This window comes from Streptomyces sp. WAC03905 (genome assembly GCF_057371075.1).
The window spans coordinates 7,393,946-7,505,874 of the sequence record NZ_JBXYDZ010000003.1 but is presented as its reverse complement, the minus strand read 5'-3'; the positions used below and the strand labels follow the sequence as shown (position 1 = coordinate 7,505,874).

General features: G+C 73.5%; 99 protein-coding genes and 5 pseudogenes (2 of these 104 running past the window's edge). 48 read left to right on the top strand and 56 right to left on the bottom strand.

The genetic code is table 11. The annotated features are described in order from the left end of the window. Together AC2RP6_RS36480 and AC2RP6_RS36475 are read left to right on the top strand one after the other, a co-directional pair. Positions 1–747, top strand: the 3' portion of a protein-coding gene (locus AC2RP6_RS36480) for a phytoene/squalene synthase family protein (protein WP_486450100.1). 288 nt of this gene lie to the left of the window's left edge; only the last 747 of its 1,035 coding nucleotides appear in the window; its start codon lies beyond the left edge, outside the window; its stop codon occupies positions 745–747. Beyond that, positions 744–1,757 (top strand): Rieske (2Fe-2S) protein, encoded by a 1,014-nt coding sequence (locus AC2RP6_RS36475; RefSeq protein WP_486450099.1) that lies wholly within the window; start codon positions 744–746, stop codon positions 1,755–1,757. The genes AC2RP6_RS36480 and AC2RP6_RS36475 overlap by 4 nt, the downstream gene beginning before the upstream one ends. Positions 1,758–2,002: 245 nt before the next feature. On the opposite strand, the gene AC2RP6_RS36470 is transcribed toward AC2RP6_RS36475, so the two are convergent. Then, positions 2,003–2,725: an SDR family NAD(P)-dependent oxidoreductase gene (locus AC2RP6_RS36470; RefSeq protein WP_486450098.1), complete on the bottom strand. Its 723-nt coding sequence runs from the start codon at positions 2,723–2,725 to the stop codon at positions 2,003–2,005. Between the two features lie 163 nt (positions 2,726–2,888). On the opposite strand from AC2RP6_RS36470, the gene AC2RP6_RS36465 reads away from it, so the two are divergent. Both AC2RP6_RS36465 and AC2RP6_RS36460 read left to right on the top strand, forming a co-directional pair. Further along, entirely contained in the window at positions 2,889–3,902 is a 1,014-nt protein-coding gene (locus AC2RP6_RS36465; RefSeq protein WP_486450097.1) for an SPFH domain-containing protein, read from the top strand. Continuing rightward, positions 3,899–4,798 (top strand): NAD(+)/NADH kinase, encoded by a 900-nt coding sequence (locus AC2RP6_RS36460; RefSeq protein ID WP_486450096.1) that lies wholly within the window; start codon positions 3,899–3,901, stop codon positions 4,796–4,798. Before AC2RP6_RS36465 ends, AC2RP6_RS36460 begins: the two co-directional genes overlap by 4 nt. Before the next feature lie 88 nt (positions 4,799–4,886). On the opposite strand, the gene AC2RP6_RS36455 is transcribed toward AC2RP6_RS36460, so the two are convergent. From AC2RP6_RS36455 to AC2RP6_RS36400, 12 genes are all read right to left on the bottom strand, one after another. Next, positions 4,887–6,455, bottom strand: coding sequence for a serine/threonine-protein kinase (locus AC2RP6_RS36455; protein WP_486450095.1), 1,569 nt, complete (start codon positions 6,453–6,455; stop codon positions 4,887–4,889). A gap of 112 nt (positions 6,456–6,567) precedes the next feature. Further along, the gene (locus AC2RP6_RS36450) at positions 6,568–7,353 is read right to left on the bottom strand and encodes a DUF4328 domain-containing protein (protein ID WP_486450094.1); all 786 of its coding nucleotides are present in this window, start codon (positions 7,351–7,353) and stop codon (positions 6,568–6,570) included. Between the two features lie 177 nt (positions 7,354–7,530). Next, the gene (locus AC2RP6_RS36445) at positions 7,531–7,764 is read right to left on the bottom strand and encodes a hypothetical protein (RefSeq protein ID WP_486450093.1); all 234 of its coding nucleotides are present in this window, start codon (positions 7,762–7,764) and stop codon (positions 7,531–7,533) included. Positions 7,765–8,096: 332 nt separating this feature from the next. Beyond that, on the bottom strand, positions 8,097–8,756 hold the full coding sequence (locus tag AC2RP6_RS36440) for a maleylpyruvate isomerase N-terminal domain-containing protein (RefSeq protein ID WP_486450092.1): 660 nt from the start codon (positions 8,754–8,756) through the stop codon (positions 8,097–8,099). A gap of 25 nt (positions 8,757–8,781) precedes the next feature. After that, positions 8,782–9,108 (bottom strand): hypothetical protein, encoded by a 327-nt coding sequence (locus AC2RP6_RS36435; protein WP_486450091.1) that lies wholly within the window; start codon positions 9,106–9,108, stop codon positions 8,782–8,784. A 98-nt stretch (positions 9,109–9,206) separates the two neighbouring features. Continuing rightward, complete coding sequence (rph, locus tag AC2RP6_RS36430; protein ID WP_486450090.1) at positions 9,207–11,828, bottom strand: rifamycin-inactivating phosphotransferase; 2,622 nt, start codon at positions 11,826–11,828, stop codon at positions 9,207–9,209. A 167-nt stretch (positions 11,829–11,995) separates the two neighbouring features. After that, the gene (locus tag AC2RP6_RS36425; RefSeq protein ID WP_486450089.1) at positions 11,996–13,645 is read right to left on the bottom strand and encodes a vWA domain-containing protein; all 1,650 of its coding nucleotides are present in this window, start codon (positions 13,643–13,645) and stop codon (positions 11,996–11,998) included. A 524-nt stretch (positions 13,646–14,169) separates the two neighbouring features. Further along, positions 14,170–16,293, bottom strand: a complete 2,124-nt coding sequence (locus tag AC2RP6_RS36420; RefSeq protein ID WP_486450088.1) for a xanthine dehydrogenase family protein molybdopterin-binding subunit — start codon at positions 16,291–16,293, stop codon at positions 14,170–14,172. 38 nt (positions 16,294–16,331) lie between these two features. Beyond that, the gene (locus tag AC2RP6_RS36415; RefSeq protein WP_486450087.1) at positions 16,332–17,363 is read right to left on the bottom strand and encodes an FAD binding domain-containing protein; all 1,032 of its coding nucleotides are present in this window, start codon (positions 17,361–17,363) and stop codon (positions 16,332–16,334) included. Further along, positions 17,360–18,037: a 2Fe-2S iron-sulfur cluster-binding protein gene (locus AC2RP6_RS36410; RefSeq protein WP_486450573.1), complete on the bottom strand. Its 678-nt coding sequence runs from the start codon at positions 18,035–18,037 to the stop codon at positions 17,360–17,362. Before AC2RP6_RS36410 ends, AC2RP6_RS36415 begins: the two co-directional genes overlap by 4 nt. A gap of 187 nt (positions 18,038–18,224) precedes the next feature. Next, the gene (locus AC2RP6_RS36405; protein WP_486450086.1) at positions 18,225–18,821 is read right to left on the bottom strand and encodes an NADPH-dependent F420 reductase; all 597 of its coding nucleotides are present in this window, start codon (positions 18,819–18,821) and stop codon (positions 18,225–18,227) included. Between the two features lie 85 nt (positions 18,822–18,906). Further along, a complete protein-coding gene (locus tag AC2RP6_RS36400) occupies positions 18,907–19,755 on the bottom strand; it encodes an inositol monophosphatase family protein (protein ID WP_486450085.1) in 849 nt (282 codons plus the stop codon). 130 nt (positions 19,756–19,885) lie between these two features. Here AC2RP6_RS36400 and AC2RP6_RS36395 point away from each other — a divergent pair, with 130 nt between their 5' ends. Then, positions 19,886–20,815 (top strand): LysR family transcriptional regulator, encoded by a 930-nt coding sequence (locus AC2RP6_RS36395; protein ID WP_486450084.1) that lies wholly within the window; start codon positions 19,886–19,888, stop codon positions 20,813–20,815. Here the strand turns inward: AC2RP6_RS36395 and AC2RP6_RS36390 are convergent. Further along, on the bottom strand, positions 20,789–21,826 hold the full coding sequence (locus AC2RP6_RS36390) for a helix-turn-helix domain-containing protein (RefSeq protein ID WP_486450083.1): 1,038 nt from the start codon (positions 21,824–21,826) through the stop codon (positions 20,789–20,791). The two genes, AC2RP6_RS36395 and AC2RP6_RS36390, sit on opposite strands and share 27 nt — an antisense overlap. Positions 21,827–21,958: 132 nt before the next feature. Here AC2RP6_RS36390 and AC2RP6_RS36385 point away from each other — a divergent pair. Further along, positions 21,959–23,125 (top strand): annotated as a pseudogene (locus AC2RP6_RS36385) (M4 family metallopeptidase); the annotation flags it as partial. 82 nt (positions 23,126–23,207) lie between these two features. Further along, on the top strand, positions 23,208–24,833 hold the full coding sequence (locus tag AC2RP6_RS36380; RefSeq protein WP_486450082.1) for a M4 family metallopeptidase: 1,626 nt from the start codon (positions 23,208–23,210) through the stop codon (positions 24,831–24,833). Positions 24,834–24,965: 132 nt separating this feature from the next. Here AC2RP6_RS36380 and AC2RP6_RS36375 read toward each other — a convergent pair whose 3' ends face one another. The 7 genes from AC2RP6_RS36375 to AC2RP6_RS36345 all read right to left on the bottom strand — a co-directional run bounded on the left by AC2RP6_RS36375 (position 24,966) and on the right by AC2RP6_RS36345 (position 39,562). Continuing rightward, entirely contained in the window at positions 24,966–27,962 is a 2,997-nt protein-coding gene (locus AC2RP6_RS36375) for a condensation domain-containing protein (RefSeq protein ID WP_486450081.1), read from the bottom strand. Further along, positions 27,952–29,814, bottom strand: a complete 1,863-nt coding sequence (locus AC2RP6_RS36370) for an amino acid adenylation domain-containing protein (protein WP_486450080.1) — start codon at positions 29,812–29,814, stop codon at positions 27,952–27,954. Before AC2RP6_RS36370 ends, AC2RP6_RS36375 begins: the two co-directional genes overlap by 11 nt. A 1-nt stretch (position 29,815) precedes the next feature. Further along, positions 29,816–31,717, bottom strand: coding sequence for a non-ribosomal peptide synthetase (locus tag AC2RP6_RS36365; RefSeq protein WP_486450079.1), 1,902 nt, complete (start codon positions 31,715–31,717; stop codon positions 29,816–29,818). Next, complete coding sequence (locus AC2RP6_RS36360) at positions 31,717–34,902, bottom strand: non-ribosomal peptide synthetase (protein WP_486450078.1); 3,186 nt, start codon at positions 34,900–34,902, stop codon at positions 31,717–31,719. The genes AC2RP6_RS36365 and AC2RP6_RS36360 overlap by 1 nt, the downstream gene beginning before the upstream one ends. Positions 34,903–35,274: 372 nt before the next feature. Further along, the gene (locus AC2RP6_RS36355; protein ID WP_486450077.1) at positions 35,275–36,579 is read right to left on the bottom strand and encodes a condensation domain-containing protein; all 1,305 of its coding nucleotides are present in this window, start codon (positions 36,577–36,579) and stop codon (positions 35,275–35,277) included. Between the two features lie 106 nt (positions 36,580–36,685). Continuing rightward, positions 36,686–38,035: an MFS transporter gene (locus tag AC2RP6_RS36350; RefSeq protein WP_486450076.1), complete on the bottom strand. Its 1,350-nt coding sequence runs from the start codon at positions 38,033–38,035 to the stop codon at positions 36,686–36,688. A gap of 495 nt (positions 38,036–38,530) precedes the next feature. Beyond that, positions 38,531–39,562, bottom strand: a complete 1,032-nt coding sequence (locus AC2RP6_RS36345; protein WP_486450075.1) for an alpha/beta hydrolase family protein — start codon at positions 39,560–39,562, stop codon at positions 38,531–38,533. 200 nt (positions 39,563–39,762) lie between these two features. Here AC2RP6_RS36345 and AC2RP6_RS36340 point away from each other — a divergent pair, with 200 nt between their 5' ends. The 3 genes from AC2RP6_RS36340 to AC2RP6_RS36330 all read left to right on the top strand — a co-directional run bounded on the left by AC2RP6_RS36340 (position 39,763) and on the right by AC2RP6_RS36330 (position 42,097). Next, positions 39,763–40,359, top strand: coding sequence for a TetR/AcrR family transcriptional regulator (locus tag AC2RP6_RS36340; RefSeq protein WP_486450074.1), 597 nt, complete (start codon positions 39,763–39,765; stop codon positions 40,357–40,359). 164 nt (positions 40,360–40,523) lie between these two features. Continuing rightward, positions 40,524–40,931: a YciI family protein gene (locus tag AC2RP6_RS36335; RefSeq protein ID WP_486450073.1), complete on the top strand. Its 408-nt coding sequence runs from the start codon at positions 40,524–40,526 to the stop codon at positions 40,929–40,931. A gap of 8 nt (positions 40,932–40,939) precedes the next feature. Next, positions 40,940–42,097 (top strand): RNA polymerase sigma factor, encoded by a 1,158-nt coding sequence (locus AC2RP6_RS36330; RefSeq protein ID WP_486450072.1) that lies wholly within the window; start codon positions 40,940–40,942, stop codon positions 42,095–42,097. Between the two features lie 28 nt (positions 42,098–42,125). On the opposite strand, the gene AC2RP6_RS36325 is transcribed toward AC2RP6_RS36330, so the two are convergent. The 3 genes from AC2RP6_RS36325 to AC2RP6_RS36315 form a co-directional block, all read right to left on the bottom strand. Further along, complete coding sequence (locus AC2RP6_RS36325; protein ID WP_486450071.1) at positions 42,126–42,683, bottom strand: pyridoxamine 5'-phosphate oxidase family protein; 558 nt, start codon at positions 42,681–42,683, stop codon at positions 42,126–42,128. Between the two features lie 121 nt (positions 42,684–42,804). Then, positions 42,805–43,083 (bottom strand): hypothetical protein, encoded by a 279-nt coding sequence (locus AC2RP6_RS36320; RefSeq protein WP_486450070.1) that lies wholly within the window; start codon positions 43,081–43,083, stop codon positions 42,805–42,807. A 128-nt stretch (positions 43,084–43,211) separates the two neighbouring features. Next, complete coding sequence (locus AC2RP6_RS36315; RefSeq protein ID WP_486450069.1) at positions 43,212–43,772, bottom strand: TetR/AcrR family transcriptional regulator; 561 nt, start codon at positions 43,770–43,772, stop codon at positions 43,212–43,214. A gap of 112 nt (positions 43,773–43,884) precedes the next feature. Between AC2RP6_RS36315 and AC2RP6_RS36310 the strand changes: the two genes are divergently transcribed. The 3 genes from AC2RP6_RS36310 to AC2RP6_RS36300 all read left to right on the top strand — a co-directional run bounded on the left by AC2RP6_RS36310 (position 43,885) and on the right by AC2RP6_RS36300 (position 45,858). Then, positions 43,885–44,538, top strand: a complete 654-nt coding sequence (locus AC2RP6_RS36310) for an FMN-dependent NADH-azoreductase (protein WP_486450068.1) — start codon at positions 43,885–43,887, stop codon at positions 44,536–44,538. Next, positions 44,535–44,858: a DMT family transporter gene (locus AC2RP6_RS36305; protein ID WP_486450067.1), complete on the top strand. Its 324-nt coding sequence runs from the start codon at positions 44,535–44,537 to the stop codon at positions 44,856–44,858. Before AC2RP6_RS36310 ends, AC2RP6_RS36305 begins: the two co-directional genes overlap by 4 nt. Positions 44,859–45,159: 301 nt before the next feature. Beyond that, positions 45,160–45,858, top strand: a complete 699-nt coding sequence (locus AC2RP6_RS36300; protein ID WP_486450066.1) for an N-acetylmuramoyl-L-alanine amidase — start codon at positions 45,160–45,162, stop codon at positions 45,856–45,858. A gap of 16 nt (positions 45,859–45,874) precedes the next feature. On the opposite strand, the gene AC2RP6_RS36295 is transcribed toward AC2RP6_RS36300, so the two are convergent. Then, entirely contained in the window at positions 45,875–47,347 is a 1,473-nt protein-coding gene (locus AC2RP6_RS36295; RefSeq protein ID WP_486450065.1) for a M1 family metallopeptidase, read from the bottom strand. 363 nt (positions 47,348–47,710) lie between these two features. Between AC2RP6_RS36295 and AC2RP6_RS36290 the strand changes: the two genes are divergently transcribed. From AC2RP6_RS36290 to AC2RP6_RS36280, 3 genes are all read left to right on the top strand, one after another. After that, positions 47,711–48,592: a SigB/SigF/SigG family RNA polymerase sigma factor gene (locus tag AC2RP6_RS36290; RefSeq protein WP_486450064.1), complete on the top strand. Its 882-nt coding sequence runs from the start codon at positions 47,711–47,713 to the stop codon at positions 48,590–48,592. A 184-nt stretch (positions 48,593–48,776) separates the two neighbouring features. Then, complete coding sequence (locus AC2RP6_RS36285; protein ID WP_486450063.1) at positions 48,777–49,118, top strand: STAS domain-containing protein; 342 nt, start codon at positions 48,777–48,779, stop codon at positions 49,116–49,118. Between the two features lie 291 nt (positions 49,119–49,409). Further along, complete coding sequence (locus tag AC2RP6_RS36280) at positions 49,410–51,314, top strand: protein kinase domain-containing protein (protein WP_486450062.1); 1,905 nt, start codon at positions 49,410–49,412, stop codon at positions 51,312–51,314. A gap of 40 nt (positions 51,315–51,354) precedes the next feature. Here the strand turns inward: AC2RP6_RS36280 and AC2RP6_RS36275 are convergent, their stop codons facing one another. Together AC2RP6_RS36275 and AC2RP6_RS36270 are read right to left on the bottom strand one after the other, a co-directional pair. Then, positions 51,355–51,897 (bottom strand): 2'-5' RNA ligase family protein, encoded by a 543-nt coding sequence (locus AC2RP6_RS36275; protein ID WP_486450061.1) that lies wholly within the window; start codon positions 51,895–51,897, stop codon positions 51,355–51,357. A gap of 579 nt (positions 51,898–52,476) precedes the next feature. Beyond that, positions 52,477–53,833: pseudogene (locus AC2RP6_RS36270) on the bottom strand (acyl-CoA synthetase). Positions 53,834–54,008: 175 nt separating this feature from the next. On the opposite strand from AC2RP6_RS36270, the gene AC2RP6_RS36265 reads away from it, so the two are divergent. After that, the gene (locus AC2RP6_RS36265) at positions 54,009–54,482 is read left to right on the top strand and encodes an anthrone oxygenase family protein (RefSeq protein ID WP_486450060.1); all 474 of its coding nucleotides are present in this window, start codon (positions 54,009–54,011) and stop codon (positions 54,480–54,482) included. Positions 54,483–54,726: 244 nt separating this feature from the next. Then, positions 54,727–56,157 carry an MFS transporter gene (locus AC2RP6_RS36260; RefSeq protein WP_486450059.1) on the top strand — a complete coding sequence of 477 codons (1,431 nt, stop codon included), beginning with the start codon at positions 54,727–54,729 and terminating at the stop codon, positions 56,155–56,157. Here AC2RP6_RS36260 and AC2RP6_RS36255 read toward each other — a convergent pair. Next, entirely contained in the window at positions 56,084–57,334 is a 1,251-nt protein-coding gene (locus AC2RP6_RS36255) for a sensor histidine kinase (RefSeq protein WP_486450058.1), read from the bottom strand. The two genes, AC2RP6_RS36260 and AC2RP6_RS36255, sit on opposite strands and share 74 nt — an antisense overlap. Positions 57,335–57,517: 183 nt before the next feature. Here AC2RP6_RS36255 and AC2RP6_RS36250 point away from each other — a divergent pair, with 183 nt between their 5' ends. Next, a complete protein-coding gene (locus AC2RP6_RS36250) occupies positions 57,518–57,658 on the top strand; it encodes a hypothetical protein (RefSeq protein WP_486450057.1) in 141 nt (46 codons plus the stop codon). Between the two features lie 99 nt (positions 57,659–57,757). Here the strand turns inward: AC2RP6_RS36250 and AC2RP6_RS36245 are convergent, their stop codons facing one another. Beyond that, positions 57,758–57,913, bottom strand: a complete 156-nt coding sequence (locus AC2RP6_RS36245; protein ID WP_486450056.1) for a DUF6131 family protein — start codon at positions 57,911–57,913, stop codon at positions 57,758–57,760. 236 nt (positions 57,914–58,149) lie between these two features. On the opposite strand from AC2RP6_RS36245, the gene AC2RP6_RS36240 reads away from it, so the two are divergent. Together AC2RP6_RS36240 and AC2RP6_RS36235 are read left to right on the top strand one after the other, a co-directional pair. Next, entirely contained in the window at positions 58,150–58,329 is a 180-nt protein-coding gene (locus tag AC2RP6_RS36240; RefSeq protein WP_486450055.1) for a CsbD family protein, read from the top strand. 314 nt (positions 58,330–58,643) lie between these two features. Then, positions 58,644–60,077, top strand: a complete 1,434-nt coding sequence (locus tag AC2RP6_RS36235) for an amidohydrolase family protein (RefSeq protein WP_486450054.1) — start codon at positions 58,644–58,646, stop codon at positions 60,075–60,077. 72 nt (positions 60,078–60,149) lie between these two features. Here the strand turns inward: AC2RP6_RS36235 and AC2RP6_RS36230 are convergent, their stop codons facing one another. Next, positions 60,150–60,446, bottom strand: coding sequence for a hypothetical protein (locus tag AC2RP6_RS36230; RefSeq protein WP_486450053.1), 297 nt, complete (start codon positions 60,444–60,446; stop codon positions 60,150–60,152). 111 nt (positions 60,447–60,557) lie between these two features. Between AC2RP6_RS36230 and AC2RP6_RS36225 the strand changes: the two genes are divergently transcribed. The 8 genes from AC2RP6_RS36225 to AC2RP6_RS36190 all read left to right on the top strand — a co-directional run bounded on the left by AC2RP6_RS36225 (position 60,558) and on the right by AC2RP6_RS36190 (position 67,190). Then, positions 60,558–60,899: an avidin-fold protein gene (locus tag AC2RP6_RS36225; RefSeq protein WP_486450052.1), complete on the top strand. Its 342-nt coding sequence runs from the start codon at positions 60,558–60,560 to the stop codon at positions 60,897–60,899. 142 nt (positions 60,900–61,041) lie between these two features. Then, positions 61,042–62,241: an acyl-CoA dehydrogenase family protein gene (locus AC2RP6_RS36220; protein WP_486450572.1), complete on the top strand. Its 1,200-nt coding sequence runs from the start codon at positions 61,042–61,044 to the stop codon at positions 62,239–62,241. Between the two features lie 60 nt (positions 62,242–62,301). After that, complete coding sequence (locus AC2RP6_RS36215; protein WP_486450051.1) at positions 62,302–62,760, top strand: RrF2 family transcriptional regulator; 459 nt, start codon at positions 62,302–62,304, stop codon at positions 62,758–62,760. Between the two features lie 138 nt (positions 62,761–62,898). Beyond that, positions 62,899–63,000 (top strand): putative leader peptide, encoded by a 102-nt coding sequence (locus tag AC2RP6_RS36210; protein WP_324610408.1) that lies wholly within the window; start codon positions 62,899–62,901, stop codon positions 62,998–63,000. 313 nt (positions 63,001–63,313) lie between these two features. Further along, on the top strand, positions 63,314–64,423 hold the full coding sequence (locus AC2RP6_RS36205; RefSeq protein ID WP_486450050.1) for an aliphatic sulfonate ABC transporter substrate-binding protein: 1,110 nt from the start codon (positions 63,314–63,316) through the stop codon (positions 64,421–64,423). Positions 64,424–64,459: 36 nt separating this feature from the next. Beyond that, positions 64,460–65,254: an ABC transporter ATP-binding protein gene (locus AC2RP6_RS36200; RefSeq protein WP_486450049.1), complete on the top strand. Its 795-nt coding sequence runs from the start codon at positions 64,460–64,462 to the stop codon at positions 65,252–65,254. Continuing rightward, a complete protein-coding gene (locus AC2RP6_RS36195; RefSeq protein WP_486450048.1) occupies positions 65,241–66,125 on the top strand; it encodes an ABC transporter permease in 885 nt (294 codons plus the stop codon). The genes AC2RP6_RS36200 and AC2RP6_RS36195 overlap by 14 nt, the downstream gene beginning before the upstream one ends. A gap of 201 nt (positions 66,126–66,326) precedes the next feature. Then, entirely contained in the window at positions 66,327–67,190 is an 864-nt protein-coding gene (locus AC2RP6_RS36190) for a glutathione S-transferase C-terminal domain-containing protein (protein ID WP_486450047.1), read from the top strand. A gap of 30 nt (positions 67,191–67,220) precedes the next feature. On the opposite strand, the gene AC2RP6_RS36185 is transcribed toward AC2RP6_RS36190, so the two are convergent. The 4 genes from AC2RP6_RS36185 to AC2RP6_RS36170 form a co-directional block, all read right to left on the bottom strand. Further along, positions 67,221–68,360, bottom strand: coding sequence for an aryl-sulfate sulfotransferase (locus AC2RP6_RS36185; protein WP_486450046.1), 1,140 nt, complete (start codon positions 68,358–68,360; stop codon positions 67,221–67,223). A 35-nt stretch (positions 68,361–68,395) separates the two neighbouring features. After that, positions 68,396–69,418 (bottom strand): ABC transporter substrate-binding protein, encoded by a 1,023-nt coding sequence (locus AC2RP6_RS36180; protein WP_486450045.1) that lies wholly within the window; start codon positions 69,416–69,418, stop codon positions 68,396–68,398. Positions 69,419–69,578: 160 nt separating this feature from the next. Next, the gene (locus tag AC2RP6_RS36175) at positions 69,579–70,295 is read right to left on the bottom strand and encodes an ABC transporter ATP-binding protein (protein ID WP_486450044.1); all 717 of its coding nucleotides are present in this window, start codon (positions 70,293–70,295) and stop codon (positions 69,579–69,581) included. Next, positions 70,292–71,092, bottom strand: coding sequence for an ABC transporter permease (locus tag AC2RP6_RS36170; protein WP_486450043.1), 801 nt, complete (start codon positions 71,090–71,092; stop codon positions 70,292–70,294). The genes AC2RP6_RS36175 and AC2RP6_RS36170 overlap by 4 nt, the downstream gene beginning before the upstream one ends. A 128-nt stretch (positions 71,093–71,220) precedes the next feature. Here AC2RP6_RS36170 and AC2RP6_RS36165 point away from each other — a divergent pair, with 128 nt between their 5' ends. Next, positions 71,221–71,790: a helix-turn-helix domain-containing protein gene (locus AC2RP6_RS36165; protein WP_486450042.1), complete on the top strand. Its 570-nt coding sequence runs from the start codon at positions 71,221–71,223 to the stop codon at positions 71,788–71,790. 19 nt (positions 71,791–71,809) lie between these two features. Here AC2RP6_RS36165 and AC2RP6_RS36160 read toward each other — a convergent pair whose 3' ends face one another. Then, positions 71,810–72,244 (bottom strand): VOC family protein, encoded by a 435-nt coding sequence (locus AC2RP6_RS36160; protein ID WP_486450041.1) that lies wholly within the window; start codon positions 72,242–72,244, stop codon positions 71,810–71,812. A 269-nt stretch (positions 72,245–72,513) separates the two neighbouring features. On the opposite strand from AC2RP6_RS36160, the gene AC2RP6_RS36155 reads away from it, so the two are divergent. The 3 genes and pseudogenes from AC2RP6_RS36155 to AC2RP6_RS36145 all read left to right on the top strand — a co-directional run. Beyond that, on the top strand, positions 72,514–73,326 hold the full coding sequence (locus AC2RP6_RS36155) for a polysaccharide deacetylase family protein (protein WP_486450040.1): 813 nt from the start codon (positions 72,514–72,516) through the stop codon (positions 73,324–73,326). Positions 73,327–73,366: 40 nt separating this feature from the next. Beyond that, positions 73,367–73,645: pseudogene (locus tag AC2RP6_RS36150) on the top strand (ABC transporter transmembrane domain-containing protein); the annotation flags it as partial. A 55-nt stretch (positions 73,646–73,700) separates the two neighbouring features. Next, a pseudogene (locus AC2RP6_RS36145) lies at positions 73,701–73,979 on the top strand (ABC transporter ATP-binding protein); the annotation flags it as partial. A gap of 2 nt (positions 73,980–73,981) precedes the next feature. Here the strand turns inward: AC2RP6_RS36145 and AC2RP6_RS36140 are convergent. The 4 genes from AC2RP6_RS36140 to AC2RP6_RS36125 form a co-directional block, all read right to left on the bottom strand. Then, positions 73,982–75,493 (bottom strand): PP2C family protein-serine/threonine phosphatase, encoded by a 1,512-nt coding sequence (locus tag AC2RP6_RS36140; protein ID WP_486450039.1) that lies wholly within the window; start codon positions 75,491–75,493, stop codon positions 73,982–73,984. Between the two features lie 988 nt (positions 75,494–76,481). Beyond that, the gene (locus AC2RP6_RS36135; protein ID WP_486450038.1) at positions 76,482–77,687 is read right to left on the bottom strand and encodes an FAD-dependent oxidoreductase; all 1,206 of its coding nucleotides are present in this window, start codon (positions 77,685–77,687) and stop codon (positions 76,482–76,484) included. An 86-nt stretch (positions 77,688–77,773) separates the two neighbouring features. Continuing rightward, entirely contained in the window at positions 77,774–80,818 is a 3,045-nt protein-coding gene (locus AC2RP6_RS36130) for a DUF4132 domain-containing protein (protein WP_486450037.1), read from the bottom strand. 244 nt (positions 80,819–81,062) lie between these two features. Then, entirely contained in the window at positions 81,063–81,965 is a 903-nt protein-coding gene (locus AC2RP6_RS36125) for a LysR family transcriptional regulator (RefSeq protein ID WP_486450036.1), read from the bottom strand. 79 nt (positions 81,966–82,044) lie between these two features. Here AC2RP6_RS36125 and AC2RP6_RS36120 point away from each other — a divergent pair, with 79 nt between their 5' ends. Further along, the gene (locus tag AC2RP6_RS36120) at positions 82,045–82,836 is read left to right on the top strand and encodes an SCO6745 family protein (protein ID WP_486450035.1); all 792 of its coding nucleotides are present in this window, start codon (positions 82,045–82,047) and stop codon (positions 82,834–82,836) included. A gap of 294 nt (positions 82,837–83,130) precedes the next feature. Further along, on the top strand, positions 83,131–83,676 hold the full coding sequence (locus AC2RP6_RS36115; protein ID WP_486450034.1) for a GNAT family N-acetyltransferase: 546 nt from the start codon (positions 83,131–83,133) through the stop codon (positions 83,674–83,676). Positions 83,677–83,754: 78 nt separating this feature from the next. On the opposite strand, the gene AC2RP6_RS36110 is transcribed toward AC2RP6_RS36115, so the two are convergent. Beyond that, a complete protein-coding gene (locus tag AC2RP6_RS36110) occupies positions 83,755–84,291 on the bottom strand; it encodes a hypothetical protein (protein WP_486450033.1) in 537 nt (178 codons plus the stop codon). 304 nt (positions 84,292–84,595) lie between these two features. Between AC2RP6_RS36110 and AC2RP6_RS36105 the strand changes: the two genes are divergently transcribed. Further along, complete coding sequence (locus AC2RP6_RS36105) at positions 84,596–86,668, top strand: SpoIIE family protein phosphatase (protein WP_486450032.1); 2,073 nt, start codon at positions 84,596–84,598, stop codon at positions 86,666–86,668. A 174-nt stretch (positions 86,669–86,842) separates the two neighbouring features. Here AC2RP6_RS36105 and AC2RP6_RS36100 read toward each other — a convergent pair whose 3' ends face one another. The 4 genes from AC2RP6_RS36100 to AC2RP6_RS36085 all read right to left on the bottom strand — a co-directional run bounded on the left by AC2RP6_RS36100 (position 86,843) and on the right by AC2RP6_RS36085 (position 92,174). After that, a complete protein-coding gene (locus tag AC2RP6_RS36100; RefSeq protein WP_486450031.1) occupies positions 86,843–87,541 on the bottom strand; it encodes a sortase domain-containing protein in 699 nt (232 codons plus the stop codon). Between the two features lie 142 nt (positions 87,542–87,683). Next, a complete protein-coding gene (abc-f, locus tag AC2RP6_RS36095; protein ID WP_486450030.1) occupies positions 87,684–89,330 on the bottom strand; it encodes a ribosomal protection-like ABC-F family protein in 1,647 nt (548 codons plus the stop codon). Positions 89,331–89,675: 345 nt separating this feature from the next. Then, entirely contained in the window at positions 89,676–91,193 is a 1,518-nt protein-coding gene (gene glpK, locus AC2RP6_RS36090) for a glycerol kinase GlpK (protein WP_486450029.1), read from the bottom strand. Positions 91,194–91,325: 132 nt separating this feature from the next. Next, complete coding sequence (locus AC2RP6_RS36085; protein ID WP_486450028.1) at positions 91,326–92,174, bottom strand: MIP/aquaporin family protein; 849 nt, start codon at positions 92,172–92,174, stop codon at positions 91,326–91,328. A 412-nt stretch (positions 92,175–92,586) separates the two neighbouring features. Between AC2RP6_RS36085 and AC2RP6_RS36080 the strand changes: the two genes are divergently transcribed. Further along, entirely contained in the window at positions 92,587–93,009 is a 423-nt protein-coding gene (locus AC2RP6_RS36080; protein WP_486450027.1) for a hypothetical protein, read from the top strand. A 45-nt stretch (positions 93,010–93,054) separates the two neighbouring features. Here AC2RP6_RS36080 and AC2RP6_RS36075 read toward each other — a convergent pair whose 3' ends face one another. The 5 genes from AC2RP6_RS36075 to AC2RP6_RS36055 all read right to left on the bottom strand — a co-directional run bounded on the left by AC2RP6_RS36075 (position 93,055) and on the right by AC2RP6_RS36055 (position 96,436). Continuing rightward, positions 93,055–93,288 (bottom strand): DUF6479 family protein, encoded by a 234-nt coding sequence (locus AC2RP6_RS36075; protein ID WP_486450026.1) that lies wholly within the window; start codon positions 93,286–93,288, stop codon positions 93,055–93,057. A 62-nt stretch (positions 93,289–93,350) separates the two neighbouring features. Continuing rightward, positions 93,351–93,737: a DUF3618 domain-containing protein gene (locus AC2RP6_RS36070; protein WP_486450025.1), complete on the bottom strand. Its 387-nt coding sequence runs from the start codon at positions 93,735–93,737 to the stop codon at positions 93,351–93,353. Then, complete coding sequence (locus tag AC2RP6_RS36065; RefSeq protein WP_486450024.1) at positions 93,734–94,156, bottom strand: phage holin family protein; 423 nt, start codon at positions 94,154–94,156, stop codon at positions 93,734–93,736. The genes AC2RP6_RS36070 and AC2RP6_RS36065 overlap by 4 nt, the downstream gene beginning before the upstream one ends. Before the next feature lie 86 nt (positions 94,157–94,242). Then, complete coding sequence (locus AC2RP6_RS36060; protein WP_486450023.1) at positions 94,243–95,355, bottom strand: YihY/virulence factor BrkB family protein; 1,113 nt, start codon at positions 95,353–95,355, stop codon at positions 94,243–94,245. Positions 95,356–95,437: 82 nt separating this feature from the next. Next, positions 95,438–96,436: a magnesium and cobalt transport protein CorA gene (locus AC2RP6_RS36055; protein WP_486450022.1), complete on the bottom strand. Its 999-nt coding sequence runs from the start codon at positions 96,434–96,436 to the stop codon at positions 95,438–95,440. A gap of 120 nt (positions 96,437–96,556) precedes the next feature. Between AC2RP6_RS36055 and AC2RP6_RS36050 the strand changes: the two genes are divergently transcribed. From AC2RP6_RS36050 to AC2RP6_RS36040, 3 genes and pseudogenes are all read left to right on the top strand, one after another. Then, positions 96,557–97,180, top strand: a complete 624-nt coding sequence (locus tag AC2RP6_RS36050; RefSeq protein ID WP_486450021.1) for a flavodoxin family protein — start codon at positions 96,557–96,559, stop codon at positions 97,178–97,180. Positions 97,181–97,233: 53 nt separating this feature from the next. After that, positions 97,234–99,457, top strand: a pseudogene (locus AC2RP6_RS36045) (catalase). 395 nt (positions 99,458–99,852) lie between these two features. Beyond that, positions 99,853–100,227: a PRC-barrel domain containing protein gene (locus tag AC2RP6_RS36040; protein ID WP_486450020.1), complete on the top strand. Its 375-nt coding sequence runs from the start codon at positions 99,853–99,855 to the stop codon at positions 100,225–100,227. Positions 100,228–100,245: 18 nt separating this feature from the next. Here the strand turns inward: AC2RP6_RS36040 and AC2RP6_RS36035 are convergent, their stop codons facing one another. Continuing rightward, positions 100,246–100,680 carry a CBS domain-containing protein gene (locus AC2RP6_RS36035; protein WP_486450019.1) on the bottom strand — a complete coding sequence of 145 codons (435 nt, stop codon included), beginning with the start codon at positions 100,678–100,680 and terminating at the stop codon, positions 100,246–100,248. A 173-nt stretch (positions 100,681–100,853) separates the two neighbouring features. On the opposite strand from AC2RP6_RS36035, the gene AC2RP6_RS36030 reads away from it, so the two are divergent. Together AC2RP6_RS36030 and AC2RP6_RS36025 are read left to right on the top strand one after the other, a co-directional pair. Continuing rightward, the gene (locus AC2RP6_RS36030) at positions 100,854–102,104 is read left to right on the top strand and encodes a cytochrome P450 (RefSeq protein ID WP_486450018.1); all 1,251 of its coding nucleotides are present in this window, start codon (positions 100,854–100,856) and stop codon (positions 102,102–102,104) included. Between the two features lie 255 nt (positions 102,105–102,359). Further along, entirely contained in the window at positions 102,360–102,776 is a 417-nt protein-coding gene (locus AC2RP6_RS36025) for a VOC family protein (protein ID WP_486450017.1), read from the top strand. Between the two features lie 27 nt (positions 102,777–102,803). Here the strand turns inward: AC2RP6_RS36025 and AC2RP6_RS36020 are convergent, their stop codons facing one another. Continuing rightward, positions 102,804–102,989 (bottom strand): DUF6381 family protein, encoded by a 186-nt coding sequence (locus AC2RP6_RS36020; protein ID WP_486450016.1) that lies wholly within the window; start codon positions 102,987–102,989, stop codon positions 102,804–102,806. A 131-nt stretch (positions 102,990–103,120) separates the two neighbouring features. Between AC2RP6_RS36020 and ppk2 the strand changes: the two genes are divergently transcribed. The 5 genes from ppk2 (at position 103,121) to AC2RP6_RS35995 (ending at position 108,060) form a co-directional block, all read left to right on the top strand. Beyond that, the gene (gene ppk2, locus AC2RP6_RS36015; RefSeq protein WP_486450015.1) at positions 103,121–104,089 is read left to right on the top strand and encodes a polyphosphate kinase 2; all 969 of its coding nucleotides are present in this window, start codon (positions 103,121–103,123) and stop codon (positions 104,087–104,089) included. A gap of 634 nt (positions 104,090–104,723) precedes the next feature. After that, on the top strand, positions 104,724–105,287 hold the full coding sequence (locus tag AC2RP6_RS36010) for a ribosome-inactivating family protein (RefSeq protein ID WP_486450014.1): 564 nt from the start codon (positions 104,724–104,726) through the stop codon (positions 105,285–105,287). Positions 105,288–105,567: 280 nt separating this feature from the next. Further along, complete coding sequence (locus AC2RP6_RS36005; protein ID WP_486450013.1) at positions 105,568–106,782, top strand: alpha/beta hydrolase family protein; 1,215 nt, start codon at positions 105,568–105,570, stop codon at positions 106,780–106,782. A gap of 49 nt (positions 106,783–106,831) precedes the next feature. After that, positions 106,832–107,023: a hypothetical protein gene (locus AC2RP6_RS36000; protein ID WP_486450012.1), complete on the top strand. Its 192-nt coding sequence runs from the start codon at positions 106,832–106,834 to the stop codon at positions 107,021–107,023. Next, on the top strand, positions 107,020–108,060 hold the full coding sequence (locus AC2RP6_RS35995) for a DNA topoisomerase IB (RefSeq protein WP_486450011.1): 1,041 nt from the start codon (positions 107,020–107,022) through the stop codon (positions 108,058–108,060). The genes AC2RP6_RS36000 and AC2RP6_RS35995 overlap by 4 nt, the downstream gene beginning before the upstream one ends. 59 nt (positions 108,061–108,119) lie before the next feature. On the opposite strand, the gene AC2RP6_RS35990 is transcribed toward AC2RP6_RS35995, so the two are convergent. The 5 genes from AC2RP6_RS35990 to AC2RP6_RS35970 all read right to left on the bottom strand — a co-directional run bounded on the left by AC2RP6_RS35990 (position 108,120) and on the right by AC2RP6_RS35970 (position 111,256). Next, entirely contained in the window at positions 108,120–108,344 is a 225-nt protein-coding gene (locus AC2RP6_RS35990; protein WP_486450010.1) for a DUF6480 family protein, read from the bottom strand. A 151-nt stretch (positions 108,345–108,495) separates the two neighbouring features. Continuing rightward, entirely contained in the window at positions 108,496–108,726 is a 231-nt protein-coding gene (locus AC2RP6_RS35985) for a DUF5133 domain-containing protein (protein ID WP_486450009.1), read from the bottom strand. A 96-nt stretch (positions 108,727–108,822) separates the two neighbouring features. After that, a complete protein-coding gene (locus AC2RP6_RS35980; protein WP_486450008.1) occupies positions 108,823–109,164 on the bottom strand; it encodes an STAS domain-containing protein in 342 nt (113 codons plus the stop codon). Further along, positions 109,161–110,453 carry a PP2C family protein-serine/threonine phosphatase gene (locus AC2RP6_RS35975; protein WP_486450007.1) on the bottom strand — a complete coding sequence of 431 codons (1,293 nt, stop codon included), beginning with the start codon at positions 110,451–110,453 and terminating at the stop codon, positions 109,161–109,163. The genes AC2RP6_RS35980 and AC2RP6_RS35975 overlap by 4 nt, the downstream gene beginning before the upstream one ends. Continuing rightward, positions 110,453–111,256 carry an alpha/beta fold hydrolase gene (locus AC2RP6_RS35970; protein WP_486450006.1) on the bottom strand — a complete coding sequence of 268 codons (804 nt, stop codon included), beginning with the start codon at positions 111,254–111,256 and terminating at the stop codon, positions 110,453–110,455. The genes AC2RP6_RS35975 and AC2RP6_RS35970 overlap by 1 nt, the downstream gene beginning before the upstream one ends. Before the next feature lie 241 nt (positions 111,257–111,497). On the opposite strand from AC2RP6_RS35970, the gene AC2RP6_RS35965 reads away from it, so the two are divergent. After that, a protein-coding gene (locus AC2RP6_RS35965) for an amidohydrolase (protein WP_486450571.1) crosses the window boundary here: on the top strand, positions 111,498–111,929 show its start. The gene runs 702 nt beyond the window's last position; 432 of the gene's 1,134 nt are visible here — the first part of the coding sequence; it begins with the start codon at positions 111,498–111,500; the stop codon falls past the right edge of the window.

Below are 111,929 nucleotides of genomic sequence, written 5' to 3'. Positions count from 1 at the left end.
GAACCGGTGGTACTGGCCCTCGCCGACACCGCCCGTCGCTACGCCATCGACCACCGCCACTTCCACGACTTCATGACGGCGATGCGCGCCGACCTGACCGTGACGGACTACCCCACCTACGCCGACCTGCGCGCCTACATGCACGGCTCGGCCGCGGTGATCGGCCTGCAGATGCTGCCGGTGCTGGGCACGGTGGTGCCGCCCGAGGAGGCCGAGCCGCACGCCGCGGCGCTCGGGGTGGCCTTCCAGCTCACCAACTTCCTCCGCGACGTCGGCGAGGACCTCGACCGCGGTCGCGTCTACCTGCCGGCCGACCTGCTCACCGCGCACGGGGCCGACCGGGCGCTGCTGCGCCACTGCAGGGACACGGGTCGTCAGGACGGCCGGGTGCTGGGGGCGTTGAGGGAGTTCGAGGCCCTGACCCGCCGCGTCTACGAGGAGGCCCGACCCGGGCTCGCCATGCTCTCCCCCGTCTCCCGGCCCTGCATCCGCACCGCGTACATCCTGTACGGGGGCATTCTCGACGCCGTCGCCGGGGACGGCTACGCCGTACTCCACCGCCGCTCCGTCGTCCCGCGCCGCAAGCGTGCCGCGGTCGCGACGGAGGGACTGGTGCGGCTGGCGGCTGCCCGGCTGCGCCACCGCCGGGGGGCCGCCGGAGCGCGCAGGCCCTCGGTCTCCGGTCCACCCGCTCCCCCGGCTCCCCCGGCAGACCCGACCCGACCGGTCCCGAAGGAGGTCGCGTGAAGCGACAGCCGTCCGCCCGCAGGCCCCGGCTCCCCCTCTCGCTGCGCCGCGAACCCGTTCCGTGGGACCGGCAGCGCCCGACCTGGCGCGACGCGAAGCCGGGCCTGATCGCCGGGGCGCTGAAGCGGGCCCAGGCCCGGCCGTCGGGTAACTGGTACGTGGTGGGGGCGACGGACGGCCTCGGCCGGGACCGGCCCCTGGCCCGCACGGTGGCCGACCGCGAGGTGGTCCTCTGGCGCGGCGCCGACGGGCGGGTCCACGCGGGACCGGGTATCTGCCCGCACCTCGGGGCGCCCCTCGCGGACAGCCCCGTACGGTGCGGGACTCTGGTGTGCCACTGGCACGGGCTCGCCCTCGACGGGTCCGCGTTCGCGGGCTGGGAGCCACTGCCCGCGTTCGACGACGGCGTCCTGCTGTGGGTTCGCCTCGACGACATCGGTGGGGAGGAACCGCTGGACGCCCCCGTCGTGCCGGGCCGCCCGGCACCTGCCGACGGGCTGACGGCCGTGTACGAGGGCACCGGCGTCTGCGAGCCCGAAGACGTCGTCGCCAACCGCCTGGACCCCTGGCACGGCGCCTGGCTGCACCCTTACTCCTTCGTGGACCTGACGGTGGTCGGCTCGCCCGAGCCGGAGGCGGGTGGCCCGGACCGGCTCGAAGTCGAGGTCTCCTTCAAGGTGTCCGGCCGGCTCGTGGTGCCGGTGCGGGCGACGTTCGACGCGCCCGGGCCCCGTACCGTCGTCATGCGGATCACCGAGGGAGAGGGCGCGGGTTCGACGGTGGAGACCCATGCCACCCCGCTCGGACCGGACGAGCGGGGCCGGCCGCGCACCGCGGTGATCGAAGCCGTCGTGGCGGCCTCGGACCGGCCGGGCTTCGCTTTCGTACGGCGGGCCGCGCCGCTGCTGCGCCCGGTGATGCGTGCGGCGGCGGCCCGGCTGTGGCGGGACGACCTGGCCTATGCCGAACGCCGCTGGCAGCTGCGCTCGACGGCACGGTTCCCGGGCTGACCGGCCAGGGCCCGTCATCCCGCGAGGTGTTCACAGGTGTACGCGGAGCGCCTCAAGCCCGCGCATCAGCCGGGCGGGTGGCGGACGGGCTCGCGCGACGGCGCGGCCCCGCCTCACCACCCGCCGCGGGTCGGTCGGGCACGACAGGCCAGGGTCGGCCGGACCGGGCGCGGGTGGGTGACCAGCGCAGGCACGCCCATCGCCTCGCCGCGGGGTGCGCACACCGGGCGGTTCGGGGCGCGCTGTCAGTCCGTCACGAGGCCGCCGCTGAGGTTGAGTTCGGTGGCGGTCATGGTGCGGGCCCAGTCGGAGGCGGCGAAGACGGCGGCGTTCGCCACGTCGTCGTAGCGGGGGCGTTCGGGCAGCAGGGCCCCTTCGTCGGCCCGGTCGGCGTCGCCGGGTGCGGGCGAGCCGGGCGAGAGCAACCATGCGACGCGGACGCCCTGCGGGCCGAGTTCCGCGGCGAGTTGGCGGCAGACCCCGGCGAGGGCGGACCAGGCGATGTGCGAGCCGCCCAGGTCGGGAATGGTCTCGCGACCGCCGGCCATGACGAGGATGACGCCGCTCCCCCGCGGGACCATGTGCCGCGCCGCCGCGGTGGCGGTGGTGAGGGTCGTCGTCACCGCCTTGACGACCGGGCGGGTCACGTCGGCGACGGCCATCTCCAGGAGCGGGGTCCCCTGCAGGTCGTCGTTGGACGTGGCGTTGAAGCAGATGTCGATGCCGTCGCCGACGGCGGCCACCGCGTCGGCGTGGCGGTGGACGGCGTCGCGGTCCGTCGCGTCGAGCGCCGCGACGTGCGCGATCCCGCCCTCGCCCTCGATGCGCCGGGCGACGTCCTGGAGGTTCGCCAGGGTACGTCCGGTGAGGTGGACCGCGGCGCCTTCGCGCGCGAAGGCGCGGGCGACGGCGGCCCCCACCGCTCCGGAGCCGCCATGAACGATCGCTGTCTTGCCGGTCAGCAGCACGGTTCCTCCTCGGTACGCCCCCTGAGCACTCCGCGATCCAACGTATCGTCCGGGATCCCGCCCGCCCGGGAGCCTGCGCACCATGGGATCCACCTGTTGTCGTCTCCTTGACGATATGAACCCCTCCGATTATCGTCGCACTGACGAAATGAGGGGGTCCTCCATGGCCGACATCACCCGCCGCTTCGGCTGGCGGCACCTGCGCTCCGCGCCCACCGCCCACATCCGCCACCACAGGCGCGGCCGGCTCGTGCACGACGGCCGGGGGCTCAGTTTCTGGTACCGGTCACTGTCGGCGGCGCTGTCCGAAGTCCCGGTCGACGACCGGGAACTGGCCATGGCCTTCCACGCCCGGACGGCGGACTTCCAGGACGTCACCGTGCAGGCCACGGTCACGTACCGGGTCAGCGATCCGGCCCAGGCCGCCGAGCGCCTCGACTTCTCCGTCGACCCCGACACCGGGAGCTGGCGCGGTTCGCCCCTGGAGCAGATCGCCACCCTCCTGACCGAGACCGCGCAGCAGCACACGCTCGACGTACTGGCTCGCATCCCCCTGGCCGACGCACTGGTGGACGGCGTCGCCTCCGTACGGCAGCGGGTCGCCGACGGTCTCGCCGCCGAGCCCAGGCTCCCGGCCACCGGCATCGACGTGGTGGCCGTACGGGTCGTCGCGATCCGCCCCGAGGCCGAGGTGGAGCGCGCCCTGCGCACCCCGGCCCGCGAGCAGATCCAGCAGGAGGCGGACCGGGCCACGTACGAACGCCGGGCCGTCGCCGTGGAGCGCGAGCGCGCCATCGCCGAGAACGAGCTGGCCAGCCAGATCGAACTGGCCCGACGCGAGGAGCAGTTGGTCGATCAGCGCGGCATCAACACCCGCCGTGAGGCCGAGGAGCAGGCGGCGGCCGACCGGGTACGGACCGAGGCCGAGGCAGCCCGCACGGTGCGCCTGGCCCGCGCGGAGGCCGAGGCGGCCCGTGAGGTCGGCGCGGCGCGCGCCGAGGCCCAGGCCGCCTGGCTGCGGGTGCACGGCGAGACCGACCCGGGCACGCTGCACGCCCTGGCCGCGACCCGGATGGCGGAGAACCTGCCGCGGATCGAAAGCATCACGCTCTCCCCCGACGTCCTGACCGGGCTCCTCACCCGGCTCGGACGCCCGGAAGGCGGGGCGGGCGCGTGAGCCTGGCACCCCGGGCCGTACTCGTGCACCGCAGGACCGAGTACGAGGAGCTGCTCGCCCGGCACGGAACGCACGGGCAGGCGGCGTTCTTCCTCTCCAGCCGGGGCCGCTCGATCGACGAGGTGGTCGTCCGCCACGACCGTACCGGCCGGGCGCTGCGGGAGGTGACGGCGGCGGTGCCGCTGACCTGGCGCAGCTCCCGGGTGGAACGGGCCGACCTGGACCGCTTCCTGTTCGCCCCGGAGGACGTGGTGGTCGTGGTCGGCCAGGACGGTCTGGTCGCCAACACGGCGAAGTACCTCGCCGGGCAGCCGGTGGTGGGCATCGACACCGATCCGGGGCGGAACCCCGGGGTCCTGGTCCGTCACCGCCCGGCCGACACGGGCTCGTTGCTGCGTGCCGCCACCGCAGGTGGGGGCCGGACGGACGAGCTGACGATGGTCGAGGCCGTCGCCGACGACGCCCAGCGCCTTCTCGCGCTGAACGAGATCTACCTGGGGCCGCCCGGCCACCAGACCGCCCGCTACCGTCTGGGCCCCGACGGCGAGGAGGGCCCGGGCGAGGCACAGGCCTCCTCCGGGGTGCTGGTCGGCACCGGCACGGGCGCCACCGGGTGGCTGCGCTCCCTGTGGAGGGAGCGCGGCAGTACGGTGGGGCTGCCCGCACCCTGCGAGGAGCGGCTGCTGTGGTTCGTGCGCGAGGCCTGGCCCTCGCCCGCGACCGGGACGTCGAGGGTCACGGGTGAGCTCGGGCGGGGCCAGGGGCTGCGGCTGACCGTGGAGTCGGACCGGATCGTGGTCTTCGGCGACGGGATGGAGTCCGACGCCCTGGAGCTGACCTGGGGTCAGAGCGTGCGGCTGGGCATCGCGGAGACGTCACTGCGCCTGGTGGCGTGAGCGGCGCGGGCGCCCTGCCCGGGGCACCCCGGGGCGCGCGCGGGCCCCCTGCCCGGGACGCCCCGGGACGAACCCGGACGACCCGGGGTCACTCCTCGTTGAGCCAGCCGCAGACGTAGTACTGCTGGTCGGCGTCCCGCTCGATGATCCACTGGTTGAGGACCTCGCCCGCCGGCTGCCCGGTCTCCGGGTCGCGCCGGGTGATCTTCGCTTCGACGCTGAGTTCGTTCCGGTTCGACGGGATCTCGTAGGGCTGGAGTTCCCAGCGGTCCACGAAGTAGCCGTTGAGGGCGAATCCGAGCAGACCCGCGCGCAGCCGGGGGCAGGTGCCGCGGCGCAGCGAGGTCATGTCGTGGTCGGCCAGGCCGTTCATGTAGAGGGCGAAGACGCGCTCGACTGCCTCGCGGTCGAGCGGGGGGCGCGTGGGACGGGCGGTGGGGGCGGGCGGCGGCGCCGGGGTGGGCGAGGCGGAGGAAGCGGACGGGGACGCGGGCGGGGAGGCCGATGGCGTGGGCGATGTGGACGGGGACCGGAGGCCGGGCGCCGTGGAGTCGGTGGCCCGGATGCCCCCGCCGCGGTCGTCGGGGGACTCGGAACCGGGCCACCACCACGGCATCGCGACCAGGGCGGCCCCGACGACCGCGGCCAGGCCGCCCAGCCAGTACCGCCGCCGGGCACGGTGGGCGGCCTCCGCCGCCGGTGACACCAGGCCTCCCGCACCGGCGTCGGGCGACGCTGCGAGCCGCAGCGTGGCGGCTGCGGTCGAGGTGGGGGCCGGCCGGGCGGCCTCCGCGTGGCCTGCGTCGCCTGCGTGGTCTGCGTCGCCTGCGTCGCCTGCGTCGCCCGTCGCTGCGACGAGCAGGTCGTGCGCCTCCGCGGCGGTGAGGCGCTGTGCCGGGTCCTTGCGGAGCAGACCCGTCAGCACGGGGGCGAGATCCCCGGCCCGGACGGCGGGGGCGGGTTCTTCGGTGGCGACGGCGACGAAGACGCCCCAGGAGCCGGAGCCGCCGAACGGCGGGTGTCCCTCCACGGCGGTGAACAGCGTCGCGCCCAGGGACCACAGGTCGGACTCGGCGGTCGCGGACCGCCCCCGCACCTGCTCGGGTGACATGTAGACAGGGGTCCCCATGACGGCCCCCGACCGGGTCAGACCGGGGTCGCCGTCCACCGCGGCGATCCCGAAGTCGGTCAGGACCACCCGGTCGCCCTCGAGGAGCACGTTGGCGGGCTTGATGTCCCGGTGGGTGACGCCCGTGGCGTGCACCGCCCGTAACGCGTCCAGGACCTGCAGGCCGATCCCGGCCACCCGGGCCGGGGCGAGCGGTCCGTCCGCTGCGATCATCTCCTCCAGGGACCGGCCGCGGACGAGTTCCATCACGATCCACGGTCGGCCGTCGTCGCCGGTTATCCGGTCGTGCACGGTGATGACACCCGGGTGCTTCAGCCGGGCGGCCGCGCGTGCCTCACGGTCCAGCCGGCCGATCCAGGCCCGGCGGCCGGACGCGTCGAGGTCGTCCGGGAGTCGCAGTTCCTTGAGGGCCACCTCTCGGTCGAGTTGCTCGTCATGGGCCCGCCAGACGGTCCCCATGCCGCCCTGTCCGAGCAGTTCGGCCAGCCGGTACCGGCCGGCCAGCAGTCGTCCGCGATCGAGGGTCACGCCCGGAACCTAACCCACCCCGCAGGAGCGCCAAAACGGCACCCCGGCGCGGAGGTTCTCCCGATGGCCCCGCGCCGGCGGCTGGCGGAGCCGGATCGGTGCGGTCGGCCCGTCAGACGCTCGCGTAGGGGCCTTCGGCGGCCATCGTGTTCTGCATCGACGTCAGCCGCCGGACGAAGAGGACGGCGAGCACGCCGGCGCTCATGGTGGCGAGGTCCGCGACGATGCCGAGCTTGCCCACCGCGAGCAGCTCGTCCACGGTCTCGGCGTCCATGTAGAGCCGGCTGAAGACGCGGCCCACGATCGCCGCGAGGACCCAGACCACCCACCAGGACGTCAGCAGCGTGGCGGGCGCCGGGCGGTCGGAGCCGTCGGGGCCGCGCTGGGTGCTGGCCCGCCAGGTCTGCAGGGCGATCCGGTAGGGCAGGAACAGGTGTGCCACGGGGACGAACCAGGCGCCGATCGCCCAGCCGCGGCCCAGGGTGAAGGCATCGGGGCGGAAGATGCCGCCGTTGCCGCGCACCCGATGGAACCAGATGATGAAGACGACGATCGTGGGCAGCAGCGTGAGCATCTGGAGCAGTCCGGCGACGATGGTGAGCGCGGGCGACAGGCCGAGTTCGAGGTCGTCGAAGTGGGTGTCCCCCGCGAACCCCTTCATCCACGACTGCTCGTACGCGCCTGCTCCGGCGGAGAAGAGGTGCACCGCGCCGGCGGCGCCGAGCAGCCAGGTCAGGGCCGTCGCCAGGCCGTTCGGGGAGCGCAACTCGCCCTGCGGCGCGGGCGGCACCGCGTGGACGGGGCCGCCGGGGTACGGATGACCGGGGTACGGGTGACCGGGCGGGACCGGGCCGGGCTGCGGGTACGGCGGCGGCGAACCGGGCGCGCTGAAGGACATGACGGTGGACCCCCCACGGGTGCGGACGACAAGCGGACGGCCCCGGCCGGTCGGGCCGGGACCCCCGAGAAGATATGCCGGTCCCGCACCGAAGTCCACACGGTTTCTGCTGGTCAGCCGCCCAGGGAGAGCAGCAGGCTTCGTACCGCCGCCGCTCCGCGGCCGGGGCGCGCCGCTTCAGATGATGTGGATGCGTTCGAGGGCGCCGGCGGTGTCGCGGATCATCAGGTCGTTGCCCTTGGCCCGCTCGCTCTCGATGAAGCCGAGCAGGAGCACCGCCCGGTTGATCACGTCGGACTTGCTGACGCCGCTCGCGGCGGTCAGCTCCGACACGATGGTGACCGCCGGCGGGCACAGGGTCACGGAGTACCGCTCGCTGTCGGGATGCGGGGGAAGCTGCTGCTCGTCCATGGTGCTGTCCTTCCTGGGGAACCTCGGGAACCGAGGTGCACCATGGTTGCACCAAAACCGCACAGTCGTACACCAATTTTACGCACCGGAGGCCGGGGGGGGTGCTGTGGGTGGCGCCGACTGCCACCCACAGCGGACCCGGGCGGCCCGTCGCGCGGGCGCGCTCGACGCGCGCCCGCCGCGGTGGGCCTGCGGGTCACCGGTCCGGTGCCGCCCCGTCGTCGCGGCGTGGGACCGGGGTCCTCGGGGGTCCTTCCGGCTCCCCTCACACCCGGCCTTCGCCGCGGTCCGCGCGCGGGATGGGCCGTCGACCGCGGCTTCCCCCGAACGGGCTAACCCAGGATGAGCGGGAACGTCACCGCCGCGGCCCGCAGTTCGGCGCGCTGCGTGTCGGTGGGCGTGCTGCGGCCGGTGCCGATCAGCAGGGCCGTGCGGTCGCTGAACGAGGTGGGGAACGCCGCCCCGGCGATCCGTTCCAGCATGGCTCGGGAGCGGGCCAGGCACTCCGCGGGCGGCCGGGTCGGCGCGTCGGGGAGGTGCGCGATCAGGTCGAGGTGGTGCAGCGTCCACTCCAGGACGTACGCGCCGAGGTAGTCGGCCACCGTGAGGACCTCGTCGCGGGTACCCACCAGGGCCTTCGGATCGGCGAGTTCCGCGGCGCGGCCGGCGGCGGAGCCGACGTCGTCGAGGTGGAAGCGGAGCAGGCGCGGGTCCCCGTACGCGGCGGCCAGCCGTACGGTCAGCGCGTCGAGCGGGTCGTCGCCGGTCGGCGGCCGGTCCTCGACGTGCCAGTAGGTCACCGCGTCGACGGTCGGCGCCGTCGCGGCCGGCGTGGCCAGGGTGATCAGGACGTCCTGGGCATCGATGACCAAGTGGCACACGAGGTCCCGTACGAGCCAGCCGGCGCAGCCCGACGGCCGGGCGAAGTCCGGGTCCGGGATCTCGGCGACCGCCGTGCGCAACGCCGTCCAGGAACGGGTGAAGAGGTCCACACCGGCACCGTAGTGGACGCCGGCGCTACTCGGTGAGTTCGCGACGGGCCGGGCCGGCCGCGCCGGGCCGGGCACGCTCGGGGAGCCGGGGGCCGTGCCCCTGGCGGTGGGAGATGGTCAGTACGGCACCCACCCAGACGACGACGCCGGTCCAGACCACGGCCTCGGAGCCGGAGAAGCTTCCCACCACGAGCAGGGAGACCGCCCCCAGCAGGAGCGCGACCGTGCCGAGCCGGCGGCGGGCGGCCGCTCGCCCCCCGCGCCGGCCGGCGCGGGCCCGAGTGCCGCTGAGTTCTGCGAGCAACTGGTCCCAGGCCGCCGTCTCCTGCGGTGTGAGTCCGTTCCCGGCCATCTGCGCCTCCTCTGCTGCCGGCCCCCGGGGACGCGGTTGCCCGCCTGGGGCCCGAGCATGTACGCGACGGGCCGGGCGGGCGGCGGCGCCGTCGCCCGTCAGGGCAGGATCTCGACGTACCCGTCGGCCCCGTGCACCCGGATGCGCTGGCCGTCCCGGATCCGCCGGGTGGCTCCCTCGACGCCGACGACGGCCGGCAGGCCGTACTCGCGGGCGATCACCGCGCCGTGGGTCATCAGACCCCCCACCTCGGTCACCAGTCCGGCGATCCCGACGAACAGCGGCGACCAACTCGGGTCGGTGAAGGCCGTGACCAGGATGTCGCCCGCCTCCAGATCGGCCCGCGCCATGTCGAGGACGACCCGCGCCCGGCCCTCGACCGTCCCGACCGAGACCGGTACGCCCACCAGCGCGCCGGCGGGGGCGTCGTCCCGGCGGTAGGCCCCGGTGAGGGCCTCGCCGTCGGAGGTGAGCACCCGGGGCGGGGTCAGCGCGTGGTACGCCCGGAACGCCTCCTCTCGCCGGCGGACGAGCTGCGGGTCGACCGGCCGGCCCGAGCGCACGACCTCGTGGAACTCCTGGAAGGTGAGGTGGAAGACGTCGTCCCGTTCGGCGAGCAGGCCCGCCTGCACGAGCCGCTCCGCTTCTTGCGTCAGTGCCTGCTTGTAGACGAAGTAGCGGCTGATGATGTTGTACTTCGGGTACTCCCGGTACCCGATGAAGGTACGGACCCGTTCGATCATCCGCCGGGTCTCCTCGGCCTTCGCGTCCCCGCCGGGCAGGGCGCGCAGGCGCGACAGCACGTCCTGTTCCTTGCGCTGCGCCTTCTGCCGCCCCAGCTCGAAGCGACGCGCGGCCGCGCCCGGCTCGAAGTTGCGGACGTGGTCGAGGATCACGGGCACCAGCGCGCCGGGGTGTTCGCGCCAGCGCGGCCTGGTGATGTCGATCTCGCCGACGCAGCGCATGCCGTACCGGTCGAGGTAGGCCTCGATGGCGTCCCGCGCCCGCGGTCCGCCCTCGACCTTCGCCAGCCCGTCCAGGTAGCCGTCGTCCTGGACGCCCCGCAGGAACTCCACCACCTCCGGCAGCGGACGGATGACGTCCGCGACGTCGAGCAGGGCGAGCCCCATCTCCGACGTGATGTTGCCGGGGGCGGACAGCGTCAGCGTGTCGGCGGCGTTCTTCTCCCCCAGCCACTGCTCCAGCTTGTCGTTGAGCCACCATGTGGCCTCCATGCCCGCCATGATCGCCTGGATGCTGAGCGGGTCGCTGAGGACGCGCTTGTGCTCCTCGAAAGCCTCCAGCAGGAAGTCGAACAGCGCCGGTCCGCTCTTGCTCCGGATGCCGCGTTCCAAAGCGGCGAGGGACACCCGGCTGCGCTCGATCAGTTCGGCGACGACGGCCGGATCGGTCTCGATCGGGTCGGGCGCGCCCGCGGGCGACGGCCCGCCGGGGCCCGGGTCGGGGCGCGGGGCGACGAAGTCCCCTCGGTCGAGGACCGTCTCCAGTGCGTCCCGAACCAGCGGGTCGCCCTTGCCGAGGGCGTCCAGGAGGGCGGCGCGTGCCGTGGGCGTGGCCAGGCGCGGGGTGACGTCCACGAACAGCCGCCCGCCGGCCTCGTGCATCGCCACCATGGCCGTCAGCTGCCACATGGAGTACCCCAGCGCCTTCATGGGGTCGGTCATCATCTGCGCGTGGCCGACGGACACGTAGACGCGGTTGTCCCCGTCCCCGTCCCCGTCCCCGTCGGCGTGGACGGGGACGGGAAAAAGGGTGGTGATCGGACGGCTCTGCACGATCTGGAAGTCGTCGTCCACCAGGCACCATTCGATGTCCTGGGGGCTGCCGAAGTGCGCTTCGATCCGCCGTCCGAGCCCGGCCAGCCGTACGGCCTGCGCATCCGTCAACGCCGGCTGCTCCTGTCGCGCCGCGTCGACGGCGACCTCCTGCGTACCGCCCGCCGGCAAGGCGGTCAGGGCGCGCTGCTTGACGTTGATCGTCCGGGCGAGGACCGCGCCGTCGCGCACCGTGAAGACGTCGGGGTTGACCAGGCCGGAGACCAGTGCCTCGCCGAGTCCGAATCCGGCGTCCACGGTGGCGACCTGGCGGTTTCCGGTGACCGGGTCGGCCGTGAACAGGACGCCGGACGCCTGGGGGAAGGCCATCCGCTGCACGACCACGGCCATGTGGACCGTGCGGTGGTCGATGCCGTTGCGGTGGCGGTACGTCACGGCGCGCTCGGTGAACAGCGACGCCCAGCAGCGGCGGATGTGGTGGAGGACCGCCGTCGTCCCCACGACGTTGAGGTAGGTGTCCTGCTGGCCGGCGAAGGAGGCCGTCGGGAGGTCCTCGGCCGTCGCGCTGGACCGTACGGCGTAGGCGGCCTCCCGGTCGCCGGACCGTGCCAGGGCGCGGGTGACCGCCTCCGCGAGGTCGTCCGGGACGGCGGTCCCCTCGACGGTCCGGCGGATCCGCGCGCTCAGCGTGCGGATCGCCTCCCGGTCGTCGGGGTCCACGCGCGCCAGGCGGTCGAGGAGATCGTGCACCGCGGGGGCCTGTTCGATGATCCGCCGGAAGGCCCCGGTCGTCACGCAGAAGCCGCCCGGCACGCGGATCCCTTCGATGCGCGACAGCGCACCCAGGTGGGCGCCCTTGCCGCCGACGGTCGCGACCTGGGTCTCGTCCACCTGGTGAAGGTCCCACACGTACTGCTCGTTCACTGCGTTGCCTCCGGGGTGTTCACGGGTCGGGCGTTGATTCTGCGCCCTGTCCGGGCCCTTGCGGCAAGCCCCCCGTCACGCTATAAGTTGAGAGTGGCAAGGAGAGTGCTCTCCTTGCCCTTCTCGTTTCCGGGCCCGCTTCGGGGGTTTGGCGTCCCGCGGGGGCGTCAGCCCAGCAGTCGGCGGGCCTGGCTCACCGCCTCGGAAAGCTGCCGGACCTCCGGGTCCTCGGTGCGCTCGGCAAGGCGGGCGGTGATCTCCGAGAGCCTGCCCGGACCGACCGCGCCCGGAACCTCCTCCCAGCCGCCTCCCCGCTCGCGCAGCGACGAAGCGAGGTACGCCGCCGCGGCCGTGACCTGGAAGCGGGGCGGCGCCTGGTCCCAGCCGCCGCCGGTCAGTGCGGAGGCCTCCACCCGGGCGGACTCCTCGTGCGGGGCCCGGCCGTCGGGGTCGAGCCAGCGCACGGTGGCGGTGGCCACGTGTCCGGACGCGCCCGGCCGCAGCCGCACCGCGTACAGGGCGGTCACCGTGTGGCCGGGGCCGACTTCGCCGCCGTCCACGGAGTCGTCGCGGAAGGCGTCGTCCGCCACGCGCCGGTTGTCGTATCCGATCAGCCGGAACCGTTCCACGTTGCGCGGGTCGAAGGAGACCTGGGCCTTGGCGTCGCGGGCGCGCAGCTCGACCTGCGCGGGCAGCTCGTCGCAGAAGACCCGTCGGGCCTCCTCCTCGTCGGAGACGTAGACGGTGTGCCCGTCGCCCTTGTCGACCAGCCGTTCCATGAACGCGTCGTTGTAGTCGCTGCCCACGCCGACCCCGAAGAGGGTGATCCCGTGGTCGCGGCGGGCGCCGTCGATCCGCGCCAGCAGGGCGTCGGCGGAGGTGGTGCCCGTGTTGGCGAGTGCGTCGGACAGCAGGACGACGCGGTTCATGGCGCCGGCCCGGCGGCCCTCGACGGCGATGTCGTAGCCGCGGGTGACACCGGCCTCCACGTTGGTGGAGTCGGTGGGACGGAGCCGGTCGACGACCTGGTGCACGCGGCGGCGGTTTCCGTCCAGGCGGGTCATCGGGAGCCGGGTCTCGGCCTCGCCGCTGAAGGCCACGACGGCGACCGAGTCGTCGCCGCGCAGCCGGTCGGTCATCAGGTCCAAGGACCTCCGTACCAGGTCGAGACGGCCGGGCTCGGCCATCGAACCGGAGATGTCGACGACGAAGGTCAGGGCGGCGGGCGGCCGCCGGTCCTGGCCCGGGCCGGCCCGGGTGGCGAGCCCGACGCGCATCAGCGACCAGTCCGCGGCGTCGGTGCGGGCGCCGTCGACGGTCACGGAGAAGCCGTTGCCGTCCGGCTGCCGGTAGTCCTGGCGGAAGCTGTTGACGAACTCCTCGGGGCGCACGGTCGCGGGGTCGGGGAGCTTGCCGTCGGCGAGGGTCCGGCGGGCGTAGCCCCAGCTCGCGGTGTCCACGTCGAGCGCGAAGGTGGAGAGGTGGTCGACGGGCGGTGCCCCGGTGCGGAGACCGTCGTCCTCGCCCTCCTCCGCTCCGGCGGCTCCGTCCGCCCTGCCGCCGGCCCCGGGCCCGCTCCGGCCGGGGGCCGGAGCGGGCTTGCCGCCGCCGGTCCGCGGGCCCGCCCCCTGGGAGGTGCCGCTGCTGCGGCCGTGGTCGTTGCTCTGCGAGGCGCTGCACCCGGAGATCAGCACCGCGGCGGCGGTGAGTGCGGCGAGCAGGGCCGGCCCTGCCGGCCGGCTGGTGCGGTTGCGGTTGCGGTTGCGGTTGCGGGTACGGCCCCTGCCGGGGTCGCGGCTCGGCGTGCGCAACGTCATGGTGGCCCCCTTCGGACGGTGGGTGTCTGCGAATGTGACGTGCGCGAAGGGGAGTTGGAGCCGTCGGGGGTGTTGCGAACGCGTCTCGGAACGACAACGGCAGGCGGAACGTCAAGCTCTGGCGGAGATGGGGACACGATCACGTCGCGGAAGGCAACCCCGGGCGGGGCGCCGAACGGCACGGGAAACGCGGCGCGCGCTGCGCTCCTGGGATCGAGGCGTGGGGTATGCTGGATCTTGTACTCGCGGCCGGGACATCCGGTCGGCGGGGCTCGCGTTGGTGGTCCAAGGAAAGACACCCCACTTCCCGTGGGGGGATGCAGGTGCAAGGCCTGCCCAGCGCTCGATCAAGGCCCCGGCCTCCACTCGGAGACCGGGGCCTTCGCCGTACCCGGGGCCGGTGGCCGCTGTTGCGGTGTCGGGCTGAGGGGGCGACTCCGACCCCTGCGACGTGAACCAGCGGCACGCCTGCTCGCCGCCCTCGGCCACACCGGCGATGCCGGGGTGGCCGGAGAGCCGTCAGGTCACCGCGGGCGGTCGGCGTCGCGGGCCAGTGCGGTCAGCACACGGTCCGGCGTCAGGGGCAGTTCGCGCACGCGGCGGCCCGTGGCGCGGCAGAACGCGTTGCCGATCGCGGCCGCCGTCCCGACGATGCCGATCTCGCCGATGCCCTTGCTGCCCATGGGATTGAGGTGCTTGTCGTGTTCGTCGATCCAGTGCGCCTCGATGACGGGCACGTCCGCGTGCGCCGGGACGTGGTAGGCGGCGAGGTCGCTCTCGGTGAAGTCGCCGAACTCCGCGTCCATCGTGCTGTGTTCGGTCAGTGCCATGCCGAGTCCCATGACCATGCCGCCCTTGAACTGCGACCGTGCGGTGAGCGGGTTGAGGATCCGGCCGGCGGCGAAGACGCCCAGCAGGCGCCGTACGCGGACCTCCCCGCTGACGGTGTCGACCCGCACCTCGGCGAAGTGCGCGCCGAAGGCGTGCCGGGAGTACGGGGACTTCTGCTTGGCGGACTGGGTCGTGTCGGCGGACGCCGACAGCCCCTCGGCCGGCAGCGGCCCGGGATGGCGCTCCAGACGCGCGGTGAGCGCCGTACAGGCGTCGTGGACGGCCCATCCCCAGGAGCCGGTGCCCGAGGAGCCGCCCGCGAGCGAGGCCGCGGGCAGGCCGGTGTGCCCGACGGCCACGGACACGGAGTCGAGCGGAACCCGCAGGGCGTCCGCCGCCACCTGCTTCAGGACGGTACGGGCGCCCGTGCCGATGTCGGTGGCGTTGATCTCGACGAGGTAGCGGCCGTCGGGGCGTACGTGCGCCCGGGCGGTGGACGGCGCGATGAGGACGGGGTAGGTGGCGGCGGCCACTCCGCTGCCGACCAGGTACGGGCCCTGCCGACGGGGCTCGCGGCCGTCGGCCCAGCCGAACCGCTCGGCGCCCTCGCGCAGGCACTCCACGAGGTGCCGGCTGCTGAAGGGGTGGCCGCTGTCGGGTTCGGTGCGGGGCTCGTTGCGCACGCGCAGTTCGATCGGGTCGAGGCCGAGGGTGTCGGCGAGTTCGTCCATGGCCGATTCCAGGGCGTACATGCCCGGGGCCTCGCCGGGGGCGCGCATCCAGGACGGCGTGGGCACGTCGAGGGCCACCACCCGGTGGGTGGTGCGGACATCGGGCACGGCGTACATGACGCGCGCCGGTACGGCCGCCTGTTCGACGAACTCCCGTACCCGGGAGGTGTGGGTGGTGACCTCATGGGTGAGGGCGGTCAGCGTGCCGTCGCTCCGGGCGCCGAGCCGGACGCGGTGCAGGGTGGGGGCGCGGTGGCCGACGGTCGCGGGCAGGTGGGCGCGCGGGAGGGCGAGTTTGACGGGCCGGCCGTAGTGGCGCGATGCCATCGCCGCCAGGACCACGTGCGGCCGCGGGGTGCCCTTGGAGCCGAAGCCGCCCCCGACGTGCTCGGAGACGACGGTGACCTCGTCCTCCGTCAGCTTGAGGAGTGCGGCCAGCGCTGCGCGGACGGGGCCGGCGCCCTGGCTGGAGTCGTACACGGTGAGGTGGTGGCGTTCCGCGTCCCAGTCGGCGGTGGCGGAGTGCGGCTCCATGGGGTGGTTGTGCAGGGGCGGCACCGCGTACGCGCAGTCGACGCTTACGGGGGCGGCGGCGAGCGCGGCGTCCGGGTCGCCCTGCTCGCGGTGTGCCGGATGGCCTCCGTTGGCCACTTCCGGGGTGTAGGCGCGCGGGTGGTCCACGGTGAGGGTGACGTCGTGGGGGTCGGCCTCGTAGGTGACGCGGACCGCTGCGGCGGCGGCGCGGGCGCCCTCCAGGGTGTCGGCGACGGCCAGGGCCACGTACCAGCCGCGGTGGGGCACGTGCGGGTCCTGGAGGAGCTGCAGGGTGGGGTCGTCGGCCGTGCCGAGGCGGGGTGCGTCGTACGGGGTCAGTACGCCGATCACCCCCGGCACGGCGGTGGCGGACGCGGTGTCGACGGCGGTGACGCGGCCGCGGGCGATCGTGGCGGGCACGGGCCAGGCGTGGGCGCAGTCGGGCGGTGTGCGCTCGGCGGCGTAACGGGCGGCTCCGGTGACCTTCTCGCGTCCCTCGCTGCGCCGGGCCGGGCTGCCGAGGGCGGACGGGCGGTCGGGCAGGGTCGGCATCGCGGATCCCCAATCCTTTCGGGGGCTGGTCGGGGCGGTCATGGCTGGTGGTGGGCGGGTGCGGCGCCGGAGGGCGGGGCGGACGCGGCGCGCAGCAGGGTGGTGAGGGCGTCGCGGGCGAGATTGCGGGCGAGACCGACCTTGAAGGCGTTGCCGGGCAGGGGCCGGGCCGCGGCCAGCTCCGCGTCGACCGCGTCCCGTACGGCCTCCTCGGTGGGCACGGCGACGGTGAGCCGCCCCTCGGCGGTGGTGGCGCGCCAGGGCCGGTGGGCGAGGCCGCCGAAGGCGAGGGAGACGTGGCGCACCCGGCCGTCGGCCAGTTCGAGCACGGCGGCGACCGAGGCGAGGGCGAAGGCGTACGAGGCCCGGTCGCGCGCCTTGCGGTACAGGGAGACCGAGTCCGGCGCGGGCGGGGGCAGGAGCACGGCGGTGACGATCTCGCCCGGGCGGATGACGGTGTCCCGTTCGGGGTGGTCGCCGGGGAGCCGGTGGAAGTCGGCCGCGGCCAACCGGCGGGTGCCGTGCTCGCCGCCGTAGAGCTCGATCTCGGCGTCCAGGGCGGCGAGGGCCACCGCCATGTCCGAGGGGTGGGTGGCGATGCAGTGCGCGGAGTGGCCGAGGACGGCGTGGTCGCGGTGCACTCCGTCGCGGGCCGCGCAGCCGGTACCGGGCTCCCGCTTGTTGCAGGGCTTGGAGATGTCCTGGAAGTACGGGCAGCGGGTGCGCTGGAGGAGGTTCCCGCCGGTGGTGGCGACGTTGCGGAGCTGGCCGGACGCGCCGGCGAGGAGGGCCTGGGACAGGGCGGGGTAGCGGGTCCGGACCAGGGGGTGCACGGCCAGGTCGGTGTTGGAGACACCGGCCTCGACCCTGAGTGCTCCTGCGGGCAGCTCCTCGATGTCGTGGAGGGGCAGGCGGGTGAGGTCGATGAGGGTGTCGGGGGTCTCCACGCCGTGCTTCATGAGGTCGACCAGGTTGGTGCCGCCGCCGAGGTAGCGGGAGCCGGGGTGGTCGGCGTAGGCGGCTGCCGCCTCCTGGAGGGTGGTGGCGCGTACGTAGGCGAAGGGCTTCACGCGATCACGTCCGGGGTCGGGGCCGCGCGTGGCGGGGGCGGGGGGTCGTCCTGGCCGACGGGCTCTGACCGGTCGGCGGCCTCGGGCCGGCCGACGGACCCGGCCGCCCCGGCGGCGGCGCAGGCGGCGACGGCGTCGGAGATCCCGTTGTACGCGCCGCAGCGGCAGAGGTTCCCGCTGAGCCGCTCCCCGATCTCCTCGGGGCTCAGCACGACCGGGCGGGCGGTGTCGGCCGCGGCGGCCGGGTCGGTGACGTGCGAGGGGTGTCCGGCTGCGGCTTCCCTCAGCACTCCGACGGCGGAGCAGAGCTGCCCGGGGGTGCAGTAGCCGCACTGGAAGGCATCGTGCTCGAGGAAGGCCTGCTGGAGCGGGGACAGGCCGCCGTCGGGGGCGGTGAGCCCCTCGACGGTGGTGATCTCGGCTTCCTCCAGGGCCACGGCCAGCAGCAGGCAGCTGTTGGCGCGGCGGCCGTCGACGAGCACGGTGCAGGCCCCGCACTGGCCGTGGTCGCAGCCCTTCTTGGAACCGGTCAGGTCGAGCAGCTCGCGCAGGGCGTCGAGGAGGGTGACGCGGTGGTCCAGGTCGAGGAGGTGCGGCCGGCCGTTGACGTGCAGTACGACGCGGGACCGGTGGGGGCCGGCGGCGGTGGGTGGGGCGGCCTGCTGCGGGTGCAGGGGATTGCGTACATGTGCAGCCACGACTGCCCTCCGTGTCCGGTTGCGTCAGGTGTGCCCTGGCGCCTTCCCCGACCATGCCGTGCCATACCTGCCCGGTGCCGTCGACTCTCCGAGCGGACCTGCGATGCGGACGGCCCTGCGGCACGTACGGCCCTGCGACGCGCACGGCCCTGCGACGCGTGGTTCAGCGGGCGAGGGAGAGCGCGAAGGGGGCGAACCCGTCGGCGCGGATCACGTGCGGTACGAACAGGACCGCGGCCTCGGTGGCGCGGGCGGTCCGGACACCGCCGAGGTCGGTGATCCAGTCCTGCTGCCAGCCGAGGTCGGTGAGCAGGGCACGGACGGCCGCCTTGGCCTCCGGGTCGTCGCCCGAGAGGAACGCGGTCGGAGGCTGCGCCAGCATCGCCGGAGCGGTCATCACCGGGAAGAGCATGGTGTTGAGCGTCTTGACGACGCTGGTTCCGGGGAGTGCCTCCTGGAGCTGTTCGGCGAGGCTGGAGCCCGGGTGGAGCAGGTCGGCGGGCAGTCCGTCCGGGCCGTCGGCGGTGGCGTTGGAGACGTCGACGAGGATCTTGCCCCGCAATTCCTCGCGCAGGGCGGTGAGACGTTCCAGTGATCCGGCGCCCGGTGTGGCGTTGATGACGATCCGGGCCGTGCGGGCGGCGTGCGCGGCCGCGCCGGGGGTGCGGTCGGCCACGGTGACCCGGTGTCCGGCGCCGGTCAGGGCGGCGGCCAGGTTGCCGCCCACGCGGCCGTTGCCCAGTACTGCGATCTCGGTCATGTCGTTCCGTTCCTCTGGGATTGTGCGGGGTGTCCGCGGGTCCGTGCGGGTGTCCGCGGGTCCGTGCGGGTGTCGGCAGGTCTCGTCAGGACCGGCGGGACAACGTGGCGACGGCGCCGGTGTGGACGCCCGGTGCGGCGGCCAGGAAACTGCTGCTCTGCGGGGTCCAGGGGCGGCCCTCCGCGTCGGAGATCCGTCCGCCGGCCTCCTGGACGAGGAGCGCGCCGGGCAGGAGGTCCGCCCGGGCCCCGGCGAACTGCCAGAAGGCGTCCGTCCTGCCGGCGGCCACATGGACCAGGTGCAGGGTCGCGGGCACGGAGGTGCGTACGACCAGGGCGTCGAAGAGCATCGCGGTGATCGAACGGCCGACGCTCCGCACGACCTCCGCGTCCTCGTCCGGCCGGGCCTGGCTGGTGGCGACGATGCCCAGGCCCAGGTCCGCGGTCCGGGAGACGCGCAGGGGCCGGCCGTCCAGGTGGGCGCCCGCACCGGCGAGCGCGGTGTAGGTCTCTCCGCTCAACGGCAGGTGGACGACGGTGAGTACCGGCAGGTTGTCGCGTACGAGGGTGGCGGTGACCGCCCATTCCGGCAGGGCGTGCAGGTGGTTGACGTTGCCTTCGGCCGGATCCACGACCCACCACTCGCCGGCGGGCAGCGCTCCGCCGTCGAGCTCGTCCTCCACCCACCCGGCATCCGGCCGGAGTTGCGTGAGACGGGGACGCAGGATGGCGAGCGCCGTGTCGTCGTTGGCCGCGAGCGCGTCCATCAGCTCTTCGCGGGTGCCGTGGGGCACCACGTCACCGAAGCGCTCGCGCAGCGCCGCACCGGCCGTACGCACCGCCAGGACGGTGTCGGCGAGCAGGTCGGTGTCGGAGGAGATGAGCGGGGTGGTGACGGGGGTGGTCCCGGGCCGGGTCTGCAGCGTTCCGGACATGGTGGTGCTCCTGTCTGAGAAAGGGGGGTGGGGGATGGGCCGCGCGTTCCGTCGTGCGCCGACACCTCAAACGGTAAGGAGCCGCACCGTTAACTTCAAATGCATGTGAAGAACGCCTAGGATTACTCAGATGCAATTGGATCTGAATCTGCTCACCGCGCTCGACGCGCTGCTGGAGGAGGGGAGCGTGGCCGGGGCGGCCGCGCGCCTCCACGTCACCGCCCCTGCGATGAGCAGGAGTCTGGGCCGCATCCGGCGCACGACCGGGGACCAGATCCTGGTGCGCACCGGACGCACGATGACTCCGACGCCGTACGCGATCGCCGTCCGGGCGCAGGTGCACGAACTGCTGCACCAGGTCCAGGGGGTGCTGGCACCGAGCCGTGAACTCGACCTGGCGACGTTGGAGCGCACCTTCACGCTGCGCTGGCACGATTCCCTGGTGGCCCTGAGCGGGCCCGCGCTGCTCGCGTCCGTACGCGGTCGGGCGCCGGGCGTACGGCTGCGTTTCGTCGCGGAATCGAGCCTCGACACACCGGAGTTGCGGCGCGGCGAGGTCGACCTGGAGGCGAACGCGAACCGGCCGGGCGCTCCGGACGTCCGCGTCGAGAGCGTGGGCGAGACCCGTCTCGTCGTGGTCGTGAGACGGGGGCACCCCTTCACCCGCGACGGGCAGCTCACCGCACAGCGGTACGCCGCGGCGGAGCACGTCACCGTCTCGCGGCGGGGAAACCTCGGCAACGCCGTCGACGACACCCTCGCGCGGCTCGGCCTCGGCCGCCGGGTGGTGGCGACGGCGCCGACGGAGGCGGCCGCGTTCGCCTTCGCACGCGAGGGCGATCCGGTCGTCACCGTCCCCGAGGCCACCACGCGCGCCACGGTCGCCGCCGGTCCCGACCTGGTCGTGCTCCCCCTGCCGCTCGAACTTCCCCCGGCTCCCGTGTTCCTGTCGTGGCACCAGCGCTACGACACCGACACCGCCCACGCCTGGCTGCGCGGGCTGGCGCGCGACGCGCTGGTCGCGGCTCTCGGCTCACCCCCGGCGGCCGCCGCCGAGTAGCCCCGCGTCAGCGGGTTCGGTGGGGTGGGGTTGCAGCCAGCCGCGGATGGCGGCCTGGACCCCGGCCTGGAAGCGGGTGTCGGCGTCGAGTTCCTCCAGCATGCGGGTGATCCGGCGGCGGGCTGTGTGGACGTGGACGCCGAGCCGGCGGGCGATGGTCTCGTCCTTGAGGCCGGAGGCGAGCAGTCCGAGGAGTTCCCGCTGGTCCGCCGCGAGGGGACTGCCGGGGCTGCCGACGGGCGTGGCACGGGCCCACAGGGATTCGAACAGCGGTAGAGCGGCGCGGTGCAGCAGGGAGTCGCCGAAGACCAGGGCCGCCCCGTCGGCTCTTTCGCCGTCGGAGGGCGCCGGTGGCAGCAAACAGGTGCGCCGGTCGACCAGGACCAGTCCGGTGGGCAGGCGCTGCCCGATCCGGGCCTGGAGGCCGAGCCGGGTGAGGGCGATCAGTTCCCGGGCCCGTTCGGGGAAATCGGTGCCACGGCGGTCGGTGACGGTCCGTACGGTGATGCCGCGGGCCAGCAGGCGGCGCATCCGCTCGGCGCCCGCTCCGGCCGCCGCCTCCGCCTCCGCGGCGTCCCGGGGCTCCCCCGTTCCCGTGGACCGGGACGTCGAGAGCGCGCCGCGGTCGAGGACGAGCACTTCCGTCTCGGCGGAGTCGAGCATGTCGTCGAGGCGGGTCGTGACGGCATCGGTGCCGGTGAGGATCTCCAGGTCGGCCGGGGGTCCGGAAGGTGACGCGGACGGTGGCGGCAGCTCGTGGGCCAGCCGGTCGGCGTAGGTGCGCAGAGACCTCAACTCCGCGGACTCGCGCTGCAGGAGGGCCTGTCGGCGCTGGATGAGTACGCGCAGTGCGGCAGCCGGGTCGACGGCCGGATCGGCGGGGTCGACGGCCGGATCGACCGCTGGGCCGTCGAACGGAGCGGTGGCCGCGGCGGCGCCCGTGCGGCGCATCGCCCTGCGGTCGTCCTGGATGCGGGCCGGGGTCCGGTCGTGCGGGTCGGTTTCGATCATGCCGGGGATTTTGACCGCCTTCACAGGGCCCCCACAACTGTGCATGGCCACTTCTGAGGGGGTCCGGGACCTGTTCGCGGGCCGCCCGCGGCGCTTGCATGGCGGCGACTCACAGCAACGCATCAGGCACTCATGGTTGAGGAGACCCCTTGCCCAAGTTCAGCGCAGGTTCGTCGGCTCCGACCCCGACCGCACGACGGATATGGCGGAAAGAGCTCCCGATCCGCCGGAGGACTCGCGGTTCTGCTGGCCGTCGCAATGACCTTGCAGGCGTCCCCGGCGTGGGCCGCGGACCCCGGCCCCTCGAACGTCCTGCCCGGCCAGGACACCGCTACCCCGGTACTCGTCGAGGGACTGCGGGAGTCCGTGGACGCCAAGGCCGCCCCGGCCGACGCGGCCCGCAAGCACCTCGCGGCGAACAAGAGCCGCTACAAGATCCCGCGGGCGGTCAGCGACCTCGCCACCCTGTCGGCGACGGCCACCGGTTCCAAGGACGAGACGGTCCGGCTGCAGCAGAAGCACCGCGGAGTCGACGTCCTGGGCGGCCAGTACGTCGTGCGCATGCAGAAGCAGGACGGCAAGCGCGTGGTCACCGGCACCTCGGGGCACTACTTCACGGCCCTGAACACCGACGTCACGCCCCAGGTCGCCGAGGACGTCGCGGTCCGCCGCGCGGTCGCCGCCACGGCCCGCCGGCTGGGAGCCACCCTCGACAAGAGCCAGGGGCCGCGGTCGGAGGCGGGGGACCCGGCGGCCACCGGCATGACCGGTGAGGCCAAGGGGCTCGTCGTGCTGCCCAAGGGCGGCGGCGTCCTCGCCTACCGCGTCACCGTGCGCGGCACCGCGCCCGGCACCGGCGCGCCGGTCGTCGACGAGGTGTACGTCGACGCCCGCTCGGGCTACCCGGCGCTGCAGTACAGCGCGCTGAAGACGCTGACGGCACCGAAAGCCGCCGCGGGGGGCGCCGCGCAGACCGCCGAGGGTGCGACGGCGGACGGCCCGCCCGCCGCTCCCCCGAACCTGGTCCCGGAGACCGGGACCGGTGCCCGGCTCGGCGGCTCCTCGGCGTCACTGGACATCGCCTACGACCCGGCGGCGGGGAACTACCTCCTCGCGGACGCCGGCCGGATGCGCGCCACGTCCAAGAGCCTGCTGTCCACGTGGGACGCGCGGGGCAAGTCGGTGTCGGAGACGTCGGGCAAGTGGCCCTCCGGCATCACGATGTTCTCCTCCCCGAACACCACCTTCGGCGCGGCGGCGACGGACTCGGGAGCCGTGGACGCCCACTGGAACGCGGGTCAGGTCTACGACTTCTACAAGAAGAACTTCGGGCGCGACAGCCTGGACGGGGCCGGCGGGGCCCGTCAACTCCCTGGTCGGGGTGACCTATTACGGCCTTCCCTACGCCAACGCGTTCTGGGACGGCACGAAGATGGTGTACGGCAACGGCGACGACGAGTTCAAGCCGATGTCCGCCGACACCGACGTCGTCGGCCACGAGATGACCCACGGGGTCATCGAGCACACGGCGAACCTGGTCTACGCGGGCCAGTCGGGCGCCCTGAACGAGGCCCTGGCCGACTACTTCGGCAACGCGATCGACGTCACCGCGAGCGGCACGCCCATGGGCGATCCGGCCGCCGGCCTCATCGGCGAGGACCTGTGCCGCACGAAGGCCGCCGCCGACTGCGCGCTGCGCGACCTCAACGACGGGGCCACCACGTCGAAGAGCTTCCTGGGCGTGTCGTTCGCCACCGACAACGGGGGCGTGCACCTGAACTCCACGATCTTCTCCGGCGCGCTGTGGGACATGCGCGAGGACCTGGGCGGCGAGCTCGCCGACAAGATCGTGTACAAGGCCGTGACCGAGTACATGACGCCGATCGACGGGTTCACCGAGGCCCGGGGCGCGGTCCTCGCCGCGGCCAAGGCGCTGGGCGCGACCGGCGCCCAGCAGAACACCGTCAAGCGGTCCTTCAACGCCCACGGCATCGTCCCGGGGTGGGAGCAGGCCCTCGGCGTCGACAGCGACAGGCTCTTCGGGGCGCTGAACACCACGGACTCGGGCGTGGGTGCGGGCGGCGGCTGGTGGACCGCCTCCAAGTCCAACGACGACGGCTCCGAGCCCTACTCGGTCTACGCCGGTCGCCTGGACGGCAAGGGCGCCCCCAAGGTGATCAGCCCCAACGACGGCCGCTACCACACCGCCCCGGCCACGGACGGCAGGACCGTGGTGTGGACGGCGTACGGCCCGACCTCGGTCGACGTGCTCTCCCGTCCCGTGGCGGGAGGCCCGGTCAAGACGCTGTACAGCTCCACGACGGGTGTCGCGGGGCTGCGGGTGGAGAAGAACACGGTCGTGTTCGAGGAGTACGACATCCTCGGCGGCCGGCACGTCGGCTACATGCGGCCCACGGACAAGGCGCCCGTCTTCACCGACGGGAAGAAGTGGAACACCCTGACCGCTCTGCCCTCCATCAGCGACAACAAGATCGCCTACGCGAAGCTGTACGCGCAGGGCGGCTCGTACCGGCTGGGTGTGGAGGTGGTCGACCTGGCCACCGGCAAGGCGGTCCTGACCGAGCAGCTGGACGAGCCGGTGAGCCTGGGCCAGACCGGCATCAACGGCAAGAACGTGTTCTGGCTGGCGGACGCCGACGAGAGCGACGGCGGTCTGATGTCGGTCGTCAGTGCCGGTCTGGACGGCCGCGGCGCGTTCCTTGTCAGCAGCGAGCAGAAGCCTGGCGCGTTCATGGCGTCCGACCTGACGGTCTCCCAGGACGCGCTGACGCTGGTGGCCCGGACGCCCGACACGCGCTACCGCAACGAGTCGCTGCCGAAGCTGTGGCAGCTGACCATCGACGGCTCCCGTCGCGAGCGGGTGTCCTGCAACCGCGGTGAGCAGAACTACCCGGCGGCCGGCGCGGGCCGTCAGGTGGCCTGGCTGGACGCGACGACCGGCTCCACCGACCTGGTGGTCCGGGAACGCCCGGCCGGCACCTGCTGATCCCCACGGGTGGGTGACGGGGCCGACGGCTGCTGCCGTCGGCCCCGTTCGCGTGTCGGGCCGCCCTCGCGGGTGGCCCCCTTCACGGGAGGCCTGCTGCGGGTCGGGCCCACTCCGGGCGCAGGCGGCGGGTCAGGCGCCGGAGGACGTCATACCCGTGATCATCTCGGTCAGGACGGTGCGGCGGTCCTCGCCCGGCCGGGGCCGAAGGGTACGGGCCAGGCGGGCGCTGTCGTAGTGCCAGCGGTGGTCGAGGTCCTGCGGGACGGCGTCGGTCTCCCGCACGTCCGCCCGGGTGCCGAGCAGGTCCGTGAGGTCGTGGGCGAGGTCCTGCCAGGAGACGTGGCCGCTGATGGCGTTGGCGACGCCGTGCACGGGCCGGTCCAGGCATTCCGCCACCGCGCGGGCCAGTGCGGCCGCGTGCACCCAGGCGGCGCCGTACCAGGCGTGTCCGCCCGTGCCGGGGCGGGGCACCTCGACGGGCCGGCCCTGCTCGGCGGCCTGGTAGAGCGTGCCGAGGGCGCCCCAGCGCAGCTGTTCGCGGAGCCGGTCGTGGGCACCCCAGACGATCGGCGACCGTACGGCGCTGGCGCCGCCGCGTCCTTCGGTCCCCGCGGCGCGCAGCAGCATGGCCTCGCAGTCGAGCTTGGCCCGTCCGTACGGGCTGACGGGATCGTGGGGTGCCGATTCCTCGGCGACCCGGGCCGTCGCGGGGTGGCCGTGGGCGTCGACGCTGCTGACGAAGACGAACGGTCCGCGCCGCCAGGCGTCGACCATCGTCTCCATCGCCGCCAGGTCCACGTCGTGCCGGGTGAAGGTGCACGCGGCGTGGACGACCGCGTCCGCCTGCGCCACGGCGTCCCGCAGGCCGGCCAGGTCGGTGAGGTCGCCCTCGATCACGTCGACGCCGTCACCGGCGATCAGATGGGCGGACTCGGGCCGCGCCAGTGCCAGCACGGGGCGTCCCTGGGCGGCGAGTTCGCGTACGACGAACGCGCCGACGCCGCCCGTCGCGCCGGTGACCAGCACCGTGCCGGGGCGGGCCTCACGGGAGCGGGGCGCCGGCCGGCTCGCGGTCCTCGCGGCGCTCTGCTGCGCCGCGCGTTCGTCGAGGAGGGCGGTCAGTGCCCGTGGCGTGCGGGCCTGGAGCACGTCGAGGCCGGTGAGCGGCAGTTCGAGGTCGGTGCGCAGCCGTTCGGCGAGCTGTACGGCCTTCAGGGAGTGGCCGCCGAGGGCGAAGAAGTCGTCGTCCGGCGACGGGTGCAGGCCGAGCACGGCGGCGAAGGCTTCCGTGACCGTCCGGGTGCGGGCACCGGACGGAGCGTCCGGCGTGGCCGGCCGTCCGGGCAGCCGGGCGTGGTCCGCCGGACCGGCGGCCGTACGCGGCAGCTCGTCGAGCAGGGTGACCGCGGCGGGCAGGGCCTCCGGGGGGAGCGTGCGGCGCAGCAGCCCGAGCAGTTCGTGGCCGGACGGGCCCGCGCTGTCCTTCAGGACGGCGTAGGCCACGGCGGGCCCCTGCTCGGACTCGACCACGGTGGCGTCGGCGACCATCGGGTGGGCGCACAGGGCCTCGGCGGCCGGGTGGCGGTCCCGGCCCGCGGGGGCCGCCACCGGTGCGCTGCCGTCGGGCAACGGCAGCGCGTCCAGGTCGAGTTCCGGGTCGGCCGCCACGGCTTCGAGGAGGGCGGCGTAGTCCCGTACGGCCGCTTCCGCCGCGGTGTCGTCCACGGCGAGGGCGTCGTACTGGACGAGGGCCCGGGGTCGGGCCGGGTCGCCCAGGTCCAGGCCGTAGGAGAGGCTGAACTTCGCGCCGTCGGAGGGGAGGTCCACGTATTCGGCCGTCGTACCCGGCAGGCGCAGGACGGTCGGTTCGCCCAGGACGTCGGAGGTGACGCGGACCAGTGCGGTGCCGTCGGCGCCGCGCGCCGCGGTGCCGAGGCGTTCGAGGACCAGGTCGAAGGGGATGTGCCGGTACTGCTGGGCTTCGAGGAGCGCGTCGCCGACGCGGCGCAGCAACCAGGTGAAGGACGTGCCGCCGGAGAGGTCCACGCGGACGGGGAGGGTGTTGACGCACAGCCCCACCAGGCCGCGCATGGCGCTTCCGCTGCGGTGCGTGCCGGCCACGCCGATGACGAGGTCGTCGTCGCCGGTGAGGCGGCGCAGGGCGGCGAAGGCCGCGGTGAGCGACACGGCGAACAGGGTGGCCTGCCGCTGGGCGCCCAGGGTCCGCAGCGCGTCGGGAACGGTGGGCGTGAGCGGCACGGTGCGTACGGCCGCCGCGCGCGCGGAGGTGTGCGGCGCGGGCGCCGCCGGCCGGGGCAGCCGCGGCGGGGCCGCGTCGGCCAGCAGCTCGCTCCAGCGCTGCGTCTCCTCCTCGGCGCCGGGCAGGGCGTCGTGCTCGCGGCGCGCGTGGTCGGCGTACCGGGGCGCGGTGGCGAGGGTGCGCCGTGGTGTTCCGCCGGTGGCCGCGGCGTAGAGCTCGGCCAGTTCTTCGGCGACGGTCTCCAAGGAGGCTCCGTCCACGGCGATGTGGTGGAACGTCAGGAGCACGGTGTGGTCGTCGGCGCCGTGGCGCAGGACGAGCGCCCGGACGGCCTCGCCGGACGCGAGGTCGAACGGCCGGGCCGTCTCGCGCCGCAGCAGGCCGGTGGCCTGCGCCCCGTCGGTGTCGACGACGTGTACGGGGACCGTCCGCGGGGTCGCGAGGACTTCCTGGCAGGGTTCGCCGTCGTGCTCGGTGTAGCGGGTGCGCAGGATGGCGTGCCGGGCCACGAGGGAGGTGAGGGCGGTGGCGAACGCGGCGACGTCGAAGGGGCCGCGCACACGGGTGGCGAACGGCACGTGGTAGGAGTCGCCCGTGCCGCCGAGCCGTTCCATCAGCCACATGCGGCGCTGGGCGCGGGAGAGGGGGGCGCACGCGCACTCCGGTGCGCCGTCGGACTCCTGTACGCCCACGGTCTGCGGCGCGCCGTCGGTCTGCGGTGTGCGGCCCTGCTGTCCGGTGCTCGTGCCCGGGGCGGTTTCGGCGGGCGTCGCGCCCCGGCCGCTGCCGGCGCGGGCGCGGCGCAGCAGTTCCCGCTGGAGTTGCTGTCGGCCGTCGCGGGTCGCGGAGTCGGCGTCAGTGGACATCGCTGTGCTCCGGGGTGTCGGGGTGGAGGTCCGCGTGAGCGGCCAGGAGGGCGCTTTCGACCAGCGCGGCCTGGGCGGCGACGGTCGGCGCGGCGAAGAACTCTGCGAGGGAGATCTCCACGCCCAGTTCCTCGCGGAGGTCCTCGGTGACGACGAGGGCGAGGAGGGAGTGTCCGCCCATGAGGAGGAACTCGGCGTCGGCCCGCGTCACTTCGGTACCGAGGGCCTGGCTCCACACCTCGGCGACGGCCTGCTCCAGGGGTGTCATCGGCGGCGGCGACCCGTCCGCCGACCCTCCTTCCGCGGGGTGGGCGTGCGCGGTGAGCGCGCGCCGGTCGACCTTCCCGGCCGGGGTGAGGGGCAGCCGGTCCAGCACGGTCACGGCGTCGGGTACGAGGTGGCCGGGCAGGACGGTGGTGAGCCGTTCGCGCAGCGTCGCTCCGGCGGGTACGGGGCCGGGTGCGGCGACCACGAAGGCGACGAGACGCGCTTCCGGGGTGCCGGCGCCGTCGACGGTGACGGCGGCGTCGTCGACGGTGACGGCGGCGTCGTCGACGTCGGGCTGCTCGCGCAGGGCGTGCTCGACCTCGGCGGGTTCGATGCGGAACCCGCGGACCTTCACCTGGTCGTCGTTGCGGCCGTGGAACTGGAGGATGCCGTCGGGGCGGAGGGAGACGATGTCGCCCGTGCGGTAGAGCCGCGCTCCGGCGGCGGGGTGTTCGACGAACCGTTCCGCGGTGAGTTCGGGCAGGCCGGTGTATCCGTGGGCGAGCCTGCTGCCGCCGACCCACAGCTCGCCCCGGTCCCCGTCGGCCACCGGGTGGCCGTCGGCGTCCAGGACGTGCGCGGTGGCGCCGCAGATGGGCCTGCCGATGGGTATCGGCCCGGCGCAGTCCTGCGCGGTGACCCGGTGGGCGGTGGCGAAGGTGGTCGTCTCGGTCGGCCCGTAGCCGTTGACGAGTTCCAGCCAGGGGAAGGCGGTGAGCACCTCACGGGCCTGCGCGGCGGCCATCGCCTCGCCGCCCACGACGACCGAGCGCAGCTGCGCGAAGACGCGGGAGCGGCGTGCGGCGAGCTGGTGGAAGAGGGCCGTGGTGAAGAACGCCACCGTCACGCCGTGCCGTTCGACGTGCCGGGCGAGGTCCTCCAGGGTGGGGCGCTGTTCGGTGCAGACGACGACCGCGGCGCCGTTGGCGAGCGCGGCCCAGATTTCGAACGTCGAGGCGTCGAAGGTCATCGGCGAGTGGAACAGGACGCGGTCGCGGCCGGTGAGGGTGACGTAGTCGGGGGCCGTGACCAGCTCGGCGACGGCCCGGTGCGGCACGAGGACGCCCTTGGGGCGGCCGGTCGAGCCGGAGGTGAACATGATGAAGGCCGGGCTGTCCGGGTCGCAGTCGTCGACCGGCGCGCCGCTCGTGAGCGGTTCCTCGGGCAGGGTGAGGACGGGGCCGGGGAGCGCGGCGGCGTCCAGCAGTTTCGCGTCGCCGACGGTGAGCGTCACCTCCGCGTCGGCGATCATCGCGGCGGTGCGCGGGCGGGGCTGGGCGGGGTCGAGCGGTACGCACACGGCTCCGGCCAGCCACAGGCCGAGCTGGGCCACGACCGTGCGGGCCGACCGTGCCGTCAGCAGCGCCACCCGGTCGCCGCGGGTCACGTCGTGCTCGCGCAGACGGGCCGCGAGGGCGTGGCCGGCCCGGAGGAGGCGGCCGTAGGTGAGGGTGGTGTCGCCGTCGACGACGGCGAGGGCGTCGGGGGTGAGAGCGGCGTGCCGCGCGACGAGTGCGGGCAGTGCCGTGCCGTCACCGGCGTCGTCGCGCTGCGGATCGAGGGCCTTCGGGAGGGTGAGGGTCATGTCAGGCTCCTGTCGGCTGCGGGGTCCGGCGCTGGTCGAGGAGGGCCGCGAAGGCGCGCAGGTCCGTGCTGCGCAGCAGCTCGGGGGCGCGCAGGCGCACTCCGGTCTCGCGTTCGACGGTGGCCAGCAGCCGTGCGGCGATGATGGAAGTGCCGCCCGCGTCGGTGAAGTTGTCGCCGAGGCCGACGCAGTGGCGGCCGAGGAGGTCGCGTACGGTCTCCAGCACGAGCCGCTCGGTGTCACTGGCGTCCGCGTCCGCGTCGGAGGGCACTTCGGCGGTGCCGCTGCCGGGCGCGGCAGCAGCCGGGACCCGGGCGGCCAGGGCGGGCCGGTCCACCTTGCCGTTGGCGTCGAGCGGGAAGCCGTCGACGATGCGTACGGTGGCGGGGACGGCCTGCTCGGGCAGCCAGGCGCGGACCGCGTCGAGCAGCTCCCCGGTGGCCGGTTCGGCGCCGTCGGCCGGCCGCAGGTGTGCGACGAGACGGCCGTGGCCGGAGCTGTCGCGCAGCACGGTGACGACGGCACTGCGGACCCGGGGGTCCTGCTCGAAAGCGGCTTCCACCTCGGCGAGTTCGATCCGCACCCCGCTGATCTTCACCTGGTCGTCCAGGCGGCCGAGGAAGTCCAGGCTGCCGTCGGCGTTCATCCGTACCCGGTCACCGGTGCGGTACAGGCGGTCGACCCGTCCCAGTTCCGGCTCCTGCGGGGGTGCCGTGAAGCGGCGTGCGGTGAGTTCGGGGTCGAGGTAGCCCAGCGCCAGGCAGTGGCCGCCGACCCGCAGTTCACCGTCGTGCCCGCGGGGCACGGGGCGGCCGTCGTCGTCGGTGACGACGAGGGTCACGCCCGGCAGTGCGGTGCCGATGGGCGGCGGGGCCTGCTCGCCGGCCTGCGGGTCGGTGCGGCGCATGGTGTGGGTGGTGGTGACGACGGTGGCTTCCGCGGGGCCGTAGGCGTTGTGGACGGTGGCGGTGACGTCGGTGCCGGGACGGCGTCGCATGCGGTCGCCGCCGACGACGAGGTGGCGCAGCTTCAGGTCCTGCGGCCAGGGCCGGTCCAGGAGCGGTTCGACGGTCGGGGTGGCCGCGACGGCGTGCGTGAGGCCGCAGTCGCGCCACCAGTCGGTGAGGACGTGCGCGTCCCAGCGGGTGTCGTCCGGGGCCGGGACGAGGGCGGCCCCCGAGGTCAGGCCGGCCCACAGTTCCAGCAGGTGCGGGTCGAAGGCGACGCCGATGAGCAGGGACTGGCGGTCGCCCGGTGCGAGGCCGGTCTCGGCCCGGTACCAGTCGAGGGCGACGGACAGGGAGGTCTCGGCGACGGCGACCGCCTTGGGGCGGCCGGTGGAACCGGAGGTGAGGACGGCGTACAGGGCGTTGCCGGGCGCGCGCCGGGTGCCGCGGGCGGCGTCGGTGAAGGCCGCCACGACGGCGGCGGGGGCGTTGACCCCGTCGGTGGGCAGCGGCAGCGGGAGGTGCTCTCCGCCGCGGTGTCCCTCGGGCAGGACACCGGGGTCGCCGATGAGGCAGACGACGTCGAGGTCCTCGGTGACGGCCTGGGTGCGGCGTTCGCCGGGGCGGGGCCCGAGCGGCAGGTAGACGGCGCCGATCCGGGCGAGCGCCACGGCGGTCACCACCAGGGCGGTGGAACGGTCGAGGCAGACGCCGACCAGGTCGCCGGGGCGTACCCGGTCGCGCAGGGCGGCGGCGGTCCGCTCGGCCGCCGCGTCGAGGTCCTGGTACGTCCAGGTGCGGCCGTCGTCGATCACGGCGGCGGCCTGCGGGGCGCGCCGGGTCCAGTCCTCGAAGTGCGCGAGCACGCCGGTCGGTTCGGCGGCGGGCCCGTGGGCGACGCTGACCGGGGCGGGGGCGTCGGGGAGGGTGGCGGGTGCGGTCAGGGGCTGGGTCATCACGACTCCGTGGAAAGGGCGGTGGCGGCGAGGGCTTCGGCCTGGTCGGCGAGGACGGGGTTGCGGAAGAGCACCCGCAGCGGCGGGCGGGTGCCCAGCCGGGGCTCCAGCCAGGCGGCCAGCTCGGCGGCCAGCAGGGAGTGGCCCCCGCTGTGGAAGAAGTGCGAGCGCGCGTCGATCCGGCTGTGGCCGAGGACCGTGCTCCAGCCCTCGGTGAGCAGCGCCGTCATCGGGTCGTCGGAGGTGGCGGCGGGCGGGGTCGCCGCGCTGTCACCGGCCTGCGCCCCGGTCCCGGCCCGGGCCGTGGTGTCGTGCGCGGGACCGTGGTCGCCGGCGTCGAGTTCCGCTGCCCGGCGGCCCAGGGCCGTACGGTCGGGCTTGCCGCCCGCGAGGGTCGGCATGGTGTCGAGCGAGGTCCATCGGGCGGGCACGAGGGGGCCGGGCAGGCGGCCGCCCAGCTCGGCATGGAGCGCCTTCTCGTCGAAGCCGGCGCCGTCGGGCCCGTCTTCGAGGAAGCCCACGAGCCGCGGGCCGCCGGGGCCCTCGCGGTCGAGGACGACGGCGCAGGACCGGCCGCCGAGCACCGCCGAGGCCGCGGCCTCGATCTCCTCCAGTTCGATGCGGTGACCGCGCAGCTTGATCTGGTTGTCGCGCCGTCCGAGGAAGTACAGCAGGCCGTCCAGGCCTCGGTAGCCGAGGTCGCCGGTGAGGTAGACGCGCTGCCCGTCGAGTGCGTCGACGGTGACGAACCGGGCGGCGGTCACTTCCTCGTTGCCCGCGTAGCCCTCGGCGAGACCGGGTCCGGCGACGGCGAGTTCGCCGACCGCGCCGTCCGGCAGCGGACGGTGGTGGGCGTCGAGCACGTGGATCCGCTCGCCGGGGAGTTCGGTGCCCAGCGGGATCTCGGCGCCGTCGACGAGCGTCTCGCGGGAGATCTCGTGGACGGTGGAGCTGATGGCCGCCTCCGTGACGCCGTAGGCGTTGAGGACGGTGGCGTCGGTGTCGGCGAGGACGCCGCGCAGTGCCTCGACGGGGAGGCGCTCGCCGCCGAGGACCAGGAGCCGGGGCGTCCAGCTGTCGTCGCGCAGGGCGGGACGCAGGTCCTCGCGGGTGGCGAGGAAGTAGCTGGTGGGCAGGTTCGCGACGGTGACCCGGGAGGCGGCCAGCAGTTCGGTGAGCTCGGCGCCCGTGGGCACCTCGTGCTCGGGAAGGACCAGGCACGCACCGGCGTACAGGGTGGGCAGCACCTCCTCCAGCGCCACGTCGAAGGACGGCTGGGCGAACATCAGCACCCGGTCGGAGGTGATGAGGCCGAACCGGTCGGCGGTCGCCGTGATGTGGTGCACCAGGGCGCCGGGACCGACGGCGACGGGCTTGGGGGTGCCGGTGGAGCCGGAGGTGTGGATGACGTACGCGGTGCCCGGCAGGACGCCGCCGTCACGGGCCGGGGGCAGCACGGCGGCGTCGACGCGGGCGGTCGGCAGTGCGTCCGGCAGGGCCGGGGTGCCGTCGCCGGTGAGGACGAGCGCGGGCGCGAGTCGCTCCAGCAGCAGGGCGAGCCGGGCCGGCGGGTCGGACGGGGACAGCGGGCAGTAGACGGCGCCGGTGCGCAGGCAGGCGAGCAGGGCGACGACGGAGTCGGTCCCGCGGGGCAGGACCACGGCCACCGGCCGGCCGGGGGTGACCCCTGCGGCCTTCAGGCGCTCGGCGAGCGAGCCGACGCGGGCGTCGAGTTCGCCGTAGGTCAGCCTGCGGGCGCCGCACAGCAGGGCCGGCAGCGACGGGTGGTGCGCGGCGACGGGGTCCAGCGGGTCGCGGTCGGCCGGGACGGGGACGGGCTCGGTGGCCGGTGCCGCGGGGGCGGGGGCGAGATCGGCGAGCGGGGTGGCGGGGCTGTCGAGGTAGGCGCGCAGCAGGTCCAGGAAGCGGCCGGAGAGCAGCCGGGCGACGTCCTCGCCGAAGAGGTCCGCGTCGTAGTCCCAGACGAGGGTCATGCCGGGGGCGCCGTGGCGGGTGGTGACGCCGCGCCGGTCGTCCGGAAGCAGGACCACGTCGAGGTCGAAGCGGGTGGTGCCGGTGTTGAAGCCCTCGAACAGGGTGATGTCGAGCCCGGGTACGTCCATCTCGGGCAGGGGCGCGTCGTGGGCGCTGAACATGACCGAGAAGAGCGGGTTGTCGGCGCCGGAGGTGTGCATGCCGAGGGCCCGGGTCAGTTCCTGGACCGGTACGTCCTGGTGCGGCAGGGCCCGGATGAGGGTGTCGGTGATCTCGTCCATGGTGTCCTGGGCGGGGACGGCGGCGTCCAGGGCGAGCGGCAGCGGGATGGTGTTGACGAACATGCCGACGGCGTCCTCGTAGCCGAGGGGCCTGTTGCCGACAGCGGTGCCGATGACCATGCGGGAGCGGCCGCTGTGCCGGCGCAGGAGCTCCGCGAACAGGCCGAGGAGCGTGGAGAAGGGGGTGAGGCCGCGGGTGCGGGCGTGGGCGCGCAGTCGTTCGGCGAGGTCGGCGCCGATGGTCTGGCGCAGCTGTCCGCCGTGGTGCCTGCGGCGGGCACCGGGGCGGGTCACGCCGGGCAGCGGCAGGTCGTACTGCAGGTCACTCAGTTCGGCGCGCCAGAAGTCGAGGGACTCCGGGGCGTAGGCGCCCTCGGCGCGTTCTTCGACGTGGTCCGCGTACGAGGAGGCGGCCGGGAGTTCGAGGGTTTCGCCGAGGACGTGGGCGCGGTACACGCGGAAGACGTCGTCGAGCAGGATCGCGAAGGAGTGGCCGTCGTGGATCAGGTGGTGCTCGACGTGGACCAGCCGGTGGTGGCGCTCGGCCAGCCGGACGAGCGTCCAGCGGATCAGCGGCGCCTCGAAGGTGTCGAGCGGTGTCTCGGCCTCGGTGCGCAGGAGGCGGGCGAACGCCGCCTCGGTGTCGTCCTGCGCGCTGAGGTCGACGGTGTGGAGCCTCGGCGCGCAGTGCTCCGCGACCCGCTGCTGCGGTACGGAACCGGTGGAGGCGACCAGTTCGAGCCGCAGACCGGCATGGCGGGCCAGGGTGGCCGCGAGTCCGTGGCGCAGGGCCTCGGCGTCGAGGGTGCCCCACAGGTCCAGCGAGGCGGTGAAGTTGTAGGCGCGGCTGCCGGGCTGCATCTGCTCGTGCAGCCAGACGATCTCCTGCGAGGAGGAGAGGGGAAGCATGGGCGATCCCTGAGGTTGTCGGGTCGGTTTCCAGTGCCGGTCACGGTCGTGTCCGGCGGTCGTACGGGCGGCGTCGCGGGTCGCGCGGCGCCGTTGCCCTTCGGGGCGTGCGGGGATGCTGTGGGGGGAGCTCGTGGGGCACGGCCCGGCGGTGTGGGCGCGTGCTGTGCTGCCGGGTCGGTCCCGGGGGCTGCGGGGGGGGGTGCGGGGGCCGCGGGGGGGGGTGCGGGCGGGCAACCGCACCGGACGGCACCGGGCGCTCGGGATGTCGCGGACGTCCCGAGGGCGGGGCGGAGGGGGAAGGCGACGCGGGGCGTCGGCGGCCGTGTCGGGCGGCGGTGCCGGGGGCGGGCACGGTCCCCCGGCACAGGATCAGGGGCGCAGCGCGTGGGTGAGCGCGGCGAAAGCGCGGTGCGCGGCCTCGTCGTCGAGCACCGCCCGGTCCCACACCATCCGCAGGTGGATCTCCGCTCCTTGGGTGACGGACACGGCGAAGGGGCCGCGGACGGGTTGGCCGTCGACGTGGACCTCTCGTCCTTCGACGCCGGCCAGGGTGAGGGGCGGGCGGCGGCTGTCGTCGTCCACGGTCAGCAGCCCGTCGAGGCCTCCGGTCCAGCGGGACCCGGTGGCCCGTACCGCGTTGACGACCGCGTCGAAGGGGACGTCGGCCCGGTCCAGGTCGTCCCACCAGGCGTCGGCGGTGGCCTCGGAGCCGGGGCCGTGGCCGGTGTCGGCCGGGTGGACGAGGGTGTTGAGGAAGCAGCCGACGACCGGTTCCGCTCCGGCTGGACGGCCGCCCCACGGGTAGCCGAGCGGGACCGTGCGGTCCGGCCCGTACAGCTCGCGGGCAGCGGCGCGGCAGGCCTCGAGGAGTCCGGGGAAGGAGACTGCGCCGTCGGGTGCGGGCAGCAGGGCCCGTGCGGCGCCGCTGGGCGGTGCGCCCCCGGCTCCGTGTGCGGGACGCAGGGCCGGGGCCGGCGCGGGGGCATGGGTGTCCAGGGTGCGCAGCCGTTCCGCCCAGTACGCCGCCGCGGCGGGCGTCTCCCCCCGTTCCTCGGCGGCGAGTTGCCGCAGCACCGCGTCCTCGTAGGCGGCGAGTTCGGCTGCCGTCTCCCCCGCCGCGGTGCCGGGGCCGGGCGCCTTCCCGGAGGCCTCTTCGGCGTAGGCGGCGCCGAGTTCGTCGACGATCCGCGCCAGCGAACGGCCGTCGCAGACGGCGTGGTCCAGGGCCACCGCGAGGACGTCCTCCGCGCACTCCTCGTCGTGCACGAGGAACAGCCGCAGGGTGGGGCCCTGCGGGTCCCAGGAGGCGAGGGCGCGGCGGAGCGCGTCGGCTGCCGACTCGCCCGGTGCGACGTCCGGCCGGGTCACGGTGACGTCCGCGTCCTCGGGAGCGGCGACGCGCAGTACGGGAGTGCCCCGGACGACGGCGGGCCGCGAACGCAGGACGGTGTGCCGGGCGGCGAGCCTGTGGGCCGCCGCCCGCAGGCGCTCGGGGTCGATGGTTCCGGACGGGAACGCGAAGAACATGGGCACCACGTCCGGGCGTCCCGTCGGGTCCAGTGAACGCACCAGCAGGAAGCGGCGCTGCGCTCCGGTGACGGGCAGCAGGGCGTCGGACCGGTCGGCGGCCAGACGCCGGTATCGGGTCAGGTACTGACTCGTGATGCTGAGCACGGGGTCCTCTTCGTCGTGGCCGGGGTCGCGGCCGCGCAGGGCGGGTCTGGGCGGGGCATGTCTGGGCGGGGCGGCGTGGTCGGGTCGGCGTGGTGAGGGGGTGTGGTCAGCCGGCGGGCGCGGGGGCGGGACGTTCGTCCCCGTCGGCGCGGGCCGCGACTCCCTCCTGCGGTGTCCCGTCGGCGCCGCCGTCCTGCGGACCGGGTAGGTCACGCATCCGGCGCAGCGGGGAGAACAGCAGCGGCAGGGGCACGGCGAGGATGCCGACGGCACACCAGACCAGGGCCGTGCGCGAACCGTAGGTCTGGGCGAGGGCTCCGCCGATGAGCGCGCCAAGGGGCAGGGTGCCCCACATGAGGAAGCGCAGGGTGGCGTTCATCCTGCCCAGCAGGCGGGGCGGGCACATCCCTTGGCGGAAGCTGACCTGGGCGACGTTGTAGACGACGGCGCCGAAGGAGACGACCGCCGATCCGGTGGCGAAGAGGACCGCCCCGGAGAGACCGTGCGCGGACAGGGGCCACAGCAGGGCGAACGGGCCGGTCACCAGGAGGGAGAGGAGGATGACCCGGGCCTGTCCCAGCCGTGCGGCGAGCCGCCCCGCGCACAGTGCGCCGAGGAGCCCGCCGACGGCCGACGCGGACAGCACCAGTCCGAGCCCGCCGGCCTGCAGTCCGACGGTCCGGACGAGGTGGACGGTCTGCGTGGCCATGAGGACGGCCGTCCAGAGGTTGGCGAGGCCGGTGGTGAGGGCGATGACGCGCAGCAGCGGGTGGCCGAAGACGAAGCGGACGCCTTCGCTGATCTCCTTGCGCAACGAGGCGCCGGGCGCGGCGGGTTCGGGTGCCCCCTCGGTCCGCTCGATCCGGTGGAGGAACAGGGCGGAGAGCAGGTAGCCGAAGGCGTCGACGACGATCGCGAACTGCGCGCCGACGAGCTGGACGAGCCCGCCACCGATGCCGGGGCCGGTGACGTGGGCGGTGGAACGGACCGTCTCCAGGGCGCCGTTGCCCGCGACGAGCCGGTCGCGGGGCAGGATCTGCGGCAGGTAGCTCTGGTGGGCGACGTCGAAGAACACGGTGGCCACGCCGGTCACGAGGGCGACGGCATAGAGCTGGGCCATGGTCAGCACGCCGGCGAGCGCGGCGGCGGGGATGCTCGCCATGGCCGCGGCGCGCACCAGGTCGGCCCGGACCATCAGGGGCCGCTTGCGCATGCGGTCGGTGAGTGCCCCGGCGGGCAGCCCGACGAGCAGGAACGCCGCCGTCTCCGCCGCGGTCAGGAGACCCACCTGGAACGCGGGGGCGTCGAGCACGAGGACGGCCACAAGGGGCAGCGCCACCAGGGTGACTTGGGCACCGAACTGTCCGGTGGCGGCTCCCGCGAGCAGCAGTCGGAAGTCACGCGAGCGCATGGGGCCACCGGTGCCAACGGGGGCGGCGCGGTTTGTGTCGGACATGTGAACGACATTCACCGATTAATCGCGCAACAGTCAAAGCAAACCTGTCAGTTTCGGACTTGTTTTGCGGCTCCGCGGACACAAGTCGGGAAATCTTTCGTGCTACCCCGGGTACCACCGCGTAAATTCCGGCGCGTTCCGCAGGCGGCGCGGGGCGGGGAGGGCAAGGGGGAACAGGGGTCCGCGAGGGCACTGAGCGGCGGATCTTACCGTGAGTAACCGATTCCATCCTGGCCGAAAAGGCTCATCCGTGATCATGCCCCTGCGGAAGCCGTCATTCCGTCCGCTATGAACGCCGCGCGTCCTGGTCCGCCGGATGCCCGGCCCCGCTCGCGGCCCGCCCCTGCACCGCCGCAGGCGCCCCGCCGGAGGCCTCCACGCGGCGCGGCGAGCCGATGGCCGGGCAGGGCCGGGACGGCGACGGGGCCGGGACGGCGAGGAGGCGGGGACGGCGAGGCGGCCGGGACGGCGAGGAGGCCGGGACGGCGAGGAGGCCTACTTGGATATGACCCGCCCCACCGCGTCGGGGCCGGTCGCCAGCGCCCGGCTCTCGACCTGCCACGCGGGGTCTGCGGGGTCGAGCCGGGTACGGAGGTAGGCCGCCGCGAGCCGCGCGAGGGCGGCGACGCGTGCCGGGTTCTCGTCGGTGGTCTCCGCGGCGTCGTACCCGGCGATCCCGCCGAGTCCGTGCTCCGCGTCGAACAGGGTGAGCAGGGCCTTGGGGCCCGGGGCGAGGACGTAGGGGTCGGCGTGCCAGTCCGGCCCCATGTCCGTGAAGTGCCGGGAGTCGTCCTTGTCACCGGCGACGACCAGGGCCGGTGCGGTCATGGTGGAGAAGTCGACGGCCCCGACGACCGGCCACTGCTCGGCCATGGGTCCGTTGAACACCGCACCGCCCCGGCCGGGCGCGGCGAGCAGCACGCCCGCCTTGATCCGCGGCTCGCCGAGGTGCACCACGGCACCCGTACCGGGGTCGGTGAGACCGGCGCCCAGCAGGAGAGCGGCGGTGAAGCCGCCGAGCGAGTGTCCGACGAGGGCCACCTTGTCGGGGTCGACCCGCCCCGCGAGCCGCGGGACCGTGCGCTCGATGACGTCGAGCCGGTCGAGGACGTGGGTCATGTCCTCGGCGCGGGAGCGCCAGAAGTCCGGCGCGCCGGGTGCGTCGGCGACCAGGTGGCTCAGCGTCCGGGAGGTGAGGTGGGTGGGCTGGACGACGACGAAGCCGCGGGCGGCCCAGAAGTCGGCGAGCGGCGCGTACCCGTGGAGCGAGGAGAGGTGGTTCGAGGGGCCGTGGCCGTGGGAGAGGAGCAGGACGGGGAGGCCGGTGCCGGCCGCGGGAGCCGAGACCCGCACCTGGAGGTGCACGGGACGGCCGGGGACGGAAAGGACCACGGGACTGTAGGAGATGACGGGCTGCGGCTCACCCAGGGCGTCGCCGGCAGCGGCAGCGGTGGCGGCGTCGGCGTCGGCGTCGGCGTCGGTGTTGGTCGAGGTGGTGGCGGTGTCTGCGGCGGTGGAGGTGCTCATGTTCCGTGTTCCCTTCAACGGGGCCCGGTGCCCGCAGGTCGCACAGGACCGGCGACGGACGGGCGACGGGCAGGGCAGGGCAGGGCAGGGCAGGGCAGGGCAGCAGGAGCGTCCCGTTTCGGTTAACCTGAAACGGAGCGTCGCTCCATTTACTATCCGGAGCGCTGCTCCGTTTTGTCAATCGCCAGGGAGGGAACGTGATGGCCGCCCAGAGTTCTGCCGAGGAGCCGTCGTCCCCGGGCAAGCGGGCCGACGCCCGGCGCAACCGGGAGGCGGTGCTCGCCGCCGCCGCCGAGGTGTTCGTCACCGACGGCGTCGACGCGCCGATCCGCCGGATTGCCGCCCGCGCGGGGGTCGGCATGGCCACGATCTACCGCCACTTCCCGACCCGGGCGGACCTCGTCACGGCCGTCTACCGACACCAGATCGAGGCCTGCGCCGAGGCCGGCCCGGCCCTGCTCGCCGGCGCGGACTCCCCCTTCGACGCGCTGGGCCGGTGGATCGACCTCTTCGTCGACTTCCTGGTCACCAAGCACGGCCTCGCCGACGCCCTGCAGTCCGACGACGACCGCTTCGCCGCCCTGCACGCCTATTTCCTCGACCGCCTGCTCCCCGTCTGCGCGCAACTGCTGGACGCCGCGGTCGACGCGGGTGAGATCAGCCCCGGTACCCAGCCGTACGAGCTGATGCGCGGCATCGGCAACCTCTGCATCGGACGCGACGGCGACCCCCGCTACGACCCCCGCCGCCTGATCACCCTGCTCCTCCGGGGCCTCCGGGCGGCCCACGGGACCTGACGCGCCCGAACCGGCGATCTGCACCGGCGGTGCGAGCCGCCGATGCACCGGTCAGCCGATGCGCCGAAAAAAGGTGTGGCCGGGACGTCGAGAAGCGGCCTTCGGCTCCGTCCCCGGTGCGAAGGCGACCAGAATGGGTCGCACCAGCACCGAGGAGAAGCACCATGGCCAAGTACCTGCTGCTCAAGCACTACCGCGGCGCCCCGGCTCCGGTCAACGACGTCCCCATGGACCAGTGGACGCCGGAGGAGATCTCGGACCACATGCGGTACATGCACGACTTCGCGGCCCGGCTGGAGACGACCGGCGAGTTCGTCGACGGCCAGGCGCTCGCCCCCGAGGGGACCTTCGTGCGCTACGACGGTGAGGGTCGGCCGCCCGTCACCGACGGGCCGTTCGCCGAGACCAAGGACCTCGTCGCCGGCTGGATGGTGATCGACGTCGACAGCTACGAGCGCGCCCTGGAACTGGCCGGGGAGCTGTCGGCCGCCCCCGGCGCGGGCGGGAAGCCTCTTCACGAATGGCTCGAGCTGCGCCCGTTCCTCTCCGCCCCGCCCACCATCTCGGAGTAGGCCCCGCCATGGACGAGGTCCTCCTGCGGAGCCTCACACCCGGCGTGCTCGCCGTGCTCGTCCGCCGCGGAGCGGACTTCGCGTCGGCCGAGGACGCCGTACAGGACGCCCTGGTCGAGGCGGTCCGCGTATGGCCCGCGGACCCCCCGCGGGACGCGAAGGGCTGGCTGGTCACCGTGGCCTGGCGCCGGTTCCTCGACGCGACCCGGGCGGACGCGTCCCGCCGCCGCCGGGAGGACCTCGTCGACCGGGAGCCGGCCCCCGGGCCCGCCCCCGCCGTCGACGACACGCTCCGGCTCTACTTCCTGTGCGCGCACCCGTCGCTGACGCCGTCGTCCGCGGTCGCGCTGACCCTGCGGGCCGTCGGCGGGCTCACCACCCGCCAGATCGCCCAGGCGTACCTGGTGCCCGAGGCGACCATGGCGCAGCGGATCAGCCGGGCCAAGCGCACCGTGTCCGGTGTCCGGTTCGAACAGCCCGGCGATGTCGCGACCGTGCTGCGGGTCCTCTACCTGGTCTTCAACGAGGGCTACTCCGGCGACGTCGACCTCGCCGCCGAGGCCATCCGGCTCACCCGGCAGCTGTCGGCCCGGTTCGATCATCCGGAGGTGGCGGGGTTGCTCGCGCTCATGCTGCTCCACCACGCCCGGCGGGCCGCACGGACGGCGTCCGACGGCAGCCTGGTGCCGCTCGCCGAGCAGGACCGGGGCCGCTGGGACACGGGGATGATCGCCGAGGGTGTCGCCGTCCTGCAGGCGGCTCTCGTCCGGGACCGGCTGGGCGAGTTCCAGGCTCAGGCCGCCGTCGCGGCGCTCCACGCGGACGCGCCCACCGCCGGGGAGACCGACTGGACGCAGATCGTCGAGTGGTACGACGAGCTCGCCCGCCTCACCGACAACCCCGTCGTCCGGCTGAACCGCGCGGTGGCCGTCGGCGAGGCCGACGGGCCGCGGGCGGGCCTGGCGGCGCTCGCGGCCCTGGACGGTTCGCTGCCCCGCCACACCGCCGTGTCGGCGTACCTCCATGAGCGCGACGGTGACCTGAGGACGGCGGCGCGACTGTACGCGGAGGCGGCCCGGCAGGCTCCGAACCTCGCCGAACGCGACCACCTGACCCGCCGTGCCGCCGGGATCAACGCCCGGCTGAACGCGCCCCCTCCGGGCTGAGGGGTACGTGGCTCGGCCCCTCCGTGACTCAGAAGGTCCACCGGGTGTGGCTGTAGACGCCGCCGTCGCGTCCGAAGCCGTACGCCGTGGTGGGGGCCACCGCGAACACCACCGCGGTGCCCTGCCGGAACGCGTCGTCGATGCCGTGGAAGGTGCCCTCGGGCGAGGTGATGTGGGGCCCGTACTTCGTCGCGTACGCCGTGATCACCTCTTCCAGCACGGCCGGATCGGACACCTGCACCGCCGTGCCCTCGACGATGATGTCGAGCCCCTCGGTGAGGGAGTTCCCGCCGGTGGTCAGCGCGCAGTGGCCGTCGTGGGCCAGGTTCTTCGCCTTCTGCTCCCCCGGGCCGGTGGAGAAGTACACCACCCCGTCGTGCAGGGCCGCGATCACCGGGGTGACGTGCAGCCGCCCGTCGGGCCGGACCGTGGACAGCCAGAAGATCTCGGCGGCGCCCAGCTGCCGTTGGGCCTCCGCCCAGTCGGTGGCGGTGACCTCGGCGGCTCCCGGGCGGGGGTTGAGCGCGGAGCTGTAGCGGGCGTCGAGTTCCGTGGTGGGGTGCTTCGCGGATCCCTGGGTCGTCATCGTGGACCGTGTTCCTCTCCCCCGTTCGCCGTCGGCTCGCTGCCGAGGGGGAACGAGCCCGTGCATCCTCCCGCGCCGCCGCGCCCGACGGCGCCGTACGCGGCCGTCGACGGGGCCGGGGTCACCCGGCCGGTCGCGTGCGGGCGATCAGGACGTCGGCCTCCCTGTGCCGGCCGAGGGAGGAGTAGAGGCGCCGGCCCTCCTCGCCGGCGATGAGGAGACCCGTACGGGCCCCCGGGCGACGACGGAGCGCGAACACCTCGACCGCACGGCCGGGTTGGTCGCAGCGCGAGCGCAGCCCGCTGCCGGTGGCGTCGACGGGCTCCGCCCCGGGAAGGGAGCGCGCCGTGGTCCAGCCGGTCAGCCACCGTCGCATCAGCTGGGGATCGCTCTTCGTCATGCGCTCATGGGAGCAGGCGCACGCCCCCTCGCCCCATCTACGCCCCGAGCGACACCGAACAGCTGGCCGGTGGGTGCGAAGGGCCGCGGCCCCGGCCGCTCGGCGTCGTCCCTGCCGGACATCGGGGTTCAACCGGTCGTCAGCACGCTTGCCAGGCGTTCCAGCGCGATCTTGATGCGGTCCGGCGGCACTCCCTGCGCCCGCTGGTGGAGGTAGACCTCCGGTGCCAGCGGCGCGAGCATGACGTCGGCCATGGCCTCCGCGTTCGGGGCGTCGGCCTCGCGGAGCAGGACCAGTACGTGGGCACGCCAGAAGCCGTACGCCCCGACCGTGAAGCGTTTCGCGCCGGTCTCGGCGGCCAGCACCAAGTGCCCGTGACCCTCCAGCAGGTCGACCATGGCGGCGTAGAAGGCGGTGAGCCGCTCGACGGGCGGCGCGCCGGGCCCGAGCGGCGGAGCACCACGCATCAACTCCTCCTGCAGACGGCGTTCGTGCTCGTCGAGGAGGGCGGCCGCGATGGACGTGACGTCGGGATAGCGGCGGTAGAGCGTGCCGCGGCCGATGTCGGCCGCGCGGGCGATGTCGTCCATCGTCACGGTCCGCGGATCACGTACCGCGAACAGCTCGGCGGCGGCGGAGAGCACTTTGGCCCGGTTGCGGGCGGCGTCCGCGCGTTCCCTCGTCTCCATGGCGACTCACCCTACCGGAATAACCGGACACCCTGTCCGGTTGACCCGATCGTCAGGTATAAGTGGACACCGTGTCCGGTTAATCGTTCCGGCCGATACGAGGGGGCCCGTCATGACCACGTTGCTGCACCTGGATGCCAGCGCCCGTCGCCAGTCCTTCAGCCGAGAAGTCGGCCAAGCCGTAGTCGCCGCCTGGCGCGCGTCCCACCCCGAGGGCGTCCACCTGCACCGCGACCTGGCCGCCACACCGGTCCCCCAGATCGGCGAGGCGTGGACCGAGCTGTGCGACTACGTCCTTGAGCACGGGATCACCGATCCGACCCGCTACCGGGAAGCCGTGCGCACCCCCGCACAGGCGAGGGCCTGGGCGATCGTCGAGCCGCTGCTGGAGGAGCTCCTCACCGCCGACGTCGTACTGATCACCACGCCCATGTACAACTACTCCGTCCCGGCCTCCCTGAAGGCGTGGATCGACCAGGTCACCTTCCCGCGCATGTCCCTGGCGGGACGCCGGTTCGTCGTGGCGTACGCCCGTGGCGGCGCCTACGGCCCGGGCACCCCCCGCCATCCCTACGACCACCAGGAGCGCTACCTGCGCGACTTCTTCTCCGGCCACTTCGCCGTACCGGAGGAGGCCATGACCTTCCTCGGTACCGAGCTGGTCAACGCCCTCACCGATCCGGCCCTCGCCGACCGGCGCGGCGCACACGACGCGTCCCGCCTGGCCGCGCTGGACTCCGCCCGCGCGACGGGAGCTTCGCTGTGAACTGGCTCCTGCTTCTCGCCGCCGGCCTGGTGGAAGTCGGCTGGTCCCAGAGCATCAAACCGACGGCCGGCTTCACCCGCCCGCTGCCCACGCTGGTCTGCTTCGCGCTCGCTGCCGCCGCCGTCTACCTGCTGTCCCTGGCGATGAGGGGCCTTCCGGTCGGCACGGCCTACGCCGTCTTCACCGGCATCGGTGCGGCCGGCGCCGTCACCATAGGCATCGTGCTCCACAAGGACCCGGTCACCCCGACCCGCCTCCTCGCCCTCGCCCTCATCGTCGGCGGCGTCGCGCTGTCCCGAGCGAGCACGCCCTCCGAGTGAGCGGGCCATGGGGCGGTGCCTTGCACCTCGCAGCACACGTCCGACACGGCAGGGTGACCGCCACCGCGATCCGTCTCTCCGGTTACGGCTCCGCACCTGCGCCCTGCTCGGCCACTTCCGGTCCGCCCCTGGCCCACCGCAGGACGCAGCGGCGCGTGCGCCGAGTGGTGGAGGACCGGCTTGCCGGGGTGGTGGCGCCAGTGAAGCATCAGATTACGGGACGTACCGCCTGCGCATCGTGATGCCGGGATTCGCGGCGCGCCGTCCTTCCGCCTGCCTGCTCGACCTCATAGGAGTGGCCATGGAAGACAGCCCGCTGACCCGTCGACGGCTGCTGTGGGGTGCTGCCGGCGCGGCGGGCGCGGCTCTGACCGCTGCCGGGCTGCCCCTGCTGATGGGACCCGACGAGAACGGGAAGGGAAAACCCGCGCGGCCGGGCCCCGGCAGCAGGGCCCCGGTCGCCGCGGGGCCGCCGGCGGCAGTGCGCAAGGACTCCTCGGTGGACTACGCCCCCGCCGTGTGGGTCGAAGCCTCCGCGTCCAACTACACGGTCTCCGACCGCCCCGAGGCGTACCCCATCGAGTACGTCGTCATTCACCTGACGACGGACGTCCTGCCGGTCATGTTCGCCAAGTTCAACGACGCGGCCGAGAGGGTGTCCGCGCACTACATGATCAGCGCGAGCGGCACGCGGATCGCCCAGTGCGTGCGCGAGCGCGACGTGGCCTGGCACTCCGGCAGTGTCTGGCACAACTACCGGAGCATCGGCATCGAGCACGAGGGATGGACCGATCAGCCTGTCTACCTCGACACGATGTACGAGACGTCCGCCCTGCTCACGGCCACGATCTGCGCGAAGTACGACGTGCCGGTCGACCGGGACCACATCATCGGCCACGTGGAGGTTCCGCTGTCCACTCACGACGATCCCGGGACCGTGTGGGACTGGGACAAGTACATGAAGCTCGTCGGTACCGCCCGTCGGCGCATCAGGACCTGATGCCGCGCAGCCCCCGTCACGCGGGCTTGCCGTCGCCGTAGAGCCACGCGTCCCAGATCGCGTCGAGGTCCCGGCCGGCCTTGGCCTCCACGTACGAGGTGAAGTCGGCGGTGGAGGCGTGGCCGTGGCGGTGGCGCAGGGTCCAGCCCCGCACCAGGCCCCGGAAGTCCTCGTCCCCCACGGCCTGGCGGACCTTGTGGATCACCATGGCGCCGCGCACGTACACCGGCTGCCGGGAGATGTCCGAGGCGCTGGGCGGCTCGGCCGGCGGGAAGTCCCACTCGTCGTCGTCCGCGGCCTTGGCGTGGTTGCGGTCGAAGTGGTCCTGGGCACTGGCCCCGCCGTGGTCTTCGGTCCACAGCCACTCCGCGTAGGTCGCGAAGCCCTCGTTCAGCCACATGTCCCGCCAGGTTCGGGGGGTGACGGAGTTGCCGAACCACTGGTGGGCCATTTCGTGCACCACGTTGGTGGTGTGGAAGACGCCGGCCGGGATGGTCGGCCTGGTCTGGGTCTCCAGGGCGTAGGGCACGTCGGCCGCCTGATCGACGATCACCCCGGCGGAGGAGAAGGGGTACGGGCCGAACCTTCCCTCCGCCCACTCCATGACCTCGGGGAACCGGGCGAGGACCGCTCCGTCCTCGTCCACGCCCGCGGTCGTGTCCAGTGCCGACACGAGCGGGACGCCCGAACGGGTCCGGGAGGTCTTGATGTCGTAGCTGCCGATGGCCACGGTCGCCACGTGGCTCGCCATCGGCTCGGCCTGGCGCCAGTGGAAGGTGGCGCGGTCGCCCTCGGTGCGCCGGCTGACCAGCTGCCCGTTGGACATCGCCTGCACCCCCTTGGGAACCGTGACGGTGATGTCGTACGAGGCCTTGTCCGAAGGGTGGTGGTTGCCCGGGAACCAGGACATCGAGCCTGTCGGCTCGCCGAACGCGACCGCTCCGTTCTCCGTCCTCAGCCACCCTTCGCGCCACCCGTGGTCATGGGTGATCGGCTCCGGAGTGCCCGCGTAGTGGACGACGCTGCGGAAGGCGGTGCCCTTCCTGAGGTGGTCCCGCGGCTGCAGGGTCAGCTCCTGCCCGTCCCGGCGCACCTGCGCCTTGCGGCCGTCGACGGTGGCGCTCTGCACTTCCATGCCGAGGAGGTCGAGATTGAAGGCGCTGAGGTCCGCCGTGGCCTTCGCGGTGATCTCGGCACTGCCCTGGAGACGACCGCTGCCGGGGTCGTAGTCCAGGGTCAGGGCATAGTGGACGACGTCGTAGCCGCCGTTGCCGAGTTCAGGGAAGTACGGGTCACGGGCGCCTGCGGCGCCGGGGTGCCCGCCGCGGAACACCGCGCCGCCGGGTGCCGTCGTCGCAGCGGTGGCCGCGCCGGTACGCGCACCCGCCCCGCCGCGGCCGTCGGACGGCGAACACGCGGGGAGGGTGGCGAGCAGGCCCGCGACCGCGAAGGCGGCCACACGTCCGGAAGTCTTCACACGGCCGATCATGACCCAGGCTCCGAGCGCCCCGACCTCGCCACGCCGTGCCCCCGGCCCCCTGGCCGGCACGGCCAGACATGCCCCCGGCCGGATGGCGCGCCGACGAGCCGGCCCGGGTGGCGACCCGTCACCAGAGCAGCCGCGCCCGCGTGCCTCGGCTGCTGCCGCCTCTACACGGTCCGTACCAGCGCTCGCGTGGAGAACAGCGCACTGGCCCGGGCATCGGACCCGACATTGGACCGAGTAGCGTGCCGCGACGACGCATACGAGAAGCGCGTTTCACGTATTTCTTGACTGGTGTGCCGCTCAGGCCCGATGATCTGACTGCAACGGGGCGCCACAGGCGCATGCCACACCTACGAGGAGCTGAGAATGAACGTCCTGGTCACACCGTCGGCGACCGCACCCTCCCGGAGCGACCACGCGGACGTGGCCGGGACCGAGGTGCCGCTCCCTCAGATCACCGACGCCCGCGAGGTGGCCCCCGCCGACGCGCGTTCCCTGTCGAAGGTCTTCTTCGCACGCCTCCAGCACCTCGAGGAGGGCACGCGGGACTACCAGTTCGTCCGCAACACGCTCATCGAGATGAACCTGTCCCTGGTCCAGTTCGCCGTCCGCCGCTTCCGCAACCGCAACGACGGCACGGACCTCGACGACCTGGTCCAGGTCGGCACCATCGGTCTGATCAAGGCCATCGACCGCTTCGACCCCGACCAGGGCAACGAGTTCACCACTCTCGCCCTCCCCTACATCACCGGGGAGATCAAGCGCCACTTCCGCGACACGTCCTGGGCCGTGCACGTCCCGCGGCGCCTGCAGGAACTCCGCGTCGAGCTGGCCCGGGGCAAGGAGGCACTCGCCACGGTTCTGGACCGCGAACCGACGGTCCGCGAACTCGCGGAGCACCTCCAGCTCACGGAGGAGCAGGTGATCGAAGGTCTGGTCGCGGCGAACGGATACTCCAGCCAGTCCCTCGACCAGGGCCAGGACGACACCACCGAGACCGCCCCCCGGCCGCTGGCAGAGGTCCTCGGCGCCGAGGACCCGGCCATGGAGCTCTTCGAGGAACTGCACACCCTCGCACCGCTGCTGGCACAGCTCGACGGACGAGAGAAGCTCATCCTGGAGATGCGCTTCGGCCAGGAGATGACCCAGGCCCAGATCGGCGCCCGCCTGGGCCTCTCGCAGATGCAGATCTCCCGGATCCTCACCCGCACCCTGGCCAAGCTCCGCGAAGGTCTCCTGACCGCCTGACCGCCTGACCGCCTGACCGCATTACCGCCCGACCGCCCCGCCCACCGCAACGGCCCCTCGCGACACCGGCAGCTCCGCGTGGTCCGCGCGTCGCGGCGGGGCGCCATGCACTGCTCGGGAATGGGCCAGTGGCCGCTCCCCGAAGACCGGGAACCTCACGCCGCGCACAGGAAGACTGGCAGAGATGGCAGCTGCGTCGGTGGTCAGTGCCACCACCCATGGGGTCACCGTGGTCCGGGTACGGGGCGAAGTCGACGAGGACAGCGCCCCGTTCCTCGCCGCAGCCCTCGCTGAGGCGGCGACGGCCGGGACCGCGCGTACGGTGGTCGACCTCTCCCAGACGAGTTTCGCCGATTCGGCCATGCTGCACACCCTGCTCCACGGGCAGAAAGCCCATACCGCGGCAGGTCGTGCCTTCGTCATCGCCGGCCCGCTGCAACCCGCCGTACGCAGGCTGCTCGACGTCACCGGCCTCGACCGCACTTTCCAGGGAGCCGAAAGCCTGAACTCGGCGGTTCCTTGCTGACTGCTCACGCACCAGCACGACAGGCTGCCGGCACGCCGCTCCCCCGACAGCCGCCCGCGACCGGGCCCCGCTGCCACCGACAACGGGGCCGAGCCCGAGCACGGGGACGCGCCGGCACCACCACCAAGTGGTCCCCAGGCGCCCGGTGGGCGCTGGGCGGGTACTCGTTGCGGGTCCCGGGCCCGCCCTCAGGGGCGGCGCGGGGGCCGACGGCTCGGTACGATGCGGCAGCCGGACCCGCATGGGCGGCGCGGGCCGGATCCCGGACCACCGGCGGAAGGCGAGGGGGCCTTGAACGTCGCGGGCATGCTCATCGGCGGCCGCTACCGGCTGGAAGCCCTGCTCGGACGCGGCGCGACGGGCGAGGTGTGGCGGGCCCGCGACCCCCGGCTCGATCGCGAGGTCGCCGTCAAGTTCCTCGTCGCGGAGCTGGCCGACGGCCAGGTCGTGCACCGCTTCCACCGCGAGGCCCGGGTCACCGCGCGGCTCCGCCATCCCGGCATCGCGCAGGTCTTCGACAGCGGTTCACAGGACGGCCGGCTCCACCTGGTCATGGAGCTGCTCGACGGGCAGAACCTGGGCGCCCTGATCCGGGCGCGGAAGTCCCCGCTGCCCGTGCGACAGGCGATGGACCTGGCCGTGCAGGTCGCCGACGCGCTGTCGTACGCGCACCGGGCGGACATCGTGCACCGGGACATCAAGCCCGCCAACCTCATGCTGGTCGCCGACGGCCGGGTGAAGGTGTGTGACTTCGGCATCGCGGGGTTCGTCCACGCTGACTCCGGGCTGACCCGTGAGGGCAGTCTGATGGGGACCCCCGACTACATGGCGCCCGAACAGTGTCGGGGCCTGCGGACCGACGGCCGGGCGGACCTGTACGCCCTGGGCTGCGTCCTGTTCGCCCTCCTCACCGGGAGACCGCCGTTCACGACGCACGGCGACTTCCGCGTCGTGATGCTGGATCACATCCACACCCCGCCCCCGCGCCTGGCCTCCCTGCGGCCCGAAGTGCCCGTCGGGCTGGACCGGCTCGTCTCCGTCCTCCTCTCGAAGGATCCCGCCGACCGCCCCGCCTACGCCGGGGCCGTCGCCGACCGGCTCAGGGACCTGGCCTCCCCGCGGACCGGGGTACGGCCGTACGTGCCACGGCGCAGCCCGACGCCGGACCCCCGGTACGCATACGCCGGCCGCACGGCGCCGGCTCCTCCCGCCCCCGGCGTCACCATGGAGGCCGACTACAACGCGACCCTCGCCCCGGACACGGCCGGGGCGAACGTGCTCCTGACCGTGACCGCCGCGGGCGCCGCCCCCGACGAACTGGCGGCCCCGGCGCCCCGCGCCCTGGTCTTCCTGCTCGGGCTCTCCGCGCGGCTCGGCGCATCCGGCATCCACGCCGTCCGGGCCGCGGTCGCTGCTGCCGTCGACGGTCTGGACGAGGGGGCGTCCTTCGCCGTCGTGGCGGGTGCGGACCACGCCCGGATGCTCTACCCCGACACCATGCGCCTGGTCCGAGCGACCGCCGAGACCAAGGCCGAGGCCCGCGCCGCACTCACCGGGCCGCAGCCACCTGCCGGGGCGGCCGCCTTCGGCAGGTGGCTGCGGCTCACCGACCGGCTCCTGACCGCGCACGGCGACGCCGTGCGCGAGGCGGTGCTCCTCACGGACCTGACCGCCACGGCCGAAAGCCCGGAAGAGCGGTCGGCCGTGCTCGCCTCCTGCGCGGGCCGCTTCACCTGCCACGCCCGCGGAATCGGCACCGACTGGAACGTGGCGCAGCTCAGGGAGATCACCACGGCGCTCTCCGGCACGCTGGACCTCGTCGTGGATCCCGCGGCCCCGGCTCCGTGCCTCACCGAAGACCTGACCGGCCTCGCCGCCCGGGCCCGCCGGGCGTCCGCCCGCACGCTCGCCCTGCGGATCGCGGTACGGGAAGGCTGCCGGGTGCGGTTCGTGAAGCAGCTCACGCCCATGGTGAACGACCTCACCGCCCGCGGCCACGAGGTCGGCCCCGGGACCACCGAGTACCCGGTCGACGTTCCGGACGGCGCGTCCCACGAGTACCACCTGCTGTTCGACCTGCCGGCCGGCCGTGAAGGGGGCGAGGTCATCGCCGAGTTGAGCATCGTCCTGCTCCCTCCGGCGGGCGACGGGCAGACCCTCGTGCGCCTGCCGGTCACCGCGAGCCGGAGGCCGTGACCGGGACAGCGCGAGCACCGGCCCGGGGCGGGCACCCAGGTCACGGGATCAGGCCCGTCACGGTGCGAGTGACCGAGTCGTAGCGCCGGGCGGAGGTCCACTCCCCCGTCACCGCACCGAACGCCGCGGCAGCGGCGAGGGCGGACGGCTCTTCGGGAGCCGCGGCCCAACGTGCCCCGGTCCCGCGGCCGAGCGTGACGTGGGGAACCCAGCGAGCCGGCGCGAGGTGGGGAGGGAGACGGCCGGTCTCCGGCGCGTCGCGCAGGATCCGCCAGACCGCCTCGTGCAGGCGCAGCAGAGCGTCCTCCGGACGGACGGTCCAGGCGAGCACCCGGACGCGACCGGACCACGACACCATGCCTTCGAGGCACAGCGGAACGGGCAGGGCTTCGGCCAGTACGCGCAGCACCTGGGCCCGTGTCTCCGGCGACAGGCGATCGGCCGTGGCGAGCGTGAGATGGGGCCGATTCGTGGGGTGTCGGTGGTGTGCCTGACTGGGCAGGCCCCATTCCGCCAGCTGCCGCCACATGTCCCGGACGGCGTGGTCGGTGTCCGCGTCGGGCAACAGCTCCAGACTGTGCACGGGCAACAGCCTACGGCCCTCGCGAGCCTCGGGTTGCGAGCGGCGGGCCGGTCCGGGCTCGGTGCGAGGACCGCCCGGAGGTCCATCCCATCCGCTGCCGCGGACCTTCCTGGAAGCCCGGAGACATCGACGAGGGGTGGGTCAAGTGACCGTGCGAAGCGGCCCCGGCTGGAGCCCGCGTGCGCGACGCGCAGCGGTGGGGCGTCCGCCGCTCGGCGGGAGCGGTCCGGACCGGTGACGCCTGGACTCACCTTCCGGCCCCTCCACCCCTGCGGCGCCGTGGGCCCTCGTGTGGTGGAAGGGCCGGGAGGTGAGTCCAGCGCTGACGGCGGCCACCGCGCCGGGGCCACCCACGTCCCGGCCTGAAGCGGCTCCCCTGGCTGATGACCCGTGAGCGAGAATGCCTTGCATGACGACTTGAAGAGCACCGGCACGGCGGACCGCCCGCTGGAGGATGCCGCGCGTCTGCCTGCCCCTACCGCGTACGGGAGGTTCGCCCCCAGTGCGGTGAGGCCCCCCGTTCACCGTGGGGGCCACGACGACGGCACGGGGTGCGGTGCTCTTGGGACGCCGGGTGGCTCAGGGGGTGGGGTTGTGCAGGAGGAGGCGTTTTTGGGGTTTGCCCATGGCGTTGCGCGGGATCGACTCGACGAAGCGGACCTCGCGGGGGCGTTTGTGGACCGAGAGGTGGGCGGCGACGAAGTCGGTGAGTTCGGCTCCGGTGACGCCCTCGGCGACGACGAAGGCGACGATCCGCTGGCCGAGGTCCGTGTCGGGCACTCCGACGACGGCGGCCTCGCGGACCCGGGGGTGGTCCAGCAGGGCGTTCTCGACCTCGCCCGCCCCGATCCGGTACCCGCCCGACTTGATCATGTCGGTGGACGCACGGCCCACGATCCGGTGCACGCCGTCCTTCTCGTCGACGGCCGCGATGTCACCCGTACGGAACCACCCGTCCTCCGTGTACGCGGCGGCCGTCGCGTCGGGCCGGCCCAGGTAGCCGGAGAACAGGGTGGGTCCGGTCAGCTGGAAGCTCGCCGATCTCCGCGCCGTCCTCGGCGGCGACGCGGGTGGCGATGCCCGGCAGTGGGGTGCCGACCGTGCCCGGGGGGAGGTCGCCGCCCGCCCTGCCGCTCACCGTGATCAGCGTCTCCGTCATCCCGTACCGCTCCACGATGCGGTGACCGCTCGCGCGCTCGATGTCCCGGAAGACCGGCGTCGGCAGCGCCGCACTGCCCGACACCAGGAGCCGGGCCCCCGACAGGGCGGCCGCGGCGTGCGGCTCGCGGGCGATGCGCGACCACACGGTCGGCACGCCGAAGTAGAGGCTGCCGCCCGCGGCCGCGTACGCCTCGGGCGTCGGCCGTCCGGTGTGCACGAGGCGGCTGCCGGTGCGCAGGGCTCCGAGGACCCCGAGGACGAGTCCGTGGACGTGGAACAGCGGCAGGCCGTGGACCAGTGTGTCCTCGGCGCTCCACTGCCAGGCCTCGGCGAGGGCGTCCAGGTCCGCGGTGATCGCGGCGCCGCTGAGGACGACGCCCTTGGGGGCGCCGGTGGTGCCGGAGGTGTAGAGGATCAGCGCGGGATCCTCGGGCGTGGGCACGACGGCGGGGACGGGCGTCCTGTCCGAGCGGCGGGCGAAGTCGACGTCGAGGGGGCGGGCGCCGGAGTCGCGCAGGATGTGCGCGCGCTCCGCCGAACCCGCGTCCGGCGGCAGCGGTACGCACGGCACGCCGGCGAGCAGGGCTCCGACCACGGCGGCCACCGTCTCCAGGGAGGCGGTCGCGGTCACGGCGAACGCCGGGATCCCCGACGCGGTGAGATCGGCGGCCACCTGCCGGGCGGCTCCCAGGAGTTCCTCGTAGGAGGCGGTACGGCCGGCGACGGTGACGGCGTCCGCTCGGTCCCCGTGGACACCGGTGAGGGCGGTCAGCATGGCGGGCGGCTCCGTTCGGCGGTGGTGTGGGGCGCGGGGTGGTGTGTGCAGGGCTCGGCCAGCCTACGCGGGGCAGAACCGGGCCGCCGCACCCTATGATCGGCGGGAATCGACCGTACGAAGACCTGTTCCTGACCTGATGCTCGATCCGGGGGATGACGTGGAAACGGCACGGTTGGCGACGACGATCGCCGCGACGATCACCATCGGCTGGATGAGCGGCCTCTTCTACGGATTCTCCGTGTCCGTGATGCCCGGGCTCCGGGCGGCCGCCGACCGCACCGCCATCGAGACCATGCAGCGGATCAACGTGGCCATCCTCAACGGCTGGTTCCTGCTCGGCTACATCGGCGCGCTCGTCTTCTGCGCGGCCGCCGTGGTCCTCCACGCCACCGGCAGCGGCGGCCGGGACGCGCTCGGACCGCTGATCGGCGCGCTCGTCGCGTACCTGGCGGCGATGGGCGTGACGGCCCGGATCAACATCCCGCTGAACGACGCCCTGGAACAGGCCGGCCCCGTCGAACGCATCGCCGACCCGGCGGCGGTCCGCCGGGCCTTCGAAGCCCCCTGGGTACGCGCCAACGCGTGGCGGGCCGTGCTGTGCACGGTGTCCCTCGGCCTCCTCGCCTGGGCGCTGGCCCTGCGCTGACGGGCCGGGCGGCCGGCGGTCAGCGGGTGGTGCGGCCGTGGAGCGGCAGGGCGACCGCCCGTCGTCCGCCGCGGATGACATCAACTGCAGGCGACTGCAGGCCAGTTGTGGAGACGTTTGAGTGAATCTCCAGCCGTGCCCCGTCGCCCCGGCCCGGGGTGCGGCCACCGCCCGGACTGCGGAGCGGCGCTTGGCGTTCCACAATGGGGGGAGGGGGCCGGCGTCGGCCGAGAGGAACGCCCTCATGCGCGCTGAGTCTTCGGCGGCCGCGCGGCGGAAGGGGGCCTTCGTCGCGGTCGCCCTCGCCCTGTTCTGCATCCAGCTCGACTTCTTCGCGCTCAACCTCGCCATCCCTGGCATCTCGGCTGAGCTCGGCGTCACGGTCTCGGCCGCACAGTGGACCCTGTCCGCGTACATGCTCGCCATCGGCTGCTTCTTCATCGTCGGCGGCCGCGTCGGAGACGTTTTCGGACGGCGGGGGACGCTGCTCGCGGGAACGGCCCTCTTCGCCGCCGGCTCCGTGGGCTGCGCGTTGGCTCCCGGCCTCGGACCGCTGGTGGCGGCCCGGGTCGCGCAGGGGGTGGGCGCGGCGTTCGTCTTCCCGGTGTCCGTGTCCGTGATCACCAACACCTTCCCCGAGCAGAGCCGGGCCAAGGCCCTGGGCGCGGTGTTCGGCGTCGCCAACATCGGGACCGCGCTCGGGCCCTTCGTGGGCGGCGGGTTCACGGAGGGGCCCGGCTGGCGATGGATCTTCTGGCTTATGGCGCCGCTGACCGTGCTCTCGCTGCTGATCGCCCTGCTGTACGTACCGGACTCGCGCGACCCGTCGGCCCCGCGCGAGCTCGACCTGCTCGGCTGCGCCCTGGTGGTCTGCGCGCTCGCGACGCTGACGCTGGCCGTGGAGCGCGGGGACGCCTGGGGCTGGGAGAGCGCCCGCACCCTGGGCTGCTTCGCCGTGGCCGTGGTGGCGGGCGCGCTGTTCGTCGTACGGGAGGGGCGGGCGCGGCACCCGCTGGTCGACCTGGGGCTGTTCCGCAACGTCCCGTACGTCCTGGTGACGGGGATGGGCTCGCTCACGAACATGGGCTACGGCGTCACCGTCTTCCTCGCCACGCTCTACCTCCAGGACGTGCGCGGCCTCTCGCCGCTGCTGGCGGGGACGGTGTTCCTGGCCCCGGCCCTGCTGGTGGCGCTCAGCGGGCCGCTGGGTGCGCGGCTGGGCCGGCACATGCCGGCGACCGCGGTGATGGCACTGGCCGGGGCGGCCGCGGGGACGGGGATGTTCGTCCTGGCCGGGGTCAGCGCCTGGTGGCTGTACGTCCCGGTGTTCGCGTGGTGCGGCCTGGGACTGGGGCTCGGCTGGACCTTCTCCAGTGTGGCGACACAGCAGGTCGTCGCGCCGGAGCGGGCGGGCGAGGCGTCGGGCGTCCTGCTGACGTTCCTGGTCACGCTGGGCGCGATCGCCCTGGCGGGGACCGCGGCGGCGATCTCGGCCATGACCCCGCAGCGGCCGCCCGAGGACGCCTACGACGCGATCCTGCGTCTGGGCGGGGCGGTCATCGCGGTGGCGGCGGTGGCCGTCGTCGCGGTGCGCCACCGGCTCACCGGTGGCGGGCGCCCGCGGGAAGGACGAGCCGCACCTCGAATCCGCCGAGGGGGCGGGGCCCGGCGGTGACCGAGCCGCCGTAGACCTTCGCGCGCTCCTTCATCCCGATCAGGCCGTGACCGGGTGCGGTCGTGGTGGTCCGGCGTCCGGGGCCGCCGTCGTCGGTGACGGTCGCCACGACGGCGCCGCCCTCGTAACGGAGGACGACGGCCGCGCTGGTCGGGCCCGCGTGCTTGAGCACGTTGGTCAGTGCCTCCTGGATCACCCGGTAGACACACAGGGCCATGCCCTGCGGGAGCCGGGTGGGAGTGCCGACGACCTCCTTGGTGACCTGGATCCCGGCGCCCCGGACGCGGTCGAGGAGCCGGTCCAGCAGTTCCAGCCCGGGAGCGGGCGCGTAGGCGACGCCGTCGGGATCCGCGGGTCCGTCCGGTGGACCGTCCCGGCCGACGCGCAGCAGGCCGAGCATGCGGCGCATCTCCTCCAGCGCCTCGCGGCTGGTGTCGGCGATGGTGTCGAGGGCCTGTCGGCTGGCCGCCGGATCGGTGGGGAACACGTACGAGGCCATGCCGGCCTGGAGCGAGATCACCGACATGTGGTGCGCGACCACGTCGTGCAGTTCGCGCGCGATGCGCACTCGCTCTTCGGTGAGGGCCCGACGGGCGTTCTCCTCCTGCTGCGCGCGCAGTTGGACGGTCAGTTCGGCGAACTGGCGGTTGCGTTCGGCGAGTCGGCCGGAGCCGCGGCCGACGACGAACACCACGGCCGGGAAGAGCACCGCCTGCGCGACGACGGTGGGCATGGAGCTGTTCTCCGCGTTGCTCAGGCCGGCGTACACCCAGGTAGCGGTCACGACCCCGGCGCAGCCGACGGACGTCCGCGGGCCGCGGGTCGCCGCGACGGTGTACAGCCCCAGGAGCGGCGGCATCGAATTGACGACGGGCCAGTACCCGCAGCCGATGAAGGCGACCCACAGCGCACTGCTGGTGGCGAACACCGCGACGGGCGCGATCCGCCGGGCCAGCAGCACCAGGCCCACCAGTACGGTCAGCACCGCGCCCGGCTCGTCCACGGGCCGCCAGCCGAGGGGTGGTTGTTCCCGGCCCAGCAGCAGCGCCGCGCCGGCGTAGCCCAGGGCCAGCAGCGTGTCGACGGCCAGCGACCGGTAGCGGAACCGGGGCGGGGGCCAGGGCCAGGGCCGGTGAGCTTCGGCGAGCGCTTCGCGTGACCCGAATCCAGCGTGCATCGGCGCAGCCTACGGGCCTGCCGGGCGGTGCGTCAGGGGTGGGAGCGGGACCGGCGGCCCGAATTCGGGCCGCGCGGCGCGTTGTCCGGCAGAGCGCGGGCAGGTGCGGTACATGAAGACCACGCAGAAGCAGCAGGAACGGTTACCGCGGATCGGCGCCCTCGGCGGACGGGGGGCCCGGCGATGATGTTCGCAAGTACGCACGCGAGTGCGAGCGCAAGTGCGAGCGCGAGTGTCGTGGACGCCCCCGGGTGGGTCCACCTGGCGGTGATGGCGGCGGCGATCCTCATCCTGTTCTACAACCTGGCCGGGGACGGCCGTTGACGCACACGGCCGCTCACGGGGGCCGGTGTCGTGGGCCGACGCACCGGGGCCTGTCCGGTCATGATCGACCGGACAGGCCCGATTCGGCCACGTCCGGGTCTACCAGTAGTGGCGTCGGCCGCCGACGGCGTGTCCGACCGATCCCAGGATCCACAGCGCCGCACCCACCACGAGCAGGATGACCCCGAGGGTCCACAGGATGGAGACCCCGGTCAGCAGTCCGATCAGCAGGAGGATCAACCCGACGGCAATCATGAGTACCTCATTCTCGCGGTGGAATGGCCGGCGGAAACGGTTGGATCCGCCGTGACGCTTCAGTCGCCGTCTGCCCCCGAATGCGGTCCTTATCTCTGCCTCCGCACGATCCGACGCGATGGGCTGTGACGTGTCCGGAGCGCCGGACGGTCCACTGCGCGTTGCGGGCCTTCCCCTGCGGACGCATGGTGGGCAGAGCATTCCCCCCACTCGAGTCACTCAAGGAGTACCTCGTCATGAGCAAGGCAAAGGGCAAGGCCAAGCAGGTCAAGGGCAAGCTCAAGGAGACCGCCGGCGACGCCATGGACGACAAGCGCATGCAGGCGGAGGGCAGCGCCGAGCGGATGGCGGGCAAGGCCGAGGAGATGGCCTCGGAGACGGCGGACAGGACGAAGAAGGGCATGCGCAGGTCGTGACCGGCGCAGCTCCCCGCGCCTGACGCGAGGAGGGGGCCGGACCCGTCACGCCGACGGGTCCGGCCCCTCCGCACGTCACCCCGACGGTGGAGCGCGTCACGGGGATTCCACGGCCCGGCAACATGGCCGGTACGTGTCTGGCGCACGACCGGAACGGAAAATGTTTTCCGCGGGCGCCTATCGAAGGGGCGTTCGCCGGGAATGCTGCGTGTGATCCGGCCCCCACCCGACGCTCGATCCCGCCCCGGCCCGACGCTCCGTCACGGCGCCGCCCGGGCGGGCCTTCCGTTCTGCGCCCTCGGGAGGTACCACGCATGCAGTCCACCCCCACCCCCCTGACCACCCCCGGCCGACGCGACCTCCTCACCGGCCTCGGTCTGGCCGCCGCCGCGCCGTTCCTGCTGGGCGGCACCGCCCGTCCCGCGTCCCCGGACCGCCCGCCCGGCCGGCCCGCCCCGGCCGGCGGGACGGTCCTGCTCCGCGGGGCGTCCCTGGTCCTCACCATGGACCCCGGCCTTGGCAGCGGCGGCCTCCTCGGGGCCGTCGAGGGCGCCGACGTGCTGATCCGGAACGGTGCCGTCGCCGCCGTCGGCCCGGCGCTGCGACGACCGCCGGGAGCCTGGGTGGTGGAGGCCTCGGGCAAGCTGGTCATGCCGGGGTTCGTCGACACCCACACCCACCTCTGGCAGGCGGTGATCCGCGGCGGCTGTACCGACCGCGACCTGTTCGGCTGGTTCGCGGGGTGCACCGATCCGCAGCGCGCGCGGCTGACCCCGGCGGCCCTGCACAGCTTCGTACGGCTCGCCGCCCTCGACGCGGTCCAGTCGGGCGTCACCACGCTGGTGGACTGGGTGGACATCTTCGCGTTCGAGCTGATCGAGAGTTACGTACGGGCGCTGGCCGGCACCGGGGTGCGCTTCACCTACGCGATGTTCCCGCCGAAGCCGGACGGGGTGCTGGTCACGAAGGTGAAGAGGGAGCTGGTCGATCCGGCGCCGCTGGGCTCCTTTCAGGTGGCCACGCATGCGGCACGAGCCGTCCAGGACCTCAACCGCGCACACTGGGAGGTGGCCCAGGACCTGGGCGTCATGCTCAACTCCCACGTCCTGGAGCGCCCCGAGCAGCGGGCGGACGACCCGATCGGGGTCCTCACCGACATCGGTGCGCTGGGGCCGCGGCTCCTGATCAACCACGCCGTCCACCTGACCGACGCGGAGATCGCCGCGGTCGCCGCACACGACGTACGGGCGGCCCACTGCCCGCTGAGCAACATGCGGCTGGCGTCGGGCATCATGCGGCTGTCCGAGTTCGCACGGCACGGCGTCAAACTGGGACTGGGCCTGGACGGTGGGACCAACGACAGTTCGGACTTCCACGCGCTGATGAAGACGGCCATCGGCCTGCAACGCGCCCGCGCGACGGACGCCGGGATCTTCCCCCAGGTGCAGGACGTCCTGCGGATGGCCACCCTGGGCGGAGCCGAGGCACTGGGCATCGCCGACCGGGTGGGCTCCCTGACCCCGGGCAAACGGGCCGACGTCGTCGTCATCGACCCGGCCGCCCTGAACTTCGCACCGCGCTTCGACTGGATCGGGCAGGTCGTCTTCAACGGGCGCCCCGAGAACATCGACGCGGTGTTCGTCGACGGACGGCCGCTCAAGCTCGACGGCCGGCTGGTCGACGTCGACACGGACCGCGTCGTGCGCGACGCGGAGGCAGCCGCCACCCGCCTCCGCGCGACCGGCTGACCGCACCCGGCGGCCACGGGCCGGGGGTGCCCGCGTCCCGCCCTGGGTGCGTGTGCACCCGTCGAACTCCCCTCAGACCCGGTGGTTCTCACGGGCCGTGAGCTGCCCCTGTACGTAGGCGTCGGTCTCCGGGGCGTAGGGGCCGCCGTGGTCGAAGAGCAGGTCCGTGATGCGCTGCCATTCCGCGACCTCGGCGCGGGTGCCCGTGTCCGCCGTGTCGAGGTCGCCGGCTGCTTCCTCGGCGGCCTCCAGCGCGTCCGCCGCCCGGTGGTGCGTCATGCCCGTGGCCCGTCGGCGTACCCTGTCGCGGGCTGCGCGTTCCTCGGGGGTCGGCTCGTGGGGTTCGTTCGCCGCGGTGTCCTGGGTCATGGGTGGCACGCCTTCCGTCGGTGGCCGTCCGGCCCTCGTCCATCCCCCGATACCCGCGGCGGACCGTTTCATCTCCGGCCGCCGCGGACCTTTTTCCTCCAGGAGTCACCTGTGACACGCTCGCTCGACGGTCTCGTCTTCGTCCCCGTGGCCGACCAGGCGCCCGGCCAGGTCGGCCGGCGGACCCGGTTCGAGTACCACGAGCGCGACGGGCTCGTCTGGGCCGACTACCGGGGCGGGGACGTGGTGAAGGGGCATCTGATCGGCACCCGGGAGGACGACACCGTCGACTTCCGCTACGTCCAGCTCCGGCTCGACGGCACGACGGCATCGGGACACTGCACGTCACGCGTGACCGTGCTCGCCGACGGCCGCCTGCGTCTTGAGGAGACGTGGAGTTGGGAATCCCAGGAGGGGAGCGGCACCAGCGTGGTCGAGCAGCCGCTGGACTGACGCCGCGGCAGCCGCCCCGGCCAGGGCGTCTCTTTTCCCAAGACGGTTGTGTCCAGGATGCGGGCGCACCCTTGCTGCGACGGCCGCCTTCGGCAAGTATCCCTATCAATTCGATAGGGAAGGTGGGATTGAGTTGACGTCCGTGACGACGGCATCGAGCACGACCGCCATCCGGTCCGGTGAGGAGCGCCGCGCGCTCCTGCGCACCGCTCGCGACGTGGCGGACGACCTCGCCGCGGACGCCATCGCCCGCGAGCAGGCGGGCCGGCCGCCGACCGACGAGCGGACCCGGCTGCGCGAGGCGGGGCTGCTCGCAGCCCTCACCCCGCCCTCAGCCGGCCGCGGCGCGGACTGGCGTACCGGATGCGCCGTCATACGGGAGGTCGCCGCGGCGGACAGCTCCGTCGGCGACGTGCTGGCGCGCCACTACGTACACACCTGGAGCGGCCGCTTCTACGCGAGTCACCACCACGCCGCCACGCTCGAAGAGGCGTCGGTGCGCGAGCAGTGGCTGTGGACCGGGGCGGTCCGCGCGCCCGCGCCCGACGAGGACGGCGCCGGGCCGGACCTGACCCTGAGGCCCCGCAACACCGGCTACCTGCTGGAGGGGCACCGGTCCGTCGACACGGCCGCGGCGGTCGCCGACCAGATCGTGGTGGACGCCGTCTGCACCGCGACCGGCGACGTGCTGGTCGTCCGGATCCCGCCCCGCGCGCGCGGTGTGAGCGTGGAGCCCGCCCACGACCGCCTCGGTCAGCGTGCCGCCGGCGCGGGCGAGGTCGTCCTCGACCGGGTCACCGTGGCGCCCGGCCAGGTGCTGGGACGGCGCCCGCACGACGAGGAGTCGACGGCGCCCTTCACCGCGCTGGCGGAACCGGCCCTGCGACTCGCCCTGTGCCACGTCGCCCTCGGCATCGCCGAGGGCGCGCTCACCGAGGCGCGCGACCTCAGCAGGGTGGGACGGGCGCACCGGCGACCGGGTGAGGACCCGGACCTCCTGCTCACCTACGGGGAGCTGGCCTCCGCCGGTCACACGGCCACGGCCGTGGTCGACCGGGCGACGGAGGCGATGGCACGGGCGCTCGACGCGGGTGCGCATCTCGACGCCGAGGAGCCGTCCGCCGTCGCCGCGCTGGTGGCCACGGCCGAGACGGTGACCTCGCGGGCCGCCCTGCACATCACCACGCGCGTACTGGAACTCGCCGACGCACCCGGACTGGACCGTTTCTGGCGCAACGCGCGCGTCCTGACGGCCCACCGCCCGGCGGCCCACCGGCTGCGCTCCATAGGCGAGCACTACCTCTACGGCCCGCACCGCGCGACGGCGGCGGCCTTCCACTGACCCCGGGGGCCGCCGCCCACCCGCGGGACGTGGGTCGATGCCGTACGGGATAATGTCCGCATGCGGATCTCAGCCAGGGCGGACTACGCGGTGCGGGCCGCACTGCAGCTCGCGGTGTCACAGGACGAAGGGCCCCTGAAGGCCGAAGCCATCGCCGACGCCCAGGACATCCCGCACAAGTTCCTGGAGGGCATCCTCAACGACATGCGCCGGGGCGGTCTCGTCCTCAGCCAGCGGGGCGGCAACGGCGGATACCGCCTGGCCAAGCCCGCCGACTCCATCAGCATCGCGGACGTCATCCGCGTGGTGGACGGTCCGCTGGTCTCGGTGCGCGGGGTCCGCCCTCCGGACCTCTCCTACACCGGCCCCGCCGAGTCACTGCTGCCCCTGTGGATCGCCCTGCGGTCCAACGTGCGTGCCATCCTCGACGGGGTGACGCTCGCGGATGTCGCGGGGTCCGACCTGCCGGCCGACGTGTCCGCGCTGACCGATGTACCGGACGCCTGGACCAATCCCTGACACCCCCCCACCTGCGTGTTCTCGCATACCGAGACGCGTTCGTCCAACATGTGGTCGCCCCCTTGGGCGGGATCGCGCCGTCTGCCAATATGCCTACCAGCCAGGTAGGAAAACTAGGGATTCGGGGGTGAGGTGACGATGCGCACGCCGCACCACGCGGGCCTCCTGCTGCCCCGCCTCACCACCCGTCGACACATCGACCTGGTCCGCACGTCCAGCGCCATCTGTCAGCCCGCCTGACGCGCTGCCCGGAGCCCCGCTCCGCGTGCAGAGCACCGCTCCGCGCACGGAGCACCGCCGGCACTCAGCCGTACCGCTCCCCGTCGACCGGACCTTCCCTCCCCCTCTGCCGACCTCGCCGCACCGCATCACCTCGTGCGCGGCGTGCGACGTACGGCGGCTCCACATCCGCCCCTTCGGCATCCGCGACACCGCTCCGCTCCCCCGCCGACGACGCCGTGCTCCTGACCGACCGGCCGTGGGCAGCGTGCGCGTACCTCCACCGCTTCCGTACCACCGCCCCGAACACCCGTACCCGTGAAAGGACACCTCCGTGTCTGCCGCAAGACCGCTCACCACCCTGCGCGCCATCGCCGTCATCGCCACGCTCCCCCTCCTCCTGACGGCCTGCGGCTACGGTTCCGAGGCGAAGAAGGAGGACGACAAGGCCAACGTCGCCGCCACCGACGGGAAGAAGCTGTCGGCCTCCGAGGTCCGCATCGGGTACTTCCCGAACCTGACGCACGCCACCGCGCTCGTCGGGATCCAGGAAGGCCTGATCGAGAAGGAGCTGGGCGGCACGAAGATCAAGCCGCAGACCTTCAACGCCGGCCCGTCCGAGATCGAGGCCCTCAACGGCGGCTCCCTCGACATCGGTTTCATCGGCCCCTCGCCCTCGATCAACGCCTATGTGAAGTCCAAGGGATCCAACCTGCGGATCGTCTCCGGCTCCGCGTCGGGCGGCGTGAAGCTCGTCGTGAACCCGGCGAAGATCAAGACCCTCGACGACATCAAGGGCAAGAAGATCGCCACCCCGCAGAAGGGGAACACGCAGGACGTCGCCTTCCTCAACTGGATCTCCGAGAAGGGCTGGACGGTCGACCCCGAGTCCGGCAAGGGTGACGTCTCCGTCGTCCGCACCGACAACAAGGTCACCCCGGACGCCTTCAAGCAGGGCTCCATCGACGGCGCCTGGGTCCCGGAGCCCACGGCCTCCAAGCTCGTCTCCGACGGCGGCTCCGTCCTCCTCGACGAGACCGCCCTGTGGCCCGAGAAGAAGTTCGTGATCACGAACGTCATCGTGTCGCAGAAGTTCCTCAAGGAGCACCCGGACGTGGTCGAGGCCGTACTGCGCGGCACGGTGAAGACCAACGACTGGATCAACGCCAACCCGGACAGGGCGAAGGCCTCCGCCAACGCCGCTCTCAAGGCCCTGAACGGCAAGGAACTCGAGGGCGCCGTCCTCGACCCGGCGTGGCCGAGCATCCAGATCACCGACGACCCGCTGGCCTCGACGCTGAAGACCCAGTCCGAGTGGGCGGTCAAGGCGGGGCTCATCGAGCAGCCCGACCTGGCCGGCATCTACGACCTGACGCTCCTGAACAAGGTCCTGAAGGCCGCCGGCAAGCCCGAGGTCTCCGATGCCGGACTCGGCGCCAAGTAAGCGCACGAGCCCTGTAGTTCCCAGGAGGTGACGACCATGGCCACGACACTCGCCAAGGCTGCCGAGGGCACGGTGGCGGAGCAGACGCACGCCGCCCGTATCGCGCACGTCTCGAAGTCCTTCTCCGGCCCGGCCGGATCGCAGCTCGTCCTGGACGACATCAGCCTCGATGTCGCCCCCGGAGAGTTCGTCACCATCCTGGGAGCCTCCGGCTGCGGGAAGTCCACCCTGCTCAACCTCGTCGCCGGCCTCGACAGGCCGACCGCCGGCACCATCGAGACCCCCGGCGGCCGCCCCGCCCTGATGTTCCAGGAACACGCCCTCTTCCCCTGGCTGACCGCCGGCAAGAACATCGAACTCGCCCTGCGCCTGCGGGGCGTCACCAAGACCGACCGCAAGCCCGAAGCCGAACGCCTCCTGGAACTGGTCCGCCTCGGCGGCGCCCACGGCAAGCGCGTCCACGAACTGTCCGGCGGCATGCGCCAGCGCGTCGCCCTGGCCCGCGCCCTCGCCCAGGACAGCCGCCTGCTGCTCATGGACGAACCCTTCGCGGCTCTCGACGCCATCACCCGCGACGTCCTGCACGGCGAACTCACCCGCATCTGGCAGGAGACAGGACTCTCCGTCCTCTTCGTCACCCACAACGTGCGCGAAGCCGTCCGCCTCGCCCAGCGCGTGGTCCTGCTCTCCTCCCGGCCCGGCCGGGTCGCGAAGGAATGGACCGTGGACATCCCGCAGCCGCGCCGCATCGAGGACGCGGACGTCGCCGAGCTGTCCCTGGAGATCACTGAACACCTGCGTGGGGAGATCCGCCGTCATGGCCAGCACTGAAACGAAGGCGAAGACGGACGACCTCGCGGGACTGGAGGCCGGACTCGACGCCCTGGACGCGGTGCAGACGCACCGCACGCCGGTCCGCGAGGTCCTCGCCAAGAAGGTCCTGCCGCCGTTCCTGGCGGTCGGGCTGGTCCTGGTGGTCTGGCAGGTCCTCGTCTCCCTGAAGGTCACCGACGAGACCAAGCTCCCCGCCCTTTCCGCGGTGTGGGACAGCCTGTCCGACATGTGGCTGAAGGGGACGCTGCTGGAGGTCATCTGGACCTCCGTCTCCCGCGGCCTGCTCGGCTTCCTGCTCGCCCTGGCCATCGGCACCCCGCTCGGCCTGCTCGTCGCCCGGGTGAAGTTCGTCCGCGCCGCGATCGGCCCGATCCTCCAGGGCCTGCAGTCCCTCCCGTCGGTGGCGTGGGTGCCGCCGGCCGTCCTCTGGTTCGGCCTCAACGACGCCATGATGTTCACCGTCATCCTGCTCGGCGCCGTGCCCTCCATCGCCAACGGCCTCGTCTCCGGCATCGACCAGGTCCCCCCGCTGTTCCTGCGGGCCGGACGCACCCTCGGCGCCACCGGCCTGCGCGGCGCCTGGCACGTGGTCATGCCGGCCGCGCTGCCGGGCTACGTCGCCGGCCTCAAGCAGGGCTGGGCGTTCTCCTGGCGCTCCCTCATGGCCGCCGAGATCATCGCCTCCTCCCCCGACCTCGGCCTGGGCCTGGGTCAGCTGCTGGAGAACGGCCGCAACAACATCGACCTCCCCGGCGTGTTCCTCGCCATCATCCTGATCCTCGTCGTCGGCATCGCCATCGACCTGCTCATCTTCAGCCCCGTCGAACGCTACGTGCTGCGCAGCCGCGGCCTGCTGCTCAACAGCTGACCGACGGAGCCCTCGTCCCCGCCGACGACCGCCCCTACCGCCACCCTCTCCCCCCGCGTCGGCGCGATGTGGCCGGGGCGAGCCATGCCCTCTTGACAGCGTCCTGACGCGGATCGACACTCCAGTCGGCGAATCCTAGTGAAGTAGTAGGGAATTCTGCCGCCCGCACCGCGGCGGCACCGAGCAATCCCAGGGAGACGCATGTCCGCCACGTACCCGAAAGCCGTGCCGTCGCCGTCGCCGTCCTTTCAAAGCAGGATCGGCCGTGACGCGCGCAGTGGTTTCCCGGCAGTTCCGCACCGCTACCGGCTGCACCTGGCGCCGTCGTGTCCGAGCTGTCTGCGGATCGCCGTCACGCACAGCCTGCTGGGCCTGCGGGACGTGCTCCCGATGACCTCGCTGCCCTCCGTACCCGACGCGTCCGACGGCGGATACCTGGCGTTGCGCCCGCTGTACGAGGCCAGTTCGCACCTGCACCCGGGGCCGGCGCTGGCGCCCGTCCTCAGCGACGGCTGGACCGGCCGGATCGTCAGCACGCACGCCCCGGACATCGTCCAGGACCTCACCCGGCGCTTCGGGGCCGCCGGACCGTGCCTGTACCCGGCCGGTGCCGACGCACGCATCGAGGAGGTGGTGCGGCTCTGCGAGCAGGGCATCAACGCGGCGGCGCAGCGCGCCGGCCGGTCCGGCGCCGACCCGGTGGAACGCGGCGCCGCGCTCGCCACCCTGCTGCGCGGGCTGGGTGCGCTGGAGGCGCGGCTGGCGGGCGAGGACTACCTGGTGGACGGTCGGCTCACCGCAGCGGACGTGGAGGTGTGGGTGACGCTGGTGCAGCTGGACACGGTGCACCGCTGGCACCTGGACGCGCAAGCGGTGTACCGCATCACCGATCACCCCCGTCTGTGGTCGTACGCGCGGTGGCTGGCGGCCCGTCCCGCCTTCGGGATGCACCTCGACCTGGACGGCATCGCCCGCAGGCACCACGCGCACTGCCGGGGCAGGGAGGCCGCCGGGGCGGCGGTACGGATCGTCGACTGGGCACCGTACGCACCGCCCCGGCCCTGACGGCGACCGCTGCCGGCGCCCCGGCGGGTGTCAGCCCGTCGTGTGCAGCCAGGGGAGCTGGTCGGCGGAGTAGCGGTGGGCGCGGAAGACCGAGTTCTGTGCCCCGGCCGAGGACTCCAGGCCGACGCCGTCGCCGAACGACCGGAACTGCGGTACCACGAACTCCCACACCACCTGGCCGTCGGGGGTGACCTCGAAGAGGCGGCCGAAGGAGCCCTCGGCCACGAAGGTGTTGCCGTTCGGCAGGCGTTGGGCGCTGGACATGTACGGGCTGTAGAAGTTCTGCGGCGGGTTGTCCTGGTAGGACCACACCTCCTGGCCGGTGCGAGGGTCCAGCTCCAGCACCCGCGAGTAGGGCACGGAGGTGGTGTCGCGGTAGCTGCCGTTGTCGAAGACGAGGATGTTGCCGTTCGCCAGCTCGTGCGGATGGTGCTGCTGCGCCAGGACGTCGGGGCCGATGTGCCACAGCACGGAGCCGTCCGCGCGGTCGACGGCCACGGCGGAGGACGCGCTGCGGAAGCCCAGGATCAGGGAGCCGTCGGCGGTTTCGTTGACGGTGTTGGCCATGGGCCAGTGCTCCCGGGCGAAGTGCGGGTCGAGCGGGAAGTCCTCGGGGTCGAGGTGCTCGATGGCGGCCCAGCGCCACACCTCCCGCCCGTCCCAGGTCAGTTCGTAGACGACGTCGCCGTAGATCACGCCGCCCGGGGCCTCGGAGCCGGGGATGCCACCGCGGATGCGGGCGGCGTCGGCCGGGGCGAGTGGCTCGACCACGGTGATGACGAGGTTGCCGTTGCGCAGCGGCGAGGCGTCGTGGTGGTGGAAGGGGTGCCGGACCTCGCGGACCACGGTGGAGTCGGGGGCCAGTTCCTGGAAGATGCCGCCGTGGTAGACGTCCCAGATGGGGAAGAGGGTGGGGCTGGTGGTGTCTTTGGCTGCGTAGAAGAGGTTGCCGTTGGGCAGGAGCTGCGCCTGGCGGCCGGGCGGGTGCGGGGAGTTCCAGGTGTGCACGCTCCGGCCCTCGATGTCGACGAGGTGGATCTCGCCGGCGCTGGTGATCGGGGTGTAGAGGGTGTAGCCGCCGTGGCTGCGTCCGGGGTCGTGGGCGATGAGGCCGACGCCGCGGCGGCGCAGCGTGTTCTGGTCGACGGTCGTGGGCGTGGTACGGGTCATGGTGATCGTTCTCCTGGTGGTGCGGTGCGTCGGGGTCAGCGGAGGGTGACGGCGGCCGGGTCGACGGCCGTCAGGGGCGCGGGGTTCAGGTATCGCTGCAGGGCCGTGCGGTCGGCGGGGCCGGGCAGTCCCTGGGCGGACTTGGCCCAGCCCGCCTCCTGCTCCAACTGGGCCAGCAGGTCGGGCGAGAGGGTCGCGTCGTAGGTGTAGCGGGGCTGGTAGGTGTCGACGTATCCGGCCTGGAGCGCGCCCTTGGACTGGGCCACGACGGCCTGTCGTGCGCGGGCCGGGTCCTGGCCCATCTCGCGCTGGGCGCGCAGGACGGTGCGCAGGACGGCGGCGGTGGTCTCGTCGCTCGTCTTCGGGCCCGCGACGAGCAGCGTGCGTGCCGTGTATCCGGTGAAGGCGAGCTCGGCGTAGCGCTCGCCGAGCGCGGTGCGCGCCGCCTCGTAGAAGCTGGGGAAGGTGACGCCGGCGTCGATGTCGCCGCGGGCCAGCGCGGAAGTGACCTGATTCGGGGCGAGGTTGACGACGGTCACGTCAGCGGCCGTCAGCTGTACGGAGGCCAGCATCCGCGACAGGGCGTACTCGACGTTCGTGCCCTGCGGGACGCCGACCTTGCGGCCTTTCAGGGCGGCGAAGCCGGTGATCGCGCGGTCGGAGCGGGTGAGGAGCCGCCAGTCCGAGAACCGGGACAGGTCGGCGACGATCCGCAGGTCGCGTCCGCCCAGGGCGGCGGTGACGGCGGGCAGGTCTCCGACGACGCCGAGCTGTGCCTGGCCGCCGAGCACGGCGTTGAGGGCGTCGCGCCCGGTGGGCCGGGTGGTGACGGTGGCGTCGATGCCCTCCGCGGACCAGAGCCCGTGCTCCTGGGCGATGTGGACGGGTGCTCCGCCGAGTTGGTCGCTGCCGACGACGGAGACGGCCGGGCGGCCGCCGCCGGAGCCGGAGTCGCGGCCGGAGGCGCCGGAGCAGGCCGGGACGAGCGTGCAGAGCAGGGCCGTCATCAGCAGGGCGGCGGCCGCCCGGGCTCCGGGGGTGCGTCCGGGTCGGTGCATGAGCGCGGATCCGAAGGTGCCTGCGGATCGGGGCAGGGGTGCGGGGCGGGGGTGGGGTGTGGCGCCGGGGCGGGGTGTGGGGCGGGGTTGGGGTGTGGGGCGGGGTTGGGGTGTGGGGCCGGGCATCGGGCGGCCTTTCGTGGTCGGTGCGGGCGGGGGTTCAGTCGGAGCCGAGGTGACGTGCGACGAGCGCGCGCAGGTCCGGGTCGGGTGGCCCGTCGGGGACGGTGTGGTCGGCGAGCACCCGACCGGGGGCCCCGCCGAGGACGACGACGCGCTGGGCGAGGGCCAGGGCCTCGTCGATGTCGTGGGTGACGAACAGGACGGTGGTGCCGCGGCGCTGCCACAGCTCGCGCAGCAGGCGCTGCATGCGGGTCCGGGTCAGGGTGTCCAGGGCTCCGAACGGCTCGTCCATGAGGAGCACTTCGGGCTGGGCGGCCAGGGCGCGGGCCAGTGCGACGCGTTGCTGCATGCCGCCCGACAACTGGGCCGGGTACTTGTCGGTGCCGTCCGCCAGGCCGACCTCGGCGAGCGCTTTCAGGGCGCGGCGGCGGCGTTCAGCGCGCGGCAGTCCGAGCCGCTTGAGCGCGAACTCGACGTTGCCCCGTGCGGTGCGCCAGGGGTAGAGCGCGTAGTGCTGGAAGACGACGCCCCGGTCCGGTCCCGGCCCGCGGACGGGCCGGGAGCCCGCGGTCACCCGCCCCGTGGCGGGCGGTACGAAGCCTGCGACGGCACCGAGGACCGTCGACTTGCCGCAACCGCTGGGCCCGAGCAGGGCGGTGAACGAGCCCGCGGGCAGTTCCAGGTCGGTCCGTTCCAGGACGGGGGCGGCTCCGTAGCGGACGGACACCCCTTCCAGTCGTACGGCGAGGCTCATGACGTGCTCCAGTGCACGAGCCGGCGGCCGATCCCGGCGAGTACGAGGTCCACGGCCACGCCGAGCGACCCGAGGACGAGCAGCCCGGCGAACATCCGGTCCACCCGCAGGAACTGGCCGTCGACCTGGAGGCGGTAGGCCAGACCGCTGTCCGCGCCGCCCAGTTCGGCGGCCACCAGGGCGAGCAGCGCCACCGAGGCCCCGTAGCGCAGCGCCGCGAGGACGGCGGGCGCGGCGGCGGGCAGCAGCACCTCGACGAAACGCCGGTGCAGCGGGGCGCCCAGCGTGCGGGCGGCGCGGAGGTGGGAGACCGGGACCCGGGACACGCCGTCGTGGACGTAGAGCCATACGGCGAGCAGCACGGCGTAGGCGATCAGGAGCCGCTTGGCGGTCTCGCCGATGCCGAACCAGGCGGTCGCGAGCGGCACCAGGGCGATGGCGGGTATGGGGCGGAGGAAGGAGACGACGGGGGTGACGGCGGCGGAGAGCCTCGGCAGGTAGCCGGTGGCGAAGCCGAGCGCGCCGCCGATCAGGGCGCCCAGTGCGAAGCCCTGGCCGGCGCGGGCGAGGCTGGCGCCGAGATCGGCGGCCAGGGTCCCGCTGCGGGCGGAGTCGGCGAGCGCGGCCAGGGTCTCGGCCGGTGTGGGCAGGAGGGCCGGAGCCACCGCGCCGGACCGGGCGAGCAGGTACCAGAGGCCGAGCACGGCGGCCGCCGCGGTCAGGGCCGGGCCGAAGCGGCCGAGGGCCGGGCCCAGTCGGCCGGCGGCCGGGCCGGGCGGTGAGGGGGTGGCGTGCACGGAGCGGCTCCTCGGTCGTCGATAAGTGAGGTCAATAATTGACGACGCTTATGAAGAGCGTGTTGCAGCGGTGCGAAACCTGTCCGGACCTCAGAGCCCTTGATCGCCGATGAGGTACGTTCACCAGCGTGTCTCGACCTGAACCCACGCCCGAGGCGATCGAGGTCGGACGGGTGATCCGGAGCTGCCGCAAGCGCAGCGGCGTCTCCATGGCCGTCCTCGCCGACCGCTCGGGCCTCTCCCAGCCGTTCCTCAGCCAGCTCGAACGCGGCCTCACCACGCCCAGCCTCAGCTCGATCTACCGGATCGCGGAGGCACTGGACGTCAGTCCGGGCACCTTCCTGCGGCCGCCCGCGCGCCCGGGCGCGGTCAGTCACGAGGGGGACCCGCAGGTGATCCGCGTGGACGAGTCCGCGGGGCAGGTCGCGCGGGTGCTCATCCCGGGCGGGCGCAGCGCGCTGATGGAGGCGTACGAGCACCACTTCGAGCCCGGCCGGGGCGAGCGCGGCTGGTTCGAGCACCCCGGCGAGGACTTCCTCTACGTACTGGAGGGCGAGGTGGCCCTGGAGGTGGCGGGCGAGGAGCCGCTGATCCTGCGCGCCGGGCAGAGCGCGCACCACAGGGGCGAAGTCCCGCACCGCTGCCGCCTGTCGGGCCCGTCACCCGCCCGCACCCTGCTGGTGATCGCCAACGTCTGACTGCCCCGGTGGCCGCCGTTCAGTCGAGGCAGAACTCGTTGCCCTCGACGTCCTGCATCACCAGGCACGACTCGTTCATGTCGTCGGCGGTGAGCAGCCGCACGCGTACGGCGCCCAGCGCGACCAGCCGGGCGCACTCGGCCTCCAGGGCGGCCACCCGCTCCTCGCCCACAAGTCCGGGGCCGACGCGCACGTCGATGTGCAGGCGGTTCTTGACGGTCTTGCCCTCCGGAACGCGCTGGAAGAACAGCCGCGGGCCCACGCCCGTGGGGTCGACGCACGCGAAGGCCGAACCCTGGCGCTCGGGCGGCAGGGCGCGGTCGAACGCCTCCCAGTCGGCGAACCCCTCGGGGGGCGGTGGGACGACGTACCCCAGTACCTCGCACCAGAAGCGGGCGACGCGCTCGGGCCGTGCGCAGTCGAAGGTGACTTGGAACTTCTTGATCGACGACATCGGGCCATCGTAGGGACGGCGCGGGAGGTCCGGCGGCGGATTTTCCGGTGACGCTCGCCTGCGGCGGTGTGCCGGCTCCCGCGGTTCCGGCGGCCCGTGGCCGGTGAGACTCCTCACACGGGACGGGGAACAGCGCGCCGCAGACCCCGTAACTGCGGGACGCGGGCCGTCGTACCGGCGGATCGACCGAGGGGCATCCCGGACATATGACCTAGCCTGGACCGGCAATGCGAGATCGGGGGGGCCGAGCGCAAAGGAAGAGCGCCTCCATGGGCATCACCAGCATCTCCGCCCGCCGCCTGCGGCGGACGGGAGCCGCCGCCACGGCCGTCGTCCTCGGCATCCTGGCCGTGTCGGGCACCCCGGCCCTCGCCGCCACGGACGGCTCCGCGGACAAGGCGGGCGGTACGAAGCCCTCCGGTCCCGCCGCGTCGGCCGACAACCCGGGAGCCGCCCGGAGCGCCGCCGGGATCCCGCTCGGCATCTCCCGCCTGGCGCAGGGCCCGGGCCGTGACGTCGCGATCACCATCGACGACGGTCCGGACCCCCGCTGGACGCCCCAGGTCCTGGAGGTGCTGCGCGAGAACCACGTGAAGGCCACCTTCTGCATGATCGGCACGAAGGCGCAGAAGTACCCGGAGCTGGTGCGGGAGGTCGCCGCCGACGGCCACCGCCTGTGCAACCACTCCGTCGACCACGACGTGACCATGGACCACAAACCCGTCGCCTTCCAGAAGCAGCAGATCCTCGAGGGCAAGGCCATGATCGAGAAGGCCGCGCCCGGAGTGCCGGTCGGCTACTACCGCGCACCGGGCGGCGCCTTCACCCCCGACAGCCGGGCGATAGCCGCGGCGAGCGGGATGCGGCCGCTGGGCTGGAGCGTGGACCCCAAGGACTGGAGTCGCCCGGGCCTGCCGGCGATCATCGCCGCCATTGAGGAGAAGCTCCCCCAGCAGCCGACCGTGCTGTTCCACGACGGGGGCGGCGACCGCAGCGAGACGGTCGCGGCCCTCAAGGAGTACCTGCCCTGGCTGAACTCTCAGGGCTACCGCTTCACCTTCCCGGCACGCACCACCCCGTAGCCGGGCCGGGTCAGGTGGCCGCCGTCGCCTTGCGGAGGGTGTGGAGGCAGGACGTGAGCGCGGTGTGGCGCGGGGTGCCGTGGTCGCGGGCCTGCATCCAGGCGGCGTACGGGCCACCGTGCCCGCGCTCACCCGCCGCCCGACCGGCGAACTCGTCGCCCGTGTCACCTCGGACACCGTCCTCCTCCGCGAGGCCGCCGCCCAGTCGTTCGTCGGTCTGGTCAACGGCGCCGTCATGCTGGTGGGCAGCCTGGTCCTGATGGGCGTGCTCGACCTGGTGCTGCTCGGCACGACCATGGCCGCCGTGGCCGTGACCGCCGCGCTCTTCGCGCTCCTCATGCCGGGCATCGGCCAGGCGCAGCAGCGCTCCCAGGCTGCTGCTGGACGAGGCGACCGCCCAGCTGGACGGGCTGACGGAGGCGGCGGTGCAGGACTGCATCCGCAGCCGCGCGGCGACGGGCGCGGTGGTGACGGTCGCACACCGGTTGTCGACGGTGGTCGACGCCGACCTGATCGTGGTCATGGAGGCGGGCCGGATCCGCGCGCGCGGCACCCACGAGGAGCTGCTGGCCACGGACACGCTGTACCGCGAACTGGTGGCGGCCCTGCGCCTGGCGACCGCCACGGGCACCGGCACCCGATCACTGACCTGAGGTCAGTCGGGGCTGGTGGGGGTGGTGGCGGGCGTGGCCCGGGCGATCAGGAGGGCCACGTCGTCGTGGACGCCCGGGTGGCGCATGGTGTCGAGCAGGAGGTCGCAGGTGTCGTCGAGGGGACGGCCCGGGTCGTCGAGGGCGTCCAGGAGGACGTCGAGGCGTTCGTCGATCGGATCGTCGCGGGTCTCGACCAGGCCGTCGGTGTAGAGGACGAGCTGGTCGCCCGCCTCGACCGGGAGGCTCACGGTGTGGAAGGCGACGCCGACACCACCCAGGGGCGCGCCGGTGGGCAGGTCGAGGAGTTCACGGGTGCCGTCGTGCCGGAGGAGGACGGGGGGCAGATGCCCGGCGAGGGAGAGGTGCCACTGTCCGGCGCGCGGGTCGTGGACGACGTATACGCAGGTCGCGATGGTGTCGAGGCCCTCGGTGACGTGGTCGAGGTGGTGCAGGACCTGTGCGGGGTCGAGGTCGAGGTCGGCGAGGGTCCGGGTGGCCGTGCGCAGCTGGCCCATGCTGGCCGCGGCTCCGACCCCGCTGCCCATGACGTCGCCGACGACGAGGGCGGTCTTGTCCCCGCTCAGCGGGATCACGTCGAACCAGTCGCCGCCGATCTCCATGGTGGCCTGGGCGGGCCGGTAGCGGGTGGCGACCTCCAGGCCCGGCCGGCGCGGCGGGGTGTGCGGCAGCAGGCTGCGCTGGAGGGTGAGGGCGGTGTGGCGCTGTTCCTCGACGGCCCGGTGCCGCTCGGTGACGTCGACGCTGGCGGTGGCCACGCCCACCACCGTCCCGTTGGGGGCTTCGAGCCGGTAGAAGGAGATCGACCAGGCGTGGTCGTGGTCGGGGTCGGCCGGGGTACGGCCGACCGTGTACTGGTCCACGATGGGCACCCCGGTGGCCAGCACCTCGCGCATGGCGGCCTCGAAGGACGCGTCCACGGCGGGCAGCACCTCGTGGACGTGCCGGCCGATGTGCTCGGCGGCGGGGACCCCGTTGAGGCGTTCCTCGGCCGGGTTGACGGAGACGTAGCGCAGGTCCGTGTCGAGCACGCCGAGGCCGACGGGTGACTGGGCCACGAGTCGGGCGGACAGCGCCAGGTCCCGTTCGACCTGCCGCACGGTGGCCTGGTCCGCGGCGAGGCCCAGGGCGTAGTACTCCTGCTGGGAGTCCAGCAGCCGCATGTTGCGGAACTCGACCATGCGCGTGCTGCCGTCCTTGTGGCGGACGGGGAAGACGCCGACCCAGCTGACTCCGGCCTCCATGACCTCGGCGAACATGTCCAGGACGACCGGGAGGTGCTCCTCGTGCAGCAGCAGGCGTCCCGCGTACTCTCCGAGGGCCTCCTCGGCGGTGTAACCGAACAGTTCCTCCGCCTGGGGGCTCCACAGGTCGATCCGGCCGTCGGCGTCGAGGAGGATGGCGGCCACGCGCAGCACGTCGAGCAGACCGCCCGGCCCGGACGCGGCAGGCTGCCTCCCTTCGGGGTCGCCGTGCGTGGGCTCGATCGCTCCCATCTCCGGGCTCTCCTTCCGGCCGCCGCGGGCTGCGGGTCTCAGCTCCCAGCCATCTCATCGTCCCCCTCCACGGGACACGCGTGCACGCCACGCGTCGGGGGGCGGCCCTCACCACTACGGCGCACCCGATGCGCACCCGATGCGCACACGTGCTCGAACGGGCGCAGCGGCTCCGGTCCCGGCCGCGGCGCCCGGCTGTGATGCGGTGGGCGGCCACCGGGGCCCTCCGGCCCTCCCGAAGACCACCTGGGCCCCGTACTCCCGTACGACGGGCGGCGCCTGCTGGGCTCCTGCCGGGGGTTCACCCGCATCCTGCCGCCCGCGTGGTCGGACCCCCCGATCGTGCTGCGCCGGCTCACGGCGGGCGAGGAGCTCCGGCGGGCCCTGGGGACGACCGCGGTGAGCCGTTCGCGGAGCTGCTGCTGCTGCGGATGAAAGTCGGCTCCTGGCGCCCCTCCGCGCCCGGAAGGGACCTGATCGACCTGATACTCGAAGGCACGCTTTCCCCTCCCGTACCGCAGTCCGCCCGGCCGCTGCGGCAGTACTGGCTCGCCGGGCTGCCGCGGACGCGCGGCGCCTGGGCCGGTCTCGGCACCCGGCAGCGCTGGGCCTGGCTGGACCTCGTTCTGGCGAGGCCGAGGCCGGGCCTCGTCGACCGGCCGGCGGGTCGGACCTACGCACTCGACGGCCGGTACGTCACCGACGTCCCGGGCCTCTGCCTCGCCCTCGGCGAGGCGGTGAACGGGCCGGGCGGCTACTCGGCAGCAACCTGGACGCGCTCCCCGACTGCCTCGGAGGCGGCTTCGGCCATCGCGGCCCGGAAACGCTGCTCTGGCACGACTCCGCCGTCGCACGCAAGCACCTGTCCCACGCCCTCACCCCGGAGGGCCTGCCCTACGACCTGTTCGCCGAGGTACTGGGCGTCCTGGCCCGGTCCGGCATACGGGTCACCCTGGCTGACCGGTGACCGGTGGCCGTGCGCCGGCCGCTACGGGGTCGGGGGCGGGGCCGGCGGACGGAAGCCGTTGAAGAGGTCGTCCATCCCCCGCAGGGCCAGGCGGTCCGGCGTGGCGCGGACCGCCAGATCCCGGACGGCCACCGCGAGGGGGTTGCGGAGGGCGCCCAGGCGGCCGACGCGGCGGGCACGGCGGCGGACGGTGTCGGTGCGGTCGCGGCGGGCCGCGGTGTAAGCGGCGAGGGCGGCCGGGACGGCTCCGTCGTCGGCGGTGGTGGCTTCGGTGTCGCCGGCCGGGAGCAGGTGTGCGAGCACCACCGCGTCCTCGACGGCCTGGCAGCCGCCCTGACCGAGGTTGGGGGCCATGGCATGGGCGGCGTCGCCGATCCAGGCGATCCGACCGTGGTGGAGGCGGGGAAGCGGAGCGGCCAGGTCGTACAGGTCGTTCTGGAGCACGTCGGCCGGGTCGAAGCGCCCGACGCGCTCCAGCAGGGCCGGGATCGGGTCGTGCCAGGCGCCGAACCGGCGGGCCAGTTCGGCGCGGGGGTCGGCCGACCGGGTACCGGCCGGGGCGAGCGCGGTGGCGTAGAGGTAGAACCGGCCGTCGACGAGCGGGGTCACACCGAAGCGCTCGCCCCTCCCCCAGGTCTCGCTCATGGACGGGATCCGCAGGTCCGGGGCGTCGACGAGGGCCCGCCAGGCCGTCTCTCCGATGTAGTGCAGGCCCGGGTGTCCGGGAAAGTGGGCGCGGCGCAGCGGGCTGTGGATGCCGTCCGCGGCGACGACCAGGTCGGCAGGCAGGTCCGGGCCCCCGGCGGTACGGACGGTGGGGTGGCCGCCGGGGTCGTCCACGCCGGTCACCGTGGTGCCGTAGCGCAGGGCATCCTGCGGCAGGGCGGCGGCCAGGGCCGCGGTGAAGGCGGGGCGCGGTACGGCGATCGGGGGCGTGCCGTAGCGGGCCGCCATGTACGAGGTGTCGACGCGGGTCAGCCAGCGGCCGTCGGAGCGGCGTACGCCCATGGTCGCGGGTACGGCGCTGCCGGCGGCCCGGGCCGCGTCGACGCCGATGGCGTCGAGTGCGCGCAGGGCATTGGGGGCGAGCCCGATCCCGGCGCCGGTGGTGGGCGGTTCGGGGGCGCGTTCGCAGACGGTCACGTCCCATCCGCGGCGGTGCAGTGCGAGGGCGGCGGTGAGCCCCCCGATCCCGGCCCCGGCCACCACCGCGTGACGTCTGCGCATGAACACCCCTCCGCTGTCCTACCGCACCGTCTCATACATCGCCGGCACCCCGTCCGACACGGTGAGGCTCCCCCGCACGTTCGCGATCACGCCGCCCGTTCTCGGCGGAGGGGTGAGAGTCTGCGGAGCGTTTCCTGCCAGGTCTGGCACCAGAGCGCTCCCTGCACGATGCCCAGGGCCCGCGAACGGCAGGAGTCGTCCGCGAGGGGCGGCAGGGTCTTGTCCATCAGGGGCAGGAAGTCGTCCGCGAAGGCGGACCCTTCGCGGAAGTCGACGTACCGGCTCCGGCGGGTGGCCGGCTCCACGGCGTACACCTGCGCGTGGCGGTGCCGCACGGTGGCGTCCGCCGAGTCGAGCAGGTCCCGCGCGTGGTCGGTGGTGACCTCCCGCAGGCCGCATCCGGTCCTCCGGTCAGGGTCGTGGCCGTCGGCGGGGCAACCGGTGCGCAGGGTGTCCGCCAGCAGGGCGGCCGGTTCGACGGCGAGTGCCTCACGGACGGGGGCGTCGAAGGGCCGCGCGGCGCCGGCGACGACGACGAACGGTTCCACATGGAGCAGCAGGTCCTGGAGGGCGGCCAACTGGCCCTCCCCGCCCGCCCGCAGGCGCAGCGCGCGCTCGTCGAGGATCCCCGACATCAACTCCCGCAGCGGTTCCACGGCGGCCACCCGCCGGGTGACCTTCGGGAACGGGGTCAGCCGGTGGCGGGTGACGGTGTATCCGAGGCTGCCCCGCACTGCGCCGGTCAGTTCGTCGCGGATCCCGTCCCGGAAGGCGGGGTCGGCCAGTACGGGCTCGACGCCGTCGGTCCCGCGCCGCTGGATCCACTGGAGGGCGTGTACGCGCTGGTCGTCCGGCGGCGCGCCGAAGGGCATGCCGACCCGTTGCATCAGGGCGAGCAGTCCGAGGTCGACGCCCACGCCCCAGAAGTCGCCCCCCAGTGTTCTGGTCTGCAGTCCGAGCAGGGGCTCCCGGGTCCGCCCGGCCTCGCGCAGGCGGGCCGCCACCGCCGCCACCACCGGCTCCAGGCCGGCGACGGGCAGCCGCAGTCCGGCGTACTGCCGGAGGAGCAGCGTCAGCCAGTCGTTCGCGGCCTCCGCCGATGCGCCGGCGTGCTGCTCCGTCCCGCCCGTGAACCGCTCCAGCAGCTCCGTGCGGGCCAGCAGGGCCAGCCAGGCCTCGGCCGCCGCGGTCTTCGCGGCCGCCGAGGAGCCGCTGGGTTCGGGCAGGTGGGTCCGCAGGTGCTCGGCCGTGTCGGGGTGCTCGGCCAAGTCCCGCTCCAGCGGTGCGGCCCATGCCTCCCACACGGCCGCCGTCGCCTGCCGCAGTCCGCCGCGCCTCAGCAGCAGGTGGAAGGTCTCCGTGGTGGCGTCGTCGGCGGGCGGCGGGGCACCGCCCGGCCCGTCCGCCAGCTCCACGGCGAAGGAGGCGGGGACGGCTCCCTCCCTTCGGCACCACTCCAGGACGAGCCGGCGGTGTTCCTCGTAGGCCTCGCTCGCCGACGAGCGTGCGGCGATGTCGTCCCGGTGCTGCCGCAGCAGTTTCCCGTCGACGACGCCGAGGGCGGCGAACTCCGAGACCAGCTCGCGCAGCGCGGCCTCGTCGATCCCGCCGCGCTGCTTCTCGGCGGCCCGAGCCGCCACGTAGAGGGGCCGGGCCATGGCGATGCTGCCCGCGGCGACCAGGAGGCGTGCTCCCTCATCGAGGGCGTGGGGCAGGAGTTCGGGGTGGGCGGCCGTCAGTTTGGCCAGGCCCGCCCGGAGTTGGGTGGCGGCCCGGCCCGGTTTGGAAGCGGCCGTCCTCGCGCAGGTGCGCAGGGGAGCGAGCAGCGCCATCGCCTGCCGTGCCAGGCCGGGGTGCGCGTCGCAGACCCTGGACAGGAAGTCCAGCGGCCGTACCGCCGTCCTGCCGACGGGCGTGGCCCCTTCCGCGGCCGGCTCCAGGCCCAGCGCCCGCGCCACCGCGTCATGGGCGCCGACCGCACGTGCCACGACGAGCCGGACGAACCACGCGCCGTCGCCCAGCGAGGCGGACGCGTAGCGGCGGGCGGTGAGGGGTTCCTCGTCCGGACCGGCGGGGGCGCCGGTCAGCACGGCGCCCGCGTCGAGGAGCTGCGACGCCCCGGCGGGCCGCCGCGGCTGCGGGGGCCCGGCCTGTGGTGCGCCCGCCGCCGCGTACGCGGCGCAGGAGACGAGGAAGGACTGGTAACCCGAGGAGGCGTCGGCGGGCAGGGGCGCGCCCGCGCGGCCTTCCGCCGGATCCCGCTCGTCGTAGAGGGAGGCGAGGGCCCCGATGCCCTCCGACCAGACGGGTCGGGGCACGGCGTCGTAGGTCCCCGTCCCCTGCCGTCCCCGGCCGTCGGTGAACCAGAAGTCGTGCAGGCTCACCGGCGCCGCGGGGCCCTGGTGGCGCAGGTCGGCCACCAGGGCGTGGCTGCTCCCCCGGTCCCGAAAGGTGAAACGGGCCCGCTCCCCGCCGACGCGTCCGCCGAACCGCGCCACCAGGTGGTCGAACCGGGCGCCGGTCCCGTAGCCGGCACCGTGGAAGACGGTGATGCCCTCGCGGGTGTTGGCGGTCCCTCCCGTGGACGGTGCGGGCTCCGGGGCCGGTGAGCAGTCCGGGCGCACGTACACCGCGCGGTGCAGTTGCTCGATTCCCTGTCCGCCGCCGAGTCGTTCCAGCAGTCCGCGCCAGCGGTCCAGGAGCCCGGTGCCACGCGGGTCGAGGAGCACCGGGTGCGGAAGGACGACGAGGGCGTCGTCCAGCTCGCGTTCCCCGTCGAGGCCCGTCACGAGCAGCGGGCCGCCCGGGCGCGGCGCGATACCCGTGAGCACCCCGGCGCGCCGCACGTCCGGTCCTTCCGGGGCGATGACGGCGTGGTGCAGGGCGCGCCGCCAGTACGGGTCGGGCCACACCTGTCGTATCAACTCCGCGGGCACGGGAAGGGACTCGGTCATCCACCGCTCGGCGGTCGACAGCGTCCGGTCGGCGTGGTCGGCGATCCAGTCGGCGAGGGCGGTCAGTTCGCGCACGACCGGGTCGTCCCTGAGCGCGGGCGGCACCTTCTTCAGCTCACGTCCGGCCGCCGTGCGGCAGCGGAGCACGGGCTTCGGCCCGCTCCCGAGATCGAGCATGACCTCGTGGCCCCCGGCAGCCCTCCATGCAGTGGTCGGACCCATCGTGTACCCCCGTCGTGCATCGGTGCCCGCGCTCCACCCGTCAGGCCCTTCCAACGTACCGGGAGCCACTGACAACACCCGGGCCGGCCGGGCGGCGCCGGGGACCGGCCCCGGCGTGGGCCGGGCGGCCCCCGGCGTCCCGTGCGGATGCGGGTGCGGTCGGGGGGCCATGGTGAAGATCCATGCGGCCACTCCGGGGTCAGGCGGTCCGGGCGTCCCGGGCGGCCGTGCGCAGTGCCGTGATGACGGCGGTGGTGGTCGGGTTGGGGTTCTCGGTGTGCCGCGTCGCGGCGAAGAGGAGGCGGTGGATCGGATGGTCCGCGATGGGGACCGCGCGGATCCCGGGTGTGGCCGGATCGATGGCCGTGCGGGGGACCAGCGCGGTGGCGAGGCCGGAGCGGGCGAGGGTGAGCTGGGCGGCGATGTCGGCGGTGACGTAGCGGGGCGCGGGGGTGAAGCCGGCTCGCTGGAAGCCTTGTTGGACGGCCTGGCCGCATTCCGTGCTCGGCGGGGGTACGGCGAGCGGCCGCGTGGCAAGCTCCCGCAGGGCGACGGGCCGGTCGTCGCCGTGGCCGGCGGCCGTGACGACGAGCAGGGGATCGTCGAGCAGGGGTGAGACGGCGATCCCGCGGGGGGTGGTGTCGGGCACGTGGTGGTAGCGCTGTCCCAGCACCACGTCGACGGTACCGAGCGCGAGTTCACGCAGTTGCGCCTGGTCGGTGATGGCGCAGGTCACCGCCAGCCGGGGGTGGCGCGCACCGAGAGCGGTGAGGGCGGGGGCCACGATCCTGGTGACGGTGGACGGGAGCGCGGCGAGCGTGGCCGTGGCTCCGACCGTGCCCTTGACCGCGGCCATGGCGCTTTCGGCCTCCTCCACGGCCGAGAGGATCCGGTCGGCGTGTTCCAGGAGGATCCGGCCGGCCTCCGTGAGCGCGACGGTCCGCCCGTCGGGGCGCAGCAGGTCGACGCCCACCTCGCTCCTCAGGGCGGCCAGTTGCTGGGAGACGGCACCGGCGGTCAGCGCCAGGGAGTGCGCGGCAGCGGTGATGGAGCCACGGGCGGCGACGGTCCTGAGCATGTGCAGGCGGCGGACATCGAGCATGACTCGATAGTGCAGCTAAAGGGTCCTGTCAGGAAAGATCCCCTTGACCTGCCGAGTCGTGGTGGCCGATCTTCGGGCCATGGAAATCTCTCGCTGTCCGGCCGCTGTGGCGCGCCCCCTGCACGATTTCGGTGACGAGTTCATGTCCGACGGGGCGACCGCCGCGATCGGGGTGCGGCACGGGTTCGCCCCGGGCCGCGGTTTCTACTGCCGCGGACGTTTCGGAGTACTCGGAGAGGCACCGGTCGCGGTGGTGCAGGCGGTACAGGGCTTCCTCGGGCCCGGTCTGGTGACGACGGGGTGGCTGGCGGGGCGGCCCGTGATGCCCGCGGAGGACGCCGCCGCCTGCTACGCGCAGGCCGTCCGCGCCTGGGGACGCGCGCACATCGCCGCAGACGTCGACGTCGAACGCTTCAACCACCTGGCGCAGCGGCTGATCGATGCCGCCGACCCCGACGCGCTGCCGCTGTTCGCCGGCTGGCGTGCGCAGCCGTGCCCCGGGGACGACCCGGTCGGCGGGGCCATGCAGCGGGTCCACGTGCTGCGGGAGCACCGGGGCGCCTGCCATCTGGTGGCGGTGCGCAGGTGCGGGTTGAGCGCCCGGGCTGCGATGGTCGTCAACCTCGGCGTCGAACAGGCGGCCCGTTACGGCTGGCCCGATCCGCAGCCCGTCGACGCGGATGCGCTCCCGCGGTGGCAACGCGCCGAGCGGATGACCGACGAACTGCAGCTACCGCTCTACGCCGCCCTGACCGGGCGCCAGCGTGCCGAGTTCGCCGCCCTCGTCGAGACGCTGACCGCCTCGGACCGGACCGAGGCCGCCGTCGCCGGCCCGGCAACGCATCCGCTCCCCACAGTCGTTGACGGGTGACGGCGTCCGTCCGGGCGGGGTGGGGTCGGCAGGCCCGTCGGGCGTTCCGGCCCGGCCCCGCGAACGGCCAGGACGGCCAGGACGGTTACCGCCGCCCGCTCCCGCCGGTGCACCTCGGCGGAGCCGCGCGCCACGGGTCACGGCGTCGGAGTTCCACTCCGCCGGCGCGCCGGCGGGCACGGCGTGGACGGCCGCGCGCCGCTGCGGCACCCGCCCAGCTGCGCGGCAGGATGCGGGCCGTCGCGGTCCTCGGACGCCGTCGCACTGTCCGTGCCGGCTGGCATGCTCCTCCCCATGACGGTTGACGGCCTGCCCCGACTCGCCCAGATCACCGACGTCCAGGAGGTCGCTCCGCTCTTGCGGCAGCAGCTGGTCGACTGCTGGATCGAGGTCACCGACTCGGGTGGCGCCGCCGGGTTCCCCTTCCCACCCGTCGACCGCGGCCGGGTGGCACCGGTCGCGGACGAGCTCCTCCGCCGTCTGCATCCGCGGAGCAGCCGGCTCGTCACCGCCGACTTCGACGGCGTGCTCGCCGGATGGGTCGTCCTGCGGCGTGATCCCGGCCGGCTCGTCGGGCACTGGGGCACGGTCCACCACCTCCAGACCCGTCCGCGGTTCCGTCGCCGCGGAGTCGCGTCCGCCCTCATGCGGGAGCTGCGGAGGGTCGCCCGCGAGGACCTGGGGCTCGAACAGCTGCACCTCGCGGCACGGGGAGGAGAGGGGCTGGAGGACTTCTACACCGGCCTCGGCTGGCGCGAGGTGGGCCGCTGGCCCGGCGCCCTGCGCCTCGCCCCCGACGACACCCGCGACGAGGTACTGATGCTCCTCGACCCCCTCTGACCATCCGCCGGGCCTCCTCCCGGTACGGGACCGGGAGGAGGCCGGGCGTCGGGCGGGGGGTCGGCGCGGTGGTACGGGTCAGCGGAAGAGCATGGACGCGTCCCCGGCCGGGGTGGTCACGGAGCCCGGGCACAGGAAGCTGCCCGAGGCCTTGGTGGCGGTGAAGGCCCGGTTGACGTACTTGCGGCTCGTGCCGTCGCGGTCCCACACGATGTTCGTCGCCTTGTAGCGGCAGGAGATGAAGCTCTGCCTGCCGGTGATGTCGATCAGATCGGTCCGGGCCGTGCCGGCCGCGTCGTCGAAGGTGAAGGCCGGGTTGTTGTTGAGGGTGGCGGCGATACCGCCGCCACAGGCGAGATTGCCTCCGGGTGTGTTGATCGTGGTGCGGTCGACGGTGAGGGCGCTCGGGGCGGCGGCGCTGGTGCTGCCGTTCGTCCAGCTGCAGCTGTTGCCGGCGACCACCATCACGCCGTCGACCTTCTGGTCGGCGGCCCGGGCGGAGCCCTGCGCGAGGGCGGTGCCGGTACCGGCCAGGCCCGCCGCGACGACGAGTGTCGCGATTCCGGCGGCGCGTGCGAGTCGTGTGGTGCGGGAGACGGGCGGGGTGTGCCTCATGGGTCGCTCCTCCATGCCACGGACTGGTGGGGGTGGGCGAGGCGCCGGGGCGTGCCGGAGCCCACCGGTCAGGCGGGACTTCGCGGACACGACCCATGCCTCTCAGGGGGTGCGGAGTGCGTGCCGGGAGCGTCCCACAGCCACCTCGAAGTGTCAGGAGCCTGTCAGGTGCATGGCGATATTTGGCTGGAATTACCGGTCGGTAGGGACTGCCGCGGGAGATCCACGGGCGGGTTCGCCCATGAGGTCGGCCTCCCGGATGACGGGCACAATGAGGGGAGACCTCGACGAAGGGGGACCCCAGATGGCATCGGACCGGCCCGGGGGTGCGGACGCCGACGCCCCCGGTCCGATCCGGTCCGAGCCGGGGTCCCTCCTGGAGCACGTGCCCGTCGCCGTGTTCGGCCTGGACGACCAGCAGCGGGTCCGCTTCTGGGGGCCGGGCGCGCGCAACCTCTTCGGCCACGGGCCCGACGAGATCCTTTCCCGGCCCGCCTCGCTACTCTTCCCCGACCCGGCCCCCGGCACCCCCGGCGGCGCCGCTCAGCTGGTGGAACGCGGTCTGAGCCTGGGGTACTGGAGGGTCCGGATGCCCGCCCGGCACCGCGACAGCGGCGTCTTCGACTGCGGGTTCCGGGTGTTCCCGGTGACCGGTCCGGCCGGCGACCGCGTCGTCATGGGTCTGGCCAGCAGGGGCGACGAACTCGACCGGGTGAAGACGAACCTCGCCTTCCTCGACGCGCTGTTCGAGACCTGCCCGATCGGCCTCGTCATGCTCGACGAGGAGCTGCGCTACGTCCACCTCAACCAGGTGCTGGCCGACATGGACGGGCTCCCCGTGCGGGAACACCTGGGCCGGCGGATGACCGACATCATGATCACGTCGGACGGGGGCGAGTACGAGCGGATGCTCCGGGCGGTGGCCGAGAAGGGACGTCCCCTCGTCGGGGCGCTGGTCGGGCTGCGCACCCCGGGCCGTCCCGACCGCGACCAGGTCCGTTCCGTGAGCTTCTTCCCGCTGAGCGGGGCGGGAGACACCCGGCAGGGCGTGGGCGGGCTCCTCGTCGACGTCACCGACCGCGAGCAGGCCCTGCTCGAAGCGACGGCGGCGCGGCAGCGGCTGGACCTGCTGGACCGCGCGTCGGCCCAGGTCGGTACCACCCTGGACCTGGAGGTCACCGCCCGGGAGCTGATCGACGCCGTCATGCCCGACTTCTGCGACGCCGCCGTCGTGGAGATGGTCCAGTGGATGTACGAGGACATGCCGTTCGACCCGGAGCTGCCCCTGACCACCCGCCGGATCGCCACCGGCACCGTCCTGCCGCCGCCGGCGCCCGAGCTGGTCGGCGGCCTGGAGCGGGTCACGTATCCGCCGGGGTCCGGCATCCACCAGATGCTGAGCAGCGGCCGTCCGCTGCACGTCGTCGTCGACGAGGACTTCGCCACCCGCACGGCCGCCCACCAGGACCGGGCGCGCCTGCTGCTCGACAGCGGGCTGGGCGGCATCGTCATCGCCCCGCTCATCGCGCGGGGCACGGTGCTGGGCATCGCGATGTTCGGCCGGTCCGCCGACCGTACGCCCTTCGCGGACCAGGACGTCACCCTCGCCGGCGAGCTGGCCTCGCGCGCCGCGCTGTGCCTGGACAACGCGCGCCTGTACGGCCGGGTCCAGGACATCGCGCTGACCCTCCAGCGCGCCCTGCTGCCCAGCGCCGTGGCGTCGGGCGTCCACGTGAGCGTCGCCCACCGCTACCTCCCGGGCAGCCGGATCACGGAGGTCGGCGGGGACTGGTACGACGTGATCAACCTGCCCGGCGACCGGGTCGCGCTGGTCGTCGGGGACGTCATGGGGCACGGCGTACCGGCCGCCGCGTCGATGGGCAGGCTGCGCATCACGGCCAAGGCCCTCGCCGCCCACACCCGCACCCCGGAGGCGCTGCTCGCCGAACTCGACACGTGCGCGCAGGACTCCGGCATCCAGCTGGCCACCTGCCTCTACCTCGTCCACGACCCGCACACCGGCCGCGCCCGCATCGCGAACGCAGGCCATCCGCCGGCCCTGGTACGCCTCCCCGACGGCACCGTCGAGACCGTCGGCGAGGGGCTGGGGATCCCGCTCGGGGTGGGCGGCGTCCCCTTCCGGTCGGCCGCGCTCGACCTGCCGGAGGGCGCGGTGCTCGCCCTGTACACGGACGGCCTCATCGAGGCGCGCGGCCAGGACATCGAGGCCGGTCTGGACGCACTGCGGGAGCAGCTCCGCACGGTGACGGGCCCCCTGGAGGAGGCCGCTGACCGCATCATCGCCGGCCTGCTGCCCGCCGAGGCCACGGACGACACGGTCCTCGTCCTGGCCCGCATCCACCGCGCCCCCGGCTAGGTCCTGTCGTCAAAGTGGCGCCGGTCAGGCCCGCGGTGTCCGGTGCCGTGCATCGCAAGGCGGAGGGGCGCCCGAGTACTGGACGTACGTGGGCGCCCCGACAACGCGGCGAGGTGCGGTGCCGGGCGCCGCGGGCCAGGTGCAACTTTGACGACAGGGCCCAGGGTGCCGGGGTCAGGGGGTTTTGGTGGTGCGGAGGATGCCGATCTTGTCTATGCGGTGTTCCGGGTTGCCCTGGGGGTCGCTCCAGAAGTTGCCTTCGGCGTGGTCCTCCGGGGTGGCGCAGGTCGAGATCGTGATCATGGCCCGGGTGGGGGTCGTGCCGGGGGAACCGGGGACCGCCGCGCGCTGTTCCTCCAGTGAGCGCGCCGAGCGGAAGGACGTCTTGCGGGTCGCGACGATCTCGTAGGTGTACTCGACCCCGCCCGCGGTCACGCGGACCGTGTCGCCCGTGCCGACGGCGGGCAGCTTCCGCAGCGGGCCGCCGGCCGACAGGCGGTGTGCGGTGACCAGATAGTTCCCGACCTGGCCCGGGCCGACCCCGCCGCCCTCGCCGTACGGGCTGGCCGCGAGCCCGCGGTCCTGGATGCGGGTGCCGGGCACGTCGTCGGTGGTGCCTTCGTACGGGACGACGCGCAGCCCGGATACACCCGCCGAGGGAATCGACAGCGTCGACTCCTGGGTGCGGACGTCCACCGGGGCGGGCGGGAGCGCGGCGGGAGCGGAGGCGACGGACGCCGTGGTGGCCACCGCCACCGGCCGCGGCGGGGCGGCGGGGCCGGCGGCGGCCGAGGGCTGGCAGGCCGCCAGCAGGGCGGTGACGGCTCCGGCCAGCACGACGGGAACGGCGCGGGAGGGGAACGTCAGGGACATGGGCGCATCCGTGGGGGTCGGTCGCCCGGGTCGAGCGGCAGGTGGGTGACCCGGTTGTCGGCCAGGGTGACATACGGAGCAAGAAGTCCATAAGGGTCCCGGTCTGTGACCTCCCTCCCCCGACCTCCCTCCCCCGCGCCCGTCACCCTCGGCGGCCTGCCCGCAGTTCCAGGCGGGCGCCCGGGAAGCGGTGGCGGAAGTCCCGGTCGTGGGAGACCGCTACCACCGCTCCGGGATATGCCGCGAGGGCCGTCTCCAGGTCCTCCACCAGATCCAGCGCGATGTGGTTCGTCGGCTCGTCCAGGACGAGGAGGTCCGCCGGCCGGGTCACCAGGTTCGCGATCTGGAGCCGCCGCTGCTGCCCGGCGGACAGCACCGCGACGGGGACGTACAGGTCCTCCTCACGGAACAGACCCAGCGCGAGCAGCCGGTCCGCGTACTCCTCCGGCGGGCCCGGCCGCCCGGCCGCGAAGGCGGCGAGCAGCGGGAGCCGGGTGGCGCGGGCGGGCAGCTCCTGCGCGAGGTAGCCGATCCGGGCGGGGCGACGCACCGACCCCGCGTCCGGCTCCAGGTCCCCCGCCAGCACGCGCAGCAGGGTGGTCTTGCCGGCCCCGTTCCCGCCCGTGACCAGCAGCCGCTCCCCCGGCCCGACGGTGAGCGGGCCGTCCAGACGCAGCCTCCGCCCCACCGTCACGTCGGCGAGCTCGGCGAGCGGGCCACCGGCGTGCCGGTCCCCGTCCGCCGCCGGCAGGGCCGCGGTGAACCGCAGGGGTTCCGGTGGCGCCGGCACCGGGTTGCGCCGCAGGTGGTCCAGCCGCTCCCGGACGGCCCGGACCCGGCCTCCGAGCTTGGCCTCGTGCGAGCGGCGGTGTTTGCCGAAGCCCTGTCGCGGGTCCCCGCCCGTGGTGGCCAGGCGTTTCGCGGCCGCCGCGAGGAGTTCCTCGGTTCCCGCGACGTCGTCCAGCCAGTCCGCGTACTCCTGCCGGGCACGGCGGCGGGCGGCGGCCTTCGCGGCGCGGTATCCGGCCCAGCCGTCGCCGTACCGGCGCACGGTGCGCGCACCGCGGTCGACTTCGAGGACGGTGGTGGCGATGCGCTCCAGGAAACCGCGGTCGTGGGTGACGGCAACGACCGTCCCCCGGTGCGCGCGCAGGTGCTCCTCGAGCCAGTGGACGGCTGCGGCGTCGAGATGGTTCGTCGGCTCGTCGAGGAGCAGCAGCTCGGGCGCGGCGGCCAGCACGCAGGCGAGGGCCAGCCGTGACCGTTCACCGCCGGAGAGCGAGCCGAGGGGACGGTCCCGGGTGGTCCCGGCGAGCCCGAGACCGTGGAGGGCGGCGTCGACGCGGGCGTCCGCCTCGTAGCCGCCGCGTTCCTCGTACGCGGTCAGCAGCTCGCCGTAGGCGTCGAGTTCGTCGGCGCGGGCACCGGCCAGGTCCCGCTCCGCCGCGCGCAGCCGGCGCTCCATGTCACGCAGGTCCGCGAGGGCGAGGTCGACCGCGTCCTGCACGGTGTGGTCCGGGTCGAGGTCGAGGGTCTGGGCGAGGTGGCCGGTACCGCCCGGGAAGCTGACGGTGATCTCGCCCGTGTCGGGCGGCTCGGCCGCGGCGAGGAGTCGCAGCAGGGTGGACTTGCCGGAGCCGTTCTCGCCGATGACGGCGGCCCTCTCGCCGGGGCGGACGGTGAAGGAGACCTGGTCGAGGACGGTACGGGTGCCGTAGGACTTGGTGACGTCCTTGACGGACAGCTGCGCCACGGCAGCGGGCACGGCGGTGTGGGCGCGTTCGCGCATGGGGCTTCCCCTGGTGAGGTGGAGGGTTTCCTGGCGGCGGAGGGCGGCGGGCGCCGCCGTGCCGGCATCAGGGGAAGCGGTGGAAGTGCATACGCCGACCATAGCAAGACGATGCGTATCGTCTCAATCGATTTACGTGCCCCACCGTGCGCCACCGTCCCCCAGCGTGCCCGGCGCACGGCCGCGCCGCGCCCCGGAACAGCGAGGGGGCGCGGCGCGGGACGGCACACGGGACACGGGACACGGGGACACGGGACGGGGACACGGGACGGGGACACGGGACACGGGACACGGGACACGGGACACGGGACACGGGACAGCAGGTTGTCCGAGCGGGCGGACGGGCTATTCGACCTTGGCCCAGTCGAGCGTGCGCTCCACCGCCCGCTTCCAGCCCTCGTACCCTTCGGCGCGCCGCTCCTCGGACCACTGCGGGTCCCAGCGCTTGGACTCCTGCCAGTGCGTGCGCAGTTCGTCCGTGTCCCGCCAGAAGCCGGTGGCCAGGCCGGCCGCGTAGGCGGCGCCGAGCGCCGTGGTCTCGGCGACGACGGGTCGGCTGACCGGTACGCCCAGGACGTCGGACTGCGTCTGCATGCACAGGTCGTTGGCGGTGACACCGCCGTCGACCTTGAGCACGTCGAGGTGCACGCCCGAGTCCTGCTCCATGGCTTCGACGACGTCGCGGCTCTGGTAGCAGATCGCTTCCAGCGTGGCCCGCGCCAGGTGGCCGTTGTCGTGGTAGCGGGCGAGGCCGACGATCGCGCCGCGGGCGTCGGAGCGCCAGTACGGGGCGAACAGGCCGGAGAAGGCGGGGACGAAGTAGATGCCTCCGCTGTCCTCGACCGTCCGGGCCAGTCGTTCGCTCTCACCGGCGTCGGTGATGATCTTCAACTGGTCGCGCAGCCACTGCACGGCGGAGCCGGTGACCGCGATGGAGCCTTCGAGGGCGTAGATCGCGGGGCTGTCGCCGAACTGGTAGGCCACGGTGGTCAGCAGGCCGTGCTGCGAGCGGACCAGTTCCGTCCCGGTGTTGAGGACGAGGAAGTTGCCGGTGCCGTAGGTGTTCTTCGCCTCGCCGGGTGCGAAGCAGACCTGGCCGACGGTGGCCGCCTGCTGGTCGCCGAGCACGCCGGTGATGGGGATGGCCTCCCGCAGCGGCCGGGAGGTGCGCGTGCGTCCGTACGCCTCGGGATGGGAGGACGGGTTGATCGTGGGCAGCATGGACCGGGGGATGTCGAAGAAGCCGAGGAGCTCGTCGTCCCAGTCGAGGGTCTCCAGGTCCATGAGCATGGTGCGGCTGGCGTTGGTGACGTCGGTGGCGTGGACGCCTCCGTCGGGGCCTCCGGTGAGGTTCCACAGCACCCAGCAGTCGGTGTTGCCGAAGAGGGCGTGCCCCTGCTCGGCCGCTTCGCGCACCCCGTCGACGTTCTCCAGGATCCACTGGATCTTGCCGCCGGAGAAGTAGGTGGCCGGGGGGAGTCCCGCCTTGCGGCGGATGACGTCGCCCTGGCCGCCGCGCTCCAGGGCGGCGGCGATGGAGTCCGTCCGGGTGTCCTGCCAGACGATCGCGTTGTAGTACGGGCGCCCGGTGCGGGGGTCCCAGACGACGGTCGTCTCGCGCTGGTTGGTGATGCCGACGGCCGCCAGGTCGGAGGCGTCGAGGTTGCCGTGCCGGAGGGCGTTCTGGATCACCGAGTTGGTGCGTTCCCAGATCTCCACCGGGTCGTGTTCGACCCATCCCGAGCGGGGGAGGATCTGCGAGTGCTCCAGTTGGTGCCGCGCCACCTCGTTGCCGGCATGATCGAAGATCATGAAACGGGTGCTCGTGGTCCCCTGGTCCACTGCGCCGACGAAGTCAGCCATGGGGTGCCGCCTTCTCTTGAGGATGCCGTGTGTGCGGGCCGAGGCCCGGACGGGTCCGTGGAGCCGGTACGGAACCACGGACCCGGGACCGGCCGGGACGGACGGGCCGTGGCGCGTCCGTCCCGGGTGCGGTCAGCCCTCTTCCGGTGCCGGTACCCGTCCGGGAGGCTCCGGTTCGGCGTCCGGCAGGAACCGGCCGATGAGGAACTTGTAGGCAGCTGCTCCGAGCACGCCACCGATGAAGGGGCCGATGATCGGGACCCAGAAGTAGAGGTTCCCGTACTGATCTCGCCAGGCCCCGCCGTAGCCGGTGAGGAAGCTCGCCAGGCGGGGGCCGAGGTCACGGGCCGGGTTGATCGCGTAACCGGCGTTGGTGCCCCACGCCATGCCGATGGCCACGACGATCAGGCCGACGATGAAGGGGGCCAGGTTGGCGCCGGGGGGTGTGCCCAGCAGGTCGGTGACGGCGAAGATCAGGAACAGCAGGAGGGCGGTGCCGATGATCTGGTCGCGCAGCGCGCCCCACTCGGTCACCGGCAGGTTCGTGTTCCCGTTGGCCGGGAGCGTGGAGAAGACGCCCTGCGTCTTGATGGTGTGACCGGGGTCGGCCTTGGCCAGCGCCTCGGTGTAGTTCCATCGGACGAGCAGGGCCGCCACGAAGGCTCCGGCCAGCTGGGCCAGCGCGTAGGGGGCCACCTTCTTCCACGGGAAGCCCTTGAACGCGGCCAGCGCGACGGTCACCGCGGGGTTGAGGTGTGCACCGCTCAGCCTCGCCGCGACGTATACGCCCAGGGTGACGCCGAGACCCCAGGCCCAGGCGATGCTGTCGTGGTTGCCGAGACCGCCCGCGGGGTCCGTGAGGGCTCCGCCGGCGACCACCTGGGCCACCACACCACAACCGAAGAGGATAAGGATCATGGTGCCGGCGAATTCGGCGAAGAGTTCGCCGACCAGACCCGATCTATGGAGGCGCTCCGTCATGGGTGCCCTTTTCCGCCGGGCCGAAGGCCGGCTTCGACTGCCCCGAGTCCTCTGTCTGACCGCAGCGCGCAATGCCCCGCGCGTGAAGCCCGTCCGGCCTGACGCAGCGCACATGCCCGTGTGCGGGTACATCCATATTCCTCTTCCCCCCGCCTCCGCGCTCCTCAACGGGAGCCGTACGGGGCGTGACAGGGCCCGGCCGGGGTGACTACAGGCGCCGGCCGGGCCCTGCGTGCGCGGGATTCCGAGGAGTCCTGTTCCCACGCTGACACAGGCGACTACATTCCGCATCCTTTCGACTACTCCACGCGAAGGGGCGGGGTGGGCGCCATGCGCCGGGGTCAAGGCCAGCAGCACGGGTAGGTGCCTGCCGAGTCCGGCGGACCGTCCGGGCCCGGAGCAAGGAGCGACCATGATCCTCATTCTCGGACTCGTCATTCTGCTCGCGGCCGTCGTCGTCGGGATGGCCGGGGTGTTCGGCAATACCGGCGCCGGTCACGAGCTGGGCGCCGGCGGGGACTTCTCCGTTTTCGGCTATCACGCCACGGGCTCCACCGGCTCCCTGTTCCTGACCGGAATGATCGTGGGGGCCGTGGCCCTGCTCGGCCTGGTCCTGGTCATGGTCGGCGCACGACGCTCGGCCCGCCGCTCCGCGCGGGCCCGGCGGGATCGGGTCGCCGCCCGCCGCGAGCCGGCCGCCGCCGAGCCCGGAGCCGAGCCCGTACGCGACGACGGGGGCGCGGCGGGCGCCGGTACGGAGGGCGCCGGGCCGCCTGCCGACGACGCTCCCCGCCGACGGGGCCACTGGTTCGGTCACCGGACGGCGCATCGGTGAGGGAGCCAACCCCGGAACGGCCGTCCGGCCCCTCGTCCGCTCGGGTCAAGCGCGGGGCCCGGGGCCGCCGGCGTCATCGCCCTGCGGGGTCTGCCAGGAGTCCTCGCGGCCGCGCGCCACGGGATTCTGGTCGGCCGGCCCCGCGGGAGCCCGGCGCCGCGCCGCACGTCGGCTGCCGTACCAGAAGGCGGCGATCAGCAGAACGGCCACCGCCACTCCGGCCATGATGAGGAACAGGGCTCCTTGGCCCTCGGCTGCGAGAAACTCGGTGTGCGTCATGGCCCCCGCCTACCCGCGATCACCGCATCTACGAGCCCGTTGCACGGGCTCGCCACCGGCTTTCACCGGCATGCGCGACCGCGCCGCACCAGCAGGACGACGAGCAGCGCCGCGCCGGCCACGAGCAGCGGCTTGTGGTGGGCGCGTGCCGTCGTCGCGATCCGGTCCGCGGCGTCCCGGACCGGGTCGGGCGTGGCGTCGTGGACCAGCTGCGCCGTGTGCGCGGCCTTCTCGTGGAGCCGGTCGGTGACCTGGGCCGTCTTCTCCTTGGCCTGTGCCGTGACGTCGGCCTTGCCCACCAGCGCCTCGATGGTCTGACCGAGTTCGTCCCGCGTGCGCTCGACCCGTTCGCGCAGCTCGTCGGGGGTGGGGGTGCCGATGTCGGTTCGGTGCCCGCCGGACGTGCCGGGAGTGTCGGGAGTATCGGGTGTGCCCGGTACGTCCGTCATCGGTGTGCCTTCTCCCTCATCTCGGCCAGGTCGGCCTTCACGCTGTCGATGGTCTGCTCCGGTACCGGGGAGCCGGCCCGGGCCACCTGCTTCTTGCCCGCCAGGGCCGTCACCGCGGCCGCCGCGGCCAGCGCCGCCGTGATGATCAGGGCCGCCGCCCACAGTGGCAGGACCACTGCGAGAGCCGCGATACAGGTCGCCGTCAGGGCCTGGGCCGCCAGGAATCCCAGCATGCCCGCCGCGCCGAAGAGGCCGCCGCCCTTTCCGAAGCGCTTCCCCTTCTGCGCCATTTCCGCCCGCGCCAGTTGCATTTCCTCGCGGACGAGTTCCGACATCTGCCGGGAAGCCCGCGAGACGAGAACGCTCACGGATTCGTCGGCGGCGGCGCTGCTGTGGGTCTGCCGTTCTATCGTGCTCATACGGAGCCTCCCCTTCACGATGCACGTGTCACTGTCGAGGGGCGCCTACCCGGTAAACGCAGGGGCACCCGTGCCACCCGTTCGGATCAGCAGTTCATACGGCGACGGTCCTCGGAATTCCACGCGCGGGTGTCGCGGGGCCGCACATAGGGCTCCTCCCCCTTGGGCAGTCCGCCGGCCGTCGCGCGCTGGCGGGCCAGTTCCGCGTCGAACTCCAGGCCGAGGAGGACGGCCAGGTTGGTGATCCACAGCCAGACCAGGAAGACGACGACACCCGCGACGGTTCCGTAGGTCTTGTTGTAGGAACCGAAGTTCGCGACGTAGAACGCGAAACCGGCGGAAGCCGCCAGCCAGATCAGCAGGGCCAGCAGGCTGCCCGGCGTCACCCACGAGAAGCCACGGCCCTTGGCGTTCGGCGCCGCCCAGTACAGGAGCGCGATCATGACCGTGACGAGGAGCACCAGGGCCGGCCATTTCGCGATCGACCACACGGTCAGCCCGATGTCGCCGACGCCGAGGGCGTCGCCCGCCTGACGGGCCAGACGACCGGTGAAGACCACGATCAGCGCCCCGGCGCAGGCGAGCACCATGAGCGTGACGGTGAGCGCGAGGCGCAGCGGCAGCACCTTCCACACCGGGCGGCCCTCGGGTACGTCGTAGACGGCGTTCGCGGACCGGATGAACGCGGCGACGTAGCCGGAGGCGGACCACAGCGCCACGACGAGGCCGACGACGGCCATGAGCGATCCGACGCCGCTGCGGCCCTGCAGTTGCTCGACCGCGTCCGTGAGCACGTCCCGGGCGGAGCCGGGAACCAGCTGCTGCACGTTGTCGAGCACCCGCCGGGCCGTCGACTCACCGGCGAGGCCCAGCAGTGACACGAGGACCAGGAGCGCGGGGAAGATCGCCAGCACGCCGTAGTAGGTCAACGCCGCGGCCCGGTCGGCCAGCTCGTCGTTGCCGAATTCCCTGGCCGTTCCGCGGAAGACCGCTTTCCACGAGCGGGCGGGCAGCTCGGTGGGCTCGTCCGGGGCGCGTTCCTCGACCAGCGGGCCCGGGCCGGCCCCCGACTCCCTCCCGGAGCCGGCCCGTTGGGGGTCCTGTGCCCGGTCCTGGTCACGCTCGCGCTCGCCGCGGTCCTCGCTGCTGGGCCCGCTGTTGTTCCCGCTGCCGCGGCCCTGGTTCGGTGGAGTTCTCATACCGTGCGGCTGTCCAGCGCGGCGCCGGTCATGTCAGTGCGGCCCGGGGCAAAACCGGGCCGGTACCGGTCTCCGGTCCTCCTCAGAGCCATCCATTGCGGCGGAAGGCGCGGTAGAGCAAGCCGGACGCGGTCGCCATGAGGCCGACAGCGAGCGGGTAGCCGTAGCTCCAGCCCAGTTCCGGCATGTGCTCGAAGTTCATCCCGTACACGCCGGCGACCATGGTGGGGATCGCGAAGATCGCCGCCCAGGCGGAGATGCGCCGCATGTCGTCGTTCTGCCAGGTGCCGACCCGAGCCTGCTGGGCGCCGAGAACGGCGTTGAGCAACTCGTCGAGGGTCCGCACCGTGGTCTCGGTGCGGTGCAGGTGGTCGGCCACGTCGCGGAAGTAGGGGAGGACCTTCGAGGGGTGGCGCTCCTCGCCGTTCAGACTGCTCAACAGGCCGGTCAGGACCGGGACCAGCGGCTGGACGGCGTCCCGGAACTCGCGCACCTCCCGTTTGAGGGAGTAGATGTCCTCGGTGTGGTCGACGCGGGAGGCGGAGAAGACGCGGTCCTCCAGCCGCTGCAGTTCGGCGCGCACCGTCTCGGCGGCCTCGCTGTAGGCGTCGACGACGACGTCGAGTACGGCGTGCAGGACCGCGAGGGGGCCGGACCGCAGCATGGACGGGTCGGCCGCCAGCCGGTCGGCCGCCTCGGCCGTCGGGTCCACCGCGCCGTGCCGGACGGTGAGGACGTAGCGGGGCCCGACGAAGAGCATCAACTCGCCCGTCTCCACGGCCGCTTCCTCCTCGACGTACCAGAGGGTCTTGAGGGCGACGGCCTGTACGTCGCCGAAGCGCTCCCGCTTCGGCCGCTGACCCGCCTGGAGGGCGTCCTCGACGGCCAGGCGGTGCAGGCCCAGCAGTTCGGCCAGCTGGCCGAGTTCCCCTTCGGCCGGGTCCACGAGACGCACCCAGCCGAATTCGCCGCCGTCGAGTTCCCGCAACCGCTTCAGCACCACCCTGCAGGCCTCGTCGTCCAGGCCGCACTCGACGGTCTCCGACCGTCCGGACAGTTCCTCGTACACCACACATTCCATGGATGGCGCCTGCCCGGAATTCCTCGCGGTGTGCGGTCACGCCCGGCCACCGATCAAGCCAGAAGGGATTTATCGCAATACTTGCGACATCAAAGCCGGGGTCGGGGGTAGCCGGACACCATGGACCCCAACAAGCACACTCCGCTCCGCGCTGTCGCGCTCGTCTGCACCCTTACCCCCTCCCCCGCCCCGTCCAGCTCCCAGCTGCTGGCGGAGCAGACCATTGCGGCGCTCGCCGACCACGGGGTGACGGGGAAGGTGATCCGCATCGCCGACCATGACGTGAAACCCGGCGTGCAGACCGACATGGGCGACGGCGACGCCTGGCCGGAGATCCGCGACACCGTCCTGGGCTCCGACATCCTGATCCTGTCGACGCCGATCTGGCTCGGGCATCCCTCCAGCACCGCCCAACGGGTCCTGGAACGCCTCGACGCGGAGATCTCCGAGAGCGACGACGAGGGCCGCATGCTGACCTACGGCAAGGTCGCCGCGGTCTGCGTCGTCGGCAACGAGGACGGCGCGCACAAGGTCAGCGCCGACCTCTTCCAGGGTCTCAACGACGTCGGTTTCTCCCTCGCACCGAACGCCGTCACCTACTGGGTCGGCGAGGCCATGCAGGGCACCGACTACCAGGACCTCGACAAGACGCCCGAGAAGACCGCGACCACGACGGCCACGCTCGCCGCGAACACGGCCCACCTGGCCCGTCAGCTCAAGGGCGCCTCCTACCCGGCGAGCTGACCCGTGACCCTCGCCCCCGTGCACGGCCCCCGGCGGCCGCAAGGAGAACGATCATGACGCAGAAGCACGCACCCAAGGACGACCTGCCCGGCAAGCCGGGCCCCGTACCGCCGCCCCTGTCCGAGCCGACGGAGCCCGCCGAGCCGCTCCCGCCGAAGGCCGACCAGGACGGCCCGGCCACCGTGAGCCCGACCGGGCAGGCCACGGGGGCGGAGCAGGAGAGCGTGGCGCAGGGCGGCGCGTACCTGACCACGGCGCAGGGGGCACGGCTGCCCGACACCGATCACTCGCTGAAGGCGGGGGCGCGCGGTCCGGTCCTCCTGCAGGACCACCACCTGCGCGAGAAGATCACGCATTTCGACCACGAACGCATACCGGAGCGGGTCGTGCACGCGAGGGGCGCCGCCGCGCACGGGGTGTTCCTCGGGTACGGGACGGCCGGCGAGGTGTCGAAGGCCGCGTTCCTCGCCAAGGACGTGAAGACCCCGGTCTTCGTGCGGTTCTCCACCGTCCTCGGCTCCCGGGGCTCCGCCGACACGGTGCGCGACACCCGCGGCTTCGCCACGAAGTTCTACACCGAGGAGGGCACCTTCGACCTGGTCGGCAACAACATCCCGGTGTTCTTCATCCAGGACGCCATCAAGTTCCCCGACATCATCCACGCCGGCAAGCCGCACCCGGACCGGGAGATCCCGCAGGCGCAGAGCGCGCACGACACGTTCTGGGACTTCGTCTCCCTGCACACCGAGGCCACGCACCACACCCTCTGGAACATGTCCGACCGCGGGATCCCCAGGTCGTACCGGATGATGGAGGGCTTCGGCGTCCACACCTTCCGCATGGTCAACGCGGCGGACGAGAGCGTGCTGGTCAAGTTCCACTGGAAGCCGAAGCTCGGCGTGCACTCCCTGGTCTGGGAGGAAGCGCAGATGATCTCCGGCACGGACCCGGACTTCCACCGACGGGACCTCTTCGACGCCATCGAGGCGGGGGCGTTCCCCCAGTGGGAGCTGGGCGTCCAGGTGTTCCCCGACACCCCCGAGCAGACCTTCGAGGGCATCGACCTCCTCGACCCCACCAAGATCGTGCCCGAGGAGCTTCTCCCCCGTTCAGCCGATCGGGCTGATGACCCTGAACGCCAACACCAAGAACTACTTCGCGGAGACCGAACAGGTCGCCTTCCACCCCGGCCACCTGGTGCCGGGCATCGACGTCACGGACGACCCGTTGCTCGCCGGCCGGCTCTTCTCCTACCTCGACACGCAGATCAGCCGGCTCGGCGGCCCCAACTTCGCACAGATCCCCATCAACAGGCCGCACGCCCCCGTCAACGACATGCTGCGCGACGGGATGCACCAGAGCGCCGTGCACACGGGCACCGCCCCCTACCGGCCCAACAGCCTCGACGGGGGCTGCCCCTTCCTCGCCGGCTCCGACACCGCGGCGTTCGTCGAGACGCCCGTACGGGTCCCGGAGGCGTCCAAGGTCCGTGAGGCTCCTGCCTCGTTCTCGGACCACTTCACCCAACCGCGCCTGTTCTGGCTCAGCATGTCGCCGCCGGAGCGCGAACACATCGTCGCCGCCTACACCTTCGAGCTGAGCAAGTGCTACGAGCAGACGATCAGGGAACGCCAACTGCAGGTCCTGGCGAACATCGACCCGCAGCTGTGCGAGCAGGTCGCCGCGGGGCTCGGGCTGCCGGCTCCGGCCGCCGACGTACCGCTCGTCGAGGTCGCCCCCAGCCCCGCACTCTCCCAACTGGGCAGTACGTGGCCGACGGACGGCCGGGTGATCGGCATCGTCGCCGACGCCGGGGCCGACCTGGACGGCGTACGGTCCGCGCAGCGGGCCGCCCTGGACGCGGGCATGGTGCCGCTGGTCGTCGGGCCGACGGGCGGGGCGCTGGATCCCGACGGGGACCCGGTCACCGTGCAGCGGACCTTCGCCGGGGCCCGGTCCGTCGAGTTCGACGCGATCCTGCTGGCCGGGGTACCGGAGGCCGGGGCCGACGCGTACGGCGCCCGCGACGCGAAGGCCGGCACGGCGCGGCCCCCCGAGGCGCCCGACCCGCGCGTGCTGCTGCTCGTGACCGAGGCGTACCGGCACGGCAAGGCCATCGGCGGCTGGAACGGTGCGGAGCGGCTCCTGACGTCGGCCGGCATCACGGCGGACGAGCCGGGTGTCGCGGTCGCCGACAGCGGTACGGTGGCCCTGGACGCGCTCAGGGCGGCACTGAACGAACACCGGGCCTGGGAGCGCTTCCCCACCGCCTTGTGAGGCACGCGGTACGACCCTGGTCGCGCACGGTCGCGGTCGGGGTCGTCCCGTCGCCCGGCCCACCGGTCCCTCGGTGTGGGTGAAGCCGGGCACGTGGCCGGCGGTGGAGGCGACGATGACGCGACCGTGAGGAGACATGGCGGTGCCCCGGCCACGCGGTGGCGGGGGGGGGAGGCCACCACGCGGCTCGGGTCCGCTCGGGGGGTCCGCGCCGCTCACCGCCGCGGACCCCCGTGCAGACGCTTATGGCCCGCATTCGTCGGCCCAAACACTCGAAGTGCGAACTTCTTTTCCCCGCGTGGCGCGGGCTCCCGCGGGCAGGCGCGCCCTCGACGGGGATCCCCCGCACTGCCCGGGATCCCGCCGCGCCGTTCCGAACGAAGGAGTTGTCCCGCATGGCCGAGAGCGCGCAGAACGTATGGGCCTACCGCACCGGCATCGACTACCTGGCGGCCGACCTCACCGGCTACGGGGTCGAGGCGCTCGACGGCGCCGTCGGCAAGGTCGACCAGCACTCCGACGAGGTCACCGACGCCTATCTCGTCGTCGACACGGGCGTGTGGATCCTCGGCAGGGAGGTGCTGCTGCCGGCGGGCCTGGTGATCCGCATCGACCACACGGCGCAGAAGGTCTACGTGGACCGGACGAAGGACGAGATCAAGGCCGCCCCGGAGTTCCGCCGGGACGAGCACCTCGGCAACGCCGGACATCGCGAGGCCCTGGGCACGCACTACCTCTCCGGCATGCCGTTCGGCCTCCCGCCGGCCTGACGGCGCCACCGCGGACGGTCACCGTCGGCGCGCCTCCCCCTCGGCGGCCGCCGCGATGGAGGCGAGCGGCGACCCCGGGTCCCGCTCGACCTCCAGGTCGCCCAGCGTGACGATGCCGACCAGCTCACCGCTCCCGGTCTGCACGGGCAGCCGCCGCAGCGCGTACCGGCGCATGAGGTCGACGGCCTCGTCGACGTGGTCGTCGGGACCGACCGTACGCGGTTCGGTACTGCATATCGCCTGCACCGTCGTCGCAGCGGGGTCGCGGTCCTCCGCGAGCGCGCGGACGACGAGGTCCCGGTCCGTGAGGATGCCGCACAGCCGCCCCCCGTCGACGACGAGAACGTCTCCGATCCCGGCGTCGCGCATCACCCGCGCCGCTTCCGCCAGTGTCGTCAGGCGCTCCACGGTCACCGGGTCGCGCGTCATCACCTCGTGCACTCGTCGGGTCATCGGTCCTCCCGATGGTCGGAGCGGCCGTGCGTCACGGCCCCCGGCACGGCACCTGCCGCGCTGCGTCTACCCCCTCCTACCGCGAGGTAGGCCCCGGCGAGGTCGTCCCAGTATCCGGGCGAAAGCGACGGTGCGCGTTGTGTGCGGGCATCGGCCCCGGGTAGCCGCATCCCATGCCGACACTCAAGAACCCCCCGTCCGTATGGACCGACAGCACCCTCTCCCTGCTGGCGCAGGGCTACGCCTGGCTCCCCGACCAGATGCGCGCCTCGCAGGACGGCACGGTCCGCACCCGTCTCCTCGGCCGCCGGACGGTCGCGCTGCGCGGCCCGGAGGCCGTCGTCTTCTTCTACGACGAGCAGCACGTGCAGCGGCGCGCAGCCCTCCCGGATCCCGTGCTCGACACCCTGTTCGGGCAGGGCGCCGTGCACACCCTCGACGGCTCCGCCCACCGGGTCCGCAAGGCGATGTTCATGTCCCTGTTGACGGACGAGAAGGGCATCGCCGCGCTGCGGGAACACGTCCTTCTGCGCTGGCGCGAGGCGGTGGCCCGATGGCGGGAGGAGCCGGCGGAGCAGGTGGTCCTCTTCGACGAGGCCGCCGGGGTCCTCGCCCTGGCCGTCTGCGACTGGACCGGCGTACCCGTCACGGCGGCGGGCGGCGCGCGGCTGGCCCGGGACTGCGTGGCGATGGTCGACGGTTTCGCGACGGCCGGGCCGCGCCATCTGCGCGCCCGCCACGCCCGCAAGCGGCAGGAGGAAGGGCTGGCGGAGCTGATCGTCCGCGTACGGGAGGAGCGGGAGACGGCTCCCGACGGCAGCGCGCTGGACGTGGTCGCCCGGCACCGTGACGCCGACGGCGCCGTACTGGACCCCCGCGTCGCGGCCGTGGAGCTGCTGAACGTCATCCGGCCGACCGTCGCCATCGCGTGGTTCGTCACCTTCGCCGCGCACGCCCTCCACCGGTGGCCCGAGCACCGGGGACCGCTCCGCGGGGACGCCTCGGGGCACCTCGCCACCGGATTCGCCCACGAGGTCCGCCGCTTCTACCCCTTCGCGCCGTTCGTCGGCGGGCTGGCCGCGCGCGATCTGGAGTGGCGCGGCGAAACCGTACCGGCCGGGACCCTGCTCCTGCTGGACCTGTACGGGCAGGATCACGATCCGCAGCTGTGGGCCCACCCGTACCGGTTCGATCCCCGCCGCTACGAAGCCGGGGAGCGCTTGGGCCACCTCATCCCGCAGGGCGGCGGCGACGCGGCCGAGGGGCACCGGTGCCCCGGCGAGGACATCACGGTCACGCTGCTCGCGGCCCTCGTCACGGAGCTGGCCGGGCTCGACGTCCGGGTTCCCGATCAGGACCTGACCATCCCGCTGTCGCGGATGCCCACGCTTCCCCGCAGCGGCTTCCGCTTCCGCCTCGCGTAGGCGCCGGGCGCCGGGCGGGGGTGGCGGTTCCGCCGTGAACGCAAGGGCCCCGACCGGCCGGGGGGGGGGTGGCCGATCGGGGCGGGCCCCAGCCTGCCGGGGGGGGCGGGCCGGGGCGTCGGGGGCGGGGCGGGCGCAGCCGCGGGCCCCACACAAGATGAACGGTCAACGACCTCCGCGTGTTCCCGCACGTTCCCGCGATCTCGTTCCGGAAAGGGCTGGCGCTCGGCACGAAGATCGGAAAAGCTCGCCCCCATGGTCTCGACAGTGCAGAACATGGCGGTTGATTGTGCGGATCCCTATGCGCTAGCCCGGTTCTGGAGCGAGGTGACGGGCCGGCCGCTGCACCCGGACACCAAACCGGGTGACCGCGAGACCCTCGTCCTGCTGGCGCAGGGCCCGGCCCTGTACTTCAACCAGGTGCCGGAGCCCAAGACGGTCAAGAACCGGATCCATCTCTGCCTGCGCCCCGAGACCACCCGCGACCAGGAGGTGGAGCGGCTGCTGGGCCTCGGCGCCACCTTCCTCGCCGACCACCGCGATCCCGACGGTTCGGGCTGGGCGATCCTCGCCGATCCGGAAGGCAACGAATTCTGCGTCCTGCGCGGCGACGCCGAGGCAGAGACCAACGCCGACGCCGACGCCGACGCCAACCCCGACGGCACCGCTTAGCCGGCGCGCTCGTCCGCCGCCGGTCGCCTACATGGGATCCATCGTGGCGCTTTCCGGACCGGCCAGCTCCTGGCACTTCGCGCGCAGCCGCACGGCCCGGTCCATCAGCTGCTCCCGTTCCGCCCGGTCGTCGGCCCGCTGCGCGCGCAGTTCCAGTTCCTCGGCCTGCTGCCGCAGCTTCCCGGCCTCGCTCGCCTGCTCGTCGTCCCTCACGTTCTGTCCTCCTGTCGTGCGATCTGCCCCGCGGTCCTCTGCCGTGCGACTGCCCGGCCCGTGCCGGGCCAACCACCTACTGCCTGCGCGAACCGTGCGATACGTTCCCGCAGCCCGGGTAGGCGCGTGGCGTGACTGATCCCAAGCCCCACCCGCAGTCCTCCGACGACCTGCTCTCCGGTCTGAGCGTGGACGACCGCCGACCGGAACAGCCCGTACTGCTGGACGCGTCCGGCGCGCCCATCCGCACCTGGCAGGAGAACTATCCGTACGACCGCAAGGTCAGACGGCGCGAGTACGAGCGGACGAAACGGATCCTGCAGATCGAACTGCTGAAGCTGCAGCGCTGGGTCGGGGAGACCGGGGCCCGGCTGGTGGTGATCTGCGAGGGCAGGGACGCGGCCGGCAAGGGCGGCACGATCCAGCGCTTCACGGAGCGGATGAATCCCCGTGGGGCCCGGATCGTCGCCCTGGCGAAGCCGACCGAGCGGGAAGCGGGCCAGTGGTACTTCCAGCGGTACGTCGACCACCTGCCGGCCGCGGGTGAGATCGTCTTCTTCGACCGGTCCTGGTACAACCGCGCCGGTGTCGAGAAGGTGATGGGGTTCTGCACGCAGGAGCAGTACGAGCTGTTCCTGCGGCAGTGCCCGGCCTTCGAGGCCATGCTCGTGGAGGACGGCGTACTCCTGGTCAAGTTCTGGTTCTCGGTCTCCCGCGCCGAGCAGCGCACCCGCTTCGCGATCCGGCAGGTCGATCCGGTGCGGCAGTGGAAGCTGTCGCCCACGGACCTGGCCTCCCTGGACCTCTGGGACGCGTACACGACGGCCAAGGTCGCGATGTTCCGTGCCACCGACACCGCGCACGCGCCGTGGACGGTGGTCAAGAGCAACGACAAACGGCGCGCCCGCCTGGAAGCCATGCGCAGCCTGCTGTGGCGCATCGACTACGACCGCAAGGACGAAAAGGCGGTCGGTCGTCCCGACAGCCTCATCGTCGGTGCCGCGGACACGCTCCTGGAGTCCGGCGAAGAACCCACCGACCTCTCCCCCACCCCCCTGGCCGGCCCGCCGCTCGGGCCCGGTCTGCATCCCAACCCCTGACTCCCGCCTGCGCGCGGCGGGACACGACGCCTCCGAGCACGGGGAGCACCTCGTCGTCGGATGGGGAACGCCGCCCGGACGGTCGCGGCGAGCAGCCTCGCGGCGGCGTCGAGCACCAGGGGCGCGCTCGGGGGCTGCGCGGTACCAGGGTGACCGTGCGGTGGACGTGACGTGCGGATTCACCTCAACGTGGCGCTTCCGGGGCGGGATTGGGGGCCGGGCCGGGAGCGCGCGCACGCCGCGCCGGCCCCGCCTCGCGCCCGGCACACACCGGACGAGCCGCCTCACCGGGCCACCGGCCTGACACGGCATCACGTGCCCACGGGACGTGGTCGCCCGCGAAGCGGCGCGAGCGGACGGATGGGGGGTGAAATGCCTGGCGTAAGGGATTCGGAAGCCGGCTGATTTCTTAGCATCAGAGGTCAACAATTCTCCCGGCCGCCACCCGGGCGGCTACAAAGGTGCCCATCGAACCGGGAGCCGACAGCGGCGGGACGAACAAACCCGCGGACAGTCGGAATGATGGCGAAAGTGGTGGTGTGCATGCGTGAGTGCGACAGCACGATCGATGCGATTGCGGTCGGATTACTCAATCGAAGCCCGACTCCGGGACCCCTTCCCTGAGGGGCCGGCCATGCTGATGCCGATAATGTTTTCCCCGGCGCAGGCCTCGGCCGATGACTATCTGTCCCTGACGTCGACCATCCGGTCGAAGGCGGAGGACGCGCAGGGATTCTTCGGCGGAGACGGTCGCAAAGAGGGCGAGATGCCCCACCTCCCCCTCCACATACAGCTGCGGGGACTGTTCGTCGAGCTGTTCATCGAGCTCCGCCCGCGCAATACGAGCCTGCGCATATCCGGGTTCCGGAAACTCTTCGAGAACGGACAGGCGTCGTCCGAGGCGTCCGTCCTGCACGTGCGGGACTCGACCGCGCCGCAGGAACTCCCCCGGACGGAAACCCTGCCGTTCGGCGGCAGCCGAGCCGATCTGGAGACGGCCGCCGCGGTACGGCGTGCGGGGATCCTGATCGGGCGCCGCCCCTTGAGCCTCGCGGTGATCCGGTTGCACCAGAACTGCGATCCGAGGAGCACTGCCTACGGAATGCTCGTGCTCTCGGAAATGCTCTGCGAGGCCGCTCGATATCCCGCCCTGGCCGATGCGATGTCCCGCCTCTGGGTGACCGGAGGCCGGCTGTAGTCAGCGCGCAACGGCCACCCCGTGTCCCCCCACCCACCCACGAACCGGAGGCGTTGGGGCGCCGAAGGAGAAGGGATGCGGTTGCTCGGAAGGCCGGGACGGTGCACACCGCCGCCCCGGCCTTCGCCCGCCATCGGCGACCGTCAGCGCGACGCACCGAGTCGTCCACGGCGGGCGCCACGACGCCGGGGAGCGGGCGCGCCGCGGCTGACCGGGGTGCGCCGTCGCGTGCGATCGTCCGGGGGCGCTCGTACCGTGGGGATGGACCCCGGGAGGCATCGTGGCGTACCGGTTCTGCGAGAACGAGCAGCTCGACTTCGAGGTGCGGGCCCTCCTCGGGGCGGCCTGGCAGAAGGGATCCGATCCCGGCGAGGTGCTGGCCACGGCCGCGGCCCTGGGCGACGCGGACGGCCGCCGGTGGTTCGAGGGCTGGACGGAGCTGGCGCGGCGGGTCCGCTCCGACGGCGAACGGGCGGCCGCGGCGGGGCGGCGGACGAGCGCACGGGATGCCTGGCTCCGTGCGGCGGGTTACTTCGGGACGGGCCTGGTGGCCGCCGACGCACTGACCGACGAGGGCCGGCTCCTGGCGGTGTTCCGGGAGCACCGGGAGTGCTTCGACCGGTTCGCGGCGGCGTGGGAGCCGGCCGCGGAGCCGGTGGCGGTGCCGTACGAGGGGACCGAACTGCCCGGCTACCTCTTCCGGCCCCCGTCCGGCGGCGCGGACGCGCCGACGGTGATCGTGAACAACGGCAGTGACGGGCCGGTCAGCACGGCGTGGACGATGCTCGGCGCGCCGGCCGTCGCGCGCGGCTGGAACGCCCTCCTCTTCGACGGGCCGGGGCAGCAGTCGATGCTCTTCGAGCACCGGATGCCGTTCCGCCCGGACTGGGAGAACGTGATCACCCCGGTGGTGGACTTCCTGCTGGGCCGCGACGGCACCGCCCGGGTCGACCCCGGCCGCCTGGTGCTGGCCGGGATCAGCCAGGCCGGGTACTGGGTGCCCCGGGCGCTCGCCTTCGAGCACCGGATCGCGGCGGGGGTCGCGGATCCGGGTGTGGTGTCCGTCGTGGACAGCTGGTGGCACCACTTCCCGCCGGAACTGCGCGAACTGTTCGACGCGGGCGACCGGGAGGCGTTCGACGGCGTCATGCGCGCGACGTTCGCGGAGGACGGGGAACTCGCCGCCTACTGGCGTTGGCGGGCCAAGCCGTACGGAATCGAATCCCCGTACGACCTGCTCACCGAGGTGGCCCGGTACGACCTGACGGGGGTGCTGGACCGGATCACGGTACCGCTGCTGGTGACCTCGCCGGAGGGCGAGCACTTCTGGCCGGGGCAGGCGCGGCGGCTGTACGAGGCGCTGCCGGGCGAGAAGGCGTTCGTGGAGTTCACGGCGGCGGAAGGCGCGGACCTGCACTGCGAGCCGCTGGGCCGGGCCCTGTTCGAGCAGCGGGTGTTCGACTGGCTGGCCGCCCGCCTCGGCGTGGCGGGCTGACCCGCACCCGGTCCGGGGTGGACGGCGCGTACGAGGGTAGGCGCCCGATATGAAACAGACAGAGCAGTGGAAACCAGGGGAAATCGTTCCTCAGAGCGGCATCTATGCCTGCGACTGCGGCAGGGAGCACGTCTGGAGCAAGAGCACCGACGTCCGCGGCCACCGGTTCCCGCCGCTGCCCTACGACTGCTCCGGCCAGGCCTGGACGCTGCGCACGCAGGCGCACCCCGACGAGGCGTGAGGGCAGCCGTGGCCGTACGCCTGCGGACCAGCGACCCGCAGGGGCCGGGGTGGCGGCGCGTGCGCCACGGCCGCGGCTTCCGCTATCTGGATGCGGACGGCCGGGCACTGCCCGCGCCGGACCGCGACCGGGTCCGCGCCCTCGTGATCCCGCCCGCCTGGCAGGACGTCTGGGTCTGCCCCTGGCCCAACGGCCACATTCAGGCGGTTGGGACGGACGCGGCCGGACGCCGCCAGTACCTCTACCACCCGCGGTTCCGCGACCAGCAGGACGCCGCCAAGCACGAGCACGTCCGACGCGTGGCCCGCTCGCTCCCCCGCCTCCGTGAGGGTGTGGCGCAGGACCTCGCCGAGCGGGGGCTCACCCGCGTCCGCGTGCTGGCCTGCCTGACCCGTCTTCTGGACCTGGGCTTCCTCCGCATCGGCGGTGAGAGTTACACCCGCGACAACGGAAGCTTCGGGCTGACCACGCTGCTGCGCGAGCACGCCGCGTGCCGCCGCGGCGAGATCCGGCTGCACTTCCCCGCCAAGTCCGGCAAAGAGGTCACGCGCACCCTCGTCGACGAGCAGGCGCACGCGGTGATCCGGGCGCTGCTGCGGCGCAGCGGCGACGGGCCGAGGCTCTTCGCGTACTGGGAGCACGGGGCCTGGCACGAGGTGCACGCCGAGGACCTCAACGCCTACCTGCGGGAGCGGTCGGGGCAGGACGTCACGGCGAAGGACTTCCGGACCTGGTACGCCACCGTGCTCGCCGCGGTCGCGCTGGCCGTGTCGCAGAGCACCGCCGACGCCTCCCGGGCCCGACGCGGCAAGGTCGTGGCACGCGCCGTGCGTGAGGTCAGCGAGTACCTCGGGAACACGCCGACCGTGTGCCGGGCGTCGTACATCCATCCACGGGTCATCGAACTGTACGAGGACGGGGAGACCATCGCCGCCGCCCTCGGTGACCTGGGCGAGGAGGGCGTCTTCGGGCGTCCGGCCACCCAGGGCCGCGTCGAGCGCGCCGTCCTGCGGCTGCTACGGTCCGACGCGGCCTGACACCGCTGCGCTGCGGCGTGACACCGCAGCGCTGCGGGCGGGTGGCCGGGGATCCCCGTTCAGACGTTCAGCATGATCGCGTAGGCGAGGAAGAAGAGGGCGCACGCCAGGGCCACCAGGCAGATCAGCACGAGGGGTCCCTTGCCCCAGCCCCGGGTCAGCGGGCGGTACGGCCCGGCGCCGGAGCCGGTGCTCGACTCGCCGGGCGGTGTCTCGCCGGGCGGGACCCCGCCGGAGGGACGGGTGGTGCCGCGCGGGTCCGGGTTCGGAACGGGTGCGGACATGTCGGTCTCCCTCACCTCGGAGGCCGCGCCCGCCCTGCCGGCGGGGCGGCTGGGTATCCGGCGCCTACCCACGCCGCGCCGCCCCATCCCCCGCGCCACCCCGTCCCCCGCGCCGCCCGATTCCCGGGCCGTGTCCGCGACGGCGGTCCCGTCAGCCGGGGGCGAGCACGGAGTCGTCGAGGGCGCCGGCGCCGGGCAGGTGGTGGCGGGCGGCGATCAGGGCCGCGTGCACGTCCGTCGTGCCGGTGGCCACGCACAGGGCACGCTCGACCGCTTCGAGCTCCCCGCGTACGGGCGAGCCGTCTTCGGCGGCATCGAGTACGGCCAGCGCCCAGTACCGGTCGACGAGGCCGGGCAGCACGGCCGGGTGAGCCATCAGCATGGGTGTTCGCCTTTCGCAGGTCCGAGCGGTGTCGTGGCCGTCGCCTACCCAACCGATCATGGCTGAACCCCGCGGGAGACGATCGTCCGCCGCAGGTCAGGGCGGCCCGGCGGCACTGTCGACGTCCGGCCGGAGGGTGAAGACCTGGTCGAGGCCGACGATGCGCAGGATGCGCAGGGTGTTGGCGGGAACGGCGGTCAGGACGATGCCGGCGCCGGCGGCATGGGCGTGGTTGCGCGCCACCAACAGGGCGGTGAGGCCGCTGGAGTCGCAGAAGTCCAGCCCGGCGAGGTCCACGACGAGCCGTTGGCGCGGCTGGAGGGCGAGGCCGGTGACGCGGTCGCGCAGCTCGTCGGCCGTGGCGTAGTCGAGGTCTCCGGCGACGGTGAGGACCGGGCCGGCCGGGGCGTCTCGGAGTGTGATCTTCAGGTGGCTCATCCGGTCTTCTCGGTCGCGGAGGGGGCAGCGGGTACGCCGAGGGCGAGGAGTGCGGCGTCGTCGTCGAGGCCGTCACCGAAATCGTCCAACAGGCCGTTCAGGGCCTCGATGACGGCGCGCGGGGGTTTGCCGGCGTGGCCGGCGGTGAAGTGGCGCAGGGCCTCGTCCCCGTACAGAGCGGCGCGGTCCGGGCCCGTGCGGGCTTCGGTGAGCCCGTCGGTGTAGAGCAGAAGGGTGTCGCCCGGGCCGAGGAGGGTGGTGGCGGCGGTGAACCGGGCGGCGGGCAGGACGCCGATCAGGAGGCCGCCGGGAGTGGGCAGGAAGTCGGCCGTGCCGTCGGCCCGCAGGACCAGGGCCGGAGGGTGTCCGCCCGCGGCGAGCCGGACGGCGACCGTGCCGGTGGCGGGGTCGGGTTCGAGCAGGCCGAAGACGGCGGTGCAGTAGCGGAGGTCGCCACCGGCGTAGTGCTCGTGGAAAACCCGGTTGAGGGTGGTGAGCGCGGCAACGGGATCGGGGTCGTGCAGTGCGGCGGTGCGCAGGGTGTAGCGGGTCAGGGAGGTGACGGCCGCCGCTTGGGGACCCTTGCCGCAGACGTCCCCGAGGAAGAAGCCGAAGCGCCGGCCGTCGATGGGGAAGAGGTCGTAGAAGTCGCCGCCGAGCCGGTCGGGGGACGCGGTGCGGTAGTGGGCGGCCGCTTCCAGTCCGGGGACGGCCGGCAGGGCGCCGGGCAGCAGTGACGCCTGGAGTACGGCGAGGGCGTCCTGCAGCCTGGCGCGGTCGGCTTCCGCCTGGCGGCGGGCTTCTTCGGCCGCCTGACGGGCGCGCAGGAGTTCCTCCTCGTAGGCGCGGCGGTCACGGGCGTCGAAGACGGTGGTACGGATCAGCAGCGGGTCGCCGGAGTCTCCGTACTTGACCGCGGAGGAGACCAGTACGGGCCGCCGGGTGCCGTCCGACTGCCGGATCTCCAGGGCGATGCCGCCGATCTCGCCCTGCATCCGCAGCAGCGGCGCGTAGTGCGTCTCGTGGTACAGCCTGCCGCCGACGGTGAGGAGGTCGGTGAAGCGCATCCGGCTCACCACGGCTTCGCGGTCCAGGCCGATCCACCCCAGGAGGGTGTTGTTGATCTTGGCGATGGTGCCGTCCATCAGCGTGGACAGGTACCCGCAGGGTGCGTTCTCGTACAGTTCCTCGGCGCTGTCCTCCAGCAGCGCGGCGAACGCCGCGTACGAGCCCTCTTCGTGGTCGGCTCCGGGTGGGGGCGGATCGGGCAGCTGCCCGGCGGCGCACATCACCGCAGGCCGGCCAGGAAGTCCGTGATCGCCTGGTTGGTGGCCTCGGGCGCGGACAGGTGGGGGCAGTGCCCGGTGGCGTCGAGGGTGACCAGCGTCGAACCGGGCACCGCGTGGTGGACGAAGGCCCCGACCTCGCGGGGGGCGATGACGTCCCGGGCGCATTCCAGCACGAGGGTCGGCACCCGCACGTCCTTCAGGTCGTTGCGCGAGTCGGACAGGAAGGTGGTGCGGGCGAAGACCCGCGCCGCGTCCGGGTCGGTGGCGCAGAAGCTGTTCGTCAGCTCCTCCCCCAGCTCGGGCCGGTCCTCGTTGCCCATGATCACGGGAGCCATCGCCGCCGACCACCCCAGGTAGTTGGATTCCAGGGATTCCAGCAGCTCGTCGATGTCCTGCACGCTGAACCCGCCGCGGTAGCCGATGTCGTCGATGTACCGCGGAGAGGGGGCGACCATCACCAGCGCGCCGATCCGCTCCGGGGCCGCGGCCGCGGCCAGCACCCCGATCATCGCGCTGACCGAATGCCCCACGAACACCGCGTCGCGCAGGTCCAGCGCCTCGCACACCTCCACGACGTCGGCGGCATAGCCGGTCAGGGAGGCGTAGCGGTCCTCGGAGAAGGCGGCCAGGTCGGAGCGGCCGGAGCCGACGTAGTCGAAGAGCACCACCCGGTAGTCGGCGGCCAGGGCGGGCACGGTGAGCCGCCACATGTTCTGATCACAGCCGAACCCGTGGGCCAGCACGACCGTCGGCCCCTGGGGATTGCCGGTGACCGTGATGTTGTTCCTGCGATCGATATCCATACCGAGCAGTCTCCCAGGCCACGATCACTCCGCCTTCCCCCACCCGCCGACCGCGCGAGGCGGCGGCCATCCGCAGGGCCGGCAGCGCCGGCTCCGCGCCGAGCGTGAACGGCCGTCCTGCGGACAGAAGCGGTCAGGAGACCGCGAGGAGGCGGACGTGGACGACCTGGCCGAGGCGCAAGACCCTCCGGAGGACCTGTACGCGCGACTGCGACGGGAATGCCGCCGCCGGGCGGACGACATGTGGGCGGTCGCCCGCGCACTGCACGCGGACCCCGAACTCGCCTATGAGGAACACCGCGCGGCCGCGCGGCTCACCGGTGAACTCCGGCGGGCGGGTTTCGCCGTCGAACGCGGAGCGGCCGGCCTCGACACGGCCTTCCTGGCCCGCACGGCCCGGGGACGGGGTCGCTGCGTGGCCCTGTTGCTGGAGTACGACGCGCTTCCCGACCTGGGTCACGCGTGCGGGCACAACCTGATCGCCGCGGCGGGGCTGGGGGCGGCGCTGGCTCTGCGCGGTGTCCAGGAGACCGGGGGGCTGGAGGGGGCGGTGCTCGCCGTGGGAACTCCGGCGGAGGAGCGCGGCGGCGGCAAGGTCGCCCTGGCGGAGGCCGGCGTGTTCGACGGGGTCGACGCGGCGCTGATGTTCCATCCGGGCGTCCACGACTGGTCC

What these genes read in the sequence shown, in the direction of transcription:
- AC2RP6_RS36465 (WP_486450097.1), top strand. Translation starts at nt 2,889, where the DNA reads ATGGCCGACATCACCCGCCGCTTCGGCTGGCGGCACCTGCGCTCCGCG.
- AC2RP6_RS36450 (WP_486450094.1), bottom strand. Translation starts at nt 7,353, where the DNA reads ATGTCCTTCAGCGCGCCCGGTTCGCCGCCGCCGTACCCGCAGCCCGGC.
- AC2RP6_RS36445 (WP_486450093.1), bottom strand. Translation starts at nt 7,764, where the DNA reads ATGGACGAGCAGCAGCTTCCCCCGCATCCCGACAGCGAGCGGTACTCC.
- AC2RP6_RS36435 (WP_486450091.1), bottom strand. Translation starts at nt 9,108, where the DNA reads ATGGCCGGGAACGGACTCACACCGCAGGAGACGGCGGCCTGGGACCAG.
- AC2RP6_RS36425 (WP_486450089.1), bottom strand. Translation starts at nt 13,645, where the DNA reads ATGACGTTGCGCACGCCGAGCCGCGACCCCGGCAGGGGCCGTACCCGC.
- AC2RP6_RS36420 (WP_486450088.1), bottom strand. Translation starts at nt 16,293, where the DNA reads ATGCCGACCCTGCCCGACCGCCCGTCCGCCCTCGGCAGCCCGGCCCGG.
- AC2RP6_RS36405 (WP_486450086.1), bottom strand. Translation starts at nt 18,821, where the DNA reads ATGACCGAGATCGCAGTACTGGGCAACGGCCGCGTGGGCGGCAACCTG.
- AC2RP6_RS36400 (WP_486450085.1), bottom strand. Translation starts at nt 19,755, where the DNA reads ATGTCCGGAACGCTGCAGACCCGGCCCGGGACCACCCCCGTCACCACC.
- AC2RP6_RS36395 (WP_486450084.1), top strand. Translation starts at nt 19,886, where the DNA reads ATGCAATTGGATCTGAATCTGCTCACCGCGCTCGACGCGCTGCTGGAG.
- AC2RP6_RS36390 (WP_486450083.1), bottom strand. Translation starts at nt 21,826, where the DNA reads ATGATCGAAACCGACCCGCACGACCGGACCCCGGCCCGCATCCAGGAC.
- AC2RP6_RS36375 (WP_486450081.1), bottom strand. Translation starts at nt 27,962, where the DNA reads ATGTCCACTGACGCCGACTCCGCGACCCGCGACGGCCGACAGCAACTC.
- AC2RP6_RS36370 (WP_486450080.1), bottom strand. Translation starts at nt 29,814, where the DNA reads ATGACCCTCACCCTCCCGAAGGCCCTCGATCCGCAGCGCGACGACGCC.
- AC2RP6_RS36365 (WP_486450079.1), bottom strand. Translation starts at nt 31,717, where the DNA reads ATGACCCAGCCCCTGACCGCACCCGCCACCCTCCCCGACGCCCCCGCC.
- AC2RP6_RS36360 (WP_486450078.1), bottom strand. Translation starts at nt 34,902, where the DNA reads ATGCTTCCCCTCTCCTCCTCGCAGGAGATCGTCTGGCTGCACGAGCAG.
- AC2RP6_RS36350 (WP_486450076.1), bottom strand. Translation starts at nt 38,035, where the DNA reads ATGTCCGACACAAACCGCGCCGCCCCCGTTGGCACCGGTGGCCCCATG.
- AC2RP6_RS36345 (WP_486450075.1), bottom strand. Translation starts at nt 39,562, where the DNA reads ATGAGCACCTCCACCGCCGCAGACACCGCCACCACCTCGACCAACACC.
- AC2RP6_RS36340 (WP_486450074.1), top strand. Translation starts at nt 39,763, where the DNA reads ATGGCCGCCCAGAGTTCTGCCGAGGAGCCGTCGTCCCCGGGCAAGCGG.
- AC2RP6_RS36335 (WP_486450073.1), top strand. Translation starts at nt 40,524, where the DNA reads ATGGCCAAGTACCTGCTGCTCAAGCACTACCGCGGCGCCCCGGCTCCG.
- AC2RP6_RS36330 (WP_486450072.1), top strand. Translation starts at nt 40,940, where the DNA reads ATGGACGAGGTCCTCCTGCGGAGCCTCACACCCGGCGTGCTCGCCGTG.
- AC2RP6_RS36325 (WP_486450071.1), bottom strand. Translation starts at nt 42,683, where the DNA reads ATGACGACCCAGGGATCCGCGAAGCACCCCACCACGGAACTCGACGCC.
- AC2RP6_RS36320 (WP_486450070.1), bottom strand. Translation starts at nt 43,083, where the DNA reads ATGACGAAGAGCGATCCCCAGCTGATGCGACGGTGGCTGACCGGCTGG.
- AC2RP6_RS36315 (WP_486450069.1), bottom strand. Translation starts at nt 43,772, where the DNA reads ATGGAGACGAGGGAACGCGCGGACGCCGCCCGCAACCGGGCCAAAGTG.
- AC2RP6_RS36310 (WP_486450068.1), top strand. Translation starts at nt 43,885, where the DNA reads ATGACCACGTTGCTGCACCTGGATGCCAGCGCCCGTCGCCAGTCCTTC.
- AC2RP6_RS36300 (WP_486450066.1), top strand. Translation starts at nt 45,160, where the DNA reads ATGGAAGACAGCCCGCTGACCCGTCGACGGCTGCTGTGGGGTGCTGCC.
- AC2RP6_RS36295 (WP_486450065.1), bottom strand. Translation starts at nt 47,347, where the DNA reads ATGATCGGCCGTGTGAAGACTTCCGGACGTGTGGCCGCCTTCGCGGTC.
- AC2RP6_RS36290 (WP_486450064.1), top strand. Translation starts at nt 47,711, where the DNA reads ATGAACGTCCTGGTCACACCGTCGGCGACCGCACCCTCCCGGAGCGAC.
- AC2RP6_RS36285 (WP_486450063.1), top strand. Translation starts at nt 48,777, where the DNA reads ATGGCAGCTGCGTCGGTGGTCAGTGCCACCACCCATGGGGTCACCGTG.
- AC2RP6_RS36260 (WP_486450059.1), top strand. Translation starts at nt 54,727, where the DNA reads ATGCGCGCTGAGTCTTCGGCGGCCGCGCGGCGGAAGGGGGCCTTCGTC.
- AC2RP6_RS36255 (WP_486450058.1), bottom strand. Translation starts at nt 57,334, where the DNA reads ATGCACGCTGGATTCGGGTCACGCGAAGCGCTCGCCGAAGCTCACCGG.
- AC2RP6_RS36250 (WP_486450057.1), top strand. Translation starts at nt 57,518, where the DNA reads ATGATGTTCGCAAGTACGCACGCGAGTGCGAGCGCAAGTGCGAGCGCG.
- AC2RP6_RS36245 (WP_486450056.1), bottom strand. Translation starts at nt 57,913, where the DNA reads ATGATTGCCGTCGGGTTGATCCTCCTGCTGATCGGACTGCTGACCGGG.
- AC2RP6_RS36240 (WP_486450055.1), top strand. Translation starts at nt 58,150, where the DNA reads ATGAGCAAGGCAAAGGGCAAGGCCAAGCAGGTCAAGGGCAAGCTCAAG.
- AC2RP6_RS36235 (WP_486450054.1), top strand. Translation starts at nt 58,644, where the DNA reads ATGCAGTCCACCCCCACCCCCCTGACCACCCCCGGCCGACGCGACCTC.
- AC2RP6_RS36230 (WP_486450053.1), bottom strand. Translation starts at nt 60,446, where the DNA reads ATGACCCAGGACACCGCGGCGAACGAACCCCACGAGCCGACCCCCGAG.
- AC2RP6_RS36215 (WP_486450051.1), top strand. Translation starts at nt 62,302, where the DNA reads ATGCGGATCTCAGCCAGGGCGGACTACGCGGTGCGGGCCGCACTGCAG.
- AC2RP6_RS36210 (WP_324610408.1), top strand. Translation starts at nt 62,899, where the DNA reads ATGCGCACGCCGCACCACGCGGGCCTCCTGCTGCCCCGCCTCACCACC.
- AC2RP6_RS36200 (WP_486450049.1), top strand. Translation starts at nt 64,460, where the DNA reads ATGGCCACGACACTCGCCAAGGCTGCCGAGGGCACGGTGGCGGAGCAG.
- AC2RP6_RS36195 (WP_486450048.1), top strand. Translation starts at nt 65,241, where the DNA reads ATGGCCAGCACTGAAACGAAGGCGAAGACGGACGACCTCGCGGGACTG.
- AC2RP6_RS36190 (WP_486450047.1), top strand. Translation starts at nt 66,327, where the DNA reads ATGTCCGCCACGTACCCGAAAGCCGTGCCGTCGCCGTCGCCGTCCTTT.
- AC2RP6_RS36185 (WP_486450046.1), bottom strand. Translation starts at nt 68,360, where the DNA reads ATGACCCGTACCACGCCCACGACCGTCGACCAGAACACGCTGCGCCGC.
- AC2RP6_RS36180 (WP_486450045.1), bottom strand. Translation starts at nt 69,418, where the DNA reads ATGCACCGACCCGGACGCACCCCCGGAGCCCGGGCGGCCGCCGCCCTG.
- AC2RP6_RS36175 (WP_486450044.1), bottom strand. Translation starts at nt 70,295, where the DNA reads ATGAGCCTCGCCGTACGACTGGAAGGGGTGTCCGTCCGCTACGGAGCC.
- AC2RP6_RS36160 (WP_486450041.1), bottom strand. Translation starts at nt 72,244, where the DNA reads ATGTCGTCGATCAAGAAGTTCCAAGTCACCTTCGACTGCGCACGGCCC.
- AC2RP6_RS36155 (WP_486450040.1), top strand. Translation starts at nt 72,514, where the DNA reads ATGGGCATCACCAGCATCTCCGCCCGCCGCCTGCGGCGGACGGGAGCC.
- AC2RP6_RS36140 (WP_486450039.1), bottom strand. Translation starts at nt 75,493, where the DNA reads ATGGGAGCGATCGAGCCCACGCACGGCGACCCCGAAGGGAGGCAGCCT.
- AC2RP6_RS36135 (WP_486450038.1), bottom strand. Translation starts at nt 77,687, where the DNA reads ATGCGCAGACGTCACGCGGTGGTGGCCGGGGCCGGGATCGGGGGGCTC.
- AC2RP6_RS36130 (WP_486450037.1), bottom strand. Translation starts at nt 80,818, where the DNA reads ATGCTCGATCTCGGGAGCGGGCCGAAGCCCGTGCTCCGCTGCCGCACG.
- AC2RP6_RS36125 (WP_486450036.1), bottom strand. Translation starts at nt 81,965, where the DNA reads ATGCTCGATGTCCGCCGCCTGCACATGCTCAGGACCGTCGCCGCCCGT.
- AC2RP6_RS36120 (WP_486450035.1), top strand. Translation starts at nt 82,045, where the DNA reads ATGGAAATCTCTCGCTGTCCGGCCGCTGTGGCGCGCCCCCTGCACGAT.
- AC2RP6_RS36115 (WP_486450034.1), top strand. Translation starts at nt 83,131, where the DNA reads ATGACGGTTGACGGCCTGCCCCGACTCGCCCAGATCACCGACGTCCAG.
- AC2RP6_RS36110 (WP_486450033.1), bottom strand. Translation starts at nt 84,291, where the DNA reads ATGAGGCACACCCCGCCCGTCTCCCGCACCACACGACTCGCACGCGCC.
- AC2RP6_RS36105 (WP_486450032.1), top strand. Translation starts at nt 84,596, where the DNA reads ATGGCATCGGACCGGCCCGGGGGTGCGGACGCCGACGCCCCCGGTCCG.
- AC2RP6_RS36100 (WP_486450031.1), bottom strand. Translation starts at nt 87,541, where the DNA reads ATGTCCCTGACGTTCCCCTCCCGCGCCGTTCCCGTCGTGCTGGCCGGA.
- abc-f (WP_486450030.1), bottom strand. Translation starts at nt 89,330, where the DNA reads ATGCGCGAACGCGCCCACACCGCCGTGCCCGCTGCCGTGGCGCAGCTG.
- glpK (WP_486450029.1), bottom strand. Translation starts at nt 91,193, where the DNA reads ATGGCTGACTTCGTCGGCGCAGTGGACCAGGGGACCACGAGCACCCGT.
- AC2RP6_RS36085 (WP_486450028.1), bottom strand. Translation starts at nt 92,174, where the DNA reads ATGACGGAGCGCCTCCATAGATCGGGTCTGGTCGGCGAACTCTTCGCC.
- AC2RP6_RS36080 (WP_486450027.1), top strand. Translation starts at nt 92,587, where the DNA reads ATGATCCTCATTCTCGGACTCGTCATTCTGCTCGCGGCCGTCGTCGTC.
- AC2RP6_RS36075 (WP_486450026.1), bottom strand. Translation starts at nt 93,288, where the DNA reads ATGACGCACACCGAGTTTCTCGCAGCCGAGGGCCAAGGAGCCCTGTTC.
- AC2RP6_RS36070 (WP_486450025.1), bottom strand. Translation starts at nt 93,737, where the DNA reads ATGACGGACGTACCGGGCACACCCGATACTCCCGACACTCCCGGCACG.
- AC2RP6_RS36065 (WP_486450024.1), bottom strand. Translation starts at nt 94,156, where the DNA reads ATGAGCACGATAGAACGGCAGACCCACAGCAGCGCCGCCGCCGACGAA.
- AC2RP6_RS36060 (WP_486450023.1), bottom strand. Translation starts at nt 95,355, where the DNA reads ATGAGAACTCCACCGAACCAGGGCCGCGGCAGCGGGAACAACAGCGGG.
- AC2RP6_RS36055 (WP_486450022.1), bottom strand. Translation starts at nt 96,436, where the DNA reads ATGGAATGTGTGGTGTACGAGGAACTGTCCGGACGGTCGGAGACCGTC.
- AC2RP6_RS36050 (WP_486450021.1), top strand. Translation starts at nt 96,557, where the DNA reads ATGGACCCCAACAAGCACACTCCGCTCCGCGCTGTCGCGCTCGTCTGC.
- AC2RP6_RS36040 (WP_486450020.1), top strand. Translation starts at nt 99,853, where the DNA reads ATGGCCGAGAGCGCGCAGAACGTATGGGCCTACCGCACCGGCATCGAC.
- AC2RP6_RS36035 (WP_486450019.1), bottom strand. Translation starts at nt 100,680, where the DNA reads ATGACCCGACGAGTGCACGAGGTGATGACGCGCGACCCGGTGACCGTG.
- AC2RP6_RS36030 (WP_486450018.1), top strand. Translation starts at nt 100,854, where the DNA reads ATGCCGACACTCAAGAACCCCCCGTCCGTATGGACCGACAGCACCCTC.
- AC2RP6_RS36025 (WP_486450017.1), top strand. Translation starts at nt 102,360, where the DNA reads ATGGTCTCGACAGTGCAGAACATGGCGGTTGATTGTGCGGATCCCTAT.
- AC2RP6_RS36010 (WP_486450014.1), top strand. Translation starts at nt 104,724, where the DNA reads ATGCTGATGCCGATAATGTTTTCCCCGGCGCAGGCCTCGGCCGATGAC.
- AC2RP6_RS36000 (WP_486450012.1), top strand. Translation starts at nt 106,832, where the DNA reads ATGAAACAGACAGAGCAGTGGAAACCAGGGGAAATCGTTCCTCAGAGC.
- AC2RP6_RS35990 (WP_486450010.1), bottom strand. Translation starts at nt 108,344, where the DNA reads ATGTCCGCACCCGTTCCGAACCCGGACCCGCGCGGCACCACCCGTCCC.
- AC2RP6_RS35985 (WP_486450009.1), bottom strand. Translation starts at nt 108,726, where the DNA reads ATGCTGATGGCTCACCCGGCCGTGCTGCCCGGCCTCGTCGACCGGTAC.
- AC2RP6_RS35980 (WP_486450008.1), bottom strand. Translation starts at nt 109,164, where the DNA reads ATGAGCCACCTGAAGATCACACTCCGAGACGCCCCGGCCGGCCCGGTC.
- AC2RP6_RS35975 (WP_486450007.1), bottom strand. Translation starts at nt 110,453, where the DNA reads ATGTGCGCCGCCGGGCAGCTGCCCGATCCGCCCCCACCCGGAGCCGAC.
- AC2RP6_RS35970 (WP_486450006.1), bottom strand. Translation starts at nt 111,256, where the DNA reads ATGGATATCGATCGCAGGAACAACATCACGGTCACCGGCAATCCCCAG.